This window comes from Halomonas beimenensis (assembly GCF_002549795.1).
In the GTDB taxonomy this organism is placed as follows: Bacteria; Pseudomonadota; Gammaproteobacteria; order Pseudomonadales; family Halomonadaceae; genus Halomonas; species Halomonas beimenensis.
In genome coordinates this window covers 3,595,956-3,707,941 of sequence record NZ_CP021435.1, presented here as the reverse complement: position 1 = coordinate 3,707,941, position 111,986 = coordinate 3,595,956, and the positions used below count along the sequence as shown (strand labels likewise).

At 67.1% G+C, this 111,986-nt stretch carries 107 protein-coding genes, 6 tRNA genes and 3 rRNA genes (2 of these 116 cut by a window edge); 88 read left to right on the top strand and 28 right to left on the bottom strand.

All coding sequences use genetic code 11. The features are described from left to right. Positions 1–700, top strand: partial view of a class I fructose-bisphosphate aldolase gene (locus tag BEI_RS17290; protein WP_097790661.1) — the 3' portion only. It extends 353 nt beyond the left edge of the window; only the last 700 of its 1,053 coding nucleotides appear in the window; its start codon lies beyond the left edge, outside the window; its stop codon occupies positions 698–700. A gap of 158 nt (positions 701–858) precedes the next feature. On the opposite strand, the gene BEI_RS19070 is transcribed toward BEI_RS17290, so the two are convergent. The 3 genes from BEI_RS19070 to tkt form a co-directional block, all read right to left on the bottom strand. Further along, on the bottom strand, positions 859–2,136 hold the full coding sequence (locus BEI_RS19070; protein ID WP_153045808.1) for an ImmA/IrrE family metallo-endopeptidase: 1,278 nt from the start codon (positions 2,134–2,136) through the stop codon (positions 859–861). Beyond that, entirely contained in the window at positions 2,120–2,566 is a 447-nt protein-coding gene (locus BEI_RS17285; protein ID WP_097790660.1) for a hypothetical protein, read from the bottom strand. The genes BEI_RS19070 and BEI_RS17285 overlap by 17 nt, the downstream gene beginning before the upstream one ends. Positions 2,567–2,716: 150 nt before the next feature. Then, positions 2,717–4,723, bottom strand: coding sequence for a transketolase (gene tkt, locus BEI_RS17280; RefSeq protein WP_097790659.1), 2,007 nt, complete (start codon positions 4,721–4,723; stop codon positions 2,717–2,719). Positions 4,724–5,053: 330 nt separating this feature from the next. Here tkt and metK point away from each other — a divergent pair, with 330 nt between their 5' ends. From metK to BEI_RS17255, 5 genes are all read left to right on the top strand, one after another. Beyond that, complete coding sequence (gene metK, locus BEI_RS17275; protein WP_097790658.1) at positions 5,054–6,274, top strand: methionine adenosyltransferase; 1,221 nt, start codon at positions 5,054–5,056, stop codon at positions 6,272–6,274. 121 nt (positions 6,275–6,395) lie between these two features. Then, positions 6,396–8,060, top strand: a complete 1,665-nt coding sequence (gene ligB, locus BEI_RS17270) for an NAD-dependent DNA ligase LigB (protein ID WP_097790657.1) — start codon at positions 6,396–6,398, stop codon at positions 8,058–8,060. A gap of 66 nt (positions 8,061–8,126) precedes the next feature. Then, positions 8,127–9,536 carry an adenosylhomocysteinase gene (gene ahcY, locus BEI_RS17265; protein WP_097790656.1) on the top strand — a complete coding sequence of 470 codons (1,410 nt, stop codon included), beginning with the start codon at positions 8,127–8,129 and terminating at the stop codon, positions 9,534–9,536. A gap of 43 nt (positions 9,537–9,579) precedes the next feature. Next, positions 9,580–10,731: a GGDEF domain-containing protein gene (locus BEI_RS17260; protein ID WP_097790655.1), complete on the top strand. Its 1,152-nt coding sequence runs from the start codon at positions 9,580–9,582 to the stop codon at positions 10,729–10,731. 88 nt (positions 10,732–10,819) lie between these two features. Next, positions 10,820–11,674 (top strand): UDP-2,3-diacylglucosamine diphosphatase, encoded by an 855-nt coding sequence (locus BEI_RS17255; RefSeq protein WP_227644509.1) that lies wholly within the window; start codon positions 10,820–10,822, stop codon positions 11,672–11,674. On the opposite strand, the gene BEI_RS17250 is transcribed toward BEI_RS17255, so the two are convergent. Next, positions 11,657–12,202, bottom strand: a complete 546-nt coding sequence (locus BEI_RS17250; protein WP_097790653.1) for a TetR/AcrR family transcriptional regulator — start codon at positions 12,200–12,202, stop codon at positions 11,657–11,659. The genes BEI_RS17255 and BEI_RS17250 overlap by 18 nt on opposite strands. A gap of 113 nt (positions 12,203–12,315) precedes the next feature. On the opposite strand from BEI_RS17250, the gene BEI_RS17245 reads away from it, so the two are divergent. Together BEI_RS17245 and BEI_RS17240 are read left to right on the top strand one after the other, a co-directional pair. After that, positions 12,316–12,969, top strand: a complete 654-nt coding sequence (locus BEI_RS17245) for a glutathione S-transferase family protein (RefSeq protein WP_097790652.1) — start codon at positions 12,316–12,318, stop codon at positions 12,967–12,969. 84 nt (positions 12,970–13,053) lie between these two features. Beyond that, on the top strand, positions 13,054–14,004 hold the full coding sequence (locus BEI_RS17240) for an IS481 family transposase (protein ID WP_097787822.1): 951 nt from the start codon (positions 13,054–13,056) through the stop codon (positions 14,002–14,004). Here BEI_RS17240 and BEI_RS17235 read toward each other — a convergent pair. After that, a complete protein-coding gene (locus BEI_RS17235; protein ID WP_097790651.1) occupies positions 14,001–14,933 on the bottom strand; it encodes an AEC family transporter in 933 nt (310 codons plus the stop codon). The two genes, BEI_RS17240 and BEI_RS17235, sit on opposite strands and share 4 nt — an antisense overlap. A gap of 261 nt (positions 14,934–15,194) precedes the next feature. Between BEI_RS17235 and metF the strand changes: the two genes are divergently transcribed. Further along, positions 15,195–16,037: a methylenetetrahydrofolate reductase [NAD(P)H] gene (gene metF, locus BEI_RS17230; RefSeq protein ID WP_097790650.1), complete on the top strand. Its 843-nt coding sequence runs from the start codon at positions 15,195–15,197 to the stop codon at positions 16,035–16,037. A gap of 95 nt (positions 16,038–16,132) precedes the next feature. Here metF and BEI_RS17225 read toward each other — a convergent pair whose 3' ends face one another. The 5 genes from BEI_RS17225 to prlC form a co-directional block, all read right to left on the bottom strand. Beyond that, positions 16,133–18,319 carry a TRAP transporter permease gene (locus tag BEI_RS17225; protein WP_097790649.1) on the bottom strand — a complete coding sequence of 729 codons (2,187 nt, stop codon included), beginning with the start codon at positions 18,317–18,319 and terminating at the stop codon, positions 16,133–16,135. Positions 18,320–18,399: 80 nt separating this feature from the next. Then, on the bottom strand, positions 18,400–19,377 hold the full coding sequence (locus BEI_RS17220; RefSeq protein ID WP_097790648.1) for a TAXI family TRAP transporter solute-binding subunit: 978 nt from the start codon (positions 19,375–19,377) through the stop codon (positions 18,400–18,402). A 212-nt stretch (positions 19,378–19,589) separates the two neighbouring features. Next, positions 19,590–21,311 (bottom strand): Na/Pi cotransporter family protein, encoded by a 1,722-nt coding sequence (locus BEI_RS17215; protein ID WP_097790647.1) that lies wholly within the window; start codon positions 21,309–21,311, stop codon positions 19,590–19,592. Beyond that, complete coding sequence (locus BEI_RS17210) at positions 21,311–21,553, bottom strand: YheV family putative zinc ribbon protein (protein ID WP_097790646.1); 243 nt, start codon at positions 21,551–21,553, stop codon at positions 21,311–21,313. Before BEI_RS17210 ends, BEI_RS17215 begins: the two co-directional genes overlap by 1 nt. A gap of 169 nt (positions 21,554–21,722) precedes the next feature. Continuing rightward, positions 21,723–23,771, bottom strand: coding sequence for an oligopeptidase A (gene prlC / locus BEI_RS17205; protein ID WP_097790645.1), 2,049 nt, complete (start codon positions 23,769–23,771; stop codon positions 21,723–21,725). Between the two features lie 107 nt (positions 23,772–23,878). Between prlC and BEI_RS17200 the strand changes: the two genes are divergently transcribed. The 3 genes from BEI_RS17200 to BEI_RS17190 all read left to right on the top strand — a co-directional run bounded on the left by BEI_RS17200 (position 23,879) and on the right by BEI_RS17190 (position 26,701). Beyond that, complete coding sequence (locus BEI_RS17200) at positions 23,879–25,219, top strand: sodium-dependent transporter (protein ID WP_097790644.1); 1,341 nt, start codon at positions 23,879–23,881, stop codon at positions 25,217–25,219. Between the two features lie 15 nt (positions 25,220–25,234). Further along, positions 25,235–25,783 (top strand): gamma carbonic anhydrase family protein, encoded by a 549-nt coding sequence (locus BEI_RS17195; protein ID WP_097790643.1) that lies wholly within the window; start codon positions 25,235–25,237, stop codon positions 25,781–25,783. Between the two features lie 246 nt (positions 25,784–26,029). Further along, the gene (locus BEI_RS17190) at positions 26,030–26,701 is read left to right on the top strand and encodes a metal-dependent hydrolase (RefSeq protein WP_097790642.1); all 672 of its coding nucleotides are present in this window, start codon (positions 26,030–26,032) and stop codon (positions 26,699–26,701) included. Here the strand turns inward: BEI_RS17190 and BEI_RS17185 are convergent. From BEI_RS17185 to BEI_RS17175, 3 genes are read right to left on the bottom strand one after another with little or no spacing between them, the layout of a single operon-like run. After that, positions 26,677–28,059: a sigma-54-dependent transcriptional regulator gene (locus BEI_RS17185; RefSeq protein WP_097790641.1), complete on the bottom strand. Its 1,383-nt coding sequence runs from the start codon at positions 28,057–28,059 to the stop codon at positions 26,677–26,679. The two genes, BEI_RS17190 and BEI_RS17185, sit on opposite strands and share 25 nt — an antisense overlap. Beyond that, positions 28,052–29,971 carry a sensor histidine kinase gene (locus BEI_RS17180; RefSeq protein ID WP_097790640.1) on the bottom strand — a complete coding sequence of 640 codons (1,920 nt, stop codon included), beginning with the start codon at positions 29,969–29,971 and terminating at the stop codon, positions 28,052–28,054. Before BEI_RS17180 ends, BEI_RS17185 begins: the two co-directional genes overlap by 8 nt. A 3-nt stretch (positions 29,972–29,974) precedes the next feature. Then, positions 29,975–30,748, bottom strand: a complete 774-nt coding sequence (locus BEI_RS17175; protein ID WP_097790639.1) for a GntR family transcriptional regulator — start codon at positions 30,746–30,748, stop codon at positions 29,975–29,977. 316 nt (positions 30,749–31,064) lie between these two features. Here BEI_RS17175 and BEI_RS17170 point away from each other — a divergent pair, with 316 nt between their 5' ends. From BEI_RS17170 to BEI_RS16870, 61 genes are all read left to right on the top strand, one after another. Continuing rightward, the gene (locus BEI_RS17170; RefSeq protein WP_097790638.1) at positions 31,065–31,820 is read left to right on the top strand and encodes a (Fe-S)-binding protein; all 756 of its coding nucleotides are present in this window, start codon (positions 31,065–31,067) and stop codon (positions 31,818–31,820) included. Beyond that, positions 31,817–33,244: a LutB/LldF family L-lactate oxidation iron-sulfur protein gene (locus BEI_RS17165; RefSeq protein ID WP_097790637.1), complete on the top strand. Its 1,428-nt coding sequence runs from the start codon at positions 31,817–31,819 to the stop codon at positions 33,242–33,244. The genes BEI_RS17170 and BEI_RS17165 overlap by 4 nt, the downstream gene beginning before the upstream one ends. Beyond that, positions 33,241–33,897 carry a LutC/YkgG family protein gene (locus BEI_RS17160; RefSeq protein WP_097790636.1) on the top strand — a complete coding sequence of 219 codons (657 nt, stop codon included), beginning with the start codon at positions 33,241–33,243 and terminating at the stop codon, positions 33,895–33,897. The genes BEI_RS17165 and BEI_RS17160 overlap by 4 nt, the downstream gene beginning before the upstream one ends. A gap of 92 nt (positions 33,898–33,989) precedes the next feature. Next, positions 33,990–35,705 carry a PPC domain-containing protein gene (locus tag BEI_RS17155; RefSeq protein ID WP_153045807.1) on the top strand — a complete coding sequence of 572 codons (1,716 nt, stop codon included), beginning with the start codon at positions 33,990–33,992 and terminating at the stop codon, positions 35,703–35,705. A 544-nt stretch (positions 35,706–36,249) separates the two neighbouring features. Further along, positions 36,250–37,787 (top strand): 16S ribosomal RNA (locus BEI_RS17150). Positions 37,788–37,882: 95 nt separating this feature from the next. Next, positions 37,883–37,959, top strand: a tRNA-Ile gene (locus BEI_RS17145). Positions 37,960–38,069: 110 nt separating this feature from the next. Beyond that, a tRNA-Ala gene (locus tag BEI_RS17140) sits at positions 38,070–38,145 on the top strand. A 244-nt stretch (positions 38,146–38,389) separates the two neighbouring features. Beyond that, a 23S ribosomal RNA gene (locus BEI_RS17135) occupies positions 38,390–41,277 on the top strand. Between the two features lie 85 nt (positions 41,278–41,362). Then, positions 41,363–41,478: ribosomal RNA gene (gene rrf, locus BEI_RS17130) — 5S ribosomal RNA — on the top strand. The 16S, 23S and 5S rRNA genes sit together here with 2 tRNA genes alongside, the layout of an rRNA operon. A 170-nt stretch (positions 41,479–41,648) precedes the next feature. Further along, entirely contained in the window at positions 41,649–42,017 is a 369-nt protein-coding gene (tnpA, locus tag BEI_RS17125; protein WP_097788507.1) for an IS66-like element accessory protein TnpA, read from the top strand. Continuing rightward, entirely contained in the window at positions 42,014–42,349 is a 336-nt protein-coding gene (gene tnpB, locus BEI_RS17120) for an IS66 family insertion sequence element accessory protein TnpB (protein WP_097788508.1), read from the top strand. The genes tnpA and tnpB overlap by 4 nt, the downstream gene beginning before the upstream one ends. Before the next feature lie 80 nt (positions 42,350–42,429). Further along, a complete protein-coding gene (gene tnpC, locus BEI_RS17115) occupies positions 42,430–43,980 on the top strand; it encodes an IS66 family transposase (protein ID WP_097788509.1) in 1,551 nt (516 codons plus the stop codon). Positions 43,981–44,414: 434 nt separating this feature from the next. After that, positions 44,415–45,398, top strand: coding sequence for a biotin--[acetyl-CoA-carboxylase] ligase (locus BEI_RS17110; protein WP_097790634.1), 984 nt, complete (start codon positions 44,415–44,417; stop codon positions 45,396–45,398). Then, entirely contained in the window at positions 45,395–46,234 is an 840-nt protein-coding gene (locus BEI_RS17105; RefSeq protein ID WP_097790633.1) for a type III pantothenate kinase, read from the top strand. Before BEI_RS17110 ends, BEI_RS17105 begins: the two co-directional genes overlap by 4 nt. Before the next feature lie 117 nt (positions 46,235–46,351). After that, positions 46,352–46,435: transfer RNA gene (locus BEI_RS17100), tRNA-Tyr, on the top strand. 48 nt (positions 46,436–46,483) lie between these two features. Further along, positions 46,484–46,557, top strand: a tRNA-Gly gene (locus tag BEI_RS17095). 14 nt (positions 46,558–46,571) lie between these two features. After that, positions 46,572–46,646 (top strand) — tRNA-Thr (locus BEI_RS17090). Positions 46,647–46,797: 151 nt separating this feature from the next. Next, positions 46,798–46,873 (top strand) — tRNA-Trp (locus tag BEI_RS17085). 72 nt (positions 46,874–46,945) lie between these two features. Continuing rightward, on the top strand, positions 46,946–47,314 hold the full coding sequence (secE, locus tag BEI_RS17080) for a preprotein translocase subunit SecE (RefSeq protein WP_097790632.1): 369 nt from the start codon (positions 46,946–46,948) through the stop codon (positions 47,312–47,314). Between the two features lie 8 nt (positions 47,315–47,322). Beyond that, on the top strand, positions 47,323–47,856 hold the full coding sequence (gene nusG, locus BEI_RS17075) for a transcription termination/antitermination protein NusG (RefSeq protein WP_097790631.1): 534 nt from the start codon (positions 47,323–47,325) through the stop codon (positions 47,854–47,856). Positions 47,857–47,951: 95 nt separating this feature from the next. Continuing rightward, positions 47,952–48,383, top strand: coding sequence for a 50S ribosomal protein L11 (gene rplK / locus BEI_RS17070; RefSeq protein WP_097790630.1), 432 nt, complete (start codon positions 47,952–47,954; stop codon positions 48,381–48,383). Between the two features lie 2 nt (positions 48,384–48,385). After that, positions 48,386–49,078, top strand: a complete 693-nt coding sequence (rplA, locus tag BEI_RS17065) for a 50S ribosomal protein L1 (protein ID WP_097790629.1) — start codon at positions 48,386–48,388, stop codon at positions 49,076–49,078. A gap of 262 nt (positions 49,079–49,340) precedes the next feature. Next, positions 49,341–49,841 (top strand): 50S ribosomal protein L10, encoded by a 501-nt coding sequence (rplJ, locus tag BEI_RS17060; RefSeq protein WP_097790628.1) that lies wholly within the window; start codon positions 49,341–49,343, stop codon positions 49,839–49,841. 89 nt (positions 49,842–49,930) lie between these two features. Further along, positions 49,931–50,302, top strand: a complete 372-nt coding sequence (gene rplL, locus BEI_RS17055) for a 50S ribosomal protein L7/L12 (RefSeq protein WP_097790627.1) — start codon at positions 49,931–49,933, stop codon at positions 50,300–50,302. A 231-nt stretch (positions 50,303–50,533) separates the two neighbouring features. After that, complete coding sequence (gene rpoB / locus BEI_RS17050) at positions 50,534–54,613, top strand: DNA-directed RNA polymerase subunit beta (RefSeq protein WP_097790626.1); 4,080 nt, start codon at positions 50,534–50,536, stop codon at positions 54,611–54,613. Between the two features lie 86 nt (positions 54,614–54,699). Next, on the top strand, positions 54,700–58,917 hold the full coding sequence (rpoC, locus tag BEI_RS17045) for a DNA-directed RNA polymerase subunit beta' (protein WP_097790625.1): 4,218 nt from the start codon (positions 54,700–54,702) through the stop codon (positions 58,915–58,917). A 185-nt stretch (positions 58,918–59,102) separates the two neighbouring features. Continuing rightward, the gene (gene rpsL, locus BEI_RS17040; RefSeq protein WP_040183144.1) at positions 59,103–59,477 is read left to right on the top strand and encodes a 30S ribosomal protein S12; all 375 of its coding nucleotides are present in this window, start codon (positions 59,103–59,105) and stop codon (positions 59,475–59,477) included. A gap of 128 nt (positions 59,478–59,605) precedes the next feature. Beyond that, positions 59,606–60,076: a 30S ribosomal protein S7 gene (gene rpsG / locus BEI_RS17035; protein ID WP_089848262.1), complete on the top strand. Its 471-nt coding sequence runs from the start codon at positions 59,606–59,608 to the stop codon at positions 60,074–60,076. Positions 60,077–60,106: 30 nt separating this feature from the next. Then, positions 60,107–62,227, top strand: coding sequence for an elongation factor G (fusA, locus tag BEI_RS17030; protein ID WP_097790624.1), 2,121 nt, complete (start codon positions 60,107–60,109; stop codon positions 62,225–62,227). 29 nt (positions 62,228–62,256) lie between these two features. Continuing rightward, a complete protein-coding gene (gene tuf / locus BEI_RS17025; protein ID WP_097790623.1) occupies positions 62,257–63,450 on the top strand; it encodes an elongation factor Tu in 1,194 nt (397 codons plus the stop codon). A gap of 164 nt (positions 63,451–63,614) precedes the next feature. Then, positions 63,615–63,926: a 30S ribosomal protein S10 gene (gene rpsJ, locus BEI_RS17020; protein WP_010626466.1), complete on the top strand. Its 312-nt coding sequence runs from the start codon at positions 63,615–63,617 to the stop codon at positions 63,924–63,926. 157 nt (positions 63,927–64,083) lie between these two features. Further along, on the top strand, positions 64,084–64,722 hold the full coding sequence (gene rplC / locus BEI_RS17015) for a 50S ribosomal protein L3 (protein WP_097790622.1): 639 nt from the start codon (positions 64,084–64,086) through the stop codon (positions 64,720–64,722). Positions 64,723–64,736: 14 nt separating this feature from the next. After that, positions 64,737–65,345, top strand: a complete 609-nt coding sequence (gene rplD, locus BEI_RS17010; RefSeq protein ID WP_097790621.1) for a 50S ribosomal protein L4 — start codon at positions 64,737–64,739, stop codon at positions 65,343–65,345. After that, positions 65,342–65,638: a 50S ribosomal protein L23 gene (gene rplW, locus BEI_RS17005; RefSeq protein WP_097790620.1), complete on the top strand. Its 297-nt coding sequence runs from the start codon at positions 65,342–65,344 to the stop codon at positions 65,636–65,638. Before rplD ends, rplW begins: the two co-directional genes overlap by 4 nt. A gap of 17 nt (positions 65,639–65,655) precedes the next feature. Further along, positions 65,656–66,486, top strand: coding sequence for a 50S ribosomal protein L2 (gene rplB / locus BEI_RS17000; protein WP_097790619.1), 831 nt, complete (start codon positions 65,656–65,658; stop codon positions 66,484–66,486). A gap of 33 nt (positions 66,487–66,519) precedes the next feature. Beyond that, positions 66,520–66,795 (top strand): 30S ribosomal protein S19, encoded by a 276-nt coding sequence (gene rpsS / locus BEI_RS16995; RefSeq protein WP_072824351.1) that lies wholly within the window; start codon positions 66,520–66,522, stop codon positions 66,793–66,795. An 18-nt stretch (positions 66,796–66,813) separates the two neighbouring features. Then, positions 66,814–67,146 (top strand): 50S ribosomal protein L22, encoded by a 333-nt coding sequence (gene rplV, locus BEI_RS16990; RefSeq protein WP_097790618.1) that lies wholly within the window; start codon positions 66,814–66,816, stop codon positions 67,144–67,146. Positions 67,147–67,157: 11 nt separating this feature from the next. After that, positions 67,158–67,856, top strand: a complete 699-nt coding sequence (gene rpsC / locus BEI_RS16985) for a 30S ribosomal protein S3 (RefSeq protein WP_097790617.1) — start codon at positions 67,158–67,160, stop codon at positions 67,854–67,856. 15 nt (positions 67,857–67,871) lie between these two features. Continuing rightward, positions 67,872–68,285, top strand: a complete 414-nt coding sequence (rplP, locus tag BEI_RS16980) for a 50S ribosomal protein L16 (RefSeq protein ID WP_071943806.1) — start codon at positions 67,872–67,874, stop codon at positions 68,283–68,285. Then, on the top strand, positions 68,285–68,476 hold the full coding sequence (gene rpmC / locus BEI_RS16975; protein ID WP_097790616.1) for a 50S ribosomal protein L29: 192 nt from the start codon (positions 68,285–68,287) through the stop codon (positions 68,474–68,476). Before rplP ends, rpmC begins: the two co-directional genes overlap by 1 nt. A gap of 1 nt (position 68,477) precedes the next feature. After that, positions 68,478–68,738, top strand: a complete 261-nt coding sequence (gene rpsQ / locus BEI_RS16970; protein ID WP_097790615.1) for a 30S ribosomal protein S17 — start codon at positions 68,478–68,480, stop codon at positions 68,736–68,738. A 52-nt stretch (positions 68,739–68,790) separates the two neighbouring features. After that, positions 68,791–69,162, top strand: coding sequence for a 50S ribosomal protein L14 (gene rplN / locus BEI_RS16965; protein ID WP_089688530.1), 372 nt, complete (start codon positions 68,791–68,793; stop codon positions 69,160–69,162). Between the two features lie 14 nt (positions 69,163–69,176). Further along, positions 69,177–69,494, top strand: coding sequence for a 50S ribosomal protein L24 (gene rplX, locus BEI_RS16960; protein WP_097790614.1), 318 nt, complete (start codon positions 69,177–69,179; stop codon positions 69,492–69,494). An 18-nt stretch (positions 69,495–69,512) separates the two neighbouring features. Further along, on the top strand, positions 69,513–70,052 hold the full coding sequence (gene rplE / locus BEI_RS16955) for a 50S ribosomal protein L5 (RefSeq protein ID WP_097790613.1): 540 nt from the start codon (positions 69,513–69,515) through the stop codon (positions 70,050–70,052). Positions 70,053–70,062: 10 nt separating this feature from the next. Next, entirely contained in the window at positions 70,063–70,368 is a 306-nt protein-coding gene (rpsN, locus tag BEI_RS16950; RefSeq protein ID WP_097790612.1) for a 30S ribosomal protein S14, read from the top strand. A 32-nt stretch (positions 70,369–70,400) separates the two neighbouring features. Beyond that, on the top strand, positions 70,401–70,793 hold the full coding sequence (gene rpsH / locus BEI_RS16945; protein WP_097790611.1) for a 30S ribosomal protein S8: 393 nt from the start codon (positions 70,401–70,403) through the stop codon (positions 70,791–70,793). Positions 70,794–70,802: 9 nt separating this feature from the next. Further along, positions 70,803–71,333 carry a 50S ribosomal protein L6 gene (gene rplF / locus BEI_RS16940; RefSeq protein WP_097790610.1) on the top strand — a complete coding sequence of 177 codons (531 nt, stop codon included), beginning with the start codon at positions 70,803–70,805 and terminating at the stop codon, positions 71,331–71,333. Positions 71,334–71,342: 9 nt separating this feature from the next. Continuing rightward, positions 71,343–71,693 (top strand): 50S ribosomal protein L18, encoded by a 351-nt coding sequence (gene rplR, locus BEI_RS16935; RefSeq protein WP_097790609.1) that lies wholly within the window; start codon positions 71,343–71,345, stop codon positions 71,691–71,693. Positions 71,694–71,704: 11 nt separating this feature from the next. Beyond that, positions 71,705–72,205, top strand: coding sequence for a 30S ribosomal protein S5 (gene rpsE, locus BEI_RS16930; RefSeq protein ID WP_097790608.1), 501 nt, complete (start codon positions 71,705–71,707; stop codon positions 72,203–72,205). A gap of 5 nt (positions 72,206–72,210) precedes the next feature. Continuing rightward, on the top strand, positions 72,211–72,393 hold the full coding sequence (gene rpmD, locus BEI_RS16925; protein ID WP_016419098.1) for a 50S ribosomal protein L30: 183 nt from the start codon (positions 72,211–72,213) through the stop codon (positions 72,391–72,393). A gap of 3 nt (positions 72,394–72,396) precedes the next feature. After that, positions 72,397–72,831, top strand: a complete 435-nt coding sequence (gene rplO / locus BEI_RS16920; RefSeq protein ID WP_097790607.1) for a 50S ribosomal protein L15 — start codon at positions 72,397–72,399, stop codon at positions 72,829–72,831. Further along, on the top strand, positions 72,832–74,163 hold the full coding sequence (gene secY / locus BEI_RS16915; RefSeq protein WP_097790606.1) for a preprotein translocase subunit SecY: 1,332 nt from the start codon (positions 72,832–72,834) through the stop codon (positions 74,161–74,163). Positions 74,164–74,192: 29 nt separating this feature from the next. Beyond that, on the top strand, positions 74,193–74,306 hold the full coding sequence (rpmJ, locus tag BEI_RS16910) for a 50S ribosomal protein L36 (RefSeq protein ID WP_008959154.1): 114 nt from the start codon (positions 74,193–74,195) through the stop codon (positions 74,304–74,306). Between the two features lie 123 nt (positions 74,307–74,429). Next, a complete protein-coding gene (rpsM, locus tag BEI_RS16905) occupies positions 74,430–74,786 on the top strand; it encodes a 30S ribosomal protein S13 (RefSeq protein WP_097790605.1) in 357 nt (118 codons plus the stop codon). 38 nt (positions 74,787–74,824) lie between these two features. Beyond that, positions 74,825–75,211: a 30S ribosomal protein S11 gene (gene rpsK, locus BEI_RS16900; RefSeq protein WP_013331014.1), complete on the top strand. Its 387-nt coding sequence runs from the start codon at positions 74,825–74,827 to the stop codon at positions 75,209–75,211. 12 nt (positions 75,212–75,223) lie between these two features. After that, complete coding sequence (gene rpsD, locus BEI_RS16895; protein ID WP_097790604.1) at positions 75,224–75,844, top strand: 30S ribosomal protein S4; 621 nt, start codon at positions 75,224–75,226, stop codon at positions 75,842–75,844. An 86-nt stretch (positions 75,845–75,930) separates the two neighbouring features. Continuing rightward, the gene (locus tag BEI_RS16890) at positions 75,931–76,929 is read left to right on the top strand and encodes a DNA-directed RNA polymerase subunit alpha (RefSeq protein ID WP_097790603.1); all 999 of its coding nucleotides are present in this window, start codon (positions 75,931–75,933) and stop codon (positions 76,927–76,929) included. 39 nt (positions 76,930–76,968) lie between these two features. Next, on the top strand, positions 76,969–77,352 hold the full coding sequence (gene rplQ / locus BEI_RS16885) for a 50S ribosomal protein L17 (protein WP_097790602.1): 384 nt from the start codon (positions 76,969–76,971) through the stop codon (positions 77,350–77,352). A gap of 321 nt (positions 77,353–77,673) precedes the next feature. Further along, positions 77,674–78,684, top strand: coding sequence for a TRAP transporter substrate-binding protein (locus BEI_RS16880; RefSeq protein WP_097790601.1), 1,011 nt, complete (start codon positions 77,674–77,676; stop codon positions 78,682–78,684). Beyond that, positions 78,684–79,214 carry a TRAP transporter small permease subunit gene (locus BEI_RS16875; protein WP_097790600.1) on the top strand — a complete coding sequence of 177 codons (531 nt, stop codon included), beginning with the start codon at positions 78,684–78,686 and terminating at the stop codon, positions 79,212–79,214. Before BEI_RS16880 ends, BEI_RS16875 begins: the two co-directional genes overlap by 1 nt. 120 nt (positions 79,215–79,334) lie before the next feature. Further along, entirely contained in the window at positions 79,335–80,618 is a 1,284-nt protein-coding gene (locus BEI_RS16870) for a TRAP transporter large permease (protein ID WP_227644508.1), read from the top strand. 82 nt (positions 80,619–80,700) lie between these two features. Here the strand turns inward: BEI_RS16870 and uvrA are convergent, their stop codons facing one another. Continuing rightward, positions 80,701–83,565, bottom strand: coding sequence for an excinuclease ABC subunit UvrA (uvrA, locus tag BEI_RS16865; protein ID WP_097790598.1), 2,865 nt, complete (start codon positions 83,563–83,565; stop codon positions 80,701–80,703). A gap of 240 nt (positions 83,566–83,805) precedes the next feature. Between uvrA and BEI_RS16860 the strand changes: the two genes are divergently transcribed. The 4 genes from BEI_RS16860 (at position 83,806) to BEI_RS16845 (ending at position 87,588) form a co-directional block, all read left to right on the top strand. Further along, positions 83,806–85,200, top strand: coding sequence for an MFS transporter (locus BEI_RS16860; RefSeq protein WP_097790597.1), 1,395 nt, complete (start codon positions 83,806–83,808; stop codon positions 85,198–85,200). A gap of 89 nt (positions 85,201–85,289) precedes the next feature. Then, positions 85,290–85,901, top strand: a complete 612-nt coding sequence (gene ssb, locus BEI_RS16855; RefSeq protein ID WP_097790596.1) for a single-stranded DNA-binding protein — start codon at positions 85,290–85,292, stop codon at positions 85,899–85,901. Positions 85,902–85,933: 32 nt separating this feature from the next. Beyond that, positions 85,934–86,827 carry a sugar nucleotide-binding protein gene (locus tag BEI_RS16850; protein ID WP_097790595.1) on the top strand — a complete coding sequence of 298 codons (894 nt, stop codon included), beginning with the start codon at positions 85,934–85,936 and terminating at the stop codon, positions 86,825–86,827. Continuing rightward, positions 86,824–87,588, top strand: a complete 765-nt coding sequence (locus BEI_RS16845; protein ID WP_097790594.1) for a lysophospholipid acyltransferase family protein — start codon at positions 86,824–86,826, stop codon at positions 87,586–87,588. The genes BEI_RS16850 and BEI_RS16845 overlap by 4 nt, the downstream gene beginning before the upstream one ends. Positions 87,589–87,677: 89 nt before the next feature. Here BEI_RS16845 and fabB read toward each other — a convergent pair whose 3' ends face one another. Further along, positions 87,678–88,892: a beta-ketoacyl-ACP synthase I gene (fabB, locus tag BEI_RS16840; RefSeq protein ID WP_097790593.1), complete on the bottom strand. Its 1,215-nt coding sequence runs from the start codon at positions 88,890–88,892 to the stop codon at positions 87,678–87,680. Between the two features lie 13 nt (positions 88,893–88,905). Continuing rightward, positions 88,906–89,421, bottom strand: coding sequence for a 3-hydroxyacyl-[acyl-carrier-protein] dehydratase FabA (gene fabA, locus BEI_RS16835; protein ID WP_097790592.1), 516 nt, complete (start codon positions 89,419–89,421; stop codon positions 88,906–88,908). A gap of 229 nt (positions 89,422–89,650) precedes the next feature. Between fabA and BEI_RS16830 the strand changes: the two genes are divergently transcribed. Continuing rightward, positions 89,651–91,522 carry a putative bifunctional diguanylate cyclase/phosphodiesterase gene (locus tag BEI_RS16830; RefSeq protein ID WP_097790591.1) on the top strand — a complete coding sequence of 624 codons (1,872 nt, stop codon included), beginning with the start codon at positions 89,651–89,653 and terminating at the stop codon, positions 91,520–91,522. Here the strand turns inward: BEI_RS16830 and BEI_RS16825 are convergent. The 10 genes from BEI_RS16825 to BEI_RS16780 form a co-directional block, all read right to left on the bottom strand. Beyond that, a complete protein-coding gene (locus tag BEI_RS16825) occupies positions 91,469–91,993 on the bottom strand; it encodes a DUF2878 domain-containing protein (RefSeq protein ID WP_097790590.1) in 525 nt (174 codons plus the stop codon). The genes BEI_RS16830 and BEI_RS16825 overlap by 54 nt on opposite strands. Next, positions 91,990–93,258 carry an SAM-dependent methyltransferase gene (locus BEI_RS16820; RefSeq protein ID WP_097790589.1) on the bottom strand — a complete coding sequence of 423 codons (1,269 nt, stop codon included), beginning with the start codon at positions 93,256–93,258 and terminating at the stop codon, positions 91,990–91,992. Before BEI_RS16820 ends, BEI_RS16825 begins: the two co-directional genes overlap by 4 nt. Continuing rightward, positions 93,255–94,034: a DUF1365 domain-containing protein gene (locus tag BEI_RS16815; RefSeq protein WP_097790588.1), complete on the bottom strand. Its 780-nt coding sequence runs from the start codon at positions 94,032–94,034 to the stop codon at positions 93,255–93,257. Before BEI_RS16815 ends, BEI_RS16820 begins: the two co-directional genes overlap by 4 nt. Continuing rightward, the gene (locus tag BEI_RS16810) at positions 94,031–95,395 is read right to left on the bottom strand and encodes an NAD(P)/FAD-dependent oxidoreductase (RefSeq protein WP_097790587.1); all 1,365 of its coding nucleotides are present in this window, start codon (positions 95,393–95,395) and stop codon (positions 94,031–94,033) included. The genes BEI_RS16815 and BEI_RS16810 overlap by 4 nt, the downstream gene beginning before the upstream one ends. Next, complete coding sequence (locus tag BEI_RS16805; RefSeq protein ID WP_097790586.1) at positions 95,392–96,189, bottom strand: SDR family NAD(P)-dependent oxidoreductase; 798 nt, start codon at positions 96,187–96,189, stop codon at positions 95,392–95,394. Before BEI_RS16805 ends, BEI_RS16810 begins: the two co-directional genes overlap by 4 nt. A gap of 63 nt (positions 96,190–96,252) precedes the next feature. Beyond that, positions 96,253–96,693: a nuclear transport factor 2 family protein gene (locus BEI_RS16800; RefSeq protein ID WP_097790585.1), complete on the bottom strand. Its 441-nt coding sequence runs from the start codon at positions 96,691–96,693 to the stop codon at positions 96,253–96,255. A gap of 16 nt (positions 96,694–96,709) precedes the next feature. Further along, on the bottom strand, positions 96,710–98,128 hold the full coding sequence (gene phrB / locus BEI_RS16795; RefSeq protein ID WP_097790584.1) for a deoxyribodipyrimidine photo-lyase: 1,419 nt from the start codon (positions 98,126–98,128) through the stop codon (positions 96,710–96,712). Positions 98,129–98,140: 12 nt separating this feature from the next. Continuing rightward, positions 98,141–99,055: a MerR family transcriptional regulator gene (locus BEI_RS16790; RefSeq protein ID WP_097790583.1), complete on the bottom strand. Its 915-nt coding sequence runs from the start codon at positions 99,053–99,055 to the stop codon at positions 98,141–98,143. 98 nt (positions 99,056–99,153) lie between these two features. Next, positions 99,154–99,528 (bottom strand): sirohydrochlorin chelatase, encoded by a 375-nt coding sequence (locus BEI_RS16785; RefSeq protein WP_097790582.1) that lies wholly within the window; start codon positions 99,526–99,528, stop codon positions 99,154–99,156. Position 99,529: 1 nt separating this feature from the next. Further along, a complete protein-coding gene (locus BEI_RS16780; RefSeq protein WP_097790581.1) occupies positions 99,530–100,585 on the bottom strand; it encodes an NAD(P)/FAD-dependent oxidoreductase in 1,056 nt (351 codons plus the stop codon). 93 nt (positions 100,586–100,678) lie between these two features. Between BEI_RS16780 and BEI_RS16775 the strand changes: the two genes are divergently transcribed. After that, positions 100,679–101,584: a TIGR01777 family oxidoreductase gene (locus BEI_RS16775; RefSeq protein WP_097790580.1), complete on the top strand. Its 906-nt coding sequence runs from the start codon at positions 100,679–100,681 to the stop codon at positions 101,582–101,584. 98 nt (positions 101,585–101,682) lie between these two features. Here BEI_RS16775 and rapA read toward each other — a convergent pair whose 3' ends face one another. Together rapA and BEI_RS16765 are read right to left on the bottom strand one after the other, a co-directional pair. Next, entirely contained in the window at positions 101,683–104,631 is a 2,949-nt protein-coding gene (gene rapA, locus BEI_RS16770) for an RNA polymerase-associated protein RapA (RefSeq protein ID WP_097790579.1), read from the bottom strand. A gap of 109 nt (positions 104,632–104,740) precedes the next feature. Then, on the bottom strand, positions 104,741–105,541 hold the full coding sequence (locus BEI_RS16765) for a TlpA family protein disulfide reductase (protein ID WP_097790578.1): 801 nt from the start codon (positions 105,539–105,541) through the stop codon (positions 104,741–104,743). Between the two features lie 120 nt (positions 105,542–105,661). Between BEI_RS16765 and BEI_RS16760 the strand changes: the two genes are divergently transcribed. The 9 genes from BEI_RS16760 to BEI_RS16720 form a co-directional block, all read left to right on the top strand. Beyond that, entirely contained in the window at positions 105,662–105,895 is a 234-nt protein-coding gene (locus tag BEI_RS16760; protein ID WP_097790577.1) for a hypothetical protein, read from the top strand. 122 nt (positions 105,896–106,017) lie between these two features. Beyond that, positions 106,018–106,470, top strand: coding sequence for a universal stress protein (locus BEI_RS16755; protein WP_097790576.1), 453 nt, complete (start codon positions 106,018–106,020; stop codon positions 106,468–106,470). 255 nt (positions 106,471–106,725) lie between these two features. Further along, entirely contained in the window at positions 106,726–107,550 is an 825-nt protein-coding gene (phnC, locus tag BEI_RS16750; RefSeq protein WP_097790575.1) for a phosphonate ABC transporter ATP-binding protein, read from the top strand. A gap of 35 nt (positions 107,551–107,585) precedes the next feature. Then, a complete protein-coding gene (gene phnD, locus BEI_RS16745; protein ID WP_097790574.1) occupies positions 107,586–108,605 on the top strand; it encodes a phosphonate ABC transporter substrate-binding protein in 1,020 nt (339 codons plus the stop codon). Positions 108,606–108,666: 61 nt separating this feature from the next. Then, entirely contained in the window at positions 108,667–109,455 is a 789-nt protein-coding gene (gene phnE / locus BEI_RS16740; protein WP_097790573.1) for a phosphonate ABC transporter, permease protein PhnE, read from the top strand. A 39-nt stretch (positions 109,456–109,494) separates the two neighbouring features. Continuing rightward, positions 109,495–110,256: a phosphonate metabolism transcriptional regulator PhnF gene (gene phnF / locus BEI_RS16735; RefSeq protein WP_097790572.1), complete on the top strand. Its 762-nt coding sequence runs from the start codon at positions 109,495–109,497 to the stop codon at positions 110,254–110,256. After that, a complete protein-coding gene (phnG, locus tag BEI_RS16730) occupies positions 110,253–110,687 on the top strand; it encodes a phosphonate C-P lyase system protein PhnG (protein WP_097790571.1) in 435 nt (144 codons plus the stop codon). Before phnF ends, phnG begins: the two co-directional genes overlap by 4 nt. Next, on the top strand, positions 110,687–111,316 hold the full coding sequence (gene phnH / locus BEI_RS16725) for a phosphonate C-P lyase system protein PhnH (protein WP_227644507.1): 630 nt from the start codon (positions 110,687–110,689) through the stop codon (positions 111,314–111,316). The genes phnG and phnH overlap by 1 nt, the downstream gene beginning before the upstream one ends. After that, positions 111,301–111,986, top strand: partial view of a carbon-phosphorus lyase complex subunit gene (locus tag BEI_RS16720; protein ID WP_097790570.1) — the 5' portion only. Its footprint extends 484 nt past the window's final position; 686 of the gene's 1,170 nt are visible here — the first part of the coding sequence; it begins with the start codon at positions 111,301–111,303; its stop codon lies beyond the right edge, outside the window. Before phnH ends, BEI_RS16720 begins: the two co-directional genes overlap by 16 nt.

The window sequence follows — 111,986 nt, the reverse complement described above, 5'->3', positions numbered from 1 at the left end:
GGTGGCGCGGCGCTACGCGCACCGGATCCCCATGCTGCTCAAGCTCAACCACAACGAGACCCTGACCCTGCCGGCGATGTACGACCAGACGCCCTTCGCCAGCGTGGAACAGGCCTTCGACATGGGCTGCGTGGCGGTGGGGGCCACCGTCTACTTCGGCTCGCCCGAGAGTCGCCGCCAGATCACCGAGATCGCCGAGGCCTTCGAGCGGGCCCACCAGCTCGGCATGGTCACGGTGCTCTGGGCCTACCTGCGCAACCCCGCCTTCAAGCAGGAGGGGCGGGACTACCATACCGCCGCCGACCTCACCGGCCAGGCCATCCACCTGGCGGCCACCCTCAAGGCCGACATCGTCAAGCAGAAGCAGGCCGAGACCAACGCCGGCTACCGGGACCTGGGCTTCGGCCACACCCATGCCAAGGTCTACGACGAGCTGACCTCCGACCACCCCATCGACCTGGCCCGCTACCAGGTGGCCAGCTGCTACATGGGGCGGGTGGGGCTGATCAACTCCGGGGGCGCCTCCGGCGGCGAGAGCGACCTGGCCCAGGCGGTGCGCACCGCGGTGATCAACAAGCGGGCCGGCGGCATGGGGCTGATCTCCGGGCGCAAGGCCTTCCAGAAGCCCATGGAAGAGGGCGTCGCGCTGCTGCACGCCATCCAGGACGTGTACCTGGACGAATCCGTGACCATCGCCTGAAGATAGGCTACTACTCCGTGCCTAGGCGCCGGGATGCGCGGAAAATAGGCACGGAGCAGTCAAGAAATGGGGGCAGCGTTTTTTTCTCGCTTAAGAACGACTCAGTTAAGTGATTGCTCCTATGTGGAGAGCAGTCTTTCTTTAAGGCCATTAAAGTGCTACGCAGCTTGTATGATGCCCCGGTTAATGAGTAAGTGTTCTACAGTCATTGGCGAAACGCCATACTTATCCGATATGTCCTCAATGAAATCTTCATTGCTGGGCTCGTCACCGATTTCCTCTTTTATGGAGCTGAAGGGGCATAGAAACTCTTGAGCAAACGCTCGTTGAAAGCGTTGCCGAGATGTGCCACTACGCGTGATCGGCAATAAGTGGTCTGAGGGGGACGAAATTAGGTTGTCAGCTAGTACTCTTGCCAAAGCAAAGCGGCGGCCCTCCAGTCGCTTCCCACCGAGCGAGATGCGTAAGTTTTCGTCGGTGCGCAGCCCAACTGATAGGTGGCTATCGTGGGAGTTGCTGCCTAAAACATGACGAGGAAGTTGGAGTAGCTCTAGTAGTTGGTTGTCAGAAATAGGTCCATTGCCAAGCCTCCACTGCTTTCTAGCTAAAGCTGCGGCATCGGACGCTCGGCGCCAAACGGCTTGATTTTTCGGTATTTTTTCGATGGCAGTCTTTAGGCTTTTATCATCCGGAGGAAGCTTTCCTTTGGTGCCATTATTTATTTCTACTTCCAGTTTTTTTAGTAGTGATAAGGATTGGCTTCTCCCTTCTGCAGCAACTTCGTTTATGGATTCTTTTCCTAGCTCATTGAATCTATTTATAAGGCTTGAAATGATTTCATCAGGAGCCTGGTCTGGGTCGTATCCTAACAATGCTTCCAGGCGGCGCCATGTTGACAGATTTGTGTCGTTGCGCTCTTCAATGATTTCATCCCACAGTTTTGCCACATCCTCTCGGTACTTTGAGTGGAGGAGATGTGTTGTTACTTTAGACATGAATTTATCAATACCTTGTTCGAAAGCTTCTGCGGGCACCCACTCGTCAAAATGCGATACGAACTTAACAGGCATGCCGCTACCTTGTGATCTAGTAGGGCGAGATCGGAAGTGAACAAAGTCTCCATCGCTAGCAATTGAAACATTAGGCCACGCAATGCCGTTGCCAATGGAGGGGAGAAAATGACTCATTTTCCAGTCATGACTGGAAGTGATCGCTGGCTCCCACCGTAGACGCCACCAGTTTATTGCAATCCATTCTGCAAAGATATCCATGGGGGCCAGCAAATGATCGCGCAGTTTCCCTGTGCCAAGCTCTATGAGAGTGGTGGCGATTTGATCATTGATACTTAGGCGCCACTCAGCTAATGTGGGGTTGGTTCCCTCGTTAGCTTCGTCCGCGTGGCACCAGTGCGCACTAATATCAATTGGTTGATTCATTGTTACCTCTCTGGTGCCAAACTTTGAGTACTATATCTCTCATAGGGTCACCTTCTGGCATTGGGTAGCCGTGGTAGGTGCCTTGTTGTACATTTTCTAGTTGTGCTTCCAAGGGCACCCCCTCTTTGCTAACAGACCAGATATTTTGAGGGTAGCCCTCTTTTTTCTGTTGGCTGATTAATCCTCTCTTGGCTCCTTCTTTTAGCAGTGCGAGAGCAATCTGTTTTGTAAAGATGCCTGCCGTGTCGCAAAGCGTCTTGTCAGCCCTTGGTAGAGCCGGTGGTGTGAGGCCAAAGTCGCCAGGGTTCCGTTTATGTTCCGGATTCCCCCCATAGCTAACACTCTTGTAGAGCTGTTGGCAAACCTCGGCATCCGCCGGCTCTTTTAGTGATCGCTTATAGTTGAAGCGTCCAGCTCGTCTCGGTTTCATATTGCCTTGGAAAAGTGGCTTGTTTGTCCAAGTTATGCCGAGGTTTCAGATCGGCTACATAAGTCGAGGACGGGCAACCTTTTGATTATAAGTCATTTTTCATAGGGCACGGCAAATGCCGTGCCCTTTCCAGTGCCGTGACGGCCGCGATCAGTCGTCGGCGGCGTCGTCCAGCAGCTGCTCGGCCTCGGCCACCAGGTTCTCCACGGTGAAGCCGAAGTGCTTGAAGAGATCGCCGGCCGGGGCGGACTCCCCGAAGCTGTCCATGCCGACGATGCGGCCTTCCAGACCCACGTACTTGTACCAGAAGTCGCGATGGCCGGCCTCGACGGCGATGCGGTTGCCGACCTCGGCGGGCAGCACGGCCTGGCGATACGCGGCGTCCTGGGCGTCGAAGGTGTCGGTGGACGGCATGGAGACCACGCGCACCCGGCGGCCGCTCTCGGTCAGGGCGGCGGCGGCGTCCATGGCCAGGCCGACCTCGGAGCCGGTGGCGATCAGGATCAGCTCGGGGGTGCCCTCGCAGTCCTTGAGCACGTAGCCGCCGCGCTGGATCTCGCCCAGCTGGGACTTGGTGCGTTCCTGGTGGGGCAGGCCCTGGCGGGAGAAGACCAGGGCGGTGGGGCCGGCGTGGCGCTTGATGGCGACGTCCCAGGCGGCGGCGGTCTCCACGGCGTCGCAGGGGCGCCAGGTGGAGAGGTTCGGGGTGGAGCGCAGGGTGGTCAGCTGCTCCACCGGCTGGTGGGTGGGGCCGTCCTCGCCCAGGCCGATGGAGTCGTGGGTGAAGACGTAGACGGCCCGCTGGCCCATCAGCGCCGCCATGCGCACGGCATTGCGCATGTACTCCATGAAGATCAGGAAGGTGGCGCCGTAGGGCACGAAGCCGCCGTGCAGGGCGATGCCGTTCATGATCGCGCCCATGCCGAACTCGCGCACGCCATAGTGCAGGTAGTTGCCGCCGGGCTCGGTGGCGTCGATGGCGCGGGCGCCCTGCCAGAAGGTCAGGTTGGACGGCGCCAGGTCGGCGCTGCCGCCGAGCAGCTCGGGCAGTTGCGGGCCGAGCGCGTTGAGGCAGGCCAGGGAGGCCTTGCGGGTGGCCGGGGACTCGGCCTTCTCCTGGGCCTGCTCGATCAGCGCCTCGCTGGTCAGCTCGACGGGCAGCTCGCCCTTCTGGCGGCGCAGGAATTCCCGCGCCAGTTCCGGATGGGCCTCGGCGTAGCGATCGAAGCGCTCCTGCCAGGCCGCCTGGCGGGCCTGGCCGGCCTCGGTGGCGTCCCAGCCCTGGTAGAGCTCCTCGGGCACGTGGAAGGGGGCGTGGGGCCAGTCGAGCCGCTTGCGGGCCGCGGCGACCTCGTCCTCGCCCAGCGGAGCCCCGTGGCACTCCTCCTTGCCCTGCTTGTTGGGGGCGCCGAAGCCGATCACCGTCTTGCAGATGATCAGGCTGGGCTTGTCGTCCTGGCTGCGCGCCAGCTCGATGGCGGCCTTGACCTCGTCGGGGTTGTGGCCGTCGACGTTGGGCACCACGTGCCAGCCGTAGGCCTCGAAGCGCTTGGCGGTGTCGTCGGTGAACCAGCCCTCGACCTCGCCGTCGATGGAGATGCCGTTGTCGTCGTAGAAGGTGATCAGCTTGCCCAGCTTCTGGGTGCCGGCCAGGGAGCAGGCCTCGTGGGAGATCCCTTCCATCAGGCAGCCGTCGCCGACGAAGCAGTAGGTGTAGTGATCGACGATCGCATGGCCCGGGCGGTTGAACTGGGCGGCCAGGGTGCGTTCGGCGATGGCCATGCCCACGGCGTTGGCCAGGCCCTGGCCCAGGGGGCCGGTGGTGGTCTCGATGCCCGGGGCGTAGCCGAACTCGGGGTGACCGGCGGTCTTGGAGTGCAGCTGGCGGAAGTTCTGCAGCTGCTCCAGGTCGAGGTCGTAGCCGGTCAGGTGCAGCAGGGAGTAGAGCAGCATGGAGCCGTGGCCGTTGGAGAGCACGAAGCGGTCCCGGTCGGGCCAGTGCGGGTCGGCCGGGTTGTGCGCCAGGTAGTCGTTCCACAACACCTCGGCGATGTCGGCCATGCCCATGGGCGCGCCGGGGTGGCCGGACTTGGCCTTCTGGACGGCATCCATGGACAGGGCGCGAATGGCATTGGCCAGTTCGAAACGGGACGGCATGGGGGTCAGCTCCTCGCCTGCGGCAGATAGTATGCGGTGACACGGTCTGGCCAGGGGGCGTGGCCGGACGTGGATCCTGGCTGGGATGCGCCGCGGGACGGGGCGGCGCGGTCGATTTCGGCCGCTCATTGTCGCCGAATGGGCCCCGGCCTTCAAATCCGCGCCCGCTCGCGCGCTAGGAAGGCGCGGGGCGAGGGTGTAGAATCCGCCCCCAGCCGGCCCGCCCGGGCCAAGGCGCGCCGCTCCCCGACTCGCGGGGCCTGCGCCACTCCATTACCCTGGCTTCGAGCCCAGACGCCGTCATCCCACTTCCAGAGGGTCGAGGACGCCATGAGCGAATACTCCCTGTTCACCTCCGAATCCGTGTCCGAGGGGCACCCGGACAAGATCGCCGACCAGATCTCCGATGCGGTGCTCGATGCCATCATCGCGCGAGACAAGAATGCCCGGGTGGCCTGCGAGACCATGGTCAAGACCGGCGTGGCCATCGTGGCCGGCGAGATCACCACCTCCGCCTGGGTCGACCTGGAGGAGCTGGTGCGTCGGGTGATCCTGGACATCGGCTACACCTCCTCCGATGTCGGCTTCGACGGTGAGACCTGCGGCGTGCTGAACCTGATCGGCAAGCAGAGCGTGGACATCGCCCAGGGCGTCGACCGCAGCAAGCCCGAGGATCAGGGCGCCGGCGACCAGGGCCTGATGTTCGGCTACGCCACCAACGAGACCGAGTCCTTCATGCCGGCGCCGATCCACTACTCGCACCGGTTGGTGGAGCGCCAGGCGGAGCTGCGCCATCACGGCCTGCTGCCCTGGCTGCGCCCGGACGCCAAGAGCCAGCTGACCTTCCGCTACGACGAGCACGGCAAGCCCTGCGCCGTCGATGCCGTGGTGCTGTCCACCCAGCACGACCCGGACATCGACCAGGAAGAGCTGCGCAGCATGGTCAAGCGCGAGATCATCGAGCAGGTGATCCCCGCCGAGTGGCTCACCGAGTCCACCCAGTACCACATCAACCCCACCGGCAAGTTCGTCATCGGTGGCCCGGTGGGTGACTGCGGCCTGACCGGACGCAAGATCATCGTCGACACCTACGGTGGCATGGCCCGTCACGGCGGCGGTGCCTTCTCCGGCAAGGACCCCTCCAAGGTCGATCGCAGCGCCGCCTACGCCGGCCGCTACGTGGCCAAGAACATCGTCGCCGCCGGGCTGGCCGAGCGCTGCGAGATCCAGGTGTCCTACGCCATCGGGGTGGCCGAGCCGACCTCGGTGTCGGTGAACACCTTCGGCACCGGCAAGATCAGCGACGAGCGCATCGTCGCCCTGGTGCGCGAACACTTCGACCTGCGCCCCAACGCCATCACCCGCATGCTCGACCTGCTGCACCCCATGTATCGGCTGACCGCGGCCTACGGCCACTTCGGTCGCGAGCCCTTCGAGACCAGCTACACCTGGACCGACACCCAGGGCGAGCAGCACACCGAGACCTTCACCGCCTTCCCCTGGGAGAAGACGGACCGCGCCGAGGCGCTGCGCGGCGCCGCCGGCCTGTAGGCGCCGGGTCGAGGTCGCCGACGGGTCGGCGATCTCGCACACCGCTTGAGGGCCCCGCCCGGCATCGCCGGGCGGGGCCCTTTGCTAGGGTCGAGACAGGCCCCTGCCGGGAACGCTCGCCATGCGTCGCCGTCTCGCCATCCTCCTCCTCTGCCTGTGGTCCCTCCCGCTGCTCGCCGACTGTCCGGGCTGGTCGATCCCCCGCGCCGAGCGCGAACTGACGGCCCTCCACCAACGCCTTGAGGCCTGGAACGCCGCCTATCGCCGCGACGGCTCCTCGCCGGTGAGCGATGCCGTCTATGATCAGGCCAGCGCCCGGCTGAGCGAGTGGCGGCGCTGCTTCCCCGACCTGCTGCCCGCGGCGCCGCCGTCGGCGGGCCCGACCGGGGAACTCCGCCATCCCGTGCCCCAGGCCGGACTGCCCAAGCTCGATGGCGACACCGAGGTCCGAACCTGGCTGGCGAGCCATGACCATGTCTGGCTGCAGCCCAAGGTGGACGGCGTGGCGGTGACCCTGATCTACGAGGCCGGCCGGCTGGTACGCGCCATCAGCCGCGGCGACGGGGAGCGCGGGCAGGACTGGACGGCCCGGGTGCGCCGCCTGCCTGACGTGCCCGACCGCCTGCCGCCCTCGGCTCCCGACCGGCTGGTGCTCCAGGGGGAGCTGTATCGCCGCCTGGGGGGCCATGTGCAGGCGGAGGCCGGGAGTGCCGGGGCACGCAGCGCCGTGGCCGGCTGGCTGGCGCGGGAGCGCCTGGCGGACGGGCCGGCCGCGCAGATCGGCCTCTTCGTGTGGGGCTGGCCGGGCGGGCCGGCCACCATGGCGGCCCGCCTGGCCGGCCTGGAGGCCCTGGGGTTCGCCGATACCGCCTTGTGGAGCCGGCCCGTCGCCACCTTCGCCAAGGTGCAGCGGTTGCGCGAGGCCTGGTACCGCAGCCCGCTGCCCTTCGCCACCGACGGGGTGGTGCTGAAGGAGGGGCGGCGGGCGGCCCCTGGGCGTCGGGAGGCCGCGGCATGGAAGTACCCGGCCCGGGAGGCGCTCGCGGAGGTGCGCGGCGTGACGTTTCGCGTCGGCCGGACCGGACGGATCACCCCGCTGCTGCACCTGGTGCCGGTCACCCTCGACGGGCGCACCCTGCGGCGCGTGTCCGTCGGCTCGCTCGAGCGCTGGCGAGCCCTGGATATCCGTCCCGGCGACCGGGTGATCGTCGCCCTGGCCGGGCTGACCGTGCCGCGCCTGGAGGGCGTGGCCTGGCGGGCCGCCGAGCGTCCCGAGGTCGTGCCTCCGCCGGCCTCGGAGTACCATCCCCTCAGCTGCTGGCAGCCGCTGCCCGGCTGCGAGGACCAGTTCGTCGAGCGCCTGACCTGGCTGGGAGGCGAGCGGGCGCTGGACCTGCCCGGCCTGGGGCCAGGCACCTGGCGTGCCCTGGTCGAGGCCGGGCAGGTGGAGGGACTGCTCGACTGGCTGGCGCTCTCGCCCCGGGCGCTCGCCGGAGCGGACGGCATCGCCGAGGCGCGCGCCGCACGGCTGGCCGACGCCTTCCGCGATGCCCGGCGGCGGCCCTTCCCGGCCTGGCTCTCGGCGCTGGGGCCACCGCCCGGCTGGGACGCGGGCGACACGCCGGACTGGGCGACCCTGGTCTCGCGCTCGCCGGCCGAATGGCGGGCCCTGCCCGGGGTCGGCGAGGCGAGGGCCGAGGCGCTGAGCGACTTCTTCGCCCATCCCGAGGTGCGTCGCCTGGCGCTCCGGCTGTCGGCGGCGGGCATCGCCGGCTTCGAGCGTTGATTGTTCGCGGCTTTGCCGGCTGCCTATAGTGAAGGTCACGCTTTTCGCCGAGGAAAGAGGTGACACATGAACCAGCCCGCCGTATCCGCGCCCGACACCACGGATTTCAAGGTCGCCGACATCGCCCTCGCCGACTGGGGGCGGCGCGAGATCCGCATCGCCGAGACCGAGATGCCGGCGCTGATGGCGATCCGCGCCAAGTACCGCGACGGCCAGCCCCTGGCCGGGGCGCGGATCGCCGGCTGCATCCACATGACCATCCAGACCGCGGTGCTGATCGAGACTCTCGTCGACCTGGGGGCCACGGTGCGCTGGTCGTCCTGCAACATCTTCTCGACTCAGGACCATGCCGCGGCGGCGATCGCCGCCGCCGGGATTCCGGTATTCGCCTGGAAGGGCGAGACGGAGGAGGAATTCTGGTGGTGCATCGAGCAGACCGTCGAGGGCCCGGACGGCTGGACGCCGAACCTGGTGCTCGACGACGGCGGCGACCTCACCGCCCTGCTGCACGACAAGCGCCCCGAGTTGCTCGACGCCGTCCACGGCATCAGCGAGGAGACCACCACCGGGGTGCACCGGCTCCAGGAGATGCTGCGTGATGGCCGGCTCAAGGTCCCGGCGATCAACGTCAACGATGCCGTGACCAAGTCCAAGAACGACAACAAGTACGGCTGCCGCCACTCCCTGAACGATGCCATCAAGCGTGGGGTCGATCACCTGCTGGCCGGCAAGCAGGCACTGGTGATGGGCTACGGCGACGTCGGCAAGGGCTCGGCGGCCTCGCTTCGCCAGGAGGGCATGATCGTCAGGGTCGCCGAGATCGATCCGATCTGCGCCATGCAGGCCTGCATGGACGGCTTCGAGGTGGTGTCGCCCTACCGCGACGGCGTGAATCGCGGCATGGAGAGCATCGATCGCGAGCTGCTGGCCCGTATCGACCTGGTGGTCACCGCCACGGGCAACATCGACGCCTGCGACGCCCCCATGCTCCGGTGCCTGAAGCCGGGCGCGGTGGTCTGCAACATCGGCCATTTCGACAGCGAGATCGACACCGCCTACATGCGTCGCCAGTGGCACTGGGAGGAGGTCAAGCCGCAGGTGCACAAGGTCTACCGGGACAGCGATCCCGGGGACTACGACCCGGACAGTCGCGACTACCTGATCCTGCTCTCCGAGGGGCGGCTGGTGAACCTGGGCAACGCCACCGGGCATCCCTCCCGGGTCATGGACGGCTCCTTCGCCAACCAGGTGCTGGCCCAGCTCCATCTCTACGAGGGCCGCTTCGCCGAGCTCGACGCGGCCGGCAAGCGCGAGGCCCTGGACGTCTCGGTGCTGCCTCGGCACCTGGACGAGGAGGTCGCCCGCTACATGGTCGAAGGCTTCGGCGGCGTGATCACGCGCCTGAGCCAGGCCCAGTCGGACTATACCGGCATTCCCGCGGAGGGGCCCTTCAAGCCCGACCACTACCGCTACTGAGCCGCTTGATGCGGGCGGGCGGTGCCCGCCCCGGGAGGTCGCCGTGCCGGCGGAGCCGGAACTGTCGGCCGAGGAGCGTGACCAGCAGGCGCGTCTGAACGCGGCCCTGATGGCCTGCGGCATCATCGGCCTGCTGTGCTATCTGCCCTTCGACTACTGGATGGTGCCCGATCGCTGGCCGGCGCTGTGGGCCGGCCGCCTCGCCGTGGTCGGCCTGCTGATGGCATGCCTGATCTGGCAGCATCGCCGCCCGGCGCGCAGCGAACGAGCCCTGCTGGTCGGCGCCCTGGGGGCCGAGGTGTATTTCTCCTGGGGAGCCAGCCAGGTCACCGACGCCTTCGCCTTCTTCTTCTGGAACCAGAGCGTGGCGGTGGCGATGTTCGTGCTGCTGCCGGTGGTGGCCGTCTGGCGGTTGCGCTGCATGCTCGCGCACAATCTGGTCATGCTGGTCGCCTACACGGCCTGCTTCGCCCTCTGGAGCCCCTTCGACCCGGTCGAGCTGCTGCGCCTGGGCGGGGTCTTCCTGCTGATCGGCTGGCTGATCTCCCCGCTGCTGTGCTACGTGCGCTACGACGGTTTCCATCGTGCCGCCGCGCTGAGCCAGGCGTTGAGACGGCGCAATGCCGAGTTGACCGAGGCCAACGAGGCGCTGGCGGCCAGGCAACTGGAACTGACCCACCTGGCCAACTTCGATGCCATGACCGGCCTGGCCAACCGGCGATGGGGCATGACCTTCCTGCGCGAGGCCCTGGACGCCTGTCATCTCAAGCGCTGGCCCCTGTCGGTGCTGCTGGTCGACATCGACCGGCTCAAGCAGATCAACGATACCCATGGCCATGCCTGCGGCGACCGGTTGATCTGCCATGTGGCGGGCACCATCGCCGAGCAGCTCGGCCCCGACGAGCTGGGCTGCCGGATGGGCGGGGACGAGTTCCTGTTGATCCTGCCCGATACCGACGAGCCGGAAGCCATGGAGCGTGCCCGGCGCCTCGAGGCGGCCCTGGCCGCCACGCCCTGCGAGGCGGCGGCGGTGGAGGAGGCGAGCGTCAGCGTGGGGGTGGCCAGCTACCGTCCCTGGCTCGAGGGGGCGGCGGACCTGGACGAGCTGATCCAGCGCGCCGACAGCGCCATGTACGTCCACAAGCGTCATGCCCGGGAACGTTACCGGTCAGAACGCGATGCCGGTTCCGCCTGAGCCGGGGTCATGGGACCGTCATGGCGCCGCCAAGCGCCTGTCATGCCGTCGGGGCATCCTGGGCTCGTCACGCCAGGAGACCGTGCCCATGCCGACGCCCAACGCCCGTACCCTCTTCGTCTCCGACGTCCATCTCGGCACACGGGACTGCCAGGCGGCGCTGCTGGCCAGCCTGCTGCGCCGCGTGCGTCCCGAACGCCTCTACCTGGTCGGCGACATCGTCGACCTGATCGCCATGCGCCGTCGGGCGGTGCTGCCCCCGGACCAGCGGCGGCTCGCGGCGCGACTGCTGCGTCTGGCCCGCGGCGGATGCGAGATCGTCTACATCCCTGGCAACCACGATGCCGCCTTGCGCCGGCTCTGCGGCCTGAGGGTCCATCGGGTCCGCATCGAGCGGCGCATGATCCACGTCACCGCCGACGGGCGGCGGCTGCTGGTCAGCCACGGCGACGAATTCGATACCCATGTGCGTATCGCGCCCTGGCTGCTGGCGCTGGGCGACGGCATGCACCAGTTCGTGCTGACGCTCAATCGCTGGTGCAACCGCACCCGCGGGCTGCTGGGGCTGCCCTACTGGTCGCTGGCCAGCGCCCTGAAGCGGCGGGTCGGGGCCGCTCAGCGCTACATCGCCCAGTTCGAGCAGGCGGCGCTGCACCAGGCGGCCAGGGAGGGACTGGACGGCTATGTCGGCGGCCATATCCACAAGGCCGGCTTCCGCGCCCGTGATGGACTCCTCTACTGCAACGACGGGGACTGGGTGGAGCACTGCACGGCGCTGCTGGAAGGGGCGGACGGTCGACTACGGCTGATCGACTGGCGCGGGGAGGTGATCGAACGGGAACCGGTCATCGGTACCCTGACCGTCCCCGAGGGCGAGGCGCAGTCCGTCGCCGGGGCTGGCCCGCCTGACCCGTCGCTGCCCGTGTCAGCGCGTCTCGGGTGAGACCAGGGTCCGGCAGGCCGCCAGCAGCTCCTCCGCCAGGGCGTCGTCGTTGAGGGTGCGGGCGATCGCCATGCCGCCGATCAGGGCCACCGCCCGCTGCAGCGCCCTCTCACGGTCGGGCGAAGAGGCGTCGGCGTCCTGGCAGCGTGACACGAAGCCGGCGAACAGTCGGGTGTAGGTACCTCGGACCCGCTCGTCCTGCTGGGCGACATCGCTGACCAGGCAGGCCAGGGGGCAGTTGATGGCCTCGCCCTGGCGATGGGACTGGCTCAGGTAGCCGAGGGCGAGCGCCTGGGCAGTGACGCCCTCCAGTCGGTGGGCCTGGGCGTGGGCGGCGTGGTGGAGCGACTCGGCGTGGAGCTCGCCCTTGGACGCGAAGTGGGCATAGAAGGCCCCGCGTGTCAGGCCGGCGTGGCGCATGACGTCATCGATGCTCACCTCGACGAAGCCGTGGCGGGTGAACAGCGTCGCGGCGGCCTCCAGGATGCGTCGGCGAGTCCGGGCCTTGTGATCGGCGCTCCAGGGCATGGCGATTCTCCTCGTGGCTGATCCCGTCAGGATGGCATCTCGTCACCATATGTTCTTGAACATATGGTGACGCGGACTAGCCTGCCATCATCTCCCACCGAAGGAGTCCCGAGATGACCGCCTCCGTGCATATCGTCGGCCCCCAGTTCAGCACCTTCGTGCGCAGCGTCCAGCTGTGCTGCGAGGAGAAGGGCATCCCCTACACCCTGGGCCCCGAGGTCGACGGCCGGCCCGTCGCCCTGCATTCCCCGGCGCACTATGCGCTGCATCCCTTCGGCAAGGTTCCCATCCTGCTCCATGGCGAGCGCCGCCTGATCGAGACGCCCACCATCTGCCGTTACCTGGATGGCGCCTTCGAGGGGCCGGCGCTGCAACCCGAGGCTCCCTGGCCGCGGGCGCGCGTCGACCAGTGGACCGGGGTGCTCGCCGGCTACGTGGATCAGGCGCTGGTGCGTCGCTACCTGCTGGAATTCGTCTTCCCCAAGGGCGTGGGAGGCGCGGTGCGCCAGGACGCCGTGGCCGCGGCCCAGCCGGAGCTGGCGCGGGTGCTGGGGTTGCTGGAGGGCCAGCTGGCCGAGGGCGACTACCTGGTGGGCGACGACTTCACCATTGCCGATGCCATCGCGGCGCCCATGCTCGACTACCTGCTCGGCCTGGCTGCCGCGGAGGCCTTCCTCGCCGAGACCCCGCGCCTGGTGGCCTATATCCGGCGGCTTCAGGCCCGGCCCGCCGCCGCCCGGGTGCTGGTCGCGCCGGAGCTGGGCTAGCTGTGATCTCTCGGTAGGTTGTTCATCCGGAACCTACCCGGAAGACTGGAGATGCGAACCAACCAATCGCTCCAGGAGGTCCGGATGAACACTCACCAGAATGCCCGTCTTACCCCACATGGTCGAGCCCTGCTGGCACGTCGTGTCATCGATGAAGGGATACGGCCAAGGGAAGTGGCTCAAGCTCAGGGCGTCAGTGTGAGAACGGTCTACAAGTGGGTCCGCCGGTTCCGCGAAGAAGGCCTCCCGGGGCTTCAAGACCGCTCGTCGCGCCCGGGGCGGAGCCCTTGTGCCACCGATGCCGCCACCGTGGAGCAGGTCATCGAACGTCGTCAGCAGCGTCAGACCTATCGCCAGATCGCCCGGGCGCTGGGCATCGGGCAGAGCACGGTGGCGCGGATCCTCAAGCGCAAGGGGCTGAACCGGCTGGCCTTGCTGTCACCGGCAAGGCCTGATAACCGCTATGAACATGACGCGCCAGGGGATCTCCTGCACTTGGATATCAAGAAGTTGGGACGTTTCGAACGCCCGGGCCATCGGGTGACGGGCGATCGCCAGCAGAACACGCCCGGCGCGGGGTGGGAGTATGTCCATATCGCTATCGACGATCACTCACGGGTGGCCTTCGGCACCCTCTATCCCAATGAAACCGGTTGGAGCGCGTGTTACGCGCTGCTGGACGCGATGCGTTATTACCGGCGGCTCGGGGTTCGCTTCGCCCGTGTCCTGACCGACAACGGCGCCTGTTACAAATCCAAGGCATTCCAGCGCCTGTGCCGGCGCCTGGGGCTAACGCACAAGCGCACTCGCCCTTATACCCCACGCACCAATGGCAAGGCAGAGCGGTTTATTCAAACCGCCCTTCGCGAATGGGCCTATGCGCGGTCCTACGAGAGCTCGGAGCAGCGCCGGCAACATCTGCCGGCCTGGCTGCACCAGTACAACTGGCATCGGCCGCATGCCAGTTTGGATTACTGCTCTCCGGTTCACCGGTTAGGCCTTTCCGTGAACAACCTGGTGGGTTTACACAGCTAGCCGCCGACCAGGGGCAGCATCCAGCCCAGGTAGAGCGGAATGAGCAGGGGGGCGGCCAGGGTGGTGAGCAGCACCGCCAGGGCACCCTTCTCCGGGGCGATGCCGAGTTCCATGGCCACCACCACCACGTTGGCGGCCATGGGCACCACGCCCACCAGCAGCAGGGCCATGGCGAGCGCCGGCGAGATCCCCACCGTGGCCTGCAGTCCCAGTACGACGCCCAGCGCCAGCAGGGGCCAGACCACATAGCGTACCGCCACGCAGGCGCCGATGAAGCGCCAGTCCAGTTGGCGAATGGTGACCCGCCCCAGGGTCATGCCGATGATCATCATGCCGAGCAGGGTGTAGGTCGGCGGGAAGACCTCCAGCCCTTCCAGGACCGCCGGCGGCACGGCCAGACCGCTGCCTTCTACCAGCAGGGCCGCCAGGAAGGCGTAGATCAGCGGCAGGCGCAGGATCTTGACCAGGCTGTCGCGCACCGAGAAGCGGCCGCGGGCGCTCAGATAGAAGCCCAGGGTGAATTCGTACAGGGTCACGCCCAGCACGCCGAAGAGATAGAGCGTGACGCCCTCGGGCGGCAGCAGCACCAGCGCCACCGGCAGGCCGAAGTAGCCGGTGTTCCCCGTGCCGGCGGAGAAGGCCAGCACCGCGCTCTCCTCGCCGGGCAGCCTCCCGCGGGCCAGTCGACTGACTCCCAGGGCCACCAGGCAGGCGGTGACGAACAGCGCCGCGGTGATCAGCAGGTCGGCCGGCGTCGGGCCCCCCAGGATCAGCCCCCGGAAGAAGGTCAGCGGGGCGATCAGATAGATGAGGAGGGTGGCGATGGGACGGGGGTCGACGGCCAGTCGCCTGGCCACCAGCCAGCCCAGGGCCACGAAGGCCAGCAGGGTCCATAGCGGGCCCATCAGGGTGTCGGGGTCGAGGGTCATGCGTCGCGTCCTTGTCGAGCGGGCCCTCATGATGCCTGGCGGCGGATCGGCTGTCAGGCTCGGTCGGGCGCTCTTTAGCACGCCTGGTTATGGAAGTCCGGGTTTTTATATGAATGGAATCGATGCAGGATGACGAAACTTTCATTGGTCGTCCTCGGCCCGAGTCGTCACAATGGCGCCATCACCGCGCCGCCCGTCGCTCGCGCCCTGCGCCGCCGGACGGCGAACCTGGACACCGCCCGAACCACGAGGACCGGATCGATGAGTGCACACGAGCATCCGCTGGGGATCAGCTTCGAATTCTTCCCGCCCAACACCGAGGCCGGGCACGAGAAGCTGATGCGCACCCGGGATGCCCTGGCCGCCCGTCGTCCACGCTTCTTCTCCGTGACCTATGGTGCGGGGGGCTCGACCCAGCATCGTACCCTCAACACGGTGCGCGCCGTGCGCGAGTCGGGCTTCACCACCGCGCCGCACCTGTCCTGCATCGGCAGCGAGAAGGCGGCGCTGCGCGACCTGCTGGTCCAGTACCGGGAGGAAGGCATCGACAGCCTGGTGGCCTTGCGCGGGGACCTGCCCTCGGGCATGGGCGGGGTCGGCGAGCTCCGGTACGCCAACGAGCTCGTCGAGTTCATCCGCGAGGAGACCGGCGACCACTTCGAGATCGCCGTGGCGGCCTACCCGGAGTCCCACCCCCAGGCACCGAGCTTCGACCGGGACCTGGAGAACTTCGCCCGCAAGATGAAGGCCGGGGCCGACCTGGCCATCACCCAGTACTTCTTCACCGCCGACGCCTACTTCCACTTCGTCGAGCGGGCCCGCGCCCTGGGCGTTGAGGCGCCGATCGTGCCGGGCATCATGCCGATCACCAACTACACCAAGCTGGCGCGCTTCTCCGATGCCTGCGGCGCCGAGATCCCCCGCTGGATCCGCAAGCAACTCGAGGCGTATGGCGACGACAGCGCGGCCATCGCGGCCTTCGGCGAGGAGGTCATCTCGCGGCTGTGCCAGCGGCTGCTCGACGGCGGTGCCCCGGGGCTGCACTTCTACACGCTCAACCAGGCCGAGCCGACCCTCAAGGTGCTGGACAATATCTCCGCCTGAACCCAGCCGGCCGTAGGCCGGTCCTGGATTCCCGTCCGCATGACGAAGAAGGGCCCCGCCATCCGGCGGGGCCCTTCGCGTAGGTGGGGGAGGCGTCAGCCGGACGTCACCGGCTGGGCGCCGCCGCCGTTGCGGCCACGCTGGTACATCACCAGGGCCGCACCGATGGCCAGGCCGGCCACGTCGGTGTAGAGGCCGCCATAGATCATGCACAGGGCCCCGACCATCATCACCAGGCGCTGCCAGGCCTTCACCGGGCCGAAGAACCAGGCCTGGACGGTGGCGGACAGCAGCACGATGCCCAGGGTGGCGGTCACCCCGACTCGCAGGATCTGCAGCCAGGAGCCTTCCATCAGCATGGCCGGGCTGTAGAAGAACATGAAGGGCACGATGAAGGCGGCCAGGCCGATCTTGAAGGAGGCCACCGAGGTGCTCATGGCGTTGTCCCCGGAGATGCCCGCCGCGGCGTAGGAGGCCAGGGCCACGGGCGGGGTGATCGCCGAGACCACCGCGAAGTAGAACACGAAGAAGTGCGCCACCAGCGGCTGGATGCCGATCTCGATCAGGCCCGGGGCGACCACCGAGGCGGCCACCGCGTAGGCGGCGGTGGTCGGCATGCCCATGCCGAGCAGGATCGAGATGCACATGGCGAAGAACAGCGCCAGCAGCTGGCTGACCCCGGCCAGGCCGAGCAGCAGCGAGGAGAAGCGCGCGCCGACCCCGGTCAGGGCGATGACGCCGACGATCAGGCCGGCGCAGGCGCACACGGCGATGATCTGGATGGCCATGGTGCCGGCCAGCTGCAGGGCACGGAGGATGGCCGTCGGACCCATCTTGTTGGGCGAGATCCAGCTCACCACGGCGGCCGAGGCGGTGGCCAGGGTGCCGGCGCGGATCACCGAGTAGCCCATGAACAGGGCCACGATCAGGATGATGATGGGCGCGAACAGGTAGACCTGCTTGACCAGCTTCGAGAACAGCGGGATCTCTTCCTTGCGCATGCCGCGCATGCCCTTGCGGGCGGCCTCGAAGTCGACCATGCAGTAGATCGACAGGAAGTAGAGGATGGCCGGGATCAGCGCCGCCACGGCGATCTCGGTATAGGGGATGCCGGTGACCTCGGCCATGATGAAGGCGCCGGCGCCCATGATCGGCGGCATGATCTGCCCGCCGGTGGAGGCGGCGGCCTCGATGGCGCCGGCGCTGCGGGCCGGGTAGCCGACCTTCTTCATCAGCGGGATGGTCAGCGAGCCGGTGGAGACCACGTTGCCGGCGCTGGTGCCGTTGATCATGCCCATCAGGCCGGAGGCGAAGATCGACACCTTGGCGGGGCCGCCGCGGGCGCGGCCGGCGGCGGCGAAGGCGAAGTTGACGAAGTAGTCACCGACCTTCGAGGCCTGCAGGAAGGCGGCGAAGATGATGAACAGGATGATGTAGGTCGAGGACACCGCGGTGGTCGGGCCGAGCACGCCGGCATCGGTGTAGACCTGGCTGAAGAAGCGTCCCACCGAGAGGCCAGGATAGCCGAGGAAGCCCGGCAGGTAGGGGCCGGCGAACACGTAGACGAGGAAGATGCCGGCGATGATCACCAGCGCCAGGCCGGCGACGCGGCGAGTCAGCTCGAGGATCAGCGCGGCCCCGGCGATCGCCGCGTAGGAGATGCCCATGGGCGCGAAGGGGGTGCCGGTGGAGGCCCGCAGGGGGCTGTTGAACATCACCAGCAGGTAGCCGGCGCTGGCGACGGCGCAGACCATCAGCACCAGGTCCGCCGGGGAGAGCCGATGACGGTACTGGCGGTAGCTCCAGGACAGCAGGATGGCCGCGGCGGTGGCCAGCATCAGCGGGTAGCCGAAATGGAAGGCCTCGATGTGCGGCTCGATGCGCATGGCGCCGCCGCTCATGGCCCGCTGCATCAAAAAGACCTGGACCAGGGCGTAGCCCGCCGGGATGAGCAGGGCGTAGCTCAGCCACGCCAGCCAGGCCGGGGAGGGCTTGTGGCCGTCGTCGGCGAAGCGGGTGCCGGCGAACAGGCCGTAGCCCAGGATCAGGGCACCGCAGATGTGCACGATGCGGAAGGACCAGGTCTCCATCGGATAGAGGTTGAGCGACACCAGGTGGAAACTGGAGTAGGCGATGGCCAGGGCGCCGAACAGCAGCCACTGCCAGCCGGTGTAGAGGCGCCGGTTGGATTCCACGGCCTCTTCGTCCACGCCATCGGCGACGACGGGGCGAACCTCCTCGTCGTCACGGACGTCGTGACGGGGATCGTTGTGCTGGGACATGGGAGTCACCCTTGGGTGAGGGACGAACGTGCGGGGGGCGATCCCGCGCCGGCGGCGCGGGATCGCGGGCGGTCAACGGTTCAGAGCTTCAGGTCGTCGGGGATCTCGTAGCCGTTCTCCTCGTACCAGCGCACGGCGCCCGGATGGAAGGGCAGCACGGTGTTGTACTCGAGGTTCTCCGGGACGCTGAACTGGGCGCTGCGGTGGATGTCGCGCATCCGGTCGTTGTTCTCCAGGCTCAGCTTGGTGATCTCGTAGACGAAGTCCTCGGGGAGGTCACAGCCGGCGATGGTGAAGTTCCACATGGAGACGGCGCGCGCGTCTTCCTCGAGGGTCTGGTAGGTGCTGGCCGGGATCTGGAACGGCGACACCGGGAAGGCCTCGACGACCTGCTGCTGCTCCTCCTCGGTGAACTCGACGATGTTGACGTCGGTCTGCACCTCGAGCTGGCTGACCGCCGGCACCGGGATCCCGGCGGCGAAGGCGATGACGTCGATCAGGCCGTCCTGCAGCTGTCCGCCCAGGTCGTTCCAGCCACCGTTACGGGCCTCGAAATCCACCCCCAGCTCGACGAGGATCTTGGGGAAGTAGGTGTCGGAGGTGGAGGCCGCCGGGCCGAAGCCGATGGTGGCGCCGTCGGGGATGTCGGCGATCGACTCGATGCCGCTGTCGGCGAGGGTGGTGATGGAGAACGGCGTCTCGTACATCGGGAAGAGCGCACAGACGTTGTCCATCTTCACGCCGGGGGCCAGCGGGCTCTGGCCGGCCACGGCCTCGGCGGCCGGGCCCATGGTGGTCAGGCCCAGGGCCAGGTCTCCGGTGTGCACCAGGGCCAGGTTCTGGTTGGGCCCGCCGGTGACCTCGCCGCCGCCGGAGACGCCCAGTTCGTCGGCGATCAGGTTGGCCCAGCCGGAGCCGTAGACGAAGTAGGTGCCGCCCTGGCTGGCGGTGCCGACGGTGAAGCTCTCGGGCCATTCGCTGCGGTCGGCCTGGGCGCCGCCGGCGACCAGCAGGGACGCGGCCAGGGTACCGGTGAGGATCCGGGTAGTGGAGGACATGGCGTTTCTCCCGTTTTGGGTTGTGGTTGTTCGGCCTGGGGCCGTCGTTGCACGCCATGCCTGGAGCAATGGGCGTTCCATTGTTGTAGAAATCTTTTAAATTCAGTGTGTTATGGTTGACTCGTTCGACCTTGGTCGAAAGGCGGCGAGTCGGCCGAGGCTGGAAATCCGCACGCCGGGCCGGTTTGCCTGTGTGGGTTTCCGCACACGTGTCAGGCCGGGGGCTCCGGGGGAGGCGTCAGGGCCTCCAGCAGGCGGCTGGCCTGGTGGAGGTCGTTCATCAGCGAGGAGGCCTGCCAGGCATCCAGCCGCTGGCGGCGCAGGCGCTCGGCCAGCTCGTGCTGCCAGTGGCGCCGGACCTCCTCCAGGGCGGCGCCGATATGAGGGATGTCCGGGGCGTTGGCCAGGTGGTTGAGGCCCTCGGCCACGGCCATTCTCAGGTCGTCGTGGGCCTCGCGCAGGGGGCTGTCGGGGGCCGCGTGGCGCAGCAGGCTGCGCTGCAGCACCTCGCCGAAGCGCACCGCCTCGACCAGGCGCAGGCTGCGCTCGTAGAGGGCGGTGAGACGTGCCTCCTGCGCCTCGGTGAGCGGCACGTCGATGCGGGCATAGAAGCCGAGGATCTCGGCCAGCAGGGGCTTGATGCGCTCATGGTAGCGGGCGTTCACCGAGGGCCAGTCGTCGGGCTCGATGGGCGCCCTGGCCACGGCCCGGTCCGGGGGATGGCCGATCACCTCGGCGCTGGGCATGAGGATGGCCGCGCACAGCAGGTGGTAGGCCCGGCGCTCCAGGCGCCGGGCCTCCTGCTCAATGGCCGTCAAGGCGGTGTCGGCATGGGCCAGGGCGGTGTCGTCGAGATACCGCGCCTGGGCCGGATCGCGCCGCGCGGGGTCGGGCAGCCAGCGCTCCAGCAGCCCGGCCAGGCGGGGGATGAAGGGCAGCAGCAGCAGGATGCCGAGGCCGTTGAAGAGGGTATGGAAGAGGGCCAGCTTCAGTGTCCAGGCGGTCTCGCCCAGGCCGATTGCCCCGCCCAGGACATCCACCAGCCAGGCCAGCGGCATCAGCAGCGCCAGGGCCACGCAGGCGGTGATCAGGTTGAAGACCAGGTGGGCTCCGGCCAGTCGGCGGCCGGCGCTGCTGGCCCCCAGGGCGCCCATCAGGGCGGTCACGGTGGTGCCGATGTTGGCGCCGATGGCGACGGCCAGCGCCGGCAGGTACGGCAGCTGTCCCGAGGCCAGGGCGGCGAGGATGATCAGCAGGGTGGCGTGGCTCGACTGCATCACCACGGTGGCCGCGACACCGAACAGCACGAACAGTGGCCAGTGCCAGAAGCGTTCGCCGGCCAGGCCATCGAGTCGCAGGCCATCCTGCCAGGCCTCGAACCCGAGCTTCATGAAATCGATGCCGAGGAACAGCAGGCCGACCCCGAGCAGCAGGGCGGCGATCCCGGCCCGGGTGCCCTGCAGCACTCGACCGCCGATGAGCCCCAGTGCCAGCAGCGGCATGGCGTAGCGGGCCAGGTCGACCTTGAGGCCGAAGCCGGCGATCAGCCAGGCGCCGGTGGTGGTGCCCAGGTTGGCGCCGAAGATCAGCGCGATGGCGCCGGGCAGGGCGACCAGGCCGGCACCGACGAAGGACATGGCCAGCAGGGTCACCAGCGAGCTGGACTGGACCAGGGCGGTGGCCACGGCGCCGACCCCGATGGCCCGCAACGGGCCGCTTGTGGCGGCGTGGAGCCAGCGATTCAGGGTGCCGCCGGAGAGCCGCTTGATGGCGTCTTCCAGGTGGGTCATGCCCCACAGGAAGAGGCCGAGGCCGGCGGCCAGGGTGGCCAGGTCGAGCCGTGCCACCAGCAGTGCCGCGGCCGCCGCCAGGCCGAGCGCCTCGAGCACTCGACGGGGCGGGGCCGGGAGGCGGGCCGCGGCGGGGACCGGCATCAGGCCTTGGGATCGAGGATCTTCACGGTCTGCAGGTCGGAGGCCTGCGGCTCCTCGCGTTCCCGGTTGACCCGGGTCTCGAGCTCGGGAAGGGCCTCGTCCTCGATGGGCAGCTGCTCGAAGAAGTCACAGCTGACGCACTCGCGATAACGAATGCCGTGCTGTTCCCAGGCACGAATGCGATCCATCTCGGCGCAGCGGGGACAGATGACCCCGGCGATGAAGCGTTTCTGGACGGCCATAGTCTGGTGGGCTCCTGTGGGGAACTCTGCGTCGATCGGCATCACGGTGGATGCGCGGGTGTCGTTCACCCTATCACCGATTCCGGCGTGGCGGGACACCCGCCGATCCGGCGCGAAGGGGCCGAAGCAGGGAGAGCCGCCGGGGGACCCGGCGGCGCGGAGGGGCATGTCAGGCGGCGCGAATGCCGCTGTGGCGGAGCAGCGGCTCGACGCTGGGCTCCCGGCCACGGAAGGCCCGGAACAGCTCGGCGGCGTCCCGTGAGCCGCCACGCTCGAGGATCTCGGTGCGGAAGCGCCGCCCCGTCTCGGGGTCGAAGATGCCGGCTTCCTCGAAGGCGCTCCAGGCGTCGGCGGACAGCACCTCGGCCCACTTGTAGCTGTAGTAGCCGGCCGCGTAGCCACCGGCGAAGATGTGCCCGAAGCCGTTCTGGAAGCGGTTGAAGTCGGCGCGCGGCACCACCGAGACGGCGTCGCGCACCTCGTCGAGCATGGCCTGGATGTCCGCCGCGCTGGGGGCCGCCTGCTCCTGGTGCAGGCGGAAGTCGAACAGCGAGAACTCCAGCTGGCGCACCATGCCCATGGCCGACTGGAAGTTCTTGGCCGCCAGCAGCTTGTCGAACAGGTCATCGGGCAGCCGCTCCCCCGTGTCGACGTGGCCGGCGATCAGGTCCAGGCCCTCGCGCTCCCAGCAGTAGTTCTCCATGAACTGACTGGGCAGCTCCACCGCGTCCCAGGCCACGCCGTTGATGCCGGAGATGTCGGCGACGGTCTGACGGGTCAGCATGTGGTGCAGCCCGTGGCCGAACTCGTGGAACAGGGTGGTGACCTCGTCGTGGGTCAGCAGTGCCGGCCGGTCGCCCACCGGCCGGGTGAAGTTGCAGGTCAGGTAGGCCACCGGCAGCTGCAGCTCGCCGGCCTCCAGGCGGCGGACCCGGCATTCGTCCATCCAGGCCCCGCCGCGCTTGCCCTCCCGGGCGTAGAGGTCCAGGTAGAAGCCGGCGATGGGCGTGCCGTCCTCGAGGATGCGGAAGTAGCGCACATCGGGATGGTAGCGCGGAGCGCTCGCGTCCTCCTCGAAGCTCACCCCGTACAGCCGCTCGACCACCCGGAAGAGGCCATCCACCACCCGGGGGGCCGGGAAGTAGGGGCGCAGCTCTTCCTGGGAGATGGCGAAGCGCGCCTCGCGCAGCTTCTCGCTGGCATAGCCCACGTCCCAGGGCTGGAGGTCTTCCAGGCCCAGCGAGTCGCGGGCGAACGCCTGCAGGTCGGCGAACTCCTCGCGGGCCTGGGGCACGGCACGCTGGGCCAGGTCCTCCAGGAAGCCGATGACCTGGCGGGGCGACTCGGCCATCTTGGTGGCCAGCGAGTAGTCGGCGTAGGTGGCGAAGCCCAGCAGGCGCGCCAGCTCGTGGCGCAGGGCGAGGGTCTCCTCCATGATCGGGGCGTTATCGAACTCTCCGGCGTTCGGGCCCCGGTCGGAGGCCCGGGTGACGAAGGCGGTGTAGACCTCGCGGCGCAGCTCGCGGTCGTCGGCGTGGGTCATCACCGGCATGAAGCTGGGAAAGTCCAGGGTGAGGCGATACCCCTCCCGGCCCTTGGCCCGGGCGTTGGCGGCCAGGGTATCCAGGGCGCTGTCGGGCAGGCCGGCCAGCCGGTCCGCGTCGGAGAGGTCCAGGTGCCAGGCCTGGGTGGCGTCGAGCAGCTGGTTGGAGAAGGTGTTGGCCAGGCTCGAGAGGCGGGACTGGATCTCGCCGTAGCGGCGCTTCTGCTCGGGGGGCAGGTCGACCCCGGCCAGGCGGAAGTCCCGCAGGGCGTTGTCCACGGTGCGGCGCTGACCCTCGTCGAGCGTTTCCCAGGCGGGGCCGTCCTTGAGGGCCTGCCAGGCGCGGAACAGGCCCTCGTGCTGGCCCAGCCAGGTGCTGTAGTCCGAGAGCAGCCCGAGGCTGGTCTCGTAGGCCTGGCGCAACGCCTCGTTGTTCATGGTGCCGTTGAGGTGAGAGACCGGCGACCAGGCCCGGGAGAGGCGGTCGTTCAGGGCCTCCAGGGGCGCGGCCAGGCTCTCCCAGGTGCGGGCCCCCTCCTCGGCGCGGGCGACCAGGGCGTCGATGGCCTCGCGGTTCTCCGCCAGCAGGGTCTCGATGGCCGGCACCACGTGCTCGGGCTGGATCTCGGCGAAGGGCGGCAACGCATGGGCGTCGAGCAGCGGGTTCGTGGACATGCACACCTCGGGTCGCAATGGAAAACAAGGCTTAGATGCGGGCGGCCCGCCCGGGTTTCAATGTGCTAGGCTTGCGCCCTTTGCAACGACAGGCCGGAGACGAGGCGATGAACGAGACCCTGGAGCGCTGGAGCAGCCGCCGCGCCTTCATCCTGGCGGTGACCGGGGCCGCCGTGGGGCTGGGCAACATCTGGCGATTCCCCTATATCACCGGCGAGAACGGCGGCGCCGCCTTCCTGCTGCTCTACGTGGCCTTCGTGGTGCTGCTGGGCCTGCCGGTGATGATGGCCGAGATCCTGATCGGCCGCGCCGGGCGGCGCAGCCCCATGCAGTCGCTGGGCCACCTGGCGACCCAGGCGGGGCGCAGTGGTCACTGGCGCTGGCTGGGCCTGTTCGGTGCCTTCACGGTGTTCTGCATCCTGTCCTTCTACTCGGTGGTCTCCGGCTGGTCCATCGAGTTCCTGGTGTCGGCGATCAACGGCGACTTCGTGGGCAAGGGCGCGGCGGAGATCGGCGCCGGCTTCGATGCCTTCCTCGCCGACCCCTGGCGCATGACCTTCAACCATACCCTCTTCCTGGCGATGACCATGACGGTGGTGGCCGCGGGCGTGGCCAAGGGCCTGGAGCGGCTCAACAACCTGCTGATGCCGCTGCTCTACCTGCTGCTGCTGGTGCTGGCCGGCCATGCCGCCACTACCAGCGGCTTCGGCCAGGCGCTGGCCTGGCTGTTCACGCCGGACCTGTCGGCGGTCTCCCCGACGGTGCTGATCGCCGCCATGGGCCATGCCTTCTTCACCCTGGCGGTGGGGGCCTGCGCGCTGATGGCCTACGGGGCCTACATGCCGGACCACCAGAGCCTGCCCCGGGCGGCGGCCGGCGTCGCGGTACTCGACGTCACCGTGGCGCTGCTGGCCGGCATCGCCATCTTCTCGGTGGTCTTCGCCCAGGGCATGGATCCCGCCGAGGGGCCGGGGCTGATGTTCGTCACCCTGCCGGTGGCCTTCGCCGACCTGCCGCTCGGCGCCTTCTGGCTGTCGCTGTTCTTCCTGTTGCTGCTGATGGCCACCTGGACCTCCTCGATCAACCTCGCCGAACCCATGGTGGCCACGCTCCAGGGATGGGGGCTCGGGCGCGGCCAGGCCGCGGCGGCGGTGGGCGTCGCGGTCTGGATGGTGGGCATGCTCTCGGTCTTGTCCTTCTCGACCTTGGCCGACGTCCGGGTGCTGTTCGGCATGAACGTCTTCGAGTGGGTGACCACCATCCCGCCGGAGATCTTCCTGCCCATCGGCGGGCTCTTCATCGCCGTCTTCGCCGCCTGGGTGCTGCCCGAGCCGGTCGCCCTGCGGGCGCTGGACGCCGGCCCCCACGGCTTTCGCGCCTGGCGGGGGCTGGTGCGCTGGGTGTCGATCCCGCTGACGCTGGTAGTATTGGCATCGGGACTGATCTGACGAGAGAGGTGGACGATGAACGAGACGACGGCCATTCGCCCCTGGAAGGGCACGAGCCCCCAGCTGGGCGAGCGGGTCTACATCGATCCCGGCTGCGTGGTGCTGGGGGACGTGGTGCTGGGCGATGACTGCTCGGTGTGGCCGATGGCGGTGATTCGCGGCGACATGCACCGGATCCGCATCGGCGCCCGGGTCAGCGTCCAGGACGGCAGCGTGCTGCACATCACCCACGCCAGCGACTTCAATCCCGACGGCCACCCCCTGACCATCGGCGACGACGTGACCATCGGCCACAAGGCCATCCTGCACGGGGCCACCCTGGGTAGCCGCATCCTGGTGGGCATGGGGGCCATCGTCATGGACGGCGCCGTGGTCGAGGATGAGGTGATCATCGCCGCCGGCGCCGTGGTGCCGCCGGGCAAGCATCTGGCGGGCGGCCACGTCTATGCCGGCAACCCGGCCAAGGCGCTGCGCCCCATCAAGGAGTCGGAGCGTGCCTTCTTCCCCTATACCGCGGGCAACTACGTGAAACTCAAGGACGAGTACCTGGCCGCCCAGCACTGAGACCTCGTTACCAGACGCCAGGTGAGATGAGCGCCGGGGACAAGGTGAAGCGAGGGTCTTTTGACCATGGACGGCAAAAGTAGCGCCCAAGGATGGGTCTACAGCGCCCTCGCGAAGGCTTGTCGCCGGAGAAGCTCATCCCTTCTTCGGGCTTGGAAAGAAGTTCCAAACCGCCAATCGATTGTTTTCCTTGGCCATGCCGGGCGCTAAACTGGCGTTTTATCCAGTAGGTGAGGCGCCGCGGGCATGGCCGACTTCCGAACCCACCTCGGCGTGGCCGCGACCCTGGGCGCGGTGGTCGCCCACGGCGGCTGGCAGGCCGGCCTGTGGGGGATGGCCGAGGGGCTGCCCATCCTGGCCCTGGTGACCTTCGGCGGCATCCTCCCCGACATCGATGCCGACCGCTCCCGGGCAATTCGCCTGATCTTCAACCTGCTCGCCATTCCCGCCGTGGTGGCCGGCGCGCTCTGGCTGCAAGGCCGGCTCGAGCCCGGCCACCTGCTGGTGGCCTGCGGCGGCATCTACCTGGGCGTCCGCTACCTGGCCGGGGCATTGTTCGGTCGCTTCACCGTGCATCGGGGGATCTGGCACTCGCTGCTGGCCGCACTGCTCTGCGGCCTGACTGCCACCGCCCTGAGCCATCGGCTCTTCCTCCTGCCCGACCGGCTGGCCTGGGCCCATGGGGCGGCCCTGGCCCTGGGCTTCGTGATTCACCTGCTGCTCGATGAGCTGTACAGCGTCGATCTCACCGGGGCGCGCCTCAAGCGCTCCTTCGGCACCGCCCTCAAGCCCTTCGACTGGCGAGAGCCGGGCAACTCGCTGGCCATGCTGGCGGTCACCGCGAGCCTGTCGCCCTGGCTGCCGCCCTGGGAGCCCCTGCTTGCCCTGCTGGCTCAGGGTTCGGCGCTGTGGCGATAGTCCTCGGCTCGCAGGTGGTGCTTCCTGAGCTTGTCGTAGAGGGTCTTGCGGGGGACGCCGAGCGCCTCGCAGACCTCGGTGACCCGGCCGCCATGGCGGGCCAGGGCCTGTCCGATCAGGCTCTTCTCGAAGAGCTCGACCTGGCGCGGCAGGGGGAGGTCGCCGCCGTCGCTCTCGACGCCCTCCAGCAGGGCGTCGAGGCGGTAGTCGCAGGTGACCCCCAGCAGCACGTAGCGCTCCGCGAGGTTGCGCAGCTCTCGGACGTTGCCCGGCCAGTCGTGGGCGAGGAGGGCGGAGGTGCCGGCGGCGTCCAGCGGTGGCGCCTCCAGGCCGCTGCGGTTGGCGGCCAGCACCGCGAAGTGCTGGAACAGCAGGGGGATGTCCTCGCGGCGTTCGCGCAGCGGGGGGATCGGCAGGGTCACCACGTTCAGGCGATAGTAGAGGTCCTCGCGGAAGTCGCCGGCTTCGGCGGCGGCCCGGAGGTCCACCTTGGTGGCCGCGATGACGCGGATGTCCAGGGGCACCGGCTGGTTGGAGCCGAGCCGCTCGATGCTGCGTTCCTGAAGGACGCGCAGCAGCTTGACCTGCAGCGCGAGGGGCATGGACTCGATCTCGTCGAGGAAGACGGTGCCGCCCTGGGCATGCTCGAACTTGCCGATGCGCCGCTCCACGGCGCCGGTGAAGGCGCCCTTCTCGTGGCCGAACAGCTCCGACTCGATGGTGCTCTCGGGGACCGCGCCGCAGTTGATCGCCACGAAGGGCCCCTCGCGTCGGGCGCTGCGCTCGTGGATGGCCCGGGCGACCAGGTCCTTGCCGGCGTCGGTCTCGCCGAACAGCAGCACGTCGGCCTCCACCTGGCTGATGCGCTGGACCATGGCCGCGAGCCTCTGGATCGCCGGGGTGCGCCCCACCAGGCGGGGGCCGAGAGCCGACTGCTGGGCCTCGAGTTCGGCCTTGAGGGTACGGTTCTCCAGGCTCAGCCGGCGTTTCTCGATGCCGCGGCGCACCACCTCCACCAGGCGTTCCCCGGCAAAGGGCTTCTCCAGGAAGTCCCAGGCGCCGTCGCGCATGGCCTCCACGGCGGTGGAGATGTCGCCATGGCCGGTGATCAGCACCACCGGCAGGTCCGGGTCGCGCCCGCGCACCTCGCGCAGCAGCGTCATGCCGTCCATGCCGGGCATGCGGATGTCGCTGACCACGACCCCGGGGAAATCCGGGGTCAGGGCGGCCAGGGCTTCTTCGGCGCTCTCGTAGGCCTGGGGCGTGTAACCGGCCAGCTCCAGGGTCTGGCCGGCGGTGATGCGCAGGTGGGCCTCGTCGTCGATGATCATCACCGGGGTGGCCGGGGTGTCATGCATGGTGGGAATGCTCCTCCTGGCGGACCGGGTGGCCGGGATCCTCGTCCCGGGGCAGGGTCAGGGTAAAGCGCGCGCCGCCCTCGTCGACGTTGCCGGCCTCGAGCCGGCCGCCCAGGTCGTCGATGATGCGCGCCGAGATCGACAGCCCCAGTCCCAGGCCGCTGCCCGTGGACTTGGTGGTGAAGAAGGGCTCGAAGATCCGTGGCAGCTGCTCCTCGGCGATGCCCGGACCGTTGTCGGTCACCTCGATGCGCACCCGCGTCGCTTCCGGATGGATGCTCAGGGTCAGGCGGGGGGCCGGGGTCTCGGCCATGGCCTGCAGGGCATTGCCGATCAGGTTGACCAGCACCTGCTCCAGGCGCACCGGGTCGGCACGCACCCAGGTCTCGTCCTCGGGCCAGTGGCGGACCACCTCCACCGCGCCGTCGGCGAGTCGCGCCTGGAACAGGCGCAGGGCATAGTCGAAGCAGGCCGGCACCGAGACCGCGGTGAGGCGCTCGCCGCTCTTGCGCGAGAACTGGCGCAGCTGGGCGCTGATCTCGGCCATCCGTTCGGTCAGCTCGACGATCTGACCGAGGTTGGCGTCGGCCGCCTCCGCGCGACTGCGGGCGATGAAGGCGCGGGCGTTCTCGGCGTAGGCGCGGATCGCCGCCAACGGCTGGTTGAGCTCGTGGTTGATGCCGGCGGCCAGCTGGCCGAGCACGGCCAGCTTGGCGGCCTGGACCAGCTCGTCGCGGGTCTCGCGCAGGCTCTGTTCGGCACGGCGGCGTTCCTCGATCTCGTCGGACAGGCGCCGGTTGGTGGCGGTCAGGTCGCGGGTACGCGCTTCCACGTGGCGCTCCAGCTCGTCCCGGCTCCGGGCCAGGGTCTGGCGTTCACGCTCGGCGAAGCGCTCGCGCTCCCGGCGCAGGCGCCGTCGCTGCCAGCCGATGCCGCCGCCCAGGGCCACCAGGCCGTAGAGGCCGCCGGCCAGCAGGGCCGAGGTCCACTGGGCCTCCGCCACCGGCCCGAGCGGCTTGAGGATGTGCATGTTCCAGTCGAACGCCGGCATGGGGCGCGTGAGACTCAGGTAATGGCGGTTGGCCAGGGGGCCCTGGGTGAACGTCACCAGCCGGGTGCGGGGGCCGAGACGCTCGAGCCGACGCAGGCCGGTGGCCGGCAGGGGCTCGTCGGCGTAGCGACGCGAGGCCCGCAGGGCGGTGCGCTGCTCGGGGGTCAGGGGCTCGAGCGCCGTCAGCCGCAGCTCCGGCCGGCTGGCCAAGAAGACGATGTCGTCGCGGTCGGTGACCAGCAGCTCGGCGTCCTGTTCGGCCCAGCTGGCCTCGACGTCGTCGAGGAGCACCTTGAGGACCATGACGCCGTCGGGACGGGCGTCCGGGTCGGTCGCGTCCAGCCAGACGGGGGCCGAGAAGTAGTAGCCCCGCTCCCGGGACTGGACCCCGAGCCCGAAGAAGCGGCCGTTGCGGCCCTGCATGGCCTCCTGGTAGTAGCGGCGAAAGCGGTAGTTCTGGCCGATGAAGGTGTCCGGGCGGTGCCAGTTGCTGGCCGCCAGGGTATCGGCGTGACGATCGAGGAGGTAGATGTCGGAGACCCCGGCGGTGGCCCGGAAGCGGTCCAGCAGCCGGTTGAGCGGCATGGGGTCCTGGAGCTTGGGGGTGACCAGGAAGCGCTTGACCGCCTCGCGCGAGGCCAGCAGCTCCGGCAGGTAATCGTGGCGCGACAGGTGTCCGACCAGGCCGGCCGCGGAGAGGCGGAGCTCGTTCTCCGCATCGTCGCGCAGCGCGTCCAGGGCCTGCTCCCGGGCCACCTGGGCGGTCTGCCACATGCACAGGGCGAGGCCGGCCAGCCCCAGGGCCAGCAGCAGGCCGCGCAGCCGTCGGCGACGGGGCGAGGGGGGCGCGGAATCCGGCATGGCTCAGTCGTCGCCCGACGGCATGGCCTGGGCCCGCCGCAGGGAGCGCTGGGCTCGGGTCTCGGCCCGGGCCGCTTCCAGCAGGCCCTCCTCCACGTAGACCAGGTGGTCGTGGGCCCGGGTGCGGGCCTCCTCGGCCTTGCCCTGGAGGATGGCGTGGAGCAGGGCGCGGTGCTGGGCCATCAGCCGTTCCCGGGCATCGGGCTTGCCGAACAGGTGCTCGAGGTTCTCGACGATGCTCTTCTCCAGCAGGTGGAAGATCCCGCGGATGGTGTGCAGCAGCATGACGTTGTGGGCGGCTTCGGCGATGGCCAGGTGGAAGGCGGCGTCGGCCTTGGCCTCCTCGGCCGGGTTCCGGGCGGCGAAGCAGGCCTCGAGCTCCTCGAAGCGCTGGATCAGCACCGACTTGTCGGTGGGCGTCGCCCGCAGGGCGGCGTAGTAGGCGGACAGCCCTTCCATGGCGTCCCGAAACTCCAGCAGGTCCAGGTGGAACTCGCCGTGTCGGGAGAGCATCTCCAGCAGGGGGTCGCTGTAGCCGCTGTGCAGGTTCTCGGTGATGAAGGTGCCCCCTCCCTGGCGGCTGGTCAGCAATCCCCGGGCGGCGAGCTTCTGGATGGCCTCGCGCAGCGACGGGCGGGAGACACCGAAGCGTTCGGCGAGCTCGCGCTCCGGGGGCAGCCGCTGGCCGGGCTTGAGGCTACCCTCGAGGATCAGGGCTTCCAGGCGCTCGGTGATGACGTCGGCGAGACGCGGTTGGCGGACGGCTTGATAGGACATGGCGGAGCTTCCTGGGTACGGGGTCTGCGACGCATGGTAACCTCAAATAATTGGTATTACCAATATCCCCTGCCTGGCCCGGGTCGGGGCGGCTTCCTGGACCGCTGTGCTTCCACTGGCATTTCAGGGGGTTGCGACATGCAGTAGGGACGACTATACCAAGGTCTAGTCGTCTCGCGGCGCCGGGATTTGACAGTCATGGCCCCGGCCCATACTGTGCGATGACATCGCGGTGTCAATTGGTTTTACCAATTTTCTGCCGGGCGTCTCGAGGCGCCCGTTCCCCCCAAGCGTCAGGCGCCGAGGATTCCTGCCCATGACCCCTGTCAAACTCTACCCCGCCAAGCCCGACAAGGTGTACTTCTTCGGCACCTGTCTGGTCGACCTCTTCTTTCCCGAGGCGGGCCTGGATGGCATCCGCCTGCTCGAGCGGGAAGGGATCGAGGTGATCTTCCCCGAGGATCAGACCTGCTGCGGCCAGCCGGCCTATACCTCGGGCTACCAGGACGAGGCCCGCGCCGTGGCCGAGGCTCAGCTGGATCTGTTCCCCGAGCCGTGGCCGATCATCGTGCCTTCCGGGTCCTGCGGGGGGATGATGCGGGTGCACTATCCCGATCTCTTCGCCGACACGCCCCGAGAGGCGCAGGCCCGGGAGGTGGCCGGACGGGTCTTCGAGCTGACCGAGTTCCTGGTGCATGTCTGCCATCTGCGCCTCGACGATCGAGGGCCCGCCGAGAAGGTCGCGATGCATACTTCCTGCAGCGCCCGGCGCGAGATGGGGCTCGCCGACACGGGGCCGGCCCTGCTGGGCCGTCTCGCGGGCGTGGAGCTGGTGGAGCAGGCGCGGGCCGCGGAGTGCTGCGGATTCGGCGGCACTTTCGCGGTCCGTCACCCGGAGGTCTCCGGCGCCATGGTGGAGGACAAGAGCCGTGCCATCGAGGCGGCCGGGGCACAGCACTTCGTGACCTCGGACTGCGGCTGCCTGATGAACATCGCGGGGCGTCTCGAGCACCGCAAGAGTGCCGTGCGCGGCGAGCATATCGCCAGCTACCTGTGGCGGAGGACCTCATGAGCGTACAGACCTTCACGCCGCGGGCCTTCCACGAGCAGGCTCGGGAGGCCTTGGGCAATCCTCAGATCCGCGCCAACTTCCGCAGCGCCATGGACGGGCTGATGGCCAAGCGTCGAGACAGCTTCGGCGACTGGGACCTCGAGACCCTGCGCGAGCTCGGCGCCAGCATCCGGCTGCGGGCCCTGGCCAGGCTGCCCGACCTGCTGGAGCGGCTGGAGGCCAACTGCGAGGCCAACGGCATCCGGGTGCACTGGGCCGAGGACGGCGAGCACGCCTGTCGGCTGATCCGCGAACTGTGCGAGGCGCGCGGCGCTCGCTCGGTGATCAAGGGCAAGTCCATGGTCACCGAGGAGATGCACCTCAATGCCCACCTCGAGGCCGCGGGCATCCAGGCCCTGGAGTCGGACCTCGGCGAGTACCTGGTCCAGCTCAACGAGCAGACCCCCTCGCACATCATCATGCCCGCCATCCATCTCAATACCGACGAGATCGCCGACGTCATGCACGACAAGACCGGCATCGAGCGGACGCGGGATGTCGACGCCATGACCGCGGCGGCCCGGGCCCAGCTGCGCGAGCGCTTCATGGCCGCCGACGTGGGGATCTCGGGGGTGAACTTCGCCGTCGCCGAGACCGGTACCCTCTGCCTGGTGGAGAACGAGGGCAATGGCCGGATGACCACCACGGTGCCGCCGGTGCACATCGCGGTGACCGGCCTCGAGAAGGTGGTGGAGCACCTGCGCGACGTGGCGCCGCTCTATTCGCTGCTGACGCGCTCGGCCACCGGCCAGCATGCCACGACCTACCTCAACATGATCTCCGGCCCGCGCAAGGCGCAGGAGCATGACGGACCCGAGGAGGTCCACCTGGTGCTGGTGGACAATGGGCGCTCCGGCATCTATCAGGACGACGAGCTGCTCGACACCCTGCGCTGCATTCGCTGCGGGGCCTGCATGAATCACTGCCCGGTCTACACCCGGGTGGGCGGCCACAGCTACGGCACCACCTACCCCGGCCCGATCGGCAGTATTCTCTCGCCGCACCTGATGGGGCTCGAGGACACCAAGGATCTGCCCACCGCCTCGAGCCTGTGCGGGGCCTGCGGCGAGGTCTGCCCGGTGAAGATTCCGATTCCCGATCTGCTGGTGCGATTGCGGCGCGAGGCCGTGGGCGAGGGGCGCGGTAACGTGCGCGGCGCGGGGGCCAAGCGCTCGCGTGCCGAGCTGGTGGCCTGGAAGGGCTGGCAATGGCTGGCCACCCATCCCGGCGCCTGGCGTGGCGGGACCGCCATCGCCGGCAAGCTGCGTGCCCTGACACCGTCCCGGCTGGGCCCCTGGACCGAGTATCGCACGGCGCCCAAGCCGGCCAAGACCACGCTGCATACCTTGCTCAAGCAGCGTCGACACGAGGAGAAGGACGCATGAGTGCCCGTGAACGCATCCTCAAGCGCCTGCGCGAACGGGCCGACGGCCCCCTCGAGGCCCCGGAGAGCGAGTTCGCCGTGGTCACCGGGCGTGGCTGGACGCCCGAGGAGCGCCTGGCGCGCTTCGAGCACTGGATTGCCTCGGTGCATGGCGAAGTGGTCCATGTGAGTCGTGCCGACTGGACCGTCCGGCTCGCCGAGGTGTTGCGCGATAAGGGCGTGCGCCGGCTGGCGCTGGGCCGGGCGCATCCGGTCGCGGCCGAGGCGCGAGCGGCGCTGGCGGATGGCGAGGTCGAGCTGGTGGACGCCGATCGCGACATCGAGAGCTGGCGACGGGAGCAGTTCGAGCTGGTGGAGGCGGGGGTGGCCTCGTCCCAGGGCGGGGTGGCCGAGACCGGCAGCCTGTGGCTCTGGCCGACCCCGGACGAGCCTCGCTTGCTGAGCCTGGTGCCGCCGATTCATATCGCCGTGCTGGATGCCGAGGCCATCGAGGATACCCTCTTCGATGTCATGGAGGGGCAGGACTGGGCGGCGGGCATGCCCACCAACGCCTTGCTGATCTCCGGGCCGAGCAAGACCGCCGACATCGAGCAGACCCTGGCGTACGGCGTGCATGGCCCCCGCGAGCTGATCGTGCTGTTGCGGCATCCCTGAGCCTGCTTAAGCGTCCCGGCTTTTCCGCTATAGTGCTCCTGTCCCGCCGGTGCCCGGCGGGAGCATCTCACTGAGACGTAGGGAGACGAGACGTGAAACCCCAAGGAACCAGGAAGACTGCGCGCCGAGTCGCATGCGGCGTCGGCCTCGCCGGCTTGGCCCTGCTGGCCGGCTGCACCGAGGAGCCCCGCTTCGTCGCCGCGCCGGAAGTCACGGCGGGCAACGATATCCAGGGCGAGCTCACCTCCGCGAGCCCCCTCAACCTCAACGACGGTACCCGTCGCTCGGCGCACTGGCTCTGTGCGGCGGGGGAAGAGGAGACGCGGCGTTATACCCTGGAGGCCCCCTTTGCGGCGTCCCTGTCCGCCTTCGACGGCGAGGGGCGGTGGTTGGGTGCGGCCGACAGCCGGCCTGATGGAGCGGCGGCGACGCTGCTTCACGCGCCGGCCCGCGAAGCCTGTACCCTGGTGGTGGTCAGCGGGCGCGACGACGATGCCTTCGGGCCGTATCGGCTCGTCGCCGAGCCGGCGAGTGAGGCATCGGCCCTGGCGGCCGGGCGGCCGCTGGTGGGGACCCTGCAGGATGGGCAGGTCGATCATGCCCTGAGTCTCGAGCGCCCGGTGCACCTGAGCCTCGCGCTTTCCGGTGGGGAGGGGCTCGGCATGCGGCTCCTTGGCGAAGGCGTCTCCGAGTCCGCCCGGGCCTGTGCCCCGGGGGAACTGCGTCTCGACGCCTACCTCGAGGCCGGCGACTACCGGGTGCGGCTCGCGCCCGAGCGAGTCTCCGCCGCCGACGAGACGGCCGGTTGCGACCGAACGCTGCTCAGCACCGGTGGCGCCTACCGCCTGGTGGCCGACCAGCGCGATCTCGGCGACGGCCAGCGCAATGGCGGACCGCTGCGGGATGGGGATCGCATCCGTGGCCGCCTGGCGGGTGGCACGCCGAACGTCTATTCCCTGCACCTCGATCAGCCGTCGGAGGTGAGCCTCGGCCTGCGCTCCCAGGCGTTCGACACCGTGCTGCGCATCAGCGGCGAAGGAGCCGACATCACCAACGACGATGGCGGCAACGGCACCGACTCGCGTCTTGCCACGGTGCTGATGCCCGGCGACTACCGCGTCGAGGTGGACAGCTACTACGGCGGCGCCGGCGACTATGCGCTGGACATGGGGCGTCAGGATTTCAGCGGCGAGTTCCGCAACGACGGCGAGCTTTCGCCCGGGGAGGAAGTGCGTGGCCAGCTGACCGGGCTTGGCGAGAACCGCTACCGCTTCGAGGTGGACGAGACCGCCGAGGTGCGACTCGCACTGGATTCCCTCGACTTCGATCCCGTGCTGCGCCTGGTCGGCGAGGGGGTGGATGTCAGCGACGATGACAGCGGGGGCGAGCGCAATGCCCTGATCCAGACGGTGCTCGAGCCAGGCCGCTATACCCTGGAGGTACAGAGCTACAGCGGCAGTGGCGTCTATACCCTGCATGGCGAGCAGTCGGCCTTCGAAGGGCGAATGAGCGATGGCGGCGAGATCGTGCCGGGCGAGGTCATCTATGGACGGCTGCCCGCCGGTGGCAGCCTGACCTATCGGCTGGAGCTGGAGGCTCCGCGCAGCGTCGTGCTCGAGACGACCGCCAGCGGGGTGGATACCGTCTTGCGGCTGGCGGGCCAGGGGGTGGATGTGCAGAACGACGACGCCTCTGATCTGGGGCTCGGCTCGCGGATCACTCAGCGTCTCGAGCCGGGGACCTACACCGTCGAGGTGAGCGGCTTCGGCGGAGGTGCGGGCCTGGTGCGTCTGGCCGTTCGTGGCTGAATCCTCGGGGCGCCTGCCGAGGCGCCCCGACATTTCTGCGAGGCAGGGGTTGTGCTCTTCCCGGATAACCCGTAAAGTACGCCTCCGCTGCCGGCGACGGGTCACGTCCCAGGCGGTGAGGAGTGGCAGAAGTGCTTGTTTTGCCGAGGACTTTTCGAAGGTTTCGAGAATCGCCCGCTTGACAGGCTCGCCGGTTTCGGTAGAATGCCCGCCACTCGATCGGACGCCATCTCGCCGAGATGGTCGCGCGGTCACCCGGGTCGCTTCCTCGGAAGCGGTCGAAAAAACGGGTTTGACACGACGCGCCGATCGCGTAAAATACGCCTTCCTTGCAGGGCGCCGGCCAAGCGGACGGCAATGCAAGATGCTCCGCTCTTCACAAGAGCCCGGAGCCGCTCTTTAAAAATCGATCAGGTAATTCATGTGGGCGCTTGTCGGGATGTCGGTGACCAGTCACTGAATATCAAGGCAAGCGACTCGTCAAACGAGACGTTTGAACCTTGAGCCAGGTTTGGTTCCTGCCTTATGGAACTATCAAGCTTTTAAACTGAAGAGTTTGATCATGGCTCAGATTGAACGCTGGCGGCAGGCCTAACACATGCAAGTCGAGCGGAAACGATGGAAGCTTGCTTCCAGGCGTCGAGCGGCGGACGGGTGAGTAATGCATAGGAATCTGCCCGGTAGTGGGGGATAACCTGGGGAAACCCAGGCTAATACCGCATACGTCCTACGGGAGAAAGCAGGGGATCTTCGGACCTTGCGCTATCGGATGAGCCTATGTCGGATTAGCTAGTTGGTGAGGTAATGGCTCACCAAGGCCGCGATCCGTAGCTGGTCTGAGAGGATGATCAGCCACATCGGGACTGAGACACGGCCCGAACTCCTACGGGAGGCAGCAGTGGGGAATATTGGACAATGGGCGAAAGCCTGATCCAGCCATGCCGCGTGTGTGAAGAAGGCCCTCGGGTTGTAAAGCACTTTCAGTGAGGAAGAACGCTTGCGGGTTAATACCCCGCAGGAAGGACATCACTCACAGAAGAAGCACCGGCTAACTCCGTGCCAGCAGCCGCGGTAATACGGAGGGTGCGAGCGTTAATCGGAATTACTGGGCGTAAAGCGCGCGTAGGCGGCTTGATAAGCCGGTTGTGAAAGCCCCGGGCTCAACCTGGGAACGGCATCCGGAACTGTCAGGCTAGAGTGCAGGAGAGGAAGGTAGAATTCCCGGTGTAGCGGTGAAATGCGTAGAGATCGGGAGGAATACCAGTGGCGAAGGCGGCCTTCTGGACTGACACTGACGCTGAGGTGCGAAAGCGTGGGTAGCAAACAGGATTAGATACCCTGGTAGTCCACGCCGTAAACGATGTCGACTAGCCGTTGGGGTCCTCGAGACCTTTGTGGCGCAGTTAACGCGATAAGTCGACCGCCTGGGGAGTACGGCCGCAAGGTTAAAACTCAAATGAATTGACGGGGGCCCGCACAAGCGGTGGAGCATGTGGTTTAATTCGATGCAACGCGAAGAACCTTACCTACCCTTGACATCGAGCGAACTTTCCAGAGATGGATTGGTGCCTTCGGGAACGCTCAGACAGGTGCTGCATGGCTGTCGTCAGCTCGTGTTGTGAAATGTTGGGTTAAGTCCCGTAACGAGCGCAACCCTTGTCCCTATTTGCCAGCGATTCGGTCGGGAACTCTAGGGAGACTGCCGGTGACAAACCGGAGGAAGGTGGGGACGACGTCAAGTCATCATGGCCCTTACGGGTAGGGCTACACACGTGCTACAATGGCCGGTACAGAGGGTTGCAATGCCGCGAGGTGGAGCTAATCCCAAAAAGCCGGTCTCAGTCCGGATCGGAGTCTGCAACTCGACTCCGTGAAGTCGGAATCGCTAGTAATCGTGAATCAGAATGTCACGGTGAATACGTTCCCGGGCCTTGTACACACCGCCCGTCACACCATGGGAGTGGACTGCACCAGAAGTGGTTAGCCTAACTTCGGAGGGCGATCACCACGGTGTGGTTCATGACTGGGGTGAAGTCGTAACAAGGTAGCCGTAGGGGAACCTGCGGCTGGATCACCTCCTTAATCGACGACGTCGCCGGCACCCGGCAAGTGCCCACAATGAATTACCTGATCGGCCAGAGCAAAGACTGTTTGGGTATAGGCCCAGCGTGACCAATGGGTCTGTAGCTCAGTTGGTTAGAGCGCACCCCTGATAAGGGTGAGGTCGGCAGTTCAAGTCTGCCCAGACCCACCAAATTTTATCCAGTACGGCGTTGTTTTGTGACTCGCATAGCAGGCTATGCGTCGCCACAAAACGCCTTGTCCTGAATAAAATTTCCCATGTCGCGTGATGGGTGAGTCAGAGGGGCCTTAGCTCAGCTGGGAGAGCGCCTGCCTTGCACGCAGGAGGTCACCGGTTCGATCCCGGTAGGCTCCACCACGCTTGAGCTTGAAGCCGGAAGCTCGAAGAATCCCGACAGTCACTGAAGTTTTAAGCTAGACGCTTGAAAGGCAGGCCCTTTCTTCAAGCTTCCAGCTTAAAGCTTCTCGCTTTAAACGCTCTTTAACAATGTGAATCATGCTGACAAAGGCTCTTCCCGAGAGGGAAGGGCATGAGATACGTCTCAAGCGTATCCGGCAATTGTCGTTGTCGTCATCGCGGATCAGACCCCTTGGGGTTATATGGTCAAGCGATGAAGCGCATACGGTGGATGCCTTGGCAGCCAGAGGCGATGAAGGACGTGGAAGCCTGCGATAAGGCTCGGCGAGGTGGCAAACAACCTGCGACCCGGGCATTTCCGAATGGGGAAACCCACTCAGGGTAACCTGAGTATCCCGCACTGAATCCATAGGTGCGGGAGGCGAACCGGGGGAACTGAAACATCTAAGTACCCCGAGGAAAAGAAATCAACCGAGATTCCCCCAGTAGCGGCGAGCGAACGGGGACCAGCCCTTAAGCATGTGACCGGTTAGGCGAATGAGCTGGGAAGCTCAACGATACAGGGTGATAGTCCCGTAGCCGAAAGCCTGATCATGTGAAATCGAGTAGGTCGGGGCACGTGAAACCTTGACTGAAGACGGGGGGACCATCCTCCAAGGCTAAATACTCCTGGCTGACCGATAGTGAACCAGTACCGTGAGGGAAAGGCGAAAAGAACCCCGGAGAGGGGAGTGAAATAGACCCTGAAACCGTATGCGTACAAGCAGTGGGAGCGGGCGCGTCCCGTGACCGCGTACCTTTTGTATAATGGGTCAGCGACTTATTTTCAGTGGCGAGCTTAACCGTATAGGGGAGGCGTAGGGAAACCGAGTCTTAACTGGGCGACCAGTCGCTGGGAATAGACCCGAAACCGGGCGATCTATCCATGAGCAGGGTGAAGGTTGAGTAACATCAACTGGAGGCCCGAACCAGGATCTGTTGAAAAAGATTTGGATGACTTGTGGATCGGAGTGAAAGGCTAATCAAGCCCGGAGATAGCTGGTTCTCCTCGAAAGCTATTTAGGTAGCGCCTCACGTATCACCGCCGGGGGTAGAGCACTGTTTCGGCTAGGGGGTCATCCCGACTTACCAAACCGAGGCAAACTCCGAATACCGGTGAGTGCCAGCGTGGGAGACACACAGCGGGTGCTAACGTCCGTTGTGAAAAGGGAAACAACCCAGACCGTCAGCTAAGGTCCCGAAATCCTGGTTAAGTGGGAAACGATGTGGGAAGGCTTAGACAGCTAGGAGGTTGGCTTAGAAGCAGCCATCCTTTAAAGAAAGCGTAATAGCTCACTAGTCGAGTCGGCCTGCGCGGAAGATGTAACGGGGCTCAAACCAGGTACCGAAGCTACGGGTGCGTCGAATGACGCGCGGTAGAGGAGCGTCGTGTACGCCGACGAAGGTCAATCGAGAGGTTGGCTGGAGGTATCACGAGTGCGAATGCTGACATGAGTAACGATAAGGGGAGTGAAAAACTCCCCCGCCGGAAGACCAAGGGTTTCTGTTCGACGCTAATCGGAGCAGAGTGAGTCGGCCCCTAAGGCGAGGCCGAAAGGCGTAGTCGATGGGAAACGGGTCAATATTCCCGTACCTCACTGTATTGCGATGGGGGGACGAAGAAGGCTAGGTGAGCCAGGCGTTGGTTGTCCTGGTGAAAGTCAGTAGGCCGAGGAATCAGGCAAATCCGGTTCCTCAAGGCCGAGAGACGAGACGAACAGACTACGGTCTGGAAGTCATCGATGCCACGCTTCCAGGAAAAGCCTCTAAGCTTCAGATACAGTGGGACCGTACCCCAAACCGACACAGGTGGTCAGGTAGAGAATACCAAGGCGCTTGAGAGAACTCGGGTGAAGGAACTAGGCAAAATGGTGCCGTAACTTCGGGAGAAGGCACGCCGCCGTTACGTGAAGGCCCTCGCGGCCGGAGCGGAAGGCGGTCGAAGATACCAGGTGGCTGCAACTGTTTATTAAAAACACAGTACTCTGCAAACGCGTAAGCGGACGTATAGGGTATGACGCCTGCCCGGTGCCGGAAGGTTAATTGATGGTGTTAGCGTAAGCGAAGCTCCTGATCGAAGCCCCGGTAAACGGCGGCCGTAACTATAACGGTCCTAAGGTAGCGAAATTCCTTGTCGGGTAAGTTCCGACCTGCACGAATGGCGTAATGATGGCCACGCTGTCTCCACCCGAGACTCAGTGAAATTGAAATCGCAGTGAAGATGCTGTGTACCCGCGGCTAGACGGAAAGACCCCGTGAACCTTTACTACAGCTTCACACTGGACGCTGATGTTGCTTGTGTAGGATAGCTGGGAGGCTTGGAAACCCGGTCGCCAGATCGGGTGGAGCCGACCTTGAAATACCAGCCTGGCATCATTGGCGTTCTAACTCAGGTCCGTGATCCGGATCGAGGACCGTGTGTGGTGGGTAGTTTGACTGGGGCGGTCTCCTCCCAAAGCGTAACGGAGGAGCACGAAGGTACCCTCAGCACGGTTGGAAATCGTGCAATGAGTGCAAGAGCATAAGGGTGCTTAACTGCGAGACAGACACGTCGAGCAGGTACGAAAGTAGGTTCTAGTGATCCGGTGGTTCTGTATGGAAGGGCCATCGCTCAACGGATAAAAGGTACTCCGGGGATAACAGGCTGATACCGCCCAAGAGTTCACATCGACGGCGGTGTTTGGCACCTCGATGTCGGCTCATCACATCCTGGGGCTGAAGTCGGTCCCAAGGGTATGGCTGTTCGCCATTTAAAGTGGTACGCGAGCTGGGTTTAGAACGTCGTGAGACAGTTCGGTCCCTATCTGCCGTGGGCGCTGGAGATTTGAGAAGCGCTGCTCCTAGTACGAGAGGACCGGAGTGGACGTACCTCTGGTGTTCCGGTTGTCACGCCAGTGGCACTGCCGGGTAGCTATGTACGGACGGGATAACCGCTGAAAGCATCTAAGCGGGAAGCCCCCTTCAAGATGAGATCTCCCCGAGGCCTCGAGCCTCCTGAAGGGCCCAGCAAGACCAGCTGGTTGATAGGCCGGGTGTGGAAGCGCTGCAAGGCGTTGAGCTAACCGGTACTAATGGCCCGTGAGGCTTGACCATATAACACCCAAGTGGTCTGTCGATGACGGACGACAGCGGATACGCGAGACGTAGCTCGCCAGCATGATTCGCATTGCCCTTTTCGCCTGACGACCATAGCGTGCGGGAACCACCTGATCCCATGCCGAACTCAGCAGTGAAACCGCTCAGCGCCGATGGTAGTGTGGGGCCTCCCCATGCGAGAGTAGGTCATCGTCAGGCACTTACATAAAAAAATCCCCCGGGCTTGTCCCGGGGGATTTTTTTATGTCCGGGTATCGGGACAATGCCCTGACCTTGCCATGCGGTAACCGGTCGCTGAACACACCTTCTGCGAAGGGCCTTGGCCGGTGACAGTAGGTGCCCACGTAACAATAGATGGGCACCTATTCATGACATCCCCAAGCACCGAACGCGAGGTCCGTCGTCGCCGTCGCTATACCCCGTCGTTCAAGGCCAAGATCGTCGCGGCCTGCCTACAGGGCGACGCCTCGATTGCCCAGATCGCCCTGCAGCACGGGCTCAACACCAACCTCGTCCAGACCTGGATTCGCAAGGCCAAACGCCAGAGCCAACTGCCGACCGTGCCGGAGTTCGTGCCACTTCCGGCCCCGGCAGCAACGGCTGATTCCCCTACGCCTCCCACTTCCGCCGCGGCAATCCGGATCGAGGTGCCCTCGGCGCATGGCACGATCACCGTGCGTTGGCCGGTCGCCGAGGCGGCCCAGTGCGCGCAGTGGATGAAAGGGCTGCTGGGATGATCCGTATCGACGAGATCTGGCTGGCCACCGAGCCGCTGGACATGCGCGCCGGCCCGGATACGACGCTGGCTCGGGTGGTGAAGGTGTTCGGCGCGGCTCGCCCGCACTGTGCCTATCTCTTTGCCAACCGTCGCGGCAACCGCATGAAGGTGCTGGTTCACGATGGCCTGGGCGTCTGGCTGTGCGCCCGGCGTTTGAACCAGGGCAAGTTCCACTGGGCCGGTAACTGGCACGGCGATCGCGTCGCGCTGTGTTCCGAGCAGGTGACGGCGCTGGTGCAAGGCCTGCCCTGGCAGCGTCTCGGTGCCGACGGGGTGATCTCGGTCGTGTGATGAGCGGCACAGACTTGGCGGCCCGGCTATTCGCGGATGCGCTAATCCCGCTGTCGCCGGCGGGCTGGCATACTTGGCGGATGAAAACGCCGCCCGATCTGTCCCAGCTCACTCCCGATCAACTCCGTCACCTGGCGGCAACCCTGATGTCGCAGGTCGAGCAGCAGGAACAGGCACTGGCGCAGAGTCAGAAAACGCTGCGGCATACCGAGCAAGTCAATCAGAAGCTGAGCTACGAACTGGCGCTGCTCAAGCGCCATGCCTTCGGCAAGCGCAGCGAGCAGCTCAACGTCCTGCAGATCAGCCTGCTGGACGAGGTGGTGGATGCCGACATCGCCGCCATCGAGACCGAGCTGGAGGACCTGAAGCTCGCCTCCGCGACACCGACGCCCAAGAAGGCGCCCAAGCGCGCCCCCTTGCCGCCCGAACTCCCGCGCACCGAGATTCACCATGATCCGGAGAATGATCTCTGCGCGTGTGGTTGTCAGCTGCGGCGGATCGGCGAGGAAATCAGCGAGAAGCTCGACTACACGCCGGGCGTGTTCCACGTCGAGCGCCATATCCGTGGCAAGTGGGTCTGCGACCAGTGCGAGACGCTGACCCAGGCGCCGATGCCGGCGCAGATCATCGACAAGGGCATTCCCACCGCCGGCCTGTTGGCCCAGGTGCTGATCGCCAAGTATGCCGACCACCTGCCGCTCTATCGTCAGGAGCAGATCTTCGCCCGGGCTGGCGTGGCGATTCCGCGCTCCACCCTCGCCGAATGGGTCGGCGTCTGCGGCGTGCGGCTCCAACCGCTGATCGATGCCTTACGTGACCTACTGCTCAGCGAGCCGGTGCTGCATGCCGACGAGACCCCGGTGCCGATGCTGGCCCCGGGCAAGAAGAAGACGCACCGCGCCTACCTCTGGGCCTACGCCACCACGCCCTACGCCGGGTTGAAGGCGGTGGTCTACGACTTCAGCGAGAGTCGCGGCGGGCAGCATGCCCGTGACTTCCTCGGCGACTGGCGGGGCAAGCTGATCTGCGACGACTACAGCGGCTACAAGCAGAGCTTCGCCAACGGCGTCACCGAGATCGGCTGCATGGCCCATGCGCGTCGCAAGTTCGTCGACCTGCATGTGGCCGGCAAGAGCCAGATCGCCAAGCAGGCCATCGAGCTGATCGGCCAGCTCTACCAGGTGGAGCGCGAGGCACAGACGCTCACCGCGGAAGAGCGCCAACGACTGCGAGAGACACGAGCGAGGCCCATCGCCGACGCGCTGCACCGCTGGATGCTGGCTCACCGCGAGAAGGTGCCGAACGGCTCGGCGACGGCCAAGGCGCTGGACTACAGCCTGAAGCGTTGGGTGGCGCTGACACGCTACCTCGACGACGGCGGGCTGACGATCGACAACAACCGGGTTGAGAACCTGATTCGCCCCTGGACGCTGGGCCGCAGCAACTGGCTGTTCGCCGGGTCACTGCGCAGCGGCCAGCGCGCCGCCACCATCATGAGCCTGATCCAGTGCGCCAAGCTGAACGGCCATGAGCCCTACGCCTACCTGAAGGATGTGCTGGAACGGCTGCCGACACATAAGGCCAGCCAGCTCAGCGAACTCCTGCCTCACAACTGGCAGCACACCGACTGATTACCGGCAAGCGGTGTTGCCCGTTCGCTTACGCCATGCGGCCCGTTCGTCGGGATCGAACGGGAACCGCCCTAGCGGGCCCGCAGGGCGAGCCTCAGGGATGAGGCGGGCAGGGATGTGAAGCCGCGAAGCGGCGTCCCGAGCCCAGGCTCCAGCCCACGAAGTGGGCGCAGAGCGGATGGCTGCCCCGACGTCAGGCATCTATCCCGAGAAGACCCCGGTTGCGACAGCAGCCGGGGTCTTTTCATTTCGGCGCCCGCGATCCGGTCACAGAAGCCCCGGGCTCGAAGGCGTGTCCGGGGCCTTTCCATGTCCGGGTGCCGCCGGCAGGCTGTCGACTTTGGTGGCGTTGGCGCGGAAGGGCACAGGCGCCGGATTTCCGGGGTCGTGCAAGTTCCGATAGAATGTGAACTTTTCCCGTCAGGGGCATGCGCATGACCATCGGTGACCTGATTCGCCTGTTGAGCGACGGCGAGTTTCATTCCGGCGAGCAGCTGGGCGAGCGGCTGGGGGTGTCCCGCGCCGCCGTGTGGAAGCAGTTGCGCAAGCTCGAGGCCCTGGGCATCCCCATGGAGGCGGTGAAGGGGCAGGGTTACCGCCTCGCCGAGCCCCTGGAGCTGCTGGATGGCGGTGCCATCGTCGCCGGGCTGTCACGGGAGGCGAGGCAGTACATCAACCGCTTGTTCGTCGAGGAGACGCTGCCCTCGAGCAACCTCTTCCTGCGCGAGCGGTTCGCCCAGGGGGCCGGTCACGGCGAAGTCTGCCTGGTCGAGCAGCAGAGTGCCGGCAAGGGGCGGCGGGGGCGGACCTGGGTGACGCCCTGGGGGCGTACCCTGATGCTGTCGGTCGGCTGGCGAGTGGAGTCCGGCGTGGCCGCGCTGGAAGGTCTCAGCCTCGCCGTGGGCGTGGTCCTGGCCGGGGTCCTGGAGCGCCATGGCGTCCGTCCCCGTCTCAAGTGGCCAAACGATGTCCTGCTGGAAACCGATGCCGGCGAGCTGGGCAAGCTGGCGGGGATCCTCGTCGAGCTCAGCGGAGATGCCGCCGGTCCCTGCGAGGTGGTGGTCGGGATGGGAATCAACGTCGACCTGCCCGATGCCTTTCGAGCGGAGATCGAGCAGCCTGTAACCGCCGTGCGCGACCAGGCGCCGACCCTGTCCCGCAATGCACTCGCCGTGGAGCTGCTCGAGGCCCTGATGCCGGCGCTGTCCGCCTTCGAGCAGGAAGGCTTCGGCACCTGGCAGGAGGCCTGGAATGCACGGCACGCCTTCGCCGGCCGCGAGGTGGACATCATCCGCGGAGAGTGCCGCGAGACGGCGGTCGCCGAAGGGGTGGATGACTCCGGCAACCTCTGGGTGCGCGGGGATGCCGGCCGTGAACGGCTCGCCGGGGGCGAGATCAGCTTGCGGGGGCGTGGATGATCCTGGACCTCGATATCGGCAACACCCTGTCGAAGTGGCGGCTGAAGGATGCCGAGAGCAGCGAGATCCGTTCCCGCGGGGCCGTATGGACTCGCGAGGAGTGGAGGCCCGGGGCGGACATTCCCGACCTGGATGTGGTCGAGGCGGTGCGCATTTCCAGCGTGGCGCGCAGGTCGGTGCTGGCCCAGACGGTGGCCCTGTTGCGCAAGCAGGTCAGGGACGTCCATGTGGCGCGCTCCGAGGCCGAGGCGCTGGGCGTGACCAACGGCTACGAGGAGCCCGGCCGCCTGGGGGTCGATCGCTGGATGGGCGTGCTGGCCGGTTACCAGCTGGCCGGGGGCTGCTGCAGCGTCGATTGCGGCAGCGCCATCACCGTGGATTTCGTCCTGCCCGGAGGGCGCCATCTGGGCGGCTACATCCTGCCCGGGCTGCGGCTGATGAAGGAGAGCCTCAAGCTCGGCACTCGCAACGTGGCCATCGACCCCGACAGTGAGGCCGACGAGCTCCTGGCGCCCGGGACCAAGACCGTGGAGGCCGTCAATCACGGGATCTACATGGCGGCGGTGAGTGCCGTGAACCGTATCTACAGCGAGGTTTGCGACCGCGAAGGGGTGGCCCTGCCGCTGTTGTTGACCGGAGGCGATGCTCGCGTGGTCTCCCGGGGCATCCAGGTGCCCCATGCGGTGTGGCCGGACATGGTCTACGGCGGCCTGGAGGCCTGCTTCCCGCTGACCGCGGCGGAGCGGGCCGGGCGCATGGCCGGGGCGCCGGCGGTGCCCCGACCCTGCGCGCTGGAAAAGATTCGGGCGGGGCTTGCATTCTCCATGCTGCTTTGACACAATGCGTCGCGTTCCGGGGAGACGGGGGCGTCGAAGCGCTCACGACCGGTCAGGAAGATTGAGAAATCAATCACTTGACACCCAGAACAAAGGCGGTAGAATACATCGCCAGTTGGAGGGGTTCCCGAGTGGCCAAAGGGAGCAGACTGTAAATCTGCCGCGAAAGCTTCGAAGGTTCGAATCCTTCCCCCTCCACCAGGTTTCGCCGCGCCCGCCGAGGCGGGTGGTGGCAGCAAGAGTGGGCAGGCGGGCATAGTTCAATGGTAGAACCTCAGCCTTCCAAGCTGATGATGCGGGTTCGATTCCCGCTGCCCGCTCCAGGATTGCGAGTTTTGCTCATGTAGCTCAGGGGTAGAGCACACCCTTGGTAAGGGTGAGGTCGGCGGTTCAAATCCGCCCATGAGCTCCACATCGAAAAGGCGAGCCGAGGCTCGCCTTTTCTCTTTCTTCCCGGCACGGCTGGATGCCGGAGAAGGGGTTGCCATTCAGAGCGGTATCCGCTATGATGGCGCCCGCTGTCGCTCAGGTCGCCCGCAAAGGGTGGTCGCGGAAGCAGATACAGGCCAGTAGCTCAATTGGCAGAGCAGCGGTCTCCAAAACCGCAGGTTGGGGGTTCGATTCCCTCCTGGCCTGCCAGCCTTCCCCAGGCTGGTGTTATCTCTTTTACTTTCTTGATTCGATTGCCGCACCCTGAGGAGTCTCGTTTTCATGAAACATAACGCCGAGGTGCAGGAGTCGCGCCACGACGGGCTCAAGTGGGCGGTTGTCGTCATTCTGCTGGTTCTTGCCGTGGTCGGGAATGCCTATTTCGCCGACCAGGCGCTTCTCTATCGTGTGCTTGGCGTCGTCGTCCTGAGTGTGGCGGCGGCGCTGGTGGCGCTGACCACCACGAAGGGGCGTGAGCTGGTCGAGCTGGCCCGCAGCGCGAAGAAGGAGATTCAGCGCGTCGTGTGGCCGACCCGTCCCGAGACCGTGCAGACCACCGCCATCGTGCTGGTGGCCGTGCTGGTCGTGGGCCTGATGCTGTGGCTCATCGACACTCTTCTTGGCTGGGCGATGTCCGGCGTCATTGGTTAGGAGTCCTCATGTCCAAGCGTTGGTACGTCGTACACGCCTACTCCGGCTTCGAGAAGCATGTCATGCGCTCCCTCAAGGAGCGCGTGAAGATGTATGGCATGGAGGACCGCTTCGGCGAGATCCTGGTGCCGACCGAGGAAGTCGTCGAGATGCGTGACGGCAAGCGCCGCAAGAGCGAGCGCAAGTTCTATCCCGGCTACGTGCTGGTCGAGATGGAGATGGACGACGCTACCTGGCACCTGGTCAACGAGACCCCGCGCGTCATGGGCTTCATCGGCGGCACCAAGGAAAAGCCCGCCCCCATCACCCAGCGCGAGGCCGACGCCATCCTCAGTCGCGTCAAGGACGGTACCGACAAGCCGCGGCCGAAGACCCTCTTCGAGCCGGGTCAGTCCGTGCGCGTCATCGATGGCCCCTTCGCCGACTTCAACGGGGTGGTCGAAGAGGTCAACTACGACAAGAGTCGACTGCAGGTCAGCGTGTTGATCTTCGGGCGCTCCACGCCGGTCGAGCTGGAGTTTTCGCAGGTCGAGAAGGAATAGCTTCTCGTCGTCCGATGCACTTTTCGTGGCGGCCGCCCGCGGCGGCCGCCTTCACCGGGGAGCCGCAAGGCGCTATCACCCATCTGGAGTAAATCATGGCCAAGAAAGTCCAGGCTTACATCAAGCTGCAGGTTGCAGCCGGTAAAGCCAATCCGAGTCCCCCCGTGGGCCCCGCGCTGGGTCAGCACGGCGTCAACATCATGGAGTTCTGCAAGGCGTTCAACGCCGAGACCCAGGACATCGAACCGGGTCTGCCGACTCCCGTCGTCATCACCGTCTACTCCGACCGCAGCTTCACCTTCGTCACCAAGACGCCGCCCGCGGCGATCCTGCTGAAGAAGGCCGCTGGCATCAAGTCCGGCTCCGGTGAGCCGAACAAGACCAAGGTCGGTACCGTGACCCGTGAGCAGCTCGAAGAGATCGCCAAGACCAAGGAGCCGGACCTGACGGCCGCCGATCTCGACGCCGCGGTGCGTACCATCGCCGGTAGTGCCCGCAGCATGGGCCTGAACGTGGAGGGCCTCTGATCATGGCTAAGCTCAGCAAGCGCGCGCAGCAGATTCGCGAGAAAGTCGACGCCAGCAAGGCCTACGAGCTGGACGAGGCCGTGGCCCTGCTCTCCGAGCTGTCCACCGTCAAGTTCAAGGAGTCCCTGGACGTCGCCATCAACCTGGGCGTCGATCCGCGCAAATCCGACCAGGTCGTGCGCGGCGCCACCGTCATGCCGAACGGTACCGGCAAGGACGTCCGTGTCGCCGTCTTCACCCAGGGCGCCAACGCCGATGCGGCCAAGGAAGCCGGCGCCGACATCGTCGGCATGGACGACCTGGCCGAGCAGGTCAAGAAGGGTCAGCTCGACTTCGACGTGGTCATCGCCTCGCCGGACGCCATGCGCGTCGTCGGTCAGCTGGGCCAGATCCTCGGTCCGCGTGGCCTGATGCCCAACCCGAAGGTCGGCACCGTCACCCCGGACGTCGCCACCGCGGTCAAGAACGCCAAGGCCGGTCAGGTGCGCTTCCGGACCGACAAGAACGGCATCATCCATGCCACCCTGGGCAAGGTCGACTTCGACGCCGCCGCCATTCGCGGCAACCTGGAGGCGCTGATCGCCGACCTGAAGAAGCTCAAGCCGAGCACTTCCAAGGGTGTGTATTTCAAGAAGGTCTCCCTGTCCACCACCATGGGGCCGGGGCTGACCATCGACCATTCCGCTCTGGTCTGAGCCGAGTGGTCGAATCAGGCAAGAAGACTTTGCGGTCCCCGTGCCAAGCGGGCGGGGCACCGTCAAAGACCGCAGGTGCCGCCTCGTCACGACGGGCGGCTTAATCATCCCTTCGGGGAGGCCTGCGCAGATGGTGTGGCCGCCAGAACACTGGTGAGCACCATCACCCAGGACTCCCGGCACGTCGCCTGCGGGCCCGGCCGGGAGAGATGGTAACCACCGGAACCCCCTAGGGAGGTTCCGGCACGAAGGAGTGATCACCGTGCCACTAGCACTCGAAGGCAAGAAGGCCATTGTTGCCGAGGTCAGTGAAGCGGCCAAGGATGCTCTCTCCGTCGTCGTTGCCGATTCTCGTGGCGTCTCGGTCAGCAAGATGACCGACCTGCGCAAGCAGGCTCGCGAGAATGGCGTGCAGCTGCGTGTTGTCCGCAACACCCTGGCACGCCGCGCCCTGGAAGGCACTCAGTGGGAGTGCCTGAACGAAAGCTTCGTGGGTCCGACCCTCCTGGCCTTCTCCACCGAGCACCCGGGCGCCGCCGCCCGTCTGTTCAAGGAGTTCGGCAAGGACGAGAAGAACTTCGAAGTCAAGGCGCTGGCATACGAAGGCGAGTTCATCCCGGCAAGCGACCTGGACCGTCTGGCAAGCCTGCCGACCTACGACGAGGCCATCGCCAAGCTGATGTCCGTCATGAAGGAGGCTTCCGCCGGCAAGCTGGTCCGTACCCTCGCCGCGCTGCGTGACCAGAAGGAAGAGGCCGCCTGATCGGCGAACTCCCGCCCGTCGCGCGAATCGAACATTGAATCACCGAGTCGTCGGCTCGCCGAGGCTCCCGCAAAGTTAGGAACGTGAAAATGGCACTGACCAAAGAAGACATCATCAACGCCGTCGCCGACATGACCGTCATGGAGGTCGCCGAGCTGATCGAGGCGATGGAAGAGAAGTTCGGCGTGACCGCCGCCGCCGCCGTCGTGGCCGGCCCGGGTGGTGGCGAAGCCGCCGCCGCCGAGGAGCAGACCGAGTTCGACCTGGTGCTGACCGGCGCCGGCGACAAGAAGGTCAACGTCATCAAGGCCGTCCGCGAGATCACCGGCCTGGGCCTGAAGGAAGCCAAGGGTGCCGTCGACGGCGCTCCGGCGACCCTGAAGGAAGGCATGTCCAAGGAAGATGCCGAAGAAGCCAAGAAGAAGCTGGAAGAAGCCGGCGCGAGCGTGGAGCTCAAGTAATCCTTGTGCCCACGGCTTCACGCGCTGCGTAAGCTTCCACGGCTGGTGGCGGGACACCCGCTACCGGCCTTTTTCTGTTGTCACTAGCCGGTCGCCCGCCGGGCCACCGCTAGCCGAATTCCGACGGCGAGCTTCCCCTGGAGGCTTGCCGTCAGCGCCTGACGGAGCCGCGCCCGTCGGGTGGCGCCGACACGCATCGGTCACCCATGGTGAACAAGCTGGGGAATACAGATGGCTTACTCATACACTGAGAAAAAACGCATCCGCAAGGATTTCGGCAAACTGCCCCAAGTGATGGATGTGCCTTACCTGCTGGCCATCCAGCTTGATTCCTACTACGACTTTCTCCAGCAGGACCGCTCACCCGAAGAACGTCTCGACGTCGGCCTGCATGCCGCCTTCCGCTCCGTCTTCCCGATCGAGAGCTTCTCCGGCAATGCCGCCCTGGAATACGTCAGCTACCGTTTCGGCACTCCGGCCTTCGACGTCAAGGAGTGCCAGCTGCGTGGCGTCACCTACTCGGCCCCCCTGCGCGTCAAGGTTCGCCTGATCATCTACGACAAGGACTCGTCGAACAAGGCGATCAAGGACATCAAGGAGCAGGAAGTCTACATGGGGGAGATCCCCCTGATGACCGAGAACGGTACCTTCGTCGTCAATGGTACCGAGCGGGTCATCGTCTCCCAGCTGCACCGCTCCCCGGGCGTGTTCTTCGATCATGACAAGGGCAAGAGCCACTCGTCCGGCAAGCTGCTGTATTCCGCCCGGGTCATTCCCTACCGCGGGTCCTGGCTGGACTTCGAGTTCGATCCCAAGGACAACGTCTTCGTGCGCATCGACCGTCGCCGCAAGCTGCCGGCCACGGTGCTGCTGCGCGCCCTGGGCATGAGCGCCGAGGAGATCCTCGACGAGTTCTTCGAGACCAGCACCTTCCACATCGAGAAGAGCGGCTTCTCCGTGGAACTGGTGCCGTCGCGCCTGCGTGGCGAGACCGCGACCTTCGACATCAAGGACGGCGAGGGCAACGTCATCGTCGAGGAAGGTCGCCGCATCACCCAGAAGCACATCCGTCAGCTGGAGAAGACCGGCCTCGAGCGCCTCGAGGTGCCGATGGACTACCTCTTCGGCAAGGTGCTGGCCAAGGATCAGGTCGACCCCAACACCGGCGAGCTGATCTGCCCGTGCAACACCGCGATCACCCCGGAGCTGCTGGAGTCCCTGGGCCAGGCCGGGCTGACGCGCCTCGAGACCCTGTACACCAACGATCTCGATTGCGGTCCCTTCGTCTCCGACACCCTCAAGCTGGACACCACCGGTTCCCAGCTCGAGGCCCTGGTCGAGATCTATCGCATGATGCGCCCCGGCGAGCCGCCCACCAAGGAAGCCGCCGAGACGCTGTTCAACAACCTGTTCTTCACCGAGGACCGCTACGACCTGTCCGGCGTCGGTCGCATGAAGTTCAACCGCCGCCTGCGTCGTGACAGCGACGAAGGGCCGGGCGTGCTCGACCAGCGCGACATCCTCGACGTGCTCGGCGAGCTGATCAACATCCGTAACGGCTTCGGCGATGTCGACGACATCGACCACCTGGGCAACCGCCGCATCCGTTGCGTCGGCGAGATGGCCGAGAACCAGTTCCGCGTGGGCCTGGTGCGCGTGGAGCGTGCGGTCAAGGAACGCCTGTCCATGGCCGAGAGCGAAGGCCTGATGCCTCAGGACCTGATCAACGCCAAGCCGGTGGCGGCGGCGGTCAAGGAGTTCTTCGGCTCCAGCCAGCTGTCCCAGTTCATGGACCAGAACAACCCGCTGTCCGAGGTGACCCACAAGCGCCGCGTCTCCGCGCTCGGCCCGGGTGGCCTGACCCGCGAGCGCGCCGGCTTCGAGGTGCGCGACGTCCACGCCACGCACTACGGCCGGCTGTGCCCGATCGAGACTCCGGAAGGCCCGAACATCGGCCTGATCAACTCGCTGGCCACCTACAGCCACACCAACAGCTACGGCTTCCTCGAGACGCCGTACCGCAAGGTGGTGGACAGCCAGGTGACCGACGAGGTGGTGCATCTGTCGGCCATCGAGGAGGGTGACTTCGTCATCGCCCAGGCCTCGGCCACCGTGGACGAGGGCGGCAAGCTGGTCGACGACCTGGTACAGGTCCGCCACAAGGGCGAGACCACCTTCATGCGCCCCGAGCAGGTCACCCTGATGGACGTCTCCCCGCGTCAGGTGGTGTCCGTGGCCGCGGCCCTGATTCCCTTCCTCGAGCACGACGACGCCAACCGCGCCCTCATGGGGGCCAACATGCAGCGTCAGGCCGTGCCGACCCTGCGGGCCGAGAAGCCCCTGGTGGGTACCGGCATGGAGCGCTTCGTGGCCCGCGACTCCGGCGTCTGTGCCGTGGCACGCCGTGGCGGGGTGATCGACTCGGTCGATGCCAAGCGTATCGTGGTGCGGGTCAACGAGGACGAGATCATCGGCGGCGAGGCCGGCGTCGATATCTACAACCTGACCAAGTACCTGCGCTCCAACCAGAACACCTGCCAGAACCAGCGCCCGATCGTGCGCCCGGGCGACAGCGTGGCGCGGGGCGACATCCTGGCCGACGGTCCGTCCGTGGACATGGGCGACCTGGCCCTGGGCCAGAACATGCGCATCGCCTTCATGCCGTGGAACGGTTACAACTTCGAGGACTCCATCCTGCTCTCCGAGCGGGCCGTCCAGGAAGACCGCTTCACCACCATCCACATCCAGGAACTGACCTGCGTCTCCCGCGACACCAAGCTGGGCGCCGAGGAGATCACCTCGGACATCCCCAACGTCGGCGAGTCGGCGCTGGCCAAGCTGGACGAGGCCGGCGTGGTCTACATCGGCGCCGAGGTGGGCCCGGGCGACATCCTGGTGGGCAAGGTCACGCCCAAGGGCGAGACCCAGCTGACGCCCGAGGAGAAGCTGCTGCGCGCCATCTTCGGCGAGAAGGCGTCCGACGTGAAGGACACCTCCCTGCGTGCCCCCACCGGCATGAAGGGCACCGTCATCGACGTTCAGGTGTTCACCCGTGACGGCGTGGAGAAGGATTCGCGGGCGCTGTCCATCGAGCAGATGCAGCTCGACGAGGTGCGCAAGGATCTCCAGGAGACCTACCGCATCGCCGAGGATGCCACCTTCGAGCGCCTGCAGCGGACCCTGTCCGGCCAGGCCGTCAACGGCGGGCCCAAGCTCAAGAAGGGCGACGTGCTCACCGACGAGTACCTCGAGGAGCTGCCGCGCCAGCAGTGGTTCAAGCTGCGCATGCAGGACGAGGCCCTCAACGAGCTGCTGGCCCAGGCCGACGAGCAGCTGGAGCAGCGTCGCCGCGAGATGGACGAGCGCTTCGAGGACAAGAAGCGCAAGCTCACCCAGGGCGACGACCTGGCGCCGGGCGTGCTGAAGATCGTCAAGGTCTACCTGGCCATCAAGCGCCGCCTGCAGCCGGGCGACAAGATGGCCGGCCGCCACGGCAACAAGGGCGTGATCTCGGCGATCATGCCGGTCGAGGACATGCCGTTCGATGACAACGGCGAGCCCATCGACGTGGTGCTCAACCCGCTGGGCGTCCCGTCGCGGATGAACGTCGGCCAGATCCTCGAGACCCACCTGGGCATGGCCGCCCGGGGGCTCGGGGTCAAGATCGAGCAGCTGCTGCGCGACGCCCGCGAGCAGCAGGTCGGCGAGATCCGCGACTTCCTGGCCAAGGTGTACAACTCTACCTCCGGCACCCGTGTCGAGGACCTGGACTCCTTGACCGACGACGAGGTCATCGCCCTGGCCAAGAACCTCAAGGCGGGCGTGCCCATGGCCACGCCGGTCTTCGACGGGGCCCGCGAGCACGAGATCAAGCACCTGCTGACGCTCGCCGACCTGCCGGATTCCGGCCAGATGACCCTGTACGACGGTCGTACCGGCGATGCCTTCGACCGGCCGGTCACCGTGGGCTACATGTACATGCTGAAGCTCAACCACCTGGTGGATGACAAGATGCACGCGCGTTCCACCGGCTCCTACTCCCTGGTCACCCAGCAGCCGCTGGGCGGCAAGGCGCAGTTCGGTGGTCAGCGCTTCGGGGAAATGGAGGTCTGGGCCCTGGAAGCCTATGGCGCGGCCTACACCCTCCAGGAGATGCTCACCGTCAAGTCCGACGACGTGGAAGGGCGCACCAAGATGTACAAGAGCATCGTGGACGGCGACCACACCATGCAGGCGGGCATGCCGGAGTCCTTCAACGTGCTGGTGAAGGAAATCCGCTCGCTGGGCATCGATATCGAACTGGAGAGCTGAGGCTGCCGCTACGGCGCTTCGCAGAATGACGGTCCGCGGGGGCCAGCGCGCCCCCGCCCATGACAACTCCGCAACGGAGCCGACCCATGAAAGATTTGGTGAAAGTCCTCAAATCGCAGTCTCAGTCCGACGAGTTCGACGCGATCAAGATCACCCTGGCGTCGCCGGACATGATTCGCAGCTGGTCCTTCGGCGAGGTCAAGAAGCCCGAGACCATCAACTACCGTACCTTCAAGCCGGAGCGCGACGGCCTGTTCTGCGCCAAGATCTTCGGCCCGGTGAAGGACTACGAGTGCCTGTGCGGCAAGTACAAGCGGATGAAGCATCGCGGCATCATCTGCGAGAAGTGCGGCGTGGAGGTCACCAAGGCCGCCGTGCGCCGTGAGCGCATGGGGCACATCGAGCTGGCCAGCCCGGTCGCCCACATCTGGTTCCTGAAGTCGCTGCCGTCGCGCATCGGCATGTTCCTGGACATGACCCTGCGCGACATCGAGCGCGTGCTCTACTTCGAGAGCTTCATGGTCGTCGATCCGGGCATGACCACCCTCGAGCGCGGCCAGCTGCTCAACGACGAGCAGTACTTCGAGGCCCTCGAGGAGTTCGGTGACGACTTCGACGCCCGCATGGGCGCCGAGGCCGTCCAGGCCATGCTCAAGGACATCGATCTCGAGGAGGAGATCGAGCGGCTGCGCGAGGAGATCCCGCAGACCAACTCCGAGACCAAGATCAAGAAGCTGTCCAAGCGTCTCAAGCTGCTGGAGGCCTTCCAGGGTTCCGGCAACGACCCGGCGTGGATGGTCATGGAAGTGCTGCCGGTGCTGCCGCCGGACCTGCGTCCGCTGGTGCCGCTGGACGGCGGCCGTTTCGCGACCTCCGATCTCAACGATCTGTACCGTCGCGTGATCAACCGCAACAACCGCCTCAAGCGTCTGCTGGACCTCAACGCGCCGGACATCATCGTGCGCAACGAGAAGCGGATGCTGCAGGAGGCGGTGGACGCCCTGCTCGACAACGGTCGTCGCGGCCGGGCCATCACCGGCTCCAACAAGCGGCCGCTGAAGTCGCTGGCCGACATGATCAAGGGCAAGCAGGGCCGCTTCCGCCAGAACCTGCTGGGCAAGCGCGTCGACTACTCCGGGCGCTCGGTGATCACCGTGGGCCCGACCCTGCGCCTGCACCAGTGCGGCCTGCCGAAGAAGATGGCGCTCGAGCTGTTCAAGCCGTTCATCTACGCCAAGCTCCAGGCCAGCGGCCAGGCGTCCACCATCAAGGCCGCCAAGAAGATGGTCGAGCGCGAGCTGCCCGAGGTGTGGGACATCCTCGCCGACGTCATCCGCGAGCACCCGGTGCTGCTGAACCGCGCCCCGACCCTGCACCGCCTGGGCATCCAGGCCTTCGAGCCGCTGCTGATCGAGGGCAAGGCGATCCAGCTGCACCCGCTGGTCTGTGCCGCCTACAACGCCGACTTCGACGGCGACCAGATGGCCGTCCACGTGCCGCTGACCCTGGAAGCCCAGCTCGAGGCTCGGGCGCTGATGATGGCCACCAACAACGTGCTGTCACCGGCCAACGGCGAACCGATCATCGTGCCGTCCCAGGACGTGGTGCTGGGCCTGTACTACATGACCCGGGAGAAGATCAACGCCAAGGGCGAGGGCATGGTGTTCGCCGACCTCAACGAGGTCGAGCGCGCCTTCGGCACCCAGAGCGTGGCGCTGCATGCCCGGGTCAAGGTGCGCCTCGACGAGGTGGACATCGACGAGCAGAGCGGCGAGAAGACGCATAGCCGCAAGCTCTACGACACCACCGTCGGCCGCGCCCTGCTGTTCCGCATCCTGCCCGAGGGCGTGCCCTTCGAGCTGATCGATCAGCCGATGAAGAAGAAGGCCATCTCCAAGCTGATCAACGAGGTGTATCGTCGCGCCGGCCTCAAGCCCGCGGTGATCTTCGCCGACCAGCTGATGTACACCGGCTTCCGCATGGCCACCTGGTCCGGCGCCTCCATCGGCGTCAACGACTTCGTCATTCCCGACGCCAAGGCCGAGATCGTCGAGGGCGCCGAGGAAGAGGTCAAGGAGATCGAGGACCAGTTCTCCTCGGGGCTCGTGACCGCGGGCGAGAAGTACAACAAGGTGATCGACATCTGGGCGCGCGCCAACGACCAGGTCGCCAAGGCGATGATGGCCGGCATCTCCAAGGAGAGCGTCGTCGACCGCGAAGGCAACACGGTCGAGCAGGACTCCTTCAACAGCGTGTTCATCATGGCCGACTCCGGCGCCCGGGGCAGCGCGGCCCAGATCCGCCAGCTCGCCGGCATGCGGGGCCTGATGGCCAAGCCGGACGGCTCGATCATCGAGACGCCGATCGTCGCCAACTTCCGTGAGGGCCTGAACGTCCTCCAGTACTTCATCTCGACCCACGGCGCCCGCAAGGGCCTGGCGGACACGGCGCTCAAGACCGCCAACTCCGGTTACCTGACCCGCCGCCTGGTCGACGTGGCCCAGGACATGGTCATCACCGAGTCCGACTGCGGCACCGAGAACGGCCTGACCCTGCACCCGGTCATCGAGGGCGGCGACATCATCGTCTCCCTGGCCCAGCGCGTGCTGGGTCGCGTGGTGGCCCAGGACGTGGTCGACCCGAACACCGAGGAAGTGCTGATCCCCCGCGGCACCCTGCTCGATGAGGCCTGGTGCGCCGAGCTCGACACCATGGGCGTCGACGAGATCGTGGTGCGCTCGCCGATCACCTGCGAGACCACCCACGGCGTCTGCTCGACCTGCTACGGCCGCGACCTGGCCCGTGGCCATCAGGTCAACGTGGGCGAGGCCGTCGGCGTCATCGCCGCGCAGTCCATCGGCGAGCCGGGCACCCAGCTGACCATGCGGACCTTCCACATCGGCGGGGCGGCCTCCCGGGCCTCCGCGGTGGACAGCGTCCAGGTCAAGCACGGCGGCAAGGTCCGCCTGCACAACATGAAGCACGTGGAACGCGGCGACGGCAAGCTGGTCGTGGTCTCCCGTTCCAGCGCCCTGGCGGTGGCCGACGAGCATGGCCGCGAGCGCGAGTACTACAAGCTGCCCTACGGTGCCGAGCTGTCCGTCAAGGACGGCGAGACGGTGGATGCCGGCCAGACCGTGGCCAAGTGGGATCCGCACACCCACCCGATCATCGCCGAGGCCGAAGGTCAGGTGCAGTACGCCGACATGGACGAGGGCGTCACCATCCACCGCAGCGTGGACGAGATGACCGGCCTGTCCTCCATCGAGGTCATCGAGTCGGCGGCCCGTCCCATGGCCGGCCGCGACAAGCGCCCGATGATCCTGCTCTCCGACGAGGCCGGCAAGCCGGTGACCGTGACCGGTTCCGACACCCCGGTGCAGTACCTGCTGCCCGGCAAGGCCATCGTCACCGTGGACAACGGCTCCCGGATCGGCGTCGGCGAGGTCGTGGCGCGTATCCCGGTGGAGGCGACCGGCAACAAGGACATCACCGGTGGTCTGCCGCGGGTGGCCGACCTCTTCGAGGCGCGCAAGCCCAAGGAGCCGGCGATCCTGGCCGAGATCAGCGGCGTGATCAGCTTCGGCAAGGAGACCAAGGGCAAGCGTCGCCTGACGATCACCCCGGAGGACGGCGATCCGTTCGAGATGCTGATCCCCAAGTGGCGCCAGATCGCGGTGTTCGAGGGCGAGACCGTCGAGAAGGGCGAGGTGATCTCCGACGGCCCCAGCAACCCGCACGACATCCTGCGCCTGCTGGGCATCGCCGAGCTGGCCAAGTACATCGTCGCCGAGGTGCAGGACGTCTACCGCCTGCAGGGCGTGGGCATCAACGACAAGCACATCGAGGTGATCGTGCGTCAGATGCTGCGCAAGGTGGAGATCGCCGACGCCGGCGACTCCGAGTTCATCCCGGGCGACCAGGTCGAGCTGGTCCGGGTGCTCGAGGAGAATGCCCGCCTGGCGAAGGAGGACAAGTTCCCGGCCAAGTACCAGCGCCTGCTGCTGGGCATCACCAAGGCCAGCCTGGCCACCGAGTCGTTCATCTCCGCGGCCTCCTTCCAGGAGACCACGCGGGTGCTGACCGAGGCGGCGGTCACCGGCAAGCGCGACTACCTGCGCGGCCTGAAGGAAAACGTGGTGGTGGGACGCCTGATCCCGGCCGGTACCGGCCTGACCCACCATGCGGAGCGCCGTCGCAAGCGTGAAGACGCCGAGCGGCTGCTCCACCCGTCGGCCTACGAGGTCGAGCAGGAGCTGGGCGCCCAGCTCACCGCGCTCGACTCGGACGACGACGAGATCTGATGCCGTCCCCCGGCCGAGCGGCGGCGCCCTGCGGGGCGCCGCGCTTGACGGTCGATGGCGTCAGCCAGTAGAATGCGCAGCCTTTAACAGTGGGGCGGGTGCGCCCGCGCCTCTGGGAAAGGACCGCAAGACAGGAAGCGAACGGCTACTCGCTTCCGCCTTAGGCAACCCATTCGGAGCGATAAATGGCAACGATCAATCAGCTCGTGCGCAAGCCGCGCAAGCGCCAGGCCGCCAAGAGCGACGTGCCGGCGCTGCAGGCCTGCCCGCAGAAGCGCGGCGTCTGCACCCGCGTCTACACCACCACCCCGAAGAAGCCGAACTCGGCCCTGCGGAAGGTCTGCCGTGTGCGCCTGACCAACGGCTACGAGGTCTCTTCCTACATCGGCGGTGAGGGCCACAACCTCCAGGAGCACTCCGTGGTGCTGATCCGCGGCGGCCGGGTGAAGGACCTTCCGGGTGTCCGTTACCACACCGTTCGCGGCGCGCTGGACACCTCCGGCGTCCAGAACCGTAAGCAGGGCCGTTCCAAGTACGGTACCAAGCGTCCGAAGGCCTAAGCCTCTGCGCGGTATCGGCCACGGCCACCACAGAACATCGACATTGATACGGTCTGATAAGAGTAAGGTCGAGCGCCCCTGCGGTCGTCTCGGGTTTACCTGAAGGACCCTTCGGAAGAGGGCTTATCATGCCTAGAAGAAGAGTTGCGGCCAAGCGCGAGATCCTGCCGGATCCCAAGTTCGGAAGCGAGCGCCTGGCGAAGTTCATGAACCACCTGATGATCAGCGGCAAGAAGTCCGTAGCTGAGCGCATCGTCTATGGTGCGCTGGACAGGGTTGCCGAGCGTAGCAAGGAAGAGCCGCTGGAGATCTTCGACAAGGCGCTGGAAACCATCCAGCCCATGGTCGAGGTGAAGTCCCGCCGTGTCGGCGGCGCGACCTATCAGGTGCCGGTCGAGGTGCGTCCGTCCCGCCGCCAGGCGCTGGCCATGCGCTGGCTGGTGGACGCCGCACGCCGTCGCGGTGAGAAGACCATGGTGCAGCGTCTGGCTGGCGAGATGCTGGATGCCGCCGAAGGCAAGGGTTCGGCCGTCAAGAAGCGTGAAGACGTGCATCGCATGGCAGAGGCCAACAAGGCCTTCTCTCACTACCGCTTCTAATCCGAATCGCCAACCAACGGGAGTTACATCGTGGCTCGCAAGACTCCGCTCAAGCGTTACCGCAATATCGGTATCGTGGCCCACGTCGACGCCGGTAAGACTACCACTACCGAGCGTATCCTGTTCTATACCGGCCTCTCCCACAAGGTCGGCGAGGTCCATGAGGGCGCCGCCACCATGGACTGGATGGAGCAGGAGCAGGAGCGTGGCATCACGATCACCTCCGCGGCGACCACCTGCTTCTGGCAGGGCATGAACAAGCAGTTCGATGAGCACCGCATCAACATCATCGACACCCCGGGACACGTCGACTTCACCATCGAGGTGGAGCGTTCCCTGCGGGTGCTCGACGGTGCCGTCGTGGTGCTGTGCGGTTCCTCCGGCGTGCAGCCGCAGACCGAGACCGTCTGGCGTCAGGCCAACAAGTACGAAGTGCCGCGCATGGTGTTCGTCAACAAGATGGACCGCGCCGGCGCCGACTACTTCATGGTGCTCAACCAGCTCAAGGACAAGCTGGGTGCCAATGTCGTGCCGATCCAGATCAACTGGGGCGCCGAGGACGACTTCAAGGGCGTGATCGACCTCATCCAGATGAAGGCCATCCTGTGGGATGAAGACAACTTCGGGATGAACTACGAGCTGGTCGACATCCCCGCCGACCTCCAGGCCAAGGCCGAGGAGTATCGCGAGCACATGGTCGAGTCCGCCGCCGAGGCCTCCGAGGAGCTGATGGAGAAGTACCTCGAGGAAGGCGACCTGTCCGTCGAGGACATCAAGGCCGGCCTGCGTCGTCGTACCCTCGACAACGAGATCGTGCTGGTCACCTGTGGCTCCGCGTTCAAGAACAAGGGCGTGCAGGCGGTGCTGGACGGCGTCATCGAGTACATGCCGTCTCCCACCGAGGTCAAGGCCATCGAGGGCGAGCTGGACGACAAGGATGGCACCATCGCCACCCGCGAGGCCGACGACAACGCGCCCTTCGCCGCCCTGGCCTTCAAGATCGCCACCGACCCCTTCGTCGGCACCCTGACCTTCATCCGCGTCTACTCCGGCGTGCTGAAGTCCGGTGACAGCGTCTACAACTCCGTGAAGCAGAAGAAGGAGCGCGTCGGCCGTATCGTCCAGATGCACTCCAACTCCCGCGAGGAGATCAAGGAAGTGCTGGCGGGCGACATCGCCGCCTGCATCGGCCTGAAGGACGTCACCACCGGTGACACCCTGTGCGACCTGAACGACAAGATCGTGCTGGAGCGCATGGAGTTCCCGGATCCGGTGATCTCCGTGGCCGTGGAGCCGAAATCCAAGGCCGATCAGGAGAAGATGGGCGTGGCCCTCGGCAAGCTGGCCCAGGAGGATCCGTCCTTCCAGGTCAAGACCGACGAGGAAACCGGCCAGACCATCATCTCCGGCATGGGCGAGCTGCACCTGGACATCATCGTCGACCGCCTGCGTCGCGAGTTCAAGGTCGAGGCCAACATCGGCAAGCCCCAGGTCGCCTACCGCGAGACCATCCGCAAGAGCGTCGAGCAGGAAGGCAAGTTCGTGCGCCAGTCCGGCGGTCGCGGTCAGTACGGTCACGTGCACCTGCGCATCGAGCCGTTGACGGCCGAGGACAAGGGCGAAGATGAAGACATGCACTTCAAATTCGCTTCCGAAATCGTCGGCGGCGTGGTTCCCAAGGAATACGTGCCGGCCGTCGAGAAAGGGGCCTATGAGCAGCTCCAGAACGGTGTCATCGCGGGCTACCCGATGATTGACGTCAAGGTTACGCTGTTCGACGGTTCCTACCATGACGTGGACTCTAACGAGACCGCGTTCAAGGTCGCCTCTTCCATGGCGATCAAGGAAGGCGCTCCCAAGGCCAAGGCCGTGCTGCTCGAGCCGGTGATGAAGGTCGAGGTCGTGACTCCCGAGGAGTTCATGGGGGATGTCATGGGTGACCTGAACCGCCGTCGCGGTCTGGTCCAGGGGATGGATGACTCGCCCTCCGGCAAGATCATCCGCGCCACCGTTCCGCTGGCTGAGATGTTCGGTTACGCAACCGACCTGCGTTCTCAGACCCAGGGCCGCGCAAGCTACACCATGGAGTTTGCGGACTACGAAGAGGCGCCGTCCAGCGTCGTTGAAGCCGTCATCAACCAGAACGGTTAACCGTTAGCTAACGTAAAGAGGTCATAGCAGTGGCTAAGGAAAAATTTGAACGTTCCAAACCGCACGTCAACGTCGGCACCATCGGTCACGTCGACCACGGCAAGACCACGCTGACTGCGGCCCTGACTCGCGTTTCCGCGGAAGTCTTCGGTGGCGACGCTCGCGCGTTCGACTCCATCGACAACGCTCCGGAAGAGCGTGAGCGCGGTATCACCATCGCGACCGCCCACGTCGAGTACCAGTCCGAGGAGCGTCACTACGCTCACGTCGACTGCCCGGGGCACGCCGACTACGTCAAGAACATGATCACCGGTGCGGCCCAGATGGACGGCGCCATCCTGGTCGTGTCCGCCGCCGACGGCCCCATGCCGCAGACCCGCGAGCACATCCTGCTGTCTCGCCAGGTCGGCGTGCCGTACATCGTCGTGTTCCTGAACAAGGCCGACATGGTCGACGACGAGGAGCTGCTCGAGCTGGTCGAGATGGAGGTCCGCGAACTCCTGAGCGAGTACGACTTCCCGGGTGACGACACCCCGATCATCACCGGTTCCGCCCTGATGGCCCTGGAAGGCAAGGACGACAACGGCATGGGCACCACCGCCGTTGCCAACCTGATCAAGGCCCTGGACGAGTACATCCCGGAGCCGGAGCGCGCCATCGATCAGCCGTTCCTGATGCCGATCGAGGACGTCTTCTCCATCTCCGGTCGCGGCACCGTGGTCACCGGTCGTGTCGAGCGCGGCATCATCAAGGCCGGCGAGGAAGTCGAGATCGTCGGTATCAAGGACACCACCAAGACCACCGTCACCGGTGTCGAGATGTTCCGCAAGCTGCTCGACGAAGGTCGTGCCGGCGAGAACATCGGCGCCCTGCTGCGCGGCACCAAGCGTGACGACGTCGAGCGTGGTCAGGTCCTGGCCAAGCCGGGCACCATCACCCCGCACACCAAGTTCGAGGCCGAGGTGTACGTGCTGTCCAAGGACGAGGGTGGCCGTCACACCCCGTTCTTCAAGGGCTACCGTCCGCAGTTCTACTTCCGTACCACCGACATCACCGGTACCTGTGAACTGCCGGAAGGCGTCGAGATGGTCATGCCGGGCGACAACGTCAAGATGGTCGTCAGCCTGATCGCCCCGGTCGCCATGGACGAAGGCCTGCGCTTCGCCGTTCGCGAAGGCGGTCGTACCGTCGGCGCCGGCGTCGTGGCCAAGATCGTCGAGTAAGCCTGACGCTTCTCGAGTGATCGAAGGGGGCTCCTCGCGGAGCCCCCTTTCTGCGCACCGTCGCGAGGGGTTTGACTCTCGTCGGCGGCGCGCCTATAATGCGCATCCTTTGAATGCGTGGGTTGACGGCTCGCGCCGTCAAGATCCATTGGAGTTTAGGGCAAATGCAGAACCAGAAGATTCGCATTCGGTTGAAGGCTTTCGACCACCGCCTGATCGACCAGTCCGCCGCGGAGATCGTTGATACCGCCAAGCGTACCGGCGCCCAGGTGCGGGGTCCGATTCCTCTGCCGACCAATCGCGAGCGCTACACCGTGCTGATCTCGCCGCACGTGAACAAGGATGCTCGTGACCAGTACGAGATTCGTACGCACAAGCGGGTGCTCGATATCGTCGAGCCCACCGAGAAGACCGTTGATGCCCTGATGAAGCTCGACCTCGCCGCCGGCGTGGACGTGCAGATCAAGCTCGACTGATACCACACTAGACACTCGCGGCCCAGCGTTCACCCGCTCCCTGGAAGGTGTCCAGCAGCCGCCACGCCGGGATGGCGTCATACAACGTGCTAGTGGAATGCTCTGGAAAGGGCAGCCATAGCGGGTGACAGCCCCGTACACTATAGGAGACGTAGTAATGACTATCGGTTTGGTCGGTAAGAAGGCCGGGATGACCCGCGTCTTTACCGAAGACGGCGCCTCCGTGCCCGTGACCGTGATCGAGGTTGAGCCCAACCGCGTGACTCGCGTCAAGACCGTCGAGAGCGACGGCTACGCCGCGGTTCAGGTGACAACCGGCTCCCGCAAGGCCAAGCACCTCTCCAAGGCCGAGGCAGGTCAGTTTGCCAAGGCAGGTGTCGAGGCCGGTCGTTCGCTGATGGAGTTCCGCCTGGATGCAGGCGTCGAGGCTCCGGAAGTGGGCGGCGAACTCACCGTATCCCTCTTCGAAGCTGGTCAGCAGGTCGACGTGACCGGCACCTCCAAGGGTAAGGGCTTCCAGGGCGCCGTGAAGCGCTGGAACTTCCGCACCCAGGACAACAGCCACGGTAACTCCCTGTCCCACCGTGCCCCCGGTTCCATCGGCATGTGCCAGACCCCGGGTCGCGTGTTCAAGGGCAAGAAGATGGCCGGCCAGCTGGGCAACGCCCGCTGCACCGTCCAGAGCCTGGAAGTCGTCCGCGTCGACGCCGAGCGTAACCTGCTGCTGATCAAGGGTGCCGTGCCCGGCGCCACCGGCAGTGATGTCATCGTGCGCAGCGCCGTCAAAGCAGGCTGAAGGGGAAATTACCGATGAATCTGAATCTTGCAGGTGCAGGCGCCGGTACCGTCGAGCTGTCCGACGCCACCTTTGGCAAAGAATTCAACGAAGCGCTCGTGCACCAGGTCGTCACCGCCTATCTGGCCGGTGGTCGTCAGGGTACCCGCGCCCAGAAGAATCGTTCCGACGTGCGCGGCGGCGGCAAGAAGCCGTGGCGCCAGAAGGGCACCGGTCGTGCCCGCGCCGGTACCATCCGCTCGCCGATCTGGCGTGCCGGCGGCGTGACCTTCGCGGCCCGTCCGCAGGACTACACCCAGAAGGTCAACCGCAAGATGTACCGTGCGGCCATGCGCTCCATCCTCTCCGAGCTGGTGCGTCAGGATCGCCTGGTGGCCGTCGATGCCTTCGGCGTGGACAGCCCCAAGACCAAGCAGCTGGTCGCCAAGCTCAAGGAGCTGGGTCTGGAGAAGGTGCTGATCGTCACCGATGAGGTCGACGAGAACCTGTACCTCGCCGCCCGCAACATCCCCAACGTGGATGTGGTGGACGTCGCTGCCGCCGATCCGGTGAGCCTCGTCGCCTTCGACAAGGTCTTGGCCACCGTCTCCGCCCTGCGCAAATTCGAGGAGAAGCTGGCATGAACCAGGAACGTGTATTCAAGGTGCTGCTGGGCCCGCACGTGACCGAGAAGGCCGCCATGGCCGCCGAGCGCAACCAGTACGTGTTCAAGGTGGCAAGCGACGCGACCAAGCCGGAGATCAAGACCGCCGTGCAGGAGCTGTTCGGCAAGAAGGTCGACCGCGTTCAGGTGCTGAACGTGAAGGGCAAGACCAAGCGCACCGCGCATGGGACCGGTCAGCGCAAGGGTTATCGCAAGGCGTACGTCACCCTGGCCGCCGGCGAGACGCTTGAAGACTTCTCTGGCGCCGAATAAGGGCAGGAGCACGGATCATGGCAATCGTCAAGACTAAACCCACATCCGCCGGTCGTCGCCACGTCGTCAAGATCGTCGGCGAGGAACTGTACAAGGGCCGCGCCTACGCGCCGCTGCTCGAGAAGCAGTCCAAGTCCGGTGGCCGTAACAACAACGGTCGCATCACCACCCGCCACGTGGGCGGTGGTCACCGTCATCACTATCGGATCATCGACTTCAAGCGCAACAAGGATGGCGTTCCCGCCGTCGTCGAGCGCCTGGAGCATGACCCGAACCGCAGCGCCCACATCGCGCTGCTGAAGTACCTGGACGGCGAGCGCCGCTACATCATCGCCCCGCGCGGTGTGAAGGCCGGCGACCGTCTCGAGTCCGGCGTGAACGCGCAGATCCGCAAGGGCAACGCCCTGCCGCTGCGCAACATCCCGCTGGGTTCCACCGTGCACTGCATCGAGCTCAAGCCCGGCAAGGGCGCCCAGCTCGCACGCAGCGCCGGCACCAGCGCTCAGCTGGTCGCCCGTGAAGGCAACTACGCCACCCTGCGTCTGCGCTCCGGCGAGATGCGCAAGGTGCTGGCCGAGTGCCGCGCGACCCTGGGTGAGGTGAGCAACTCCGAGCACAGCCTGCGTCAGCTTGGCAAGGCCGGTGCGAAGCGCTGGAGAGGCGTGCGCCCGACGGTTCGCGGCGTGGCCATGAACCCGGTGGATCACCCGCACGGCGGTGGTGAAGGCCGCACCAGCGGTGGTCGTCACCCGGTGTCTCCGTGGGGTATGCCCACCAAGGGCCACAAGACCCGCAAGAACAAGCGCACCGACAAGCTGATCGTCCGTCGCCGCAAGGCCCGGAAGTAAGATCCCACGCCAAGATATCAAGAGGTAACGGCTGTGCCACGTTCACTGAAGAAAGGTCCCTTTATCGACCTTCATCTGCTGAAGAAGGTTGAGACTGCAGTGGAGAAGAACGACCGCAAACCGATCAAGACCTGGTCGCGTCGTTCCATGATCCTGCCCAACATGGTCGGGCTCACCATTGCGGTCCATAACGGTCGCCAACACGTCCCGGTGCACGTCTCCGAGGAAATGGTTGGCCACAAGCTGGGCGAATTCGCTGCTACCCGCACCTATCGCGGCCACGCGGCGGACAAGAAAGCCAAACGGTAAGCCGAGAGAGGATTAGAGATGGAAGTCACAGCAAAGCTGCGTGGCGCTCGTTTATCCGCCCAGAAGGCCCGTTTGGTGGCTGACCAGGTGCGCGGTAAGCCGGTCGCCGAGGCGCTCGACCTGCTGACCTTCTCCCCGAAGAAGGCGGCCAAGCTGGTCAAGAAAGTGCTGCAGTCCGCCATCGCGAACGCGGAAGAAAACAACGGCATGGATATCGACGAGCTGCGTGTCTCGACCATCTGCGTCGATGAGGGCATGACGCTCAAGCGCATCCGTCCGCGCGCCAAGGGCCGTGCGGATCGCATTCTGAAGCGCACCTGCCACATCACCGTCAAGGTAGCCGAGAAGTAGGAGTCGACCAGATGGGTCAGAAAGTCAATCCGACAGGCATTCGCCTGGGCATCGTCAAGGACCATGGCTCGGTCTGGTACGCCGAGCGTGGCGCCTATGCCGACAAGCTGAACAACGACCTCGAAGTGCGTCGCTTCCTGGAAGAGCGTCTGAAGAACGCCTCCGTGAGCAAGATCACCATCGAGCGTCCGGCCAACAACGCCCGCATCACCATTCACACCGCCCGTCCGGGCATCGTGATCGGCAAGAAGGGCGAGGACGTCGACAAGCTGCGTCGTGACGTCACTCAGATGATGGGCGTGCCGGTGCACGTCAACATCGAGGAAGTCCGCAAGCCGGAGCTGGACGCCCAGCTCGTCGCGCAGAACATCGCCGGCCAGCTCGAGCGTCGCGTCATGTTCCGTCGCGCCATGAAGCGCGCCGTCCAGAACGCCATGCGCCTGGGCGCCGGCGGTATCAAGGTGCAGCTCTCCGGCCGTCTCGGCGGCGCCGAGATCGCGCGCACCGAGTGGTACCGCGAGGGTCGCGTTCCGCTGCACACCCTGCGTGCGGACATCGACTACGCCACCTACGAGGCCAAGACCACCTACGGCATCATCGGTGTCAAGGTCTGGGTCTTCAAGGGTGAAATCCTCGGGGGCATCGAGGAGGTCCGTGCCAAGGCCAAGCAGCCGCAGGGTGCGCCCTCCAAGAAGAAAGGTTCCAGGTAAGGGGAGAGCGAGTCGATGTTACAACCCAAGCGTATGAAGTTCCGCAAGGTGCAGAAGGGCCGCAATCGTGGCCTGGCGCATCGCGGAAGCAAGGTGAGCTTCGGCGAGTACGGCCTGAAGGCCACCGGTCGCGGCCGCGTCACCGCTCGCCAGATCGAAGCCGGTCGTCGTGCCATCACCCGTCACGTCAAGCGGGGCGGCAAGATCTGGATCCGTGTCTTCCCCGACAAGCCGATTTCCAAGAAGCCGCTGGAAGTCCGGATGGGTAAGGGTAAGGGCTCCGTCGAGTACTGGGTCGCGCAGATCCAGCCCGGCCGTGTCCTGTACGAGATCGAAGGCGTTTCCGAGGAGCTGGCCCGCGAGGCGTTCGCCCTGGCTGCCCAGAAGTTCCCGGTCTCCACCACCTTTGTGAAACGGACGGTGATGTGATGAAAGCCCAGGAAATTCGTGAAAAGTCAGCCGAGCAGCTCCAGGAGCAGCTCATCGAACTCCTCCGCGAGCAGTTCAACCTGCGCATGCAGAAGGCCACCGGCCAGCTCAGCCAGACTCATCTGCTCAAGCAGGTTCGTCGGGATATCGCCCGCGTGAAGACTGTGCTCAACGAGAAGGCAGGTGTCTGAGATGGCCGAAGAAAAGAAAGCCCGTACGCTCACCGGCAAGGTGGTGAGCGACAAGATGGACAAGTCCATCGTCGTGATGATCGAGCGTCGTGAGCGCCACCCGATCTACGGCAAGTACGTCAAGCGCTCCACCAAGCTGCACGCCCATGACGAGGCGAACCAGGCCAAGGCCGGCGATACGGTATCCATCCAGGAGTCCCGTCCGCTGTCCAAGAAGAAGGCCTGGACCCTGGTCGAAGTCGTCGAACAGGCCAAGGGTTGATCGGCAAACGCCAGTCGAACCAGTGCAGTCAGTTTAGGTTTGGAGAAAACCGATGATTCAGACTCAGACAATGCTGGATGTCGCCGACAACAGCGGGGCGCGCCGGGTGCAGTGCATCAAGGTGCTGGGCGGTTCTCACCGCCGTTACGCCCGCGTCGGCGACATCATCAAGGTCACGGTGAAGGAAGCCATCCCGCGTGGCAAGGTCAAGAAGGGCCAGGTCCTCAAGGCGGTGGTGGTTCGCACCCGCAGCGGTGTCCGTCGCAACGACGGCTCGCTGATCCGCTTCGATGGGAATGCGGCGGTTCTGTTGAACAACACCAACGAGCAGCCGATCGGTACCCGGATCTTCGGTCCGGTGACCCGTGAGCTTCGGACGGAGAAGTTCATGAAGATCATTTCCTTGGCGCCTGAAGTGCTGTAAGGAGCGAGGCGGATATGCAAAAGATCAAACGTGACGACGAAGTCGTCGTCATCGCCGGCAAGGACAAGGGCAAGCGTGGCACCGTGAAGCGCGTCCTCAAGGACGACCGCTACATCGTGTCCGGTGTGAACATGATCAAGCGTCACACCAAGCCCAACCCCATGGCGGGACAGCAGGGCGGTATCGTCGAGCGCGAGGCTCCGATTCACGCGTCCAACGTGGCCATCTTCAACCAGGAGACCGGTAAGGCGGATCGCGTCGGCTTCCAGGTTCAGGAAGACGGTACCAAGGTACGTATCTACAAGTCGACGCAAGCGCAGATCGACGCCTAACGCGAGTCGGGTAGCAAAATGGCGAACTTGAAAGAACGTTATCAAAACGAGGTGGTGGCTCAGCTCAAAGAGCAGTTCAGCTACGCCAACGTGATGCAGGTGCCCCGGATCACCAAGGTGACCCTGAACATGGGCATCGGCGATGCGACCAGCGACAAGAAGCTGATCGAGAATGCCATCGGCGACCTGGAGAAGCTCTCCGGTCAGAAGCCGCTGGTGACCAAGGCGCGCAAGTCCATCGCGGGCTTCAAGGTGCGTGAAGGCTGGCCGATCGGGATCAAGGTGACCCTGCGCTCCGAGCGCATGTGGGACTTCCTCGATCGCCTGGTGAATATCGCGATCCCCCGCGTTCGTGACTTCCGTGGTCTCAACCCGAAGTCCTTCGACGGTCGTGGCAACTACTCCATGGGGGTGCGTGAGCAGATCATCTTCCCGGAGATCGAGTATGATAAGATCGACCGGATCCGTGGTCTGGATGTCACCATCACCACCACCGCCAACACCGATGAAGAAGGTCGTGCGCTGCTGAGCGCGCTGAACTTCCCGTTCAAGAAATAAGGGTGGGATCATGGCAAAGAAAAGCATGGTAGAGCGTGAAGCGAAGCGCGCGAAGCTGGTGGACAAGTACGCCGCCAAGCGCGCGGCGCTCAAGGCGATCATCCAGGACGTGAACGCTTCCGACGAAGAGCGCTTCGATGCGCAGCTCAAGCTGCAGCAGCTGCCGCGTGACTCCAGCCCGGTGCGCCAGCGCAACCGCTGCCGCGTCACCGGCCGTCCGCACGGCTACTACAACAAGTTCGGCCTCGGCCGCAACAAGCTGCGTGAAGCCGCCATGCGTGGCGACGTGCCCGGGCTCAAGAAGTCCAGCTGGTAACGCCACGTAGAATCATCAGGAGCGCAACGTAAATGAGCATGCAAGACACTCTGGCGGATATGTTCACCCGTATCCGCAATGCGCAGATGGCCACCAAGGAGACGGTTTCCATGCCGTCCTCCAAGCTCAAGGTCGAGGTGGCCCGCGTGCTGAAGGAAGAGGGCTATGTCACCGACTTCGCGGTCAGCGAAACGGCCAAGCCCGAACTGACCGTGACCCTCAAGTACTTCGAGGGCAAGCCGGTCATCGAGCATCTGCAGCGGGTCTCCAAGCCTTCCCTGCGCAGCTACAAGGGCAAGGATTCCCTGCCCAAGGTTGCCGAAGGCCTGGGTATCGCGATCGTCACCACCTCCCAGGGTGTGATGACCGACCGTGCGGCCCGCCAGGCCGGTGTCGGTGGTGAAGTCATCTGCACCGTATTCTAGGAGTTTGGAATGTCCCGCGTAGCCAAATATCCGGTAAAACTGCCCGCCGGCGTCGAGCTCAAGCTCGACGGCGACCAGCTGTCCGTCAAGGGCGGCCAGGGCACGCTGTCCATGACCGTGCATCCCGACGTGGTGATCGCCCAGGAGGAGGGTCAGGTGACCTTCCAGCCGAGCGAGAGCGCCAAGAGCTGGGCCATGGTCGGCACCACCCGTGCCCTGGTCCAGAACCTGGTCACCGGTGTCTCCGAGGGCTTCACCAAGTCGCTCGAAATCAATGGCGTCGGTTATCGTGCCCAGGCCAAGGGCCAGACGCTGAACCTGACACTGGGCTTCTCCCACCCGGTCGACTACGAACTGCCTGAAGGTGTCACGGCGGAAACGCCGAAGAACACCACCATCGTGCTCAAGAGCGCGGACAAGCAGAAGCTCGGCCAGGTTGCCGCGGAAATCCGCGCCTTCCGTCCGCCCGAGCCCTACAAGGGCAAGGGTATCCGGTACGGCGACGAGCAGGTCCGCCGCAAAGAAGCCAAGAAGAAGTAAGGCAGGGTTATGAACGCGAAGAAAGAATCTCGTCTCCGTCGTGCCCGCCGCGCTCGCGCCAAGATCCGCGAGCTGGGCGTGTATCGCCTGTGCGTCAACCGTACCCCGCGCCACATCTATGCGCAGATCATCTCGCCGGATGGTGGCAAGGTCCTGGCCAGCGCCTCCACGCTGGACAAGGCCCTGCGCGAGGGTGCGACCGGCAACGTCGACGCCGCCTCCAAGGTGGGCGCACTGATTGCCGAGCGCGCCAAGCAGGCTGGCATCACCCAGGTGGCCTTCGATCGTGCCGGTTTCAAGTACCACGGTCGCGTCAAGGCCCTGGCCGACGCCGCTCGTGAAGGCGGCCTGGAATTCTAAAGGGTTTTACGATGGCGAAGAACGAACAGCAAAGCGGCGATCTGCAGGAAAAGCTCGTGCAGGTCAACCGTGTCGCCAAGGTGGTCAAGGGTGGCCGGATCTTCGGTTTCACCGCCCTGACCGTCGTGGGCGACGGTAACGGTCGTGTCGGCTTCGGCCGCGGCAAGGCCCGCGAGGTCCCGGTGGCGATCCAGAAGGCCATGGACCAGGCGCGTCGCAACATGGTCAAGGTCAACCTCAAGGGCGGCACCCTGCAGTACCCGGTCAAGGCCCGTCACGGCGCCTCCAAGGTGTACATGCAGCCGGCCTCCGAGGGTACCGGCATCATCGCCGGCGGTGCCATGCGCTCCGTGCTGGAGCTGGCCGGCGTCCATGACGTCCTGGCCAAGTGCTACGGCTCCACCAACCCGGTGAACGTGGTGCGGGCGACCGTCAACGGTCTGGCCTCCCTGCAGTCGCCGGAAGACGTGGCCGCCAAGCGTGGCCTGCCTGTCGAAGCGATCACGGGGTGAGTACCATGGCAGCAACGATCAAGGTTACCCAGACCCGCAGCACCATCGGCGTGCTGGCCAAGCACAAGGCCACCATGAAGGGCCTCGGCCTGCGCCGCATCGGTCACACGGTCGAACTGGAAGACACCCCTGCCGTTCGCGGCATGATCCACAAGGTCAACTACCTTGTGCGTGTTGAGGGAGAGTAATCCATGAAACTCAATAGCCTGAGCCCGGCACCGGGCTCCAAGCACGCCGAGAAGCGCGTCGGCCGTGGCATCGGCTCCGGTCTGGGCAAGACCGGCGGCCGTGGCCACAAGGGTCTCAAGTCGCGCAGCGGCGGCAGCGTGAAGCCCGGCTTCGAGGGCGGTCAGATGCCCCTGCAGCGTCGTCTGCCGAAGTTCGGCTTCACCTCCGCGAAGTCGCTGGTCTCCGAGGAAGTCCGCCTGGCCGAGCTGGGCCGGGTCGAGGGCGACGAGGTCACCCTGGACACCCTCAAGCAGGCCAACGTGCTCAAGGACGCCACGCAGCATGCCAAGGTGATCCTTTCCGGCGATCTGAACAAGGCGGTCACCGTCCGCGGTCTCAAGGTCACCAAGGGTGCCCGTGCCGCGATCGAAGCCGCCGGCGGCAAGGTAGAGGACTAAATGGCCAAGTCAGGAAACATGCCGGCGATGGGCAGCGGTCTGGGTGAACTCTGGGCGCGTCTGCGCTTCGTGCTCCTCGCCATCGTGGTCTACCGTATCGGTGCCCACATCCCCGTCCCCGGTATCAATCCTGACCAGCTTGCTGCCTTGTTCAGGGAGCAGCAGGGCACCATCCTGGGCATGTTCAACATGTTCTCGGGCGGTGCCCTGGAGCGCATGAGCATCCTCGCCCTGGGCATCATGCCCTACATCTCGGCGTCGATCATCATGCAGCTGCTGACCGCCGTCTCGCCGCAGCTCGAGCAGCTGAAGAAGGAAGGTGAGGCCGGCCGTCGCAAGATCAGCCAGTACACGCGCTACGGCACCGTGCTCCTGGCCCTCGTCCAGGCCACCGGCATGTCCGTGGGCCTGGCGAGTCAAGGCATCGCCTACACGGCCGACTTCAGCTTTTATTTCACCGCCATCGTCACCTTCGTGTGCGGGGCGGTGTTCCTGATGTGGCTGGGCGAACAGATCACCGAGAAGGGCATCGGCAACGGCATCTCGCTGCTGATCTTCTCGGGCATCGTCGCCGGTCTGCCGGGCGCCGTGGGCCAGGCCTTCGAGCTGGCCCGCAACGAGGGCGCCTGGAACGTGCTGCCGCTGCTGGCGTTGTCCGTCCTGGGCATCGCCACCGTGGCCTTCGTGGTGTTCATCGAGCGCGGCCAGCGCCGCATCACGGTGAACTATCCGCGTCGCCAGGTCGGCAACAAGATGTACGCCGGGCAGAGCAGCTACCTGCCGCTCAAGGTCAACATGGCGGGCGTGATTCCGGCGATCTTCGCCTCGAGCATCCTGCTGTTCCCGGCCTCGCTGGGTCAGTGGGTCGGCGCCGGGGATGGCATGGAGTGGCTGCAGCGAGCGTCTCAGGCCCTGGGGCCGGGGCAGCCGCTGTACATCTTGCTTTTCGCGGCAGCGGTGGTATTCTTCTGCTTCTTTTACACAGCGCTGGTCTTCAATCCCAAGGATGTCGCCGACAACCTCAAGAAGTCGGGGGCCTTCCTGCCGGGCATCCGCCCCGGCGAGCAGACCGCTCGCTATGTCGACAAGGTCATGACCCGTCTGACCCTGTTCGGTGCCCTCTACATCACTGCCGTTTCCCTGATGCCCCAGTTCCTGATCGTGGCCTGGAACGTGCCGTTCTTCTTCGGCGGTACCTCCCTGCTGATCGTCGTGGTGGTCATCATGGACTTCATGGCTCAGGTGCAGTCGCACCTCATGTCGCACCAGTACGAGTCGGTGATGAAGAAGTCCAACCTGAAAGGCTACGGCAGCGGCGGCATCATGCGCTGAAGGCGCCGCAGGCCGAATTGGAGAGAACGATGAAAGTTCGAGCTTCCGTGAAGAAAATGTGCCGTAACTGCAAGATCATTCGTCGCAATGGCGCCGTGCGCGTCATCTGTAGCGAGCCGCGGCACAAGCAGCGCCAGGGCTGATCCTGACGCTGTCATGAACCGGGTGCCGGCATGCCCCTTGCCCTCTCGTGGGGAAAGGGGTATGCTGTTGCGCCTTTTGTAGATGACCAATCGAGCAAGCCGCTCAAATTTCGGAGTAAGCTGATGGCCCGTATTGCAGGCGTCAATATCCCGGACAACAAGCATGCGGCGATCTCGCTGACCTATATCTTCGGGATTGGCCGTACTCGCGCTCAGGATATCTGTGTCGCGGCCGGCATTGCGCCGACCACCAAGATCCAGGACCTGTCCTCTGAGGAAGTGGACACCCTGCGTTCCGAAGTCGGCAAGTACACCGTTGAAGGCGATCTTCGTCGTGATGTGACGCTGAACATCAAGCGTCTCATGGACCTGGGTTGCTATCGTGGTCTGCGTCATCGTCGTGGTCTGCCGCTGAACGGTCAGCGGACCAAGACCAACGCGCGTACCCGCAAGGGCCCGCGTAAGCCGATTCGCAAATAACACGCACGTTCTGCGTAACGACAGGAATTGACATCAACATGGCTAACCCGCGTAGCAACCGTAAGAAGGTTAAAAAGCAGGTAGTGGATGCCGTCGCGCATATCCACGCCTCTTTTAACAACACGATCATTACGATCACAGACCGCCAGGGCAACGCGCTCTCCTGGGCGACTGCCGGTGGTTCGGGTTTTCGTGGTTCTCGCAAGAGCACCCCGTTCGCTGCTCAAGTGGCAAGCGAACGTGCAGCGACCGCTGCAGCCGAGTATGGTGTGAAAAACGTCGACGTGCTGGTCAAAGGCCCCGGTCCGGGCCGTGAATCCGCCGTGCGTGCACTGAATGCCGCCGGCTTCCGCGTGCAGAGCATCACCGACGCGACGCCCATTCCCCACAATGGCTGCCGTCCGCCGAAGAAACGCCGCGTTTAAGGAGACAGATTCATGGCTCGTTATATTGGACCGAAGTGCAAACTGTCTCGTCGTGAAGGCACCGACCTCTTCCTGAAGAGCGGTGTCACTCCCTTCGAGAAGAAGTGCAAATCCGAGCAGATCCCGGGTGTGCACGGCCAGCGTCGTCAGCGGATTTCCGACTACGGCTTGCAGCTTCGCGAGAAGCAGAAAGTACGCCGCATGTACGGCGTGCTCGAGAAGCAGTTCCGCAACTACTACAAGGAAGCGGCCCGCCTGAAGGGCGCGACCGGCGAGCTGTTGCTGCAGCTTCTCGAATCCCGACTGGACAACGTCGTCTACCGCATGGGCTTCGGCGCCACGCGTGCCGAGGCACGCCAGCTGGTCAGCCACAAGGCCATCGCCGTCAACGGCAAGACCGTCAACGTGGCGTCCTACCAGGTCAAGCCGGGTGACGTGGTCTCCGTTCGCGAGAAGGCCAAGAACCAGGCCCGTATCCAGAACGCCCTGGGCATCGCCGCCAACCGCGGCGACGTGGCCTGGGTCGAGACCGACGCCAAGAAGATGGAAGGCACTTTCAAGGCTCTGCCTGAGCGCGGCGACCTGTCTGCCGACATCAATGAGCAACTGATCGTCGAGCTGTACTCGAAGTAATCCACGGCCAGGCCGTGCCGCCCTCCGGCGACGGGGGGCGGTCTTCACTACCGAGTATCCGTTTGGCAGCCTGAAAGGTATTCATCATGCAGCGTTCAGTGACAGAGTTTCTCCGTCCTCGCGACATCAAGGTCGAAGAGATCAGCACAGATCACGCGAAGATCGTGCTCGAGCCTTTCGAGCGGGGCTTCGGCCACACTCTGGGCAATGCACTGCGTCGCATCCTGCTCTCGTCCATGCCCGGCTGTGCCGTGGTGGAGGCCGAGATCGCCGGGGTCGACCACGAGTACAGCGCGATCGAGGGCGTCCAGGAAGATGTCATCGAAATCCTCCTGAACCTCAAGGACGTGGCGATCAAGATGCACAGCCGCGACGAGGCGGTGCTCTCGCTGAACAAGCAGGGCCCGGCCGTCGTGACCGCAGGTGACATCGCGCTCGACCATGACGTCGAGATCGTCAACCCCGAGCACGTCATCGCCCACGTCAACGAGGGTGCCGAGCTGAAGATGCAGCTCAAGGTGGCCCGCGGCCGTGGTTACGAGCCGGCGGACGCCCGCACCGACGCCGACGACGAGTCTCGTGCCATCGGCCGTCTGCAGCTGGATGCGACCTTCAGCCCCGTGCGTCGGGTCTCCTACTCGGTCGAGGCCGCGCGTGTCGAGCAGCGTACCGACCTCGACAAGCTGATCCTCGACCTGCAGACCGACGGCACCCTGGATCCGGAGGAGGCCATCCGTCGCAGCGCGACCATCCTGCAGGAGCAGCTGGCCGCGTTCGTCGACCTGGAGGCCGACAAGGAACAGGAAGTGGAGGAGGAAGAGGATCATATCGATCCGATCCTGCTGCGCCCCGTAGACGATCTCGAGTTGACCGTCCGCAGCGCCAACTGCCTGAAGGCCGAGAACATCTACTACATCGGGGACCTGATCCAGCGCACCGAGGTGGAGCTGCTGAAGACCCCGAACCTCGGCAAGAAGTCCCTGAACGAGATCAAGGACGTGTTGGCCGCCCGTGGTCTGTCCCTGGGCATGCGGCTGGAAAACTGGCCCCCCGCTAGCCTGAAGGACGACAAGGCCTCCGCGTGAGCGTCGACTCGAGTCCCAGTTTGGTAAGGAATCACAACCATGCGTCATCGTAAGAGTGGTCGTCACCTGAATCGTACCAGCTCGCACCGTCAGGCCATGTTCAAGAACATGTGCGTGTCGCTGGTCGAGCACGAAGTGATCAAGACAACCCTGCCCAAGGCCAAGGAGCTGCGTCGTCATATCGAGCCGCTGATCACCCTGGCCAAGCAGGACAGCGTCGCCAATCGTCGCCTGGCCTTCAGCCGCACCCGCTCCAAGGAAGCGGTCGGCAAGCTCTTCAACGAGCTGGGCCCGCGTTACGCCGAGCGTCCGGGCGGCTACGTCCGTGTGCTCAAGTGCGGCTACCGCACCGGCGACAACGCCCCCATGGCCTACGTCGAACTGGTCGACCGTCCGGTCGTCGAGGAAGCCGCCGAGGACTGATCCTCGCCCGGCCTTCCCGGTCCGACACCCCAAACCGGCTCCCTGCAGGGAGCCGGTTTTTTTTCGCCCGGCTCTCGCAGGCGGCGTGGCCCCGCCTCTGATCTGGGTCAATTTGAAGTCGACAAAAAATAATAACATCTACAATCAACCAAAGTATCACGCTGATAAGTGGAATGATGAACACCCGTGTGATTTACTCAACGCATCGGTCGGTCGTGGGGCTTCGCGCGCCCGCCGATCGCTGACCGCATGCAGGGTCGAGAGACACCGAGATGTTGCGTGTGCCAATACAACCAACAACGTGCATGACGTGAGGATTCCATGAAGACGATGTTCCCCTCGAAAGTCGCCGTGTTCGCCTCCCTGGCCGCGCTGGTCGCCAGTTCCGCGACCCTGGCCGACACCACCCGGATTCGCTTCCATACCTTCTACGGCACCGAGATGGACGAGATCGCCGAGAAGATGCAGGACCAGGTGCGCGAGGCCAGCGACGGCGAACTGCGCATCCACTACTTCCGCGGCGGCGAGCTGGTGGACAGCGACCAGTTCGTCGATGCCGTTTCCCGCGGCTCCATCGACGTCGCCTACGGCGTGGGCAGCTACTGGCCCGGCCAGGTCGACCTGGGCAACATCGAGGCCGGCCTGCCGGGGGCCTGGACCAGCACCGAGGAGGCGCGGACCATCTTCGAGGACAAGGGGCTCAACGAGCTCCTCGAGGACGCCTACGCCGAGAAGGGCGTGGTGCTGCTCGGCCATGGCTACGGCAGCAACTATGACCTGCTGACCAAGGAGCCGGTCTCCAGCCTGGAAGACCTGCAGTCGATGAAGATCCGCGCCACCGGCCAGATGGCCCGGGTGCTGCAGGCCTTCGACATTCCCACCGTCTACCTGCCTGCCCAGGAGCTCTACGTCGGGCTGTCCACCGGGGTGATCGACGGCGCCATCTACGGCGGGCCCGTGGAGTACGAGCAGCTCAAGCTCAACGAGGCCGCCGAGCACTACACCTTCCTGAACATGCTCAATCCCGGCTGGACCGAGACCGCCATCGTCAACGAGTCCACCTGGGAGGAGCTGTCCGAAGAGCACCGCGACATCCTGCGCGACGCCGTGGAGCAGTACGCCAGCGACATCCACGCCTGGCTCGAGGAGGGCAACCAGCGGATCATCGAGGAGGGCGAGATGTTCGAGTTCGCCTCGCTGCCCGAGGAGGATTCCCGGCGCCTGACCGAAGCCGCCCAGGTCGTCTGGCAGGAGGAGGCCGAGAAGTCCGAGCGTAACGCCCGGGCCATCGAGATCCTGGTCGAGAATGCCAAGGAACAGGGGCGTCTGTAGTGAGCAAGGTGAGCCGCTATCTGGTGGCCCAGGATGGCCTGTCCGACTGGGTCGGGCGGGTCGTCTCCTGGCTGACCATCGCGTTGATCGGCGTGCTGCTGTTCGAGATCGTCTCCCGCTACTTCCTGAACTCGCCGACGATCTGGGGCCATGAGCTGTCGACCATGTTCTACGGCGCCCTGTGCATCCTGGCGGGCAGCTATACGCTGCGTCATCACGGCCATGTGCGCAGCGAGGTGATCTACGGCCTGATGCCGCCCCGCCTCAAGGCCTTCTGTGACCTGGTGGTGTTCGGCCTGGCGCTGCTGGTGCTCGCCGTCTTCTTCCGCCTGGCGGTGGACTTCGCCTACGAGTCCTGGCGCACCGGCGAGTTTTCCAACATGAGCGTCTGGCAGCCGCCGCTGTATCCGATCAAGTCCACCATCCCCCTCGGGGTCGGCCTGCTGATGCTGCAGACCCTCGCCGAACTGGTGCGCGCCCTGCTGCGCCTGCTCGGCGTCGACTACGACGATCCGCGCGACGACGACTGATCCCCGACGGCGCCGCGCCCCGCCGGGCGCGGCCTCCCTCGCTATCACCGACATGCCCGGCATGTCCCGACAAGGTTTCCCCTTATGGCTGGATTGGAGCCTCTGACGATAACCGCCATCATGTTCGCCTCCATGCTGGTGCTGATGGCCATGGGCGCCCCCCTGACCTTCGCCCTGATGATCTCGGGCATGGGCAGCGCCTTCCTGATGTTCGGTCCCGGCGGGCTCGACCTGCTGCTGGCCTCGGCGTACGGCGCCATGGACAACTTCCTGCTGGTGTCCCTGCCGCTGTTCATCTTCATGGGGCTGGTGCTGGAGCGCTCCGGCATCACCGACGACCTCTTCGAGATGATCCACAAGCTGATGGGCGGGGTGCCCGGCGGCCTGGGCGTCGGCACGGTGCTGGTGTGCGCGCTGATCGCCGCCATGGCCGGGGTCTCCGGCGCGGCGACGGTCAGCCTGGGCATCATCGCCCTGCCGGCGATGCTCAAGCGCGGCTACGAGAAGCGTCTGGTGACCGGCACCATCATGGCCGGCGGCGCCCTGGGCTTCCTGATCCCGCCCAGCGTGCTGATGATCATCTACGCCTTCCTGTCCCGGGACTCCGTCGGCAAGCTGTTCGCCGCGGGCCTGGTGCCGGGGCTGATGCTGGCCGGGATCTACATCCTCTATATCCTGGTCCGCTGCCGGCTCCGGCCCGAGATGGGCCCCCCCGCGCCGCCGGAGGAGCGCTACGGTCTGGTCGACCGGCTCAAGGCGCTGCGCTACCTGATCGCGCCGGGCCTGCTGGTCGTCACCGTGCTGGGCTGCATCATCGGGGGCGTGACCTCGCCGTCGGAGGCCTCGGCCATCGGCGCCGCCGGGGCGCTGCTGATCCCGTGGCTGCGGGGGCGTGCCAGCTGGAAGCTGCTGCGCTATGCGATGCTCTCCACCACCAAGATCACCGGCATGCTGCTGTGGATCGCCATCGCCGCGGTCTTCTTCAGCAAGATCTACGTGGGGCTGGGGGCCGGGATGGTGGTCAGCGAGATGATCGAGGACTATGCGCTCTCGCCCTATGCGGTGATCATCGCCATGCTGGCCAGCTACTTCCTGCTGGGGATGTTCCTCGACGACTTCGCGATCATCTTCATCACCGTGCCGCTGTACGTGCCGATCGTCAGCGACCTGGGCTTCGACACCACCTGGTTCGCCGTGCTGTTCATCCTCAGCATGCAGTCGGCCTACCTGACGCCCCCGTTCGGCTACAACCTCTTCTACATGCGCTCGGTGGCGCCCTCGCACATCACCATCGTCGACATCTACCGCTCGGCGTTACCTTTCGTGATGTTGCAGGTCATCGGCCTGGCGCTGATCGTGGCCTTCCCCCAGATCGCCCTCTGGCTGCCCAACCAGCTGTTCTAGGACATCCCGGATCGCGCGACGAGGACGAACGCCGTCCCCCCGGGGGCGGCGTCGTTCGTCGGTCAATCCGGTCCGGCGGGGGCTAGGCCGGCGTACGTGGGGTGGGCTCGGCGGAATGGGCCTGTCGCTCCAGCAGGGGCTTGAGGAAACGCCCCGTGTGGGAGATCTCCTGGCGGGCGATCTGTTCCGGGGTTCCCTCGGCGATGATGCGTCCTCCCCCGGAGCCGCCCTCCGGCCCCAGGTCGATCAGCCAGTCGGCGGTCTTGATCACGTCCAGGTTGTGTTCGATGACCACGATGGTGTTGCCGTGGTCGCGCAGTCGATGGAGCACGGTCAGCAGCTGGCGGATGTCCTCGAAGTGCAGGCCGGTGGTGGGCTCGTCGAGGATGTAGAGCGTCTTGCCGGTATCGCGCTTGGCCAGCTCGCGGGCCAGCTTGACCCGCTGGGCCTCGCCCCCGGACAGGGTGGTGGCGCTCTGCCCCAGCCGGATGTAGGACAGTCCCACGTCCATCAGCGTCTGCAGGCGACGGGCGATGGCCGGCACCGGGGAGAAGAACTCCAGGGCCTCCTCGACGGTCATCTCCAGCACCTCGTGGATGCTCCGGCCCTTGTACTGGACCTCCAGGGTCTCGCGGTTGTAGCGCTTGCCCTTGCAGACGTCGCAGGGCACGTAGATGTCCGGCAGGAAGTGCATCTCCACCTTGATCATGCCCTCGCCCTGGCAGGCCTCGCAGCGGCCTCCCTTGACGTTGAAGGAGAAGCGCCCGGGCTTGTAGCCCCGGGAGCGGGCCTCCTGGGTGCCGGCGAACAGCTCGCGAATGGGCGTGAAGATGCCGGTGTAGGTGGCCGGGTTGGAGCGCGGCGTGCGCCCGATGGGGCTCTGGTCGATGTCGATGACCTTGTCGAGGTGATCCAGCCCGGCGATGTCGTCATGGGCCTCCGGGGTCAGGGTGGTGGCCTTGTTGAGCTCCCGGGCGGCGATCGGCATCAGGGTCGAGTTGATCAGCGTCGACTTGCCGGAGCCGGAGACGCCGGTGACGCAGACGAAGAGGCCCAGCGGCAGGGTCAGGGTGACGTCCTGGAGGTTGTTGCCTCGGGCGCCGGACAGCACCACCTGCTTCTCGGGATTGCCGGGGATCCGCCAGGGCGGCACCTCGATGCGCTTCTCGCCGGAGAGGTACTGGCCGGTGAGCGAGCCCGGCGTGGCCATGATCGCCTCGGGCGTGCCCTGGGCCACCACCCGCCCCCCATGGACCCCGGCGCCCGGGCCGATGTCGAGCACGTGATCGGCGGCGCGGATGGCATCCTCGTCGTGTTCCACCACGATCACGGTGTTGCCCAGGTCGCGTAGGTGCTCGAGGGTCTTCAGCAGCCGGTCGTTGTCGCGCTGATGCAACCCGATGGAGGGCTCGTCGAGGATGTACATCACCCCCACCAGGCCGGCGCCGATCTGGCTCGCCAGGCGGATGCGCTGGGCCTCCCCCCCGGACAGGGTCTCGGCGCTGCGTTCCAGGTTCAGGTAGTCCAGGCCGACGTTGACCAGGAACTCCAGGCGGGCGCGGATCTCGTTGAGGATCTTCTCGGCGATCTCGCCGCGCCGGCCGGGCAGGGTGAGCGCCCGGAAGTAGGCCAGCGCCTCGCCGATCGGCAGGTGCACCACCTCCGGCAGGGGGCGATCGTCGATGTAGACGTGGCGCGACTCCTTGCGCAGTCGCGAGCCCTGGCAGGTCGGGCAGGCCTGGGTGGCGATGTAGCGGGCCAGCTCCTCGCGCACGGAGCTGGACTCGGTCTCCCGGTAGCGGCGCTGCATGTTGGGCAGCACGCCCTCGAAGGGGTGCTGGCGGGTGACCCGCTTGCCACGGTCGTTGACGTAGGAGAAGGCGATGTCGTCGTGGCCGCTGCCGTGCAGGACGATCTCGCGCTCGTGGCGGGCCAGCTCCTGCCAGGGGGTCTCCAGGGTGAAGCGATAGTGATCGGCCACCGACTGGAGCTGATTGAAGTAGTAGACGCTGCGCCGGTCCCAGCCCTTGATCACGCCCTCGGCCAGGGACAGCTCGGGGTGGCTGATGAGCTTCTCCGGGTCGAAATACTGCTGGACGCCCAGGCCGTCGCAGCTCGAGCAGGCCCCGGCAGGATTGTTGAAGGAGAACATGCGCGGCTCGAGCTCGGCGATGGAGTAGCCGCACACCGGGCAGGCGAAGCGCGAGGAGAAGGCGATGTCCTCGTGTTCGCCCTCCATGAAGTGGATCACCGCGGTGCCGTCGGCCAGGCCCAGGGCCGTCTCGAACGACTCGGCGAGGCGCTGGGCCAGCCCCTCGCGGACCTTGATGCGATCCACCACCACGCTGATGTCGTGCTTGCGGTTCTTGTCCAGGGGCGCGAGGTCGTCGAGCTCGAGCACCTGGCCATCGATCATGGCGCGCACGAAGCCCTGGGCGCGCAGCTCGGCGAGCAGCTGCAGGTGCTCGCCCTTGCGACCCCGCACCACCGGGGCCAGCAGCATCAGCTTGCTGCCCTCCGGCAGGGCCAGCACCTGGTCGACCATCTGCGAGATGGTCTGGGCCTCGAGATCCTCGCCGTGTTCCGGGCAGCGGGGGGTGCCGGCCCGGGCATACAGCAGGCGCAGGTAGTCGTAGATCTCGGTGATGGTCCCCACCGTGGAGCGGGGGTTGTGGGAGGTGGACTTCTGCTCGATGGAGATCGCCGGCGACAGCCCCTCGATGTGGTCGACGTCGGGCTTCTCCATCATCGACAGGAACTGGCGGGCATAGGTGGAGAGCGACTCCACGTAGCGTCGCTGGCCTTCGGCGTAGAGGGTGTCGAAGGCCAGCGAGGACTTGCCGGAGCCGGACAGCCCGGTGACCACGATCAGCTTGTCCCGGGGCAGCTCGACGTCGATCTGCTTGAGGTTGTGGGTGCGGGCACCCCTGACCAGAATCCTGTCCATTCCCACCTCGCGGGCCACGGCAAAAGGTCGATTATACGAGCCCCCGCCATGCCCCGGCAAAGCCCCGCCCGGTTGGCGTCGTCGTTCGTGGGGGGCCGTCGACCCGGCCCCGGCGTCCCTCGTCGGATCTGACGGCGATGGCCCTGGTCCGGTGTCGGCTTTCCCTGGGGGGTGGCGAGCCGCTAGAATATGCGGTCCATTCCGGGCCGTCCGGCCCTGCCCACGGAACCGCGATCCGCTATGCGAAAGGTCTCAGGACTGCTGTTAGCCTCCGAGCGTCGTGCCATCACCGGCCTGGCCGGCCTCTATGCCTCGCGCATGCTGGGCCTGTTCATGGTGCTGCCGGTGCTGGCGCTGCATGCCGACGACCTCGCCGGCGCCACCCCGTTGCTGGTGGGCCTGGCGCTCGGCGTCTATGGCCTGACCCAGGCCGCCCTGCAGATTCCCTTCGGGCTGGTGTCCGACCGCATCGGCCGCAAGCCGGTGATCGCGATCGGCCTTCTGCTGTTCATGCTCGGCAGCGTCGTCGCCGCCCAGGCCGAGAGCATCGGCGGCGTCATCCTGGGGCGCTGCCTGCAGGGCAGTGGCGCCGTGGCCGCGGCGATCATGGCCCTGCTCGCCGACCAGACCCGCGAGCAGGTGCGCACCGCCGCCATGGCCACCATCGGGCTGTCGATCGGCGTGGCCTTCGCGGTGGCCATGGTGCTCGGGCCGCTGGTCTCGGCGCGCTTCGGCCTGTCGGGGATCTTCTGGCTCACCGCCGCCCTGTCCCTGCTGGGGCTCGCCGTGCTCTGGAAGCTGGTGCCCCCGGCACCACGCCGCCGGGGCCACCGGGACGTGGGACTCGATCGCGGCCAGCTCAAGGCCATCCTCGGCCGGCTGGATCTGTGGCGCATGGACGCCTCGATCTTCGCCCTGCACCTGATCCTGATGGCGATCTTCGTCGCCGTGCCCTTCCGGCTGGTCGAGGCCGGCTTCGCCGCCGAGGCCCATGGCTGGGTCTACCTGGGCGTGATGGCGCTCGCCTTCGTGGCCATGGTGCCGCTGGTGATCGTCGCCGAGAAGCGGCGCCGCATGAAGGCCATGTGCCTGGGGGCGATCGGCACCATCACCCTGAGCCTCGCCGGCCTGGCGGGGCTGGCCGACGGGGCCTGGGCCCTGCTGGGCTGGCTGCTGGTGTTCTTCGTCGCCTTCAACCTGCTCGAGGCGACCCTGCCCTCCATGCTCAGCAAGCTGGCGCCCGCCGGCGCCAAGGGTACGGCCATGGGCCTCTACTCCACCAGCCAGTTCCTGGGCGCCTTCCTGGGCGGGCTGCTGGGGGGCGCCCTGTCGCAGCAGTGGGGCTTGTCCGCGGTCTTCGTCGGCGCGGCCCTGCTGGGGCTGGCCTGGCTGGTGCTGATGGCCGGCATGGCGCCTCCGCGGCACCTGTCCAGCGAGGTGGTCGCCCTGGACGACAGCCACCATGATGATGCCCTGGACACCCTGATGGAGAAGTTCGCCCAGGTGGCCGGGGTCGAGGACGTCATGGTGGTGCCCGAGGAGCGCCTGGCCTACCTCAAGGTCGACCGCCAGCGCCTGGACGAGCGGGCCCTGGAGTCGTTGATCTCCCCGGGAGAGAAGCGGGACGGTACCTGAACCCGCCGGGTCGTGAGACCATGACACGAGGGCGGCCCCGTCAGCGGGCCGCCGAACCGCAGCATTACGTATTCGAGAAGGAGTCAACCATGGCCCGTGGCGTCAACAAGGTCATCCTCATCGGCAACCTCGGCCAGGATCCGGACGTGCGCTTCACGCCCTCCGGCACCGCGGTGGCCAACCTCAACCTCGCCACCACCGACACCTGGACCGACCGCCAGAGCGGTCAGCGCCAGGAGCGTACCGAATGGCACCGGGTGGTGATGTTCAACAAGCTGGCCGAGATCTCCCAGCAGTACCTGCGCAAGGGGTCGCGGGTCTATGTCGAGGGTCGCCTGCAGACGCGCAAGTGGCAGGACCAGAACGGCCAGGATCGCTACACCACCGAGATCGTCGCCAACGACATGCAGATGCTCGACTCCCGGAGCGGCGGCGAGATGGGCGGCGGCATGCCTCCCCAGGGCGGCAACTTCGGCGGGCAGCCCCAGCAGGGCGGCAACTACGGTGGCCAGCCCCCCCAGCAAGGCGGCGGCTTCGGCGGCCAACCCCAGCAGGGCGGTGGCAACTATGGCCGCGGCCAGCAGCAGCGCCCCGCGCCCCAGCCGGCGCCCAACCAGGGGGGCGGTCAGCAGCAGGGCGGCAACTTCGGGGCCCCGGACCCCGGCAGCTTCGACGACTTCGACGACGAGATCCCGTTCTGACATCGCCCGTCGGCGAGCCCTGAGGAGCCACCGTGAAGCTGCTGATCCTGGATGCCGGACACTGCCTGAGCCTCGCCCTGGCGAGGGAAGCCAATCGCCGCAGCGACGTGGAGCTGGTCATCGAGCCCCGGCTGTCGCTGAGCCCGGCGCGCCTCGACGAGGTGCGCCCCGATGCCCTGGTCATCCCGCCGCTGTCGCGACCGCTCAGTGCCGACCCGTCCGCCGTCACGGCCCATGCCGAGGCGGTGGAGGCCTGGATGGCGGCCTGCCGCGAGCGGGACGTCCCCCTGGCCTGGTGCGTGTCCGACCAGCTCTACGAGGACGGCTTCGACAGTCCCATCGACGAGCACGTGATCCCGGCGCCGCGCGACGAGGGGCTGCGTCGCCTGGTGGCCACCGGCGACCGGATCCGCGCCGAGCTGCCCCGTCACCTGATCGTGCGGCTGGGCCCGCTGTTCGCCCTGGAGGGCAGCCATGCCTGGCTGGGCGAGCTGCTCGATACCCTGGTGGACGGCGGGGACCTCCGCGCCGAGGCGGACGTCATCTTCTGCCCCACCTCCGCCGACGCCGTGGCCATGGCGCTGATCGGCATGCTCCACCAACAGTGCTGCGGCGCCGAGGCCTGGGGCAGCTACCACCTGGCCGGTACCGAGCCGGTGAGCGCCTACACCTTCGTGTCCATGGTCCGCACCCAGCTCGATACCCGCCTCGAGGGGCGCGGCGAGACCGTCGCCCTGGGAGGGGTCAAGGCGCTCAGCCACCACCATGACCAGCCGCTTCGCCGGGTGCTCAACTGTCGCCGGGTGCTCAACGTCTTCGGCGTGCACCAGAAGCCCTGGCGGCTCGAGGTCGGCCGCATGCTGGATGCCTGGTGCCTGGCCCGGGACGACGCCCCCGGCACCACCGAGGAGGCCCGCGACACATGAGCGTGATCCGCAGCATCGTCTTCTACATCGGCTACTTCCTGGCCATGCTGGTGTGCGGCGTGCTCTTCCTGCCCCCCGCGCCGCTGCTGCCGTTGCGGTCGCGCTATCGGCTGCTCAACCTCTACAACCACTTCATCGTCGCCTGGTTCCGCCTGGCCTGCGGGGTCCGCTACGAGATTCGCGGCCTCGAGCGCCTGCCCGCGGGCCCCTGCGTGCTGCTGGCCAACCACCAGTGCGAGTGGGAGACCATCTACCTGCAGCTGCTCAAGCCGCCGGTGTGCACCGTGCTCAAGAAGGAACTGCTGAACATTCCCCTGTTCGGCTGGGGCCTGCGCCTGCTGCACCCCATCGCCCTGGATCGCTCCAAGCCGGCGCGGGCCATGAAGCAGGTGCTGACCCAGGGCAAGACGCGGCTCGAGGAAGGGCTCTCCGTGCTGATCTTCCCGGAGGGGACGCGGGTCGCCCCCGGCAAGCGGCGCCGCTACAACAAGAGCGGCGCCGTCATCGCCTGCCGGGCCGGCGTGCCGGTGGTGCCGGTGGCCCACAACGCCGGGGAGCGCTGGCCGGGCCGCCATTGGGTCAAGCATCCCGGGCGACTGTCGCTGGTGGTGGGCGAGCCCATCGTCACGGCGGGCCGCAGCCCCGAGGAGGTGCTCGCCGAGACCGAGGCCTGGATCGAGGCACGCCTCGCCGAGATCTCCGAGGTGCCGCGTCCCGAGACGGAGGAGGCCGCCCGGCCCCGGGAGCCGGCGGCCAGCTGAGCTCGCCCCTGGCGGCGATGACCCAAGACCAAGAAAAGAGGCGCCCCGCGGGGCGCCTCTCTCGTCTGCCGGTGACGGCACCGGCCGCGTCAGTCGCGGTACTTCTGCAGCACCAGGCAGGCGTTGGTGCCGCCGAAGCCGAAGCTGTTGGACAGCACCCGCTCGATCCGGGCGTCGCGGGTCTCGGTGACGATGTCGAAGCCCTCGGCCTGCTCGTCGAGCGCTTCCACGTTGGCGGAAGCGGCGATGAAGTCGTGCTCCATCATCAGCAGCGAGTAGATGGCCTCCTGCACGCCGGTGGCGCCCAGGGAGTGCCCGGTCAGCGACTTGGTCGAACTCATCGCCGGGGTGGTGTCGCCGAAGACCTCGCGCACCGCCTTGAGCTCGGCCACGTCGCCTACCGGCGTGGAGGTGCCGTGGGTGTTGATGTAGTCGATGTCGCCATCCACGGTGTCCAGCGCCTGGCGCATGCAGCGCACCGCGCCCTCGCCGGACGGCGCGACCATGTCGTAGCCGTCGGAGGTGGCGCCATAGCCGACCAGCTCGGCATAGATCCTGGCGCCGCGAGCCTTGGCGTGCTCGAGCTCCTCGAGCACCAGCATCCCGCCGCCGCCGGCGATGACGAAGCCGTCGCGGGCCTGGTCATAGGGACGCGAGGCCTTCTCCGGCGTCTCGTTGTACTGGGTGGACAGCGCGCCCATGGCATCGAACAGGCAGGAGAGGGTCCAGTGCTCCTCCTCGCCGCCGCCGGCGAAGACCACGTCCTGCTTGCCCATCTGGATCTGCTCCATGGCGCTGCCGATGCAATGCGCGGAGGTGGCGCAGGCCGAGGAGATGGAGTAGTTCACGCCCTTGATCCGGAAGGGCGTGGCCAGGCAGGCGGAGACGGTGCTGCCCATGGTCCGGGTGACCCGGTAGGGGCCCACCCGGCGCAGGCCCTTGGCGCGCATGACGTCGGCGGCTTCCACCTGGTTGGCGCTGGAGGCGCCGCCGGAGCCGGCGATCAGGCCGGTGCGCTCGTTCGAGACCTGCTCCGGGGTGAGGCCGGCGTCCTCGATGGCCTGGGCCATGGAGACGTAGGCATAGGCCGCCGCGTCGCCCATGAAGCGTCGCAGCTTGCGATCGACCAGCGCCTCCAGGTCGATGTCGACCACGCCGGCCACCTGGCTGCGGAAGCCGAGCTCGGCGTAGTCGTCCTTGAAGCGAATGCCCGAGCGCCCGTTGCGAAGCGCCTCCAGCACCTGTTGTGCGTCGTTGCCCAGGCAGGACACGATGCCCAGGCCGGTGACTACCACTCGTCGCATGGGAGCCTCCTGTTCAGAAATTCGCGGTGGAGGTGAACAGGCCAACCCGCAGGTCATTGGCCTGGTAGATCTCGCGGCCGTCGACGGATACCGTGCCGTCGGCCATGCCCAGGATCAGGCGCCGGGTGATGATACGCTTGATGTTGATGCGATAGGTGACCTTCTCGGCATCCGGCAGGATCTGGCCGGTGAACTTGACCTCGCCACAGCCCAGGGCGCGGCCGCGGCCGGGGTGGCCCAGCCAGCCGAGATAGAAGCCGACCAGCTGCCACATGGCGTCCAGGCCGAGGCAGCCCGGCATCACCGGGTCGCCGGGGAAATGGCAGTCGAAGAACCACAGGTCCGGGCGGATATCCAGCTCGGCGATCAGTTCGCCCTTGCCGTGGTCGCCACCCTCTTCGTGGATGTGCGTGATGCGGTCGAGCATCAGCATGTTGGGTGCCGGCAGTTGGGCGTTGCCGGGGCCGAACAGCTCGCCACGGCTGCATGCCAGCAGTGCTTCGCGATCAAAGGAGTGTTGCTTGGTCACTGAATCGTTCCGAGTGTCGAGATGGTGGTATGCCGTGCGCAGACGGCATGCGGCCGCCCTGGCGGCTCCTAGTCTACTGTTCGCGTCCGGCGAATGCACGCCGGGCGCGGTTCCTGGCACATTCGCCCCCCGCTTGGGGTACAGTTATGTGCATTCTGGCCGATATAGGGTCAACGCCGCTCCTCCGCCGGACGAGCGTCATTCATCTCCCTGAGCCGAGGCCGACGCCATGTGGCCCGTCTTCTCTCTCAATCGCCCCCTGCTGTGGCTCGCCCTGGCCGCCCTCTCGGCGAGCATCTGGCTGCCCGACATCGGGTTGCGGCTGGCGGCCGTGCTGATCGCCGTGGTCGGCCTGTGGGACGCCTGGCGGCAGGTCCGCCAGGAGCACCTGCGGGCCCGCCTGGGGCAGGAGGCCCTGTCGCTGACCGAGGAAGGGGTGATCGTCACCGATGCCGCCAACCGCATCCTGGCGGTCAACCCGGCCTTCACCCAGATCACCGGCTACGACCAGGAGGAGGTGCGCGGGCTCAATGCCGCCTCGCTGGCGGCGCCGCGCCACGACAAGACCTTCTTCGAGCGCTACTGGCAGACCCTGCACAGCACCGGTCGCTGGGAGGGCGAGATCTGGAACCGGCGCAAGAAGGGCGACGAATACCCGGAGTGGCTCAAGGTCAAGGCGATCACCGACGACCAGGGAAAGGTACGCCACTACGTCTGCCTGTTCTCCGACATCTCCCTGCGCAAGGCCCGGGAGCGGGACCTGCGGCGCATCGGTTTCGAGGACCCCCTGACCGGCCTGCCCAACCGTCGCCGCCTGCACGACCTGCTGAGCTCCCGGCTGCGGCACCTCCTGGCCGGGGAGAGCCTGGACATGGCGATCATCGACATCGACGGCTTCAAGGAGGTCAACGACGGCCTCGGCGTCGAGCTCGGCGACCGGCTGCTGGCGCGGGTCGGCGAGCGGCTGGCCCGCCATGTGGCCGGCGGGGTGGTGGGGCGCCTGGGCGGCGACGAGTTCATGGTCATCCGTACCACCACCTTCGACGACCACGACAACTGGGTGGCCGGCCTGCAGGCGCACCTGGGCGAGCCCTTCGAGCTCGATGGCCAGTCGCTGCGCCTGGGGGTGACCATCGGCAGCTGTCGGGCGCCGGAAGACGGTCGCGACTCCGGGGTCCTCTTCCAGCGCCTGGAATCGGCGCTCTACACCGCCAAGCGCAATGGCCGGAATCACTGCCTGCGTTTCCGTCCGGCGCTGGACGTCCAGGACAGCCCCCGCCTGGCGCTGGTCAACGAGCTGCGCAATGCGCTGGCCACCGGCGGCCAGCTGGAGCTGCACTACCAGCCCCAGTATCGCCTCGAGGACGACGCCATGGCCGGGCTCGAGGCGCTACTGCGCTGGCGCCATCCCCGGGACGGGATGATCTCCCCCGGCGAGTTCATCCCCCTGGCCGAGCGCCACGGGCTGATGGCCTCGCTGGGCAACTGGGTGATCGACCAGGCCCTGGCCCAGCTCGCCCACTGGCGTCGCCAGGGCATGCCGGAGGTGCCGGTGTGGATCAACATCTCCGCCATGCAGCTGTTCCAGGGCGACCTGGAGGCGGCGCTCGCCTCCGGCCTGTCCCGGCACGACATTCCCGCCCGCCTGCTGGGGCTGGAGCTCACCGAGTCGGTGCTCCTGGACGAACGCGCCGGCGACGTGGCCCCGCGCCTCGAGGCACTGCGCGAACGCGGCCACCCGGTGGCCATCGACGACTTCGGCACCGGCTACTCCTCGCTGGGCTACCTCAAGCAGCTGCCCCTGGACAAGCTCAAGCTGGATCGCGCCTTCGTGCGGGCCCTGCCCGACGACCGGGCCGATGCCGCCATCGTCAGCGCCGTGCTGGCCATGGCCCGCGGCCTGGCCCTGGAGGTGGTCGCCGAAGGCGTGGAGACCGCGGCGCAGCGTGACTACCTGCGTTCCGTCGACTGCGAGCTGGTGCAGGGCTTCTTCTATGACCGACCCCTCAGCGTGGAGGCACTGGAGGGACGCTGGCGGGATCAGGCCTCAGCCGAGGCGGGAGCGGCCGACGACGAGGCGGCGGCCAAGGCGATGGCCTAGCCATCCGCACAGGGCGGCCCATACCAGGGCCTCGGTCGCCAGCAGCCAGGGGGCCAGCGCCACGTCCGCCAGCCGGGCGCCGGCGTAATAGGAGAGCGGCCCGCTGGTGGCGCCTCCGGCCAGCGCCAGCCAGGGGTGGCGCCACAGCCAGGCCAGGGAGTGGTGGAGCAGGGTGGCGAACAGCGGCCACAGCAGCCACAGCCAGAGCGGAAGCGGGCCCAGGGCGAGCGAGTCCGGCGGGAAGCGGAAGCCGCCGGCAAGGGTCAGGCCGCCGTCTACCGCCAGTCCCAGCAGGGCGAACCCCGCCAGCCAGCGCCCCTCCCCGGGGCGGGCCTGCCAGCGCAGGTGAGCCAGGATCACGCCACCCGCCACCGCCAGGCCCACCAGGCTGCCGCCCAGTACGCAGGCGAACCAGCCCAGCTGGAACCCCGCCAGGTTGGCGATCAGGCGCCAGGGGCGTCCGCGGCTCATGGCGCCCCCGACAGCGGCGCCGGCCGGGCGCCGGGCTTGGCCAGCAGCAGCTGGGCGGTGCCGATGGAGCGCTCCAGGAAGCCGCCCTCGCAGTAGCAGAGGTAGTAGCGCCACATGCGGATGAAGCGCTCGTCGTAGCCGAGCTTCCTGACGGTATCCAGGCGACTCTCGAAGCGTTGGCGCCACTCGCGCAGGGTGCGGGCATAGTGGGTGCCGATCTCCTCGAGATCCAGCAGGTTCAGGGAGGTGTGCCGGGTCAGGCCGTCCAGGATGGCGCGATGGGAGGGCAGGAAGCCGCCGGGGAAGATATAGCGCTTGATGAAGTCCACCTCCCGCTTGGCGACCTCGAAGCGCTGGTCGCGGATGGTGATGGCCTGCAGCATGGCCAGGCCGTCGTCGGTGAGCAGCCGATCCAGGGTGGCCAGGTAGGTCGCCAGGTACTGGTGGCCCACCGCCTCGATCATCTCCACCGAGATCAGCCGATCGAAACGTCCCTCCAGCTGCCGGTAGTCCCGCTTGAGCAGGGTCACCCTGTCCGCCAGGCCTTCCTCGGCCAGGCGCCGGGCGGCGAATGCGTACTGCTCCTCGGAGATGGTGGTGGTGGTGACCCGACAGCCCCGTGTCCGGGCGGCATGGATGGCCAGACCGCCCCAGCCGGTGCCGATCTCCAGCAGGTGATGGTGGGGCTGCACGTCCAGGCGGTCGAGCATCAGGTCCAGCTTGTGGGTGGAGGCTTCCTCGAGGCTGGCGCCGGGCCGTGGGAAGACGGCGCTGGAGTACATCCAGTGGCGCTGGTCGAGGAAGGTGGCGAAGAGGTCGTTGCCGATGTCGTAGTGGGCGGCGACATTGCGCTGCGAGCCCTTCAGGGTGTTGCGTCGAAGCTGGTTGAGCCCGGCGAGCAGCCAGCGTCCCAGCCGGGCGGCGCCGCCCTCGATCTCGCCGTTGACCCGTTCGAGGTTGGCGGCGAACAGCCGCACCAGGGTGACCAGGTCGTCGGCGTCCCAGTCGCCGTCCATGTAGGCCTCCGCGGCGCCGACGGTCCCGCCCAGGGCCAGCCGCCGCCAGGCGCGGTCGTCACGGATCACCAGGGTGACCGTCAGCGGTCCTCCGCCTCCCAGTCGATGGCGCCGATGGCCCTCGATCAGGGTGATCTCGCCGCCTTCCAGTCGATCCAGCCGATCGAGCAGGCGAGCCTTGAGCCAGCGCGACAGGCGATCGCCCCGGGCCGGCATCGAGTGGGTGTTGGCGGTACGAAGCGTGTTCACGGCGATACCTCCTCGTGACGGGGATGCTGATGGACGGGGACCCGCTTGAGCCAGAGGCGCAGCGCCTCGACGTGGATGGCGGCCAGGGTCTTGAGTGCCATGGTGGGGTGGCGGGCCAGGGTGACCAGCAGCACGCCGCGGGTGGCCGGCCGGCCCGAGAGGCTCAGGGTGGCGTCGAAGTGACGGGCCCCGTCCGCCCGGGGATCGCCCCGCCAGGCTTCCATGTGCATCGAGAGGTCCTCGCCGGGCGTGTCGAAGCGCCAGCGATAGCGCATGTCCATGGGATTGAAGGGCGAGACGTGCATGACCTTGTCGAATTCCGCCCGGTGACCGGGGCGGCCCGGGTCCACCCGGCAGGCGTAGGTGATGCGCTCTCCCCAGGGCGTGTTGGTCACCTCGCCGAGCAGTGCGCGCAGCTCGCCACGGGCGTCGTAGGCGTAGTACAGCGAGACGGGGTTGAAGCCCACCCCGAAGCTGCGCAGCTGGGTCAGCAGGCAGATGCGCCCGTCGGGGGCCTCGCCGAGGTGACGGACCAGCTCGGCCCGCACGGCGTCCTTGAGGGGACGGTCATGGGGCGCCAGGTAGTCCTCCCGGCGGAACCTCACCAGGGCCGGACGGCGGGCGCTGAATCCCGGCACCCCGTCGAACAGCTCGGGGAGTTCGTCCAGATCCAGCCAAGCCATCCACACCCGGTAGCGAAAGGCGTGGGCCCGGGGAAGGAAGCGGCGATGGCGCAGCCAGCCGCGATAGATCCGGGAGCGAGGGGCGCGCATCATGCCGGGGCCTCCAGTGCGTGCGGGACGTCACCATGGCGGGGCGTCCGTTCGTCGCAGCCCAGTGACCGGGCCACCCGCAGGGCACTCCAGACGCCGTCCTCGTGGAAGCCGTTGCGCCAATAGGCGCCACAGAAGTGAGTGCGCCAGCGGGGGCCGGAGATCTCGCCATGGCGGGCCTGGGCGGCCTGTCCGGCGAGGCTGAACTGGGGATGGGCATAAGTGTAGCGACCCAGGATGCGCTCCGGCGCGATGCTGGCGCCGTCGTTGAGGGTCACGCAGAAGGTCGCCGGCGCCTCGAGACGCTGCAGGATGTTCATGTTGTAGGTCACCGAGACCCGGGCCTCGTCGCCGCGGCCGTCGAGACGGTAGTTCCAGCTGGCCCAGGCGCGGCGTCGGCGGGGCAGCAGCCGGGTGTCGGTGTGCAGCACCACCTCGTTGTCCTGATAGGGCAGGGCGCCGAGGATCTCCCGCTCGGCCGGGCTGGCGTCCTCGAGCAGCGACAGGGCCTGATCCGAGTGGCAGGCCAGCACCACCTGGTCGAAGCGTTCCTCGCCGCGGGGGCTGCGCACCCGGACGCCCTCGGCTTCGCGCCGGATACCGGCCACCGGCGTCGCCAGGCGGATGCGCTGGGCATAGGGGGCCGTCAGGCCGGGGATGTAGGCCCGTGAGCCGCCGACCAGGGTGTACCACTGGGGGCGCTCGTTGACGGACAGCAGGCCATGGTGATGGAAGAAGCGCACGAAGAAGCGCGCCGGGAAGGCGCGGATGTCGCCCAGGCTCGCCGACCAGATCGCCGCGCCCATGGGCAGCAGGTAGCGCTGCTGGAAGGCGGGGCCGTAGCCGCCCAGGTCGAGGTAGTCGCCCAGGGTCAGGTCGTCGGGCAGTCGATCCTCGACCAGGGCCTCGGTCGCCTCGCGGTTGAAGCGCAGGATGTCGCGCAGCAGGCCATGGAAGCTGGGGCGCAGCAGGTTCGAGCGCTGGGCGAACAGGCTGGCCAGGCTGTGCCCGTTGTACTCGAAGTCCCGGGCCGTCTCGTGGACCGAGAAGCTCATCTCGGTGGGCTGGCTGGCCACGTCGAGGTCGGCCAGCAGGCGCCGGAAGTGGGGGTAGGTCCAGTCGTTGAAGACGATGAAGCCGGTATCCACCGCATGATGTTGACCGTCCAGCTCGACGTCCACGGTGGCGGTATGGCCGCCCAGGCGAGGCGCGGCCTCGAAGAGGGTGACCTCGTGGCGGGCCGAGAGGTACCAGCCGGCGGCCATGCCGGCGATGCCGCTGCCGACCACGGCGATGCGCTGGGCGGCGCTCCGCTGGCGGTCGTCCTGGCGGCGGTGGGCGATCGGGGCGAAGGGCAGGGTCATGACGAGGTCTCCGTGGCGGGGGCGGGGTCGCGGGCCAGGTGCCGGGCGAGGCGGAAGCGCACGCCCGGGGGCAGGATGCCGAGCAGCTTCAGCGGCAGGGTGAAGCGCCTCGGGAAGTGGATGTCCAGGCGATGGGCGGCCAGCCCGGCGAGGATCGCCTCGGCGGCCTCGTCGGCGCTCACGCGCATCGGCATCGGGAAGTCGTTGCGGTCGGTGAGCGGCGTCTTCACGAAGCCGGGGTGAATGAGGCTCACGTCGATGCCCTCGCCGGCCAGGTCGAGGCGCAGGGATTCCAGGAAGTGGCTCAGGGCGGCCTTGGACGCGCCGTAGGCCTCGGCACGGGGCAGGGGCAGGTAGGCCGCGGCGCTGGAGGTGGCGGCGAGCAGCGGGCGGCCGCCCTCGGCGCGGGCCCGTCGCAGCAGCGGCAGGGCGGCCTCGACCCCGTAGACGGCGCCGAAGAAGTTGGGGGCGAAGACGCGCTCCACCAGGCCGGTATCGAAGCGGCTCGCGTCCAGGTATTCACAGGTCCCGGCGTTCAGGATCGCCAGATCGAGGCCGCCGAAGTGCGTCGCCAGGCGATCGCCGGCGGCCATCACCGAGGCCCGGTCGGCGACGTCCAGCGGCAGGTTCAGGGCGTTGTCGTGTCCCCCGGCCAGGGCCTCCAGGGCGTCGGGATGGCGGGCGCTGAGGGCCACCCGATGGCCCCGGTCGAGCAGGCGGGTGGCCAGGGCGCGGCCGATGCCCGAGGTGGCGCCGGTCAGCCAGATGCGTTGGGTTCCAGTGGATGCGGTCATGTCGTCTCCCCGGGCCGGCAACGGCCCTCCCCGTGCGGATACGCGGGAGACGATGATCTGGTTTCAGCGCCCCGCGCGTCGCTTGATCAGGCGGATCGTGGGCCCGATCAGGGGCAGCTGCTCGTAGAGCAGTGCCCCGGCGTCGAAGTAGTCCCGGTGCTCATGGACTCGGCCGCTCCCGTCGCCGGCGAAGGCCAGCCTCGAGCAGCCTTCCACGGCGATCTCGCGTCCCCGCGCCAGGCGGGGGTGGGCGACATGCATCGTCCATGTCACGAAGGCCTGCTCACCGAGTCGTTGTCGTTGGTGGAAGCGGAATCGGCACCTTGTCACGTTTTCGTACAAGGAGGAGAAGTAGTCCTCCAGGGCATCTAGCCCCTCGATGCGGTGCAGCGGGTCCTCGAACGCCACGTCCTGAGTATATATCTTGTATAGATTTTTTGTACAGGATTTGTCTAGCTTGTTGTAGAAGGCGCAGAAGGCCTCCAGGTGGGCGTCCTGGGTCATGGCGGGCTCCGTGGGGTCAGGAAGCGGGCTTGAGGCCCTGGAAGGCCTCCAGCGCCCGGGCGCGGGCGGCCTTGTGCTCGACGATCGGCGCCGGGTAGCCGAGGCGCCGGCGTTGCTCCGGGCTCGGGGCGTGGCGGGCCTTGGCCGGCAGGTCGGCCAGCTCGGGCAGCCACTCGGCGAGGAAGCGCCCCTCGGGGTCGAAGCGCCGGGACTGGGTCGTGGGGTTGAAGATGCGGAAGTAGGGGGCGGCATCGGTACCGGTGGAGGCCGCCCATTGCCAGCCGCCGTTATTGGCGGCGAACTCGCCGTCCACCAGGTGGCGCAGGAAGAAGGCCTCGCCGCGGCGCCAGTCGATCAACAGGTGCTTGGTCAGGAACATGGCGGTGACCATGCGCAACCGGTTGTGCATCCAGCCGGTGGCGACGAGCTGGCGCATGGCGGCGTCGACGAGGGGGTAGCCGGTGCGGCCTTCGCACCAGGCGAGGAACCCCGGCTCGTCGTCTCGCCAGGGCAGGGCCTCGGTGTGGGGCTGGAAGGCGCGATGGCGGCAGACCCGCGGGAAGCCCGCCGCGACGTGGCGGTAGAACTCCCGCCAGACCAGCTCGTTCACCCAGGCGGCCAGGCCGGCATCGCCCTCGGCCAGGGCGCCGTCGTTCTCGGCGAGTACCGCCTGAAGGCACTGGCGATGGGAGATCATGCCCAGCGCCAGGTAGGGGGAGAGTTCGCTGGTCCCGCGCACGGCGGGGAAGTCCCGCTGGCCGGCGTAATGGCGAGCCCGGAAGCGCAGGAAGCGTTCCAGGCGGTCGCCGGCGGGGCCTTCCCCGGCGGGCCAGCGTCGGCCGTCGATCGGACGCTCCTCCAGCGGGGGCAGGTCGGGGATCGGCTCCGCGGCGATATCCAGGGCCGGCTGGGGGGGCGGGGCATCGCGCAGCGCCAGGCGTTCGGGAGTGAGCGCGCGGTGCCAGGCCCGGGCGAAGGGGGTGAAGACGCCGTAATAGTCGCCCTTGCCGGTGAGCAGCTCCCCGGGGGCGAAGGCGACGGCATCGTGATGGCCGCAAGCCTCCAGGCCGGCGGCCCTGAAGGCCTCCATCACCCGGGCGTCACGCCGGGCCTCGTCGAGCGGGTATTCGTGGTTGAAGTGCAGGGCGTCGGCGCCGGTCTCCCGGGCCAGGGCGATCAGGGTGGCCGGGGCCTCGTCGAAGCGTTCGATGTCCCGGTGGAGCAGCGGGATGTTCAAGCCGGCCAGGGCCTCGGCGAGGGCGACTACCCCGCGCTGCCGGAAGTCCAGCTGGTTGGCGCCATGGCCGTGTTCGCGCCACTGGGGCAGGCAGCGCAGGAAGACGGCCACCACCGGTCCCCGGCGGGCGGCCGCCGCGAGGGCGGTGTTGTCGTGGATGCGCAGGTCGCTGCGGAACCAGACCAGGGTGGTGGCCATCGCGTCCTCCCGTCAGGCCGCCTGGGTCAGCGACTGCAGCCGGGTCATGGCGCCGGGGAGGTCATCGCCGAGCACCTCGACGCCGGAGCCCGCGAGATCGCCTTCGCGGATCCGCGCCACCGGGCCGCACAGGGTCAGGGGGACCTCGAGCTGTTCGGCCAGGCGGGGCAGCTGGCGCCTGACCAGGTCGGTCTTCTCCGCCCGGCCGCTGGTCAGCAGCAGGGCGTCGGCCTGGAAGCGCTCCACCGCCAGGGGCAGTTCGCTCAAGGGCAGCGGTGCATCCAGCCATTGCACGCGGTAGCCCCTGTCACTGGCGGCCAGGGCGGCGAGCAGGCCCCAGAGCGGCCCGTCGTCGTCCGGCATGGGCAGGATCAGGAGCGTCGGGCCTCCCGCCTGGAGATTGGCATGGTAGAGGCGAATGCCGATGCGGGTGCGCAGGAAGGCCTCGAGGGTGCGACGCTGGAGGCCGGCGCCCAGGCGGTCGTCCCAGTGCTCCTCGAGCTCGCGGATCACCGGCTGCCAGAGTTCGTCGATGCAGGTGGTCACCGGGTAGAGCGCCATGGACTGGTTGAACAGGGCCTCCAGGCGGCCGAGGTCGAGGGCCTCGACGGCGGCGATCAGCTGGCGACGCTGGCTCTCCCAGTCCCCGGCGGCGGGCGGCGGGGACTCGACCGTCTCCGGCTGCTCGAGCAGCTCGCGGACCTGGCTGACCGGCACGCCGCGATTGAGCCACTGCAGGATGCGTTCGACTCGGGCAATGTCTTCCTTGGCGTAGAGCCGGTGACCCTTGGGGGTGCGCTTGGGCTGGATCAGGCCATAGCGGCGCTCCCACGCGCGCAGGGTGACGGCGTTGACGCCGGTCAGGCGCGAGACCTCGCGGATCGGATAGAGCGGCGTGTCGGCCGGGTGGTTCGCCTGATCGCTCATGCGCGCCTCTGCTTCGGTGGTGGGAATCGGCGGCCGGGCGGACCGGCCCTCAGGGGATAATTTTGTACAAAACTCCGTCGATGTACAACACAGCGGCCTCAGTCCGCCTCGCCGGCCTGCTCGGCGATCACCGCCGCCAGCGCCTCGACGAAGGCGGGGTGTTCCCCCACGGGCGGCAGCAGGGTGAGGTTCAACCCCGGGTGGGCCTCGCCCAGGACCGCCTCCTGGCCGGGGACGTCCTTGCGCAGGTGACGGCCGGCGGCGAAGAACAGCGGCAGGATCTCGGCACGTTCCACGCCCGCCTCGACGAGTTCCGCCACGGCGGTCTCCAGCGAGGGCTCGCTGAGCTCCATGTAGGCCAGCCTCAGTGGGGTCGCCAGTCGGTCGGCGAGCGCCTCGGCCAGTCGCTCGAAGGGGGCTCGCCAATGGGGGTCGCTGGACCCGTGGGCCAGCAGGATCAGGGCATGACGCATGTCAAAGGGTCTCCAGGATGGGGTCGGCATGGTGCCGGCACAGGAACTCGCCCAGGTGGTGGCCGGAGAGCCAGGCATCCTCGATACGGGCGCCTCGCCAGCCGTCGCCGCACAGCGCCAGGCCGGAGGCGTCGAGGCGAAAGTCCTGCCCGGGGATCGTGTCCGCCCCGGGGGCGACGACCGGTTCGGCATATCGCCAGCGATGCGCGTCGCTGGCCCGGGCCAGGGGGAGGAATGCCCCCTTGGGCAGGGCCGCATGGAGGGCATCGAGCAGCCGGGCGGCGGTGTCCCGGGAAGCGGCCTCCAGGTGGCGCTCGCTCCAGTCGAGGCGAGCCAGCAGCGTCAGGGTCTCCGGCTGGGCCGAGCGACCCGGCTTGGTGCGATGTCGGATGACCCGCCGCAGGGGGCCTTCGGCGATGTCCAGCACCGGCCAGTCGTCGGGAAGCCCCGGGATCGCCAGCGGGACGTCGAAGCTCGCCCAGGCCGCCCAGCAGGCACGCTGGGCAATCCCGCGACACTCGGCGGCCAGGTCCGGGGCGTGGGGTGCCGCCAGGGCCTCGGCCTGGGGCGTCGGCACGGCCAGGATCGCCGAGGCGAAGGGGCCGTGACGCGCCCCGGCCTGGTCGCGCAACCACCAGCCCGCCGCGTCCCGCGCCAGGCCGTCGATGCGTGTCGAGACCCGCAGCGCCAGGCCCCTGGCCAGGTGCCGGGTCACGGCGCTCATGCGTGGCACGCCGGTATGGCGCGGCCGGCCATCTGCCAGGCGCCGCAGGCGGCCGGCCTCCAGCCGCCAGAGCTCCCGGGGCCAGGGGGCGACCACCCCGGCCCGTTCCCAGGCCGCGACCTCGGCCCGAAAGCGCGAGTCCCCGGCACGCAGGCTCTGGGCGCCCAGCTCGACGATGGCGTCCTCCAGGCGTCGGCTCGACATCCGTCCGCCGGGGCCCCGCCCCTTGTCGAAGACGGTCACGCCATGGCCGGCGGCGGCCAGGACCCGGGCGCAGGCCAGTCCGGCGATGCCGGCGCCGATCACGGCATGGGAAGGCAGGTTTGCGGTCATGGGAGCTCATGCAGTCGGCCGGATTTACCGCTAGACTAGCAGAGGTGTATAACGCTTGTATAACACCACGGCATCAGCGAAGGGAGAGTCGGCATGCGCGTATTGATCACCGGGGGCAGCGGCTTCGTCGGCCAGGCCCTGTGCCGGCGGCTGGCGGACGCCGGCCACCGGATACAGGTCGTGTCTCGGGATCCGGCCCGGGCCAGGCTGCGCCTGCCCGAAGGCGTCGACATTCGGCGCGCCGCCACGGACTTCGTGGATACCCCGCCGGACGCCCTGGTCAACCTGGCCGGGGAGTCCATCGCCGCCCGGCGCTGGAGCGAGGCGCAGAAGGAGCGGATGCTCGATTCCCGGCTCAACGCCACCCGGGACCTGGTGCGTCTCTGCGAGCAGCTCCAGGCCAGCCGGGGCAAGGCTCCGACGGTGATGGTCTCGGCCTCGGCCATGGGCTACTACGGCGATCAGGGCGAGCGACTGGTCACCGAGGAGACGCCGCCCCACGACGAGTTCGCCCATCGCCTCTGCCGGCAATGGGAGGACGCCGCCCGGGAGGTGACCGCCCATGGTCCTCGCCTGGCGATCCTGCGGCTGGGCCTGGTGCTGGACGCCGGGGGCGGCACCCTGCAGAAGATGCTGCCGCCCTTCCGGCTGGGGCTGGGCGGCCGCTTCGGCGACGGCCGCCAGTACATGCCCTGGGTGCATCGCCAGGACCTGGTGAGCATGATCCTCTTCCTGATCGAGCGGGACGACCTGGAAGGCGCCTTCAACGGCAGCGCGCCGAATCCGGTGACCAACGCCGAGTTCACCCGGAGCCTGGCGCGCCACCTTCACCGGCCGGCGCTCTTCCCGGTCCCCGCCAAGGTCCTGGAGGTCGCCTTCGGCGAGATGTCGCGCCTGCTGCTGACCGGCGCGGACATGCGCCCGCAGCGCCTGGAGCAGGCCGGCTTCGTGTTCCGCTTCCCCACCCTGGACGAGGCGCTGGACGATATCCTGGGCTAGCAAATCCCTTTCGCGTTAACCTGACCCGAAACCACGAGCCCCCGCCGGCAAGCTGCCGGCGGGGGCTCGTGGTATGCCCGTGACGAGGGGGCTCGGGCCTAGCGGGTGTTCTCGTCGATGGTGACGATCACCCGCACCGCGTCCAGGCGCAGCCGCGTGCCCTCGATGGCCGCATCCAGGGCCGCGCGTTCCTCGCGCAGCGCGGTGAGCTCGTCCTCGCGCACCGCGGGATTGCGCCGCGCCAGGGCCTCCAGACGGGTCAGCTCGGCGTCGAGCTCGCCGCGCATGCGAGCCTGGGCCGCCTCGACGATGCTCGGCAGCTCCCGCTCGGCCTCGGCCTCGGCGCGGTCGAGCAGGTCCCGGAGCTGGTCGTGGCGGCTCTTGATCAGGTCCCGGGCCACCGCCTTCTTGACCTTCTGCAGGTTCTTGGAGAGCCCGGTGAAGGACACCTTGGCGGTCAGGTTGGCGCCGGACTCGTCGAGCAGCACCCGCACCGCGGTGGGCGGCAGGAAGCGGTTGAGGTGCAACCGCTTCGGCGCCGGGCAATGGGTGCGGAACACCAGCTCGGCCATCAGCCGGCCGCCGGGAATCGACGGGTGCTTGAGCAGCGCCAGGGCGGTGTTGCCCATGGTGCCGTCCAGGATGCGTCCCATCATCTCGCGTGCCAGCGGGTGCTCCCAGGACAGTCGCTGGACGTCGTCCCGGGCCAGGGCGCGCTCCCGGGAGAAGGTGGCGGAGAAGCCGTCCTCGCCCTTCACCAGACCCGGCAGGCCGTCGAGCATCTGCGGGCCGGGACGCAGGTGGACGAGGTCGCCCCCGATGTCCCGGGCGTCCACCCCGAAGATGTCCAGGGCCTGGTCCACGTAGCGGCGCAGGGCGCGGTCCTCGTCCAGCTCGCGGATGGCGGCGATGGTGGCCGCGGCGCGCTCGTGGCGGCAGGCGTTGAGCTCGAGCAGGCGGTTGCGGCCGGCGTCGCGTTCGGCGAGTCGGCTGTCGAACAGTGCGCGGGTCTCCTCGATGACCTCGTCCAGGCTCTCCTCGTCGAGCAGCGCGTCGGCCAGGGCGTCGCCGAAGGCCTCGAAGAGTTCCCCGCCCAGGCCGTGTGGCGCGTCGAAGGCGTCCATGCCCTCCTGGTACCAGCGCAGCAGCTGCTCGCCGGGGCTGCCGGCGAAGACGGGCGCATGGATCTCGATGGCGTGGCGCTGGCCGATCCGGTCGAGGCGGCCGATGCGCTGCTCGAGCTGGTCCGGGTGCAGCGGCAGGTCGAACATCACCAGGTGACGGCAGAACTGGAAGTTGCGGCCCTCCGAGCCGATCTCCGAGCACACCAGCACCTGGCAGCCCTCTTCGGGATCGGCGAAGGCGGCGGCCGCCCGATCGCGCTCCACCAGCGACAGCCCCTCGTGAAACACCGGGGCATGCACGCCGCCCAGCACCCGCAGGCCCTCGGCGAGCCCCAGGGCGGTTTCCCGGTCGTGGGCGATCACCAGCACCTTGTCGTCGCCGAGCTCGGTGAGCCGCTCGAGCAGCCAGGTGACCCGGGGGTCGAACTGCCACCAGGGCTCGCCGTTCAGGGGATCGTCGGCGAGCGCCCGGTACATGGCGTCCAGGTAGACCAGCACCTCGGGATGGTCGAGGCCGGTCTCGATCAGCAGCTCGTCCAGGTAGTCCTCGTCGCGTTCCAGGCGGCGCAGCACCCGCCGATAGGGGGAGGGCAGGTCCAGGCGCTCGACGTGCAGGCGTCGCTCGGGGAAGCCGCCCACGTGCCGGCGGCTGTTGCGGAACATCACCCGGCCGGTGCCATGGCGATCGAGCAGCTGGTCGCGCAGCTGATCCCGGGCGGTCGCCTGCTGGTCGGCGTCGCCCTCGGGATGGGCGAGCAGGTCGAGCAGCGCCTGGCTGTCGGGGTCGTCGACCACCGCGGCCACGGCGGCGCGATCCTCGGCGCGACGCTCGCCGGCCTCGCCGGGCAGGCGCTCGAGGGCGTCGATGGCGGCGGCGACCTCCACGTAGTGGCGCTCCTCCTCCTGGAAGGCCGCCAGGCTGTGATAGCGATCCGGGTCGAGCAGGCGCAGCCGCGCGAAGTGGCTGGCCTGGCCCATCTGCTCCGGGGTGGCGGTGAGCAACAGCATGCCGGGCACGGTGGCGGCCAGGCGCTCGACGCAGGCATAGCCGGGCCCCACGGCCTCCTCGGACCATTCCAGATGGTGGGCCTCGTCGACGATCAGCAGGTCCCAGTCGCAGGCCTCGGCCTGTTCCTGGCGGTGGGGATTGGCGAACAGCCAGTCCTGGCTGGCCAGCACCAGCTGGCCGGCCTCGAAGGGGTTGCCGGGGCCCTGGGCCTGGCTCTGCTGCTCGTCGAGCAGCGTGACCTCCAGCGAGAAGCGCCGCAGCAATTCCACCAGCCACTGATGGCAGAGGCTCGCCGGGACCAGGATCAGGGCTCGCTCGGCACGGCCGGTGAGCATCAGCCGATGCAGGATCAGGCCGGCCTCGATGGTCTTGCCGAGCCCCACCTCGTCGGCCAGCAGCACACGCGGCGCATGGCGACGGGCCACCTCGTCGGCGATGTAGGCCTGGTGAGGGATCAGGTCGATGCGCGGGCCGGCCAGGCCCAGGGCCGGACTCTGCTCGATCCGATGGTGGTGGTGCAGGGTGCGGAAGCGCAGGTCGAACCAGTCGTTGCGATCCACCTGGCCGGTCAGCAGGCGGTCCCGGGCCTGTTCGAACTGCATGGTGTCGGCGAGTCGCGACTCGGGCAGCTCGCGAACCTCGCCCTGGTCGTCCTCGCCGATGTAGACGATCAGGCCACCGGCCTCCTTGCTGTCATCGACGGTCATCCGCCAGCCCTCGGCGCACTGGATGCGGTCGCCGCTGCCGAACACCACCCGGGTCAGGGGGGCGTGCTGGCTGCTGTAGGTGCGGGTTTCCTGGCTGGCGCCGAAGAGGACGGTGACGCTGCGGGCGTCGCAGTTGAGGATGGTGCCCAGGCCGAGTTCGGCCTCGCCATCGCTGATCCAGCGCTGGCCGGGAGAGAAGTCGCTCATGGTGCCTCGGGGATGCTTGGGATCGGTTCTCGCGCCGCTGGCCACGCCCGGCCCTCGGCGACAGGGCGCGGTATCTTACAGCAAAGCCGGGCGCGGCTTAAGCCTCTCCTCAGCGGTTCCCCAGCCAGGCGTCCAGGGTGGCTCGGGTGACCTCGCCCACGTGCTGGTCGAGGGCCCGCCCCTCGGCGTCGAACAGCAGGGTGGTGGGCAGGCCCGGGGCGCCGCTCTCCACCATCAGCGTCTGGCGCGGGTCGAGCAGGGCATGGTCGAAGGTCAGGTCCCGGGCGTCGAGGTAGCGCACCACCGACAGCAGGTCCTCGCCCTGGTTGATCACCACCACGGTGACGCCGTCCCGGGCGTCGGCCTCGGCCAGCAGCGGCATCTCCCGCCGGCAGGGCGGACACCAGGTGGCCCAGAGGTTGAGGATGATCCGCTCGCCGTCGAGCTCGGCGAGGTTGACCGTCTCGCCGTCGAGGTCCTCCAGGGCCAGGTCCGGCAGCGCGCGCAGCGCCATGCCGCTGCCCAGCGGTGCCCAGACCACCAGCGCCAGCCACAGCAGGGCGGCGCCCAGCGTCAGGCCCAGGGCGCCGAGCAGGGCGGCGAGCCGGTCGCGCAGCGTCCAGGCGCTCCAGGCCAGGGCCGCGAGCAGCCCGAAGGCGCCGTGATAGCCCGGCTGCCACAGCTTGAGGACGTCCAGCGGCGCGTCCAGGTAGCTCGGCAGGTGCAGCGCCACATGACCGAGGCGGGCGCCGAGCAGCCAGGCGATCACGAGGCCGTTGAACCACCGGGCGTGTCGGCCCCGGGGCAGGCCCAGCAGGAAGGCACTGGCCGCCAGCAGCAGCAGGGCGCAGGCGAGGGCGTAGAGGCGGGGCAGGGCGATCAGCACGGGCCCCAGGGCGATGGCGTCCATGTCGGGGGAGGTCTCTCGAGCGCGGCTCGGCGCATCGCGGCCTGACCGGGTACACTGGGCGGATTCGTCTGACTCCAGCCTACTGCCGGCGGGCGGGGCTGTCATCCAGCGGGAGCATTCATGGCACGACAGGCCTTCGATACCCTGCGGGCCCTGGCCATTGCCAGCCAGGCCCTGGGCTTCATCCTCATCATCACCCTGGAAACCGTCATGGGCGACGCGGCACGGCCCTGGCAGGGCTGGACCCTGGCCGCCATGGTGGCGGCGGCGCTGTGGATCGCCCTGGTGCGGCTCTACCGGCGCAACAAGGCCCGCAAGGCCCTGGCCAGGCGCCTGGCCGACGTCGAGGACTGATCCCCCTTGACCCCGATCAAGCCGCGGGCCGGGAGGCCTGGTGCCGGCCGACTCAGCGACTAGTCTGAAAGGACACCGGGAGGCAGGCGCCTCCCCGCTTCGCAGTCTGCCAGGGGATCCACATGTACACATCGCTTCTCGTGCCCGTCGACGGCTCCGAGCATTCCGCCAAGGCCCTGGGCGTGGCCGCCCAGCTGGCCCGGGGCTCCTCCGCCAAGGTCTACCTGATGACGGTGGCCGAGTTCCCGCCCGAGAACATGGGGCTCTTCACCGGCGGCACGCCGGAACCCTTCACCGAAGAGGACCGGGAGAAGCTGGCCGCGGCCCTCAAGAAGGATGCCCGCCAGGCGCTGGACCGGGTCCAGGACATGGTCGACCTCTCGGGCCTCCAGGTGGAAGAAGTGGTCCGCCAGGGGCTGCCGGCGAAATGCATCATCAGGGAGGCCAAGACGCTCGGGGTCGATGCCATCGTCATGGGCAGCCGCGGCCTGAGCGACGTGCGCGGCATGATCTTCGGCAGCGTTTCCCACAAGGTCAGCCATGTCGCCGAATGCACGGTGATCACCGTGGCCTGAGGCGGCTCCCCTTCCGGTAAGGCGGCCGCCGCCCCCGCGGGGCGGCGGTCGTTCCCTTCGTGACGACACCATGTCACTGGTGTGTCGCGCACGTGACGTCGTTTGGCAAGTGGCTGATCCTCCAGCTTCTTTTCTTGAGGTCGCGCCGACGACGGCGCCCTGTCAGGCGAAAAATGTCACCGCACTGACATTGTCTAGACAAGTCGCCTTCATGTCCCCCCGCGACAATGACGCCATTCCCAGAGGAGAGGCGTCATGTCGATTCCCAGCATCATCGTCGAGCGGCTGAGCAAGACCTTCGGTCGGAGCCCGGTCCTGCGCGATATCGGCTTCGAGATCCATGCCGGCGAGATGGTCGCCCTGATCGGGCCGTCCGGCTCCGGCAAGTCCACCCTGCTGCGTCATCTGGTCGGCCTGACCCGGGCGGACCGCCACGGCGGCCGGGTCCGGCTGCAGGGGCGCGAGGTCCAGGCCGCCGGCCGCCTGGTGTCGGCTCGCCGGCATGAGCGTTGCCGCGTGGGCTACATCTTCCAGCAGTTCAACCTGGTGGGGCGGTTGAGCGTGCTGACCAACGTCCTGGTAGGGCGCCTGGGCCGCATGCCCCGGGGTCGCGCCCTGCTGGCCCGGTTCACCGAGGCAGAGCGGGCCATGGCGCGTCGCGCCCTGGCCCGGGTGGGCCTGGCCCAGCTGGCGGACCAGCGCGCCAACACCCTGTCCGGCGGACAGATGCAGCGGGTCGCCATCGCCCGGGTGCTGATGCAGGACGCCGAGATCATCCTGGCCGACGAGCCCATCGCGTCCCTGGACCCGCGCAGCGCCCAGGAGGTGATGCAGATCCTCCAGCGCATCCATGAGGAAGACGGTCGCACCGTGGTGATCACCCTCCACCAGGTCGACGTCGCCCGCCGCTTCTGCAAGCGCGCCATCGCCCTCAAGGACGGCCGCCTCTACTTCGACGGGCCCATCGGCGGGCTGACCGATGCCCGTCTCACTGCGCTCTACGACAACGCCGGGCTCGACGAGCTCAAGCCCCGTAGCCCAGCCACCGACCTCGCGGCGCCCGTCGGCGCCCTGGGCTGATTCCCGCAAGGCTTCATCACCCGAGGAGACCCATCATGTCACTCACGTCCTTCCGTCGCCTGACCCTGCCGCTGATCGCCGGTGTTGGCCTTGCGGCCAGCCCCTTCGTGGCCGCCGAGGAGCCGCTGAAGTTCGGCATCATTTCCACCGAGTCGAGCCAGAACCAGGCCCCGCTGTGGGACCCCTTCCTGGCCGAGCTGTCCGAGGCGCTGGATCGCGAGGTCGAGCCCTTCTTCGCCACCGACTATGCGGCGGTCATCCAGGCCATGCGCTTCGACCAGATCGACCTGGCCTGGTACGGCAACAAGTCCGCCATGGAGGCCGTGGACCGCGCCGGCGGCGAGATCTTCGCCCAGACCGTGGCCGCCAACGGCGCCCCCGGCTACTGGAGCCTGATGATCACCCATCAGGACAGCGAACTGGAGAGCGTCGAGGACGTCCTGAGCAACGCCTCCGAGCTGATCTTCGGTAACGGCGATCCGAACTCCACCTCCGGCTTCCTGGTGCCGGGCTACTACGTCTTCGCCCAGAACGGCGTCGATGCCGCTACCGCCTTCAAGCGCACCCTGAACTCCAGCCACGAGACCAACGCCCTGTCGGTGGCCAACGGCCAGGTGGACGTCGCCACCTTCAACACCGAGAGCATGGAGCGCCTGGAGGAGGTCCATCCGGAGAAGGCCGAGCAGCTCAAGGTGATCTGGCAGTCGCCGCTGATCCCTTCCGACCCCCTGGTGTGGCGCGAGAACCTGACCGACGAGCTCAAGGGCGAGCTGCGCGACTTCTTCTACGCCTACGGCGAGACCGAGGCACAGCAGGCGATCCTCGAACCGCTGCAGTGGTCCGGCTTCGCCCCCTCCACCAACGACCAGCTGCTGCCCATCCGTCAGCTCGAGCTGTTCAAGCAGCGTGCCCAGATCGAGAACGACGACAGCCTGTCCCCCGAGGCGCGCGAGGCCGCACTGGTCGAGCTCGATGCCCGCCTCGACGAGCTGAACGAGCGCCTCGAGGCCCTTCAGGCCTCGGAGCAGGGCGGCACCACCGCCCAGGCCAGCTGAGCCGCCCCACCCCACCGGAACACGGGAGGGGCTCGCCCCCTCCCCTCTGGAGCCAAGCCACATGAATCAGTCTTCCGTCCTCAACGCCGCCGCCGGCAAGCGTGGCTGGGGCAGCCTGCTGGGCTGGGCCCTGACCCTGGGCGTGCTGTCCTGGGCCTGGCAGGGCGCCGAGATGCAACCAGCCCTGCTGGTCGCCAACGCCGACAACATGGCCGCCCTGGCCGGCGACTTCTTCCCGCTCGAGTTCGGCAGCCTGGGGCACTACATCGATCAGATGCTGGTGACCATCCAGATCGCCATCTGGGGCACCCTGCTCGCCGTGCTGGTGGCCATCCCGGCCAGCTTGCTGTCCTCCGAGAACCTCACCCCCTGGTGGGTCCACCATCCGGTGCGGCGCCTGATGGACGCCTGCCGCGCCATCAACGAGCTGGTCTTCGCCATGCTGTTCGTGGTCGCGGTCGGCCTGGGGCCCTTCGCCGGCACCCTGGCGCTGTTCATCCATACCACCGGGGTGCTCGCCAAGCTGTTCTCCGAAGCGGTCGAGGCCAGCGAGGCCGGGCCCATGGAGGGCATCCGCGTCACCGGGGCGGGGCGCATCGAGGAGATCGTCTTCGGCCTGATCCCCCAGGTCCTGCCGCTGTGGATCTCGGTGAGCCTGTATCGCTTCGAGTCGAACATCCGCTCGGCCACGGTACTCGGCATGGTCGGCGGTGGCGGCATCGGCGTGGCGCTCTGGGAGACCATGCGCGGTTTCCAGTACGGCGAGACGGCCACCATCATGCTGGTGATCATCGTCGCGGTGACCCTGCTCGACATGGCCTCCCAGCAAGTGCGCAAGCGTTTCATCTGACACGGATGCTTCCTCGGAAGCGTTTCGCCTGGAGGCAAGATGTCTAGACAACTCTCCGCCGACGGCGCTGCCATCCCTCGCTACCGCGCCCTGGCCGAGACCCTGGCCCGGGAGGTCCGCTCCGACTACCGCCCCGGGGAGCTGTTGCCCGCCGAGGCCCGGCTGGCCAAGCGCTTCGGCGTCAACCGCCACACCGTGCGCCGCGCCCTGGACGAGCTGGTCGCCGCCGGCATGGTCACCCGCCACCAGGGGCGCGGCACCCAGGTCGTCGACCGCCGCCTCGACTACGCCGTCGACGCCGGCAGCAAGGTGACCCACAACCTGGCCGAGCAGGGCCTGGCCACCGAGACCTGTTGCCTGGAGCAGGGCCTGCGCGAGCCGCCCGAGGCGATCGCCCAGCGCTTCGGCCTGGCCCATGGCGAGCCCCTGCTGTGCGTGGAGACGGTGCGCCACGTGGACGGCGCCCCCCTGCTGCGACTGCGCCACTGGTTCGATCCCCGGCGTGTGCCGAGCTGGTGCGAGCGCTACCGCGGCGGCTCCACCCGGGCGCTGCTCGACCAGCACTACGGCCTGCGTCTGCACCGCCGCCGGGTGCGACTGGAGGCGCTTCCGGCCGATGCCGACGACAGCCGGCTGCTGCAGTGCCCCCACCGCGCGCCCCTGCTGGCGCTGACCAGCGACAACGTCGACGCCGCGGGACGCCTGGTGGAGGTCTCGGTCAGCCGCGCCCGCGCCGACCGGCTCGCCTACCACATCGACTTCGATCACCCCACCACGGACCCCGACGAGGTGTTCCCATGAACCCGACCCAACGCCAGCGCCTGTTGGCGCTGACCCCCCGAGACCGCCTGGAGACGGGCTGGGACGAGCTGGCCCTCGGAGTCGAGTACCGCTGCGTCCGCGGTCCCGACACCGGCATGGCCATGGTGCGCGGCCGCATGGGCGGCACCGGCAATGCCTTCAACCTCGGCGAGATGACCCTGAGCCGTGCCAGCGTGGCGCTGCACGACGACGGCACCCTGGGCCACGGCTGGGTGGCTGGCCGCGACCATCGGCACGCCGAGCTGATCGCCCTCATCGACGCCTGCGCCCGGCGGCCCGACTGGGCCGAGCGCATCGACGCCGAGCTGATGGCCCCCCTGGCCCGGGAGCTGGACGCGGCCCGCGAGCAGACCTCGCGCACCGCGGCGGCGACCCGGGTGGACTTCTTCACCCTGGTACGAGGCGAATGATGATGCGCTGGCCTGCCTTTTCCGACCCCGTCCACGACGGGCAACGCCACTTCCGCCGAGTACTCGCCGCCATGGCCGAGCCGGGGACCCTGCACGTCGCCGCGGCGCCGGCGGTGCCCGAGGACGCGGCCATCGGCCCGGCCCTGTGGGCGACCCTGCTGTCGCTGTGCGATCTCGACACCCGCCTGTGGATCGCCCCGGGCCTCGAGGCCGGCGGCCTCACCGGGGCGCTGAGCTTCCACACCGGTTGCCGGCTGACCGCGGCCCCAGAGGACGCCGACTTCGCCCTGGTCACCCCGGGCACCCTGGCCGAGCCGGCTCCGCTCTTCGCCGAGGGCAGCGACGCCTACCCGGACCGCAGCACCACCCTGCTGGTGGTCCTCGAGGCCCTGGCCGAGGGCGATGCCTGGCGGCTGGCCGGGCACGGCATTCCCGATACCCGCGGCCTGGACCTTGGCGAGGCGGGGCCGCTGATGACCCGGCTGGCCGCCAACCGGGCCCGTTTCCCGCGGGGGCTGGACGCCATCCTGACCTGCGGCGAGCGCCTGGCGGCGATGCCCCGCAGCACCCGCATCGAGGCCAATGTTGCCGACATTCGACAGGAGGAGTGCCCATGTACGTCGCAGTGAAAGGCGGCGAGCAGGCCATCGCCAACGCCCACCGCTGGCTGGCGGATCGCCGTCGCGGCGATCGCGACCGGGCCGAGCTCTCGGTGGACCAGCTCGCCGGCCAGCTGAACCTGGCCGTGGACCGGGTGATGGCCGAGGCCTCGCTCTACGACCCAGAGCTCGCTGCCCTTGCCCTCAAGCAGGCCAGCGGTGACCTGGTGGAGGCGGTGTTCCTGCTGCGCGCCTATCGCACCACCCTGCCGCGCCTCGCCGAGACCGTGGCGCTGGACACCGGAGCCATGAGGATCGAGCGTCGCATCAGCGCCACCTACAAGGACGTTCCCGGCGGCCAGGTGCTGGGGCCGACCTACGACTACACGCATCGCCTGCTGGACTTCCTGCAGCTGGCCGAGGGCGAGGTCCCCGAACCGGCTCGGGCCGAGGCGGCCCTCGAAGCCTGTCCGCCGATCCTCGAGCAGCTCGACGCCGAGGGACTGATCGAGCGCGAGGTGGACGACGGTGCCGCGCCTTACGACATCACAAGGGATCCGCCCGACTTCCCGGTGGATCGCGCCACTCGCCTGCAGATGCTGGCCCGGGGCGACGAGGGGTACCTGCTGGCGCTGGGCTATTCCACCCAGCGCGGCTACGGCCGCAATCACCCCTTCGCCGGGGAGATCCGCATCGGCCA

Excerpts from the sequence above, each read along its gene's own strand:
- phnD (WP_097790574.1), top strand. The coding sequence starts at position 107,586 with ATGTCACTCACGTCCTTCCGTCGCCTGACCCTGCCGCTGATCGCCGGT.
- BEI_RS17210 (WP_097790646.1), bottom strand. The coding sequence starts at position 21,553 with ATGGCCGTCCAGAAACGCTTCATCGCCGGGGTCATCTGTCCCCGCTGC.
- BEI_RS16800 (WP_097790585.1), bottom strand. The coding sequence starts at position 96,693 with ATGACCCAGGACGCCCACCTGGAGGCCTTCTGCGCCTTCTACAACAAG.
- rpmD (WP_016419098.1), top strand. The coding sequence starts at position 72,211 with ATGGCAGCAACGATCAAGGTTACCCAGACCCGCAGCACCATCGGCGTG.
- BEI_RS17215 (WP_097790647.1), bottom strand. The coding sequence starts at position 21,311 with ATGCCGGTCCCCGCCGCGGCCCGCCTCCCGGCCCCGCCCCGTCGAGTG.
- rplX (WP_097790614.1), top strand. The coding sequence starts at position 69,177 with ATGCAAAAGATCAAACGTGACGACGAAGTCGTCGTCATCGCCGGCAAG.
- BEI_RS16815 (WP_097790588.1), bottom strand. The coding sequence starts at position 94,034 with ATGATGCGCGCCCCTCGCTCCCGGATCTATCGCGGCTGGCTGCGCCAT.
- BEI_RS16845 (WP_097790594.1), top strand. The coding sequence starts at position 86,824 with ATGAGCGTGATCCGCAGCATCGTCTTCTACATCGGCTACTTCCTGGCC.
- BEI_RS17165 (WP_097790637.1), top strand. The coding sequence starts at position 31,817 with ATGAGCGTACAGACCTTCACGCCGCGGGCCTTCCACGAGCAGGCTCGG.
- BEI_RS16830 (WP_097790591.1), top strand. The coding sequence starts at position 89,651 with ATGTGGCCCGTCTTCTCTCTCAATCGCCCCCTGCTGTGGCTCGCCCTG.
- BEI_RS17250 (WP_097790653.1), bottom strand. The coding sequence starts at position 12,202 with ATGCCCTGGAGCGCCGATCACAAGGCCCGGACTCGCCGACGCATCCTG.
- rplB (WP_097790619.1), top strand. The coding sequence starts at position 65,656 with ATGGCAATCGTCAAGACTAAACCCACATCCGCCGGTCGTCGCCACGTC.
- rpsC (WP_097790617.1), top strand. The coding sequence starts at position 67,158 with ATGGGTCAGAAAGTCAATCCGACAGGCATTCGCCTGGGCATCGTCAAG.
- rpmC (WP_097790616.1), top strand. The coding sequence starts at position 68,285 with ATGAAAGCCCAGGAAATTCGTGAAAAGTCAGCCGAGCAGCTCCAGGAG.
- BEI_RS19070 (WP_153045808.1), bottom strand. The coding sequence starts at position 2,136 with ATGAATCAACCAATTGATATTAGTGCGCACTGGTGCCACGCGGACGAA.
- BEI_RS16760 (WP_097790577.1), top strand. The coding sequence starts at position 105,662 with ATGGCACGACAGGCCTTCGATACCCTGCGGGCCCTGGCCATTGCCAGC.
- BEI_RS16775 (WP_097790580.1), top strand. The coding sequence starts at position 100,679 with ATGCGCGTATTGATCACCGGGGGCAGCGGCTTCGTCGGCCAGGCCCTG.
- BEI_RS17185 (WP_097790641.1), bottom strand. The coding sequence starts at position 28,059 with ATGCATGACACCCCGGCCACCCCGGTGATGATCATCGACGACGAGGCC.
- phnH (WP_227644507.1), top strand. The coding sequence starts at position 110,687 with ATGATGCGCTGGCCTGCCTTTTCCGACCCCGTCCACGACGGGCAACGC.
- BEI_RS17245 (WP_097790652.1), top strand. The coding sequence starts at position 12,316 with ATGACCGCCTCCGTGCATATCGTCGGCCCCCAGTTCAGCACCTTCGTG.
- tkt (WP_097790659.1), bottom strand. The coding sequence starts at position 4,723 with ATGCCGTCCCGTTTCGAACTGGCCAATGCCATTCGCGCCCTGTCCATG.
- secY (WP_097790606.1), top strand. The coding sequence starts at position 72,832 with ATGGCCAAGTCAGGAAACATGCCGGCGATGGGCAGCGGTCTGGGTGAA.
- uvrA (WP_097790598.1), bottom strand. The coding sequence starts at position 83,565 with ATGGACAGGATTCTGGTCAGGGGTGCCCGCACCCACAACCTCAAGCAG.
- rpoB (WP_097790626.1), top strand. The coding sequence starts at position 50,534 with ATGGCTTACTCATACACTGAGAAAAAACGCATCCGCAAGGATTTCGGC.
- BEI_RS17285 (WP_097790660.1), bottom strand. The coding sequence starts at position 2,566 with ATGAAACCGAGACGAGCTGGACGCTTCAACTATAAGCGATCACTAAAA.
- phnG (WP_097790571.1), top strand. The coding sequence starts at position 110,253 with ATGAACCCGACCCAACGCCAGCGCCTGTTGGCGCTGACCCCCCGAGAC.
- phnC (WP_097790575.1), top strand. The coding sequence starts at position 106,726 with ATGTCGATTCCCAGCATCATCGTCGAGCGGCTGAGCAAGACCTTCGGT.
- BEI_RS16755 (WP_097790576.1), top strand. The coding sequence starts at position 106,018 with ATGTACACATCGCTTCTCGTGCCCGTCGACGGCTCCGAGCATTCCGCC.
- rpsL (WP_040183144.1), top strand. The coding sequence starts at position 59,103 with ATGGCAACGATCAATCAGCTCGTGCGCAAGCCGCGCAAGCGCCAGGCC.
- metK (WP_097790658.1), top strand. The coding sequence starts at position 5,054 with ATGAGCGAATACTCCCTGTTCACCTCCGAATCCGTGTCCGAGGGGCAC.
- BEI_RS17235 (WP_097790651.1), bottom strand. The coding sequence starts at position 14,933 with ATGACCCTCGACCCCGACACCCTGATGGGCCCGCTATGGACCCTGCTG.
- BEI_RS17180 (WP_097790640.1), bottom strand. The coding sequence starts at position 29,971 with ATGCCGGATTCCGCGCCCCCCTCGCCCCGTCGCCGACGGCTGCGCGGC.
- ligB (WP_097790657.1), top strand. The coding sequence starts at position 6,396 with ATGCGTCGCCGTCTCGCCATCCTCCTCCTCTGCCTGTGGTCCCTCCCG.
- rplF (WP_097790610.1), top strand. The coding sequence starts at position 70,803 with ATGTCCCGCGTAGCCAAATATCCGGTAAAACTGCCCGCCGGCGTCGAG.
- BEI_RS17170 (WP_097790638.1), top strand. The coding sequence starts at position 31,065 with ATGACCCCTGTCAAACTCTACCCCGCCAAGCCCGACAAGGTGTACTTC.
- BEI_RS17160 (WP_097790636.1), top strand. The coding sequence starts at position 33,241 with ATGAGTGCCCGTGAACGCATCCTCAAGCGCCTGCGCGAACGGGCCGAC.
- rplW (WP_097790620.1), top strand. The coding sequence starts at position 65,342 with ATGAACCAGGAACGTGTATTCAAGGTGCTGCTGGGCCCGCACGTGACC.
- rapA (WP_097790579.1), bottom strand. The coding sequence starts at position 104,631 with ATGAGCGACTTCTCTCCCGGCCAGCGCTGGATCAGCGATGGCGAGGCC.
- secE (WP_097790632.1), top strand. The coding sequence starts at position 46,946 with ATGAAACATAACGCCGAGGTGCAGGAGTCGCGCCACGACGGGCTCAAG.
- BEI_RS16890 (WP_097790603.1), top strand. The coding sequence starts at position 75,931 with ATGCAGCGTTCAGTGACAGAGTTTCTCCGTCCTCGCGACATCAAGGTC.
- phnE (WP_097790573.1), top strand. The coding sequence starts at position 108,667 with ATGAATCAGTCTTCCGTCCTCAACGCCGCCGCCGGCAAGCGTGGCTGG.
- BEI_RS16810 (WP_097790587.1), bottom strand. The coding sequence starts at position 95,395 with ATGACCCTGCCCTTCGCCCCGATCGCCCACCGCCGCCAGGACGACCGC.
- rpsM (WP_097790605.1), top strand. The coding sequence starts at position 74,430 with ATGGCCCGTATTGCAGGCGTCAATATCCCGGACAACAAGCATGCGGCG.
- rpsN (WP_097790612.1), top strand. The coding sequence starts at position 70,063 with ATGGCAAAGAAAAGCATGGTAGAGCGTGAAGCGAAGCGCGCGAAGCTG.
- tnpA (WP_097788507.1), top strand. The coding sequence starts at position 41,649 with ATGACATCCCCAAGCACCGAACGCGAGGTCCGTCGTCGCCGTCGCTAT.
- tnpB (WP_097788508.1), top strand. The coding sequence starts at position 42,014 with ATGATCCGTATCGACGAGATCTGGCTGGCCACCGAGCCGCTGGACATG.
- rpsG (WP_089848262.1), top strand. The coding sequence starts at position 59,606 with ATGCCTAGAAGAAGAGTTGCGGCCAAGCGCGAGATCCTGCCGGATCCC.
- rpoC (WP_097790625.1), top strand. The coding sequence starts at position 54,700 with ATGAAAGATTTGGTGAAAGTCCTCAAATCGCAGTCTCAGTCCGACGAG.
- BEI_RS17240 (WP_097787822.1), top strand. The coding sequence starts at position 13,054 with ATGAACACTCACCAGAATGCCCGTCTTACCCCACATGGTCGAGCCCTG.
- rpmJ (WP_008959154.1), top strand. The coding sequence starts at position 74,193 with ATGAAAGTTCGAGCTTCCGTGAAGAAAATGTGCCGTAACTGCAAGATC.
- BEI_RS17110 (WP_097790634.1), top strand. The coding sequence starts at position 44,415 with ATGACCATCGGTGACCTGATTCGCCTGTTGAGCGACGGCGAGTTTCAT.
- fabB (WP_097790593.1), bottom strand. The coding sequence starts at position 88,892 with ATGCGACGAGTGGTAGTCACCGGCCTGGGCATCGTGTCCTGCCTGGGC.
- rpsE (WP_097790608.1), top strand. The coding sequence starts at position 71,705 with ATGGCGAAGAACGAACAGCAAAGCGGCGATCTGCAGGAAAAGCTCGTG.
- BEI_RS17255 (WP_227644509.1), top strand. The coding sequence starts at position 10,820 with ATGCCGACGCCCAACGCCCGTACCCTCTTCGTCTCCGACGTCCATCTC.
- rpsH (WP_097790611.1), top strand. The coding sequence starts at position 70,401 with ATGAGCATGCAAGACACTCTGGCGGATATGTTCACCCGTATCCGCAAT.
- BEI_RS16870 (WP_227644508.1), top strand. The coding sequence starts at position 79,335 with ATGTTCGCCTCCATGCTGGTGCTGATGGCCATGGGCGCCCCCCTGACC.
- rplK (WP_097790630.1), top strand. The coding sequence starts at position 47,952 with ATGGCCAAGAAAGTCCAGGCTTACATCAAGCTGCAGGTTGCAGCCGGT.
- rplP (WP_071943806.1), top strand. The coding sequence starts at position 67,872 with ATGTTACAACCCAAGCGTATGAAGTTCCGCAAGGTGCAGAAGGGCCGC.
- BEI_RS17195 (WP_097790643.1), top strand. The coding sequence starts at position 25,235 with ATGAACGAGACGACGGCCATTCGCCCCTGGAAGGGCACGAGCCCCCAG.
- tnpC (WP_097788509.1), top strand. The coding sequence starts at position 42,430 with ATGAAAACGCCGCCCGATCTGTCCCAGCTCACTCCCGATCAACTCCGT.
- BEI_RS16765 (WP_097790578.1), bottom strand. The coding sequence starts at position 105,541 with ATGGACGCCATCGCCCTGGGGCCCGTGCTGATCGCCCTGCCCCGCCTC.
- rplC (WP_097790622.1), top strand. The coding sequence starts at position 64,084 with ATGACTATCGGTTTGGTCGGTAAGAAGGCCGGGATGACCCGCGTCTTT.
- rplV (WP_097790618.1), top strand. The coding sequence starts at position 66,814 with ATGGAAGTCACAGCAAAGCTGCGTGGCGCTCGTTTATCCGCCCAGAAG.
- BEI_RS17175 (WP_097790639.1), bottom strand. The coding sequence starts at position 30,748 with ATGTCCTATCAAGCCGTCCGCCAACCGCGTCTCGCCGACGTCATCACC.
- rplA (WP_097790629.1), top strand. The coding sequence starts at position 48,386 with ATGGCTAAGCTCAGCAAGCGCGCGCAGCAGATTCGCGAGAAAGTCGAC.
- phrB (WP_097790584.1), bottom strand. The coding sequence starts at position 98,128 with ATGGCCACCACCCTGGTCTGGTTCCGCAGCGACCTGCGCATCCACGAC.
- rplQ (WP_097790602.1), top strand. The coding sequence starts at position 76,969 with ATGCGTCATCGTAAGAGTGGTCGTCACCTGAATCGTACCAGCTCGCAC.
- BEI_RS17200 (WP_097790644.1), top strand. The coding sequence starts at position 23,879 with ATGAACGAGACCCTGGAGCGCTGGAGCAGCCGCCGCGCCTTCATCCTG.
- rplE (WP_097790613.1), top strand. The coding sequence starts at position 69,513 with ATGGCGAACTTGAAAGAACGTTATCAAAACGAGGTGGTGGCTCAGCTC.
- ssb (WP_097790596.1), top strand. The coding sequence starts at position 85,290 with ATGGCCCGTGGCGTCAACAAGGTCATCCTCATCGGCAACCTCGGCCAG.
- BEI_RS16860 (WP_097790597.1), top strand. The coding sequence starts at position 83,806 with ATGCGAAAGGTCTCAGGACTGCTGTTAGCCTCCGAGCGTCGTGCCATC.
- rplD (WP_097790621.1), top strand. The coding sequence starts at position 64,737 with ATGAATCTGAATCTTGCAGGTGCAGGCGCCGGTACCGTCGAGCTGTCC.
- BEI_RS16780 (WP_097790581.1), bottom strand. The coding sequence starts at position 100,585 with ATGACCGCAAACCTGCCTTCCCATGCCGTGATCGGCGCCGGCATCGCC.
- BEI_RS17220 (WP_097790648.1), bottom strand. The coding sequence starts at position 19,377 with ATGTCCTCCACTACCCGGATCCTCACCGGTACCCTGGCCGCGTCCCTG.
- rplL (WP_097790627.1), top strand. The coding sequence starts at position 49,931 with ATGGCACTGACCAAAGAAGACATCATCAACGCCGTCGCCGACATGACC.
- rplN (WP_089688530.1), top strand. The coding sequence starts at position 68,791 with ATGATTCAGACTCAGACAATGCTGGATGTCGCCGACAACAGCGGGGCG.
- BEI_RS16805 (WP_097790586.1), bottom strand. The coding sequence starts at position 96,189 with ATGACCGCATCCACTGGAACCCAACGCATCTGGCTGACCGGCGCCACC.
- phnF (WP_097790572.1), top strand. The coding sequence starts at position 109,495 with ATGTCTAGACAACTCTCCGCCGACGGCGCTGCCATCCCTCGCTACCGC.
- nusG (WP_097790631.1), top strand. The coding sequence starts at position 47,323 with ATGTCCAAGCGTTGGTACGTCGTACACGCCTACTCCGGCTTCGAGAAG.
- prlC (WP_097790645.1), bottom strand. The coding sequence starts at position 23,771 with ATGTCCACGAACCCGCTGCTCGACGCCCATGCGTTGCCGCCCTTCGCC.
- rpsJ (WP_010626466.1), top strand. The coding sequence starts at position 63,615 with ATGCAGAACCAGAAGATTCGCATTCGGTTGAAGGCTTTCGACCACCGC.
- BEI_RS16825 (WP_097790590.1), bottom strand. The coding sequence starts at position 91,993 with ATGAGCCGCGGACGCCCCTGGCGCCTGATCGCCAACCTGGCGGGGTTC.
- BEI_RS16785 (WP_097790582.1), bottom strand. The coding sequence starts at position 99,528 with ATGCGTCATGCCCTGATCCTGCTGGCCCACGGGTCCAGCGACCCCCAT.
- rplR (WP_097790609.1), top strand. The coding sequence starts at position 71,343 with ATGAACGCGAAGAAAGAATCTCGTCTCCGTCGTGCCCGCCGCGCTCGC.
- rpsD (WP_097790604.1), top strand. The coding sequence starts at position 75,224 with ATGGCTCGTTATATTGGACCGAAGTGCAAACTGTCTCGTCGTGAAGGC.
- rplO (WP_097790607.1), top strand. The coding sequence starts at position 72,397 with ATGAAACTCAATAGCCTGAGCCCGGCACCGGGCTCCAAGCACGCCGAG.
- rpsK (WP_013331014.1), top strand. The coding sequence starts at position 74,825 with ATGGCTAACCCGCGTAGCAACCGTAAGAAGGTTAAAAAGCAGGTAGTG.
- BEI_RS17225 (WP_097790649.1), bottom strand. The coding sequence starts at position 18,319 with ATGTCCCAGCACAACGATCCCCGTCACGACGTCCGTGACGACGAGGAG.
- BEI_RS17190 (WP_097790642.1), top strand. The coding sequence starts at position 26,030 with ATGGCCGACTTCCGAACCCACCTCGGCGTGGCCGCGACCCTGGGCGCG.
- ahcY (WP_097790656.1), top strand. The coding sequence starts at position 8,127 with ATGAACCAGCCCGCCGTATCCGCGCCCGACACCACGGATTTCAAGGTC.
- BEI_RS16790 (WP_097790583.1), bottom strand. The coding sequence starts at position 99,055 with ATGAGCGATCAGGCGAACCACCCGGCCGACACGCCGCTCTATCCGATC.
- BEI_RS17105 (WP_097790633.1), top strand. The coding sequence starts at position 45,395 with ATGATCCTGGACCTCGATATCGGCAACACCCTGTCGAAGTGGCGGCTG.
- rpsQ (WP_097790615.1), top strand. The coding sequence starts at position 68,478 with ATGGCCGAAGAAAAGAAAGCCCGTACGCTCACCGGCAAGGTGGTGAGC.
- metF (WP_097790650.1), top strand. The coding sequence starts at position 15,195 with ATGAGTGCACACGAGCATCCGCTGGGGATCAGCTTCGAATTCTTCCCG.
- BEI_RS16880 (WP_097790601.1), top strand. The coding sequence starts at position 77,674 with ATGAAGACGATGTTCCCCTCGAAAGTCGCCGTGTTCGCCTCCCTGGCC.